The sequence below is a fragment of the Streptomyces sp. NPDC006458 genome (genome assembly GCF_040612135.1).
Lineage (GTDB): Bacteria > Actinomycetota > Actinomycetes > Streptomycetales > Streptomycetaceae > Streptomyces.
In genome coordinates, this window is sequence record NZ_JBEXPR010000009.1 from 113,865 (window position 1) to 227,557 (window position 113,693).

At 71.4% G+C, this 113,693-nt stretch carries 94 protein-coding genes, 3 tRNA genes and 2 pseudogenes (1 of these 99 only partly in view); 60 read left to right on the forward strand and 39 right to left on the reverse strand.

Going from position 1 to position 113,693, the window contains the following annotated elements; translation table 11 throughout:
- The 12 genes from dnaA to ABZZ79_RS14560 all read left to right on the forward strand — a co-directional run.
- On the forward strand, positions 1-1,401 hold the 3' portion of the coding sequence (dnaA, locus tag ABZZ79_RS14505; protein WP_356689260.1) for a chromosomal replication initiator protein DnaA. Its footprint begins 609 nt before the window's first position; the window shows 1,401 of its 2,010 coding nt (coding positions 610-2,010); its start codon lies beyond the left edge, outside the window; the stop codon is at positions 1,399-1,401.
- Positions 1,402-2,419: 1,018 nt separating this feature from the next.
- Positions 2,420-3,550, forward strand: coding sequence for a DNA polymerase III subunit beta (gene dnaN, locus ABZZ79_RS14510; protein WP_356689261.1), 1,131 nt, complete (start codon positions 2,420-2,422; stop codon positions 3,548-3,550).
- Positions 3,551-3,746: 196 nt separating this feature from the next.
- Positions 3,747-4,622, forward strand: a complete 876-nt coding sequence (gene gnd, locus ABZZ79_RS14515) for a phosphogluconate dehydrogenase (NAD(+)-dependent, decarboxylating) (protein ID WP_356689262.1) — start codon at positions 3,747-3,749, stop codon at positions 4,620-4,622.
- 71 nt (positions 4,623-4,693) lie between these two features.
- Positions 4,694-5,851, forward strand: coding sequence for a DNA replication/repair protein RecF (recF, locus tag ABZZ79_RS14520; protein WP_356689263.1), 1,158 nt, complete (start codon positions 4,694-4,696; stop codon positions 5,849-5,851).
- A 34-nt stretch (positions 5,852-5,885) separates the two neighbouring features.
- Positions 5,886-6,413 (forward strand): DciA family protein, encoded by a 528-nt coding sequence (locus ABZZ79_RS14525; RefSeq protein ID WP_356689264.1) that lies wholly within the window; start codon positions 5,886-5,888, stop codon positions 6,411-6,413.
- 518 nt (positions 6,414-6,931) lie between these two features.
- Positions 6,932-9,004, forward strand: coding sequence for a DNA topoisomerase (ATP-hydrolyzing) subunit B (gyrB, locus tag ABZZ79_RS14530; RefSeq protein WP_356689265.1), 2,073 nt, complete (start codon positions 6,932-6,934; stop codon positions 9,002-9,004).
- 42 nt (positions 9,005-9,046) lie between these two features.
- Complete coding sequence (gene gyrA / locus ABZZ79_RS14535; RefSeq protein WP_356689266.1) at positions 9,047-11,638, forward strand: DNA gyrase subunit A; 2,592 nt, start codon at positions 9,047-9,049, stop codon at positions 11,636-11,638.
- An 18-nt stretch (positions 11,639-11,656) separates the two neighbouring features.
- Complete coding sequence (locus ABZZ79_RS14540) at positions 11,657-12,397, forward strand: DUF3566 domain-containing protein (protein WP_356689267.1); 741 nt, start codon at positions 11,657-11,659, stop codon at positions 12,395-12,397.
- An 87-nt stretch (positions 12,398-12,484) separates the two neighbouring features.
- Positions 12,485-12,558 (forward strand) — tRNA-Ile (locus ABZZ79_RS14545).
- Between the two features lie 415 nt (positions 12,559-12,973).
- Positions 12,974-16,900: a hypothetical protein gene (locus tag ABZZ79_RS14550; RefSeq protein WP_356689268.1), complete on the forward strand. Its 3,927-nt coding sequence runs from the start codon at positions 12,974-12,976 to the stop codon at positions 16,898-16,900.
- 232 nt (positions 16,901-17,132) lie between these two features.
- The gene (locus tag ABZZ79_RS14555; RefSeq protein WP_356689269.1) at positions 17,133-17,555 is read left to right on the forward strand and encodes a hypothetical protein; all 423 of its coding nucleotides are present in this window, start codon (positions 17,133-17,135) and stop codon (positions 17,553-17,555) included.
- Positions 17,556-17,622: 67 nt separating this feature from the next.
- Positions 17,623-17,811 carry a ferredoxin gene (locus ABZZ79_RS14560; RefSeq protein ID WP_356689270.1) on the forward strand — a complete coding sequence of 63 codons (189 nt, stop codon included), beginning with the start codon at positions 17,623-17,625 and terminating at the stop codon, positions 17,809-17,811.
- 61 nt (positions 17,812-17,872) lie between these two features.
- Here ABZZ79_RS14560 and ABZZ79_RS14565 read toward each other — a convergent pair whose 3' ends face one another.
- Both ABZZ79_RS14565 and ABZZ79_RS14570 read right to left on the reverse strand, forming a co-directional pair.
- Complete coding sequence (locus ABZZ79_RS14565; RefSeq protein ID WP_356689271.1) at positions 17,873-18,634, reverse strand: glycosyltransferase family 2 protein; 762 nt, start codon at positions 18,632-18,634, stop codon at positions 17,873-17,875.
- Positions 18,635-18,822: 188 nt separating this feature from the next.
- A complete protein-coding gene (locus ABZZ79_RS14570; protein WP_356689272.1) occupies positions 18,823-20,388 on the reverse strand; it encodes an MFS transporter in 1,566 nt (521 codons plus the stop codon).
- Positions 20,389-20,613: 225 nt separating this feature from the next.
- Between ABZZ79_RS14570 and ABZZ79_RS14575 the strand changes: the two genes are divergently transcribed.
- Positions 20,614-21,363 carry a TetR/AcrR family transcriptional regulator C-terminal domain-containing protein gene (locus ABZZ79_RS14575; RefSeq protein WP_356689273.1) on the forward strand — a complete coding sequence of 250 codons (750 nt, stop codon included), beginning with the start codon at positions 20,614-20,616 and terminating at the stop codon, positions 21,361-21,363.
- Between the two features lie 721 nt (positions 21,364-22,084).
- Here the strand turns inward: ABZZ79_RS14575 and ABZZ79_RS14580 are convergent.
- Positions 22,085-22,378, reverse strand: a pseudogene (locus tag ABZZ79_RS14580) (DUF6344 domain-containing protein); the annotation flags it as partial.
- A 360-nt stretch (positions 22,379-22,738) separates the two neighbouring features.
- Between ABZZ79_RS14580 and ABZZ79_RS14585 the strand changes: the two are divergent.
- Entirely contained in the window at positions 22,739-22,867 is a 129-nt protein-coding gene (locus ABZZ79_RS14585; protein ID WP_003999697.1) for a DLW-39 family protein, read from the forward strand.
- 112 nt (positions 22,868-22,979) lie between these two features.
- Complete coding sequence (locus tag ABZZ79_RS14590; RefSeq protein ID WP_356689274.1) at positions 22,980-24,368, forward strand: hypothetical protein; 1,389 nt, start codon at positions 22,980-22,982, stop codon at positions 24,366-24,368.
- Between the two features lie 63 nt (positions 24,369-24,431).
- On the opposite strand, the gene ABZZ79_RS14595 is transcribed toward ABZZ79_RS14590, so the two are convergent.
- Entirely contained in the window at positions 24,432-26,024 is a 1,593-nt protein-coding gene (locus ABZZ79_RS14595) for a protein kinase (protein WP_356689275.1), read from the reverse strand.
- Between the two features lie 328 nt (positions 26,025-26,352).
- Complete coding sequence (locus ABZZ79_RS14600; RefSeq protein WP_356689276.1) at positions 26,353-26,901, reverse strand: DNA-binding protein; 549 nt, start codon at positions 26,899-26,901, stop codon at positions 26,353-26,355.
- A gap of 179 nt (positions 26,902-27,080) precedes the next feature.
- Here ABZZ79_RS14600 and ABZZ79_RS14605 point away from each other — a divergent pair.
- Positions 27,081-27,153: transfer RNA gene (locus tag ABZZ79_RS14605), tRNA-Ala, on the forward strand.
- Positions 27,154-27,404: 251 nt separating this feature from the next.
- Here the strand turns inward: ABZZ79_RS14605 and ABZZ79_RS14610 are convergent.
- Positions 27,405-28,142, reverse strand: a complete 738-nt coding sequence (locus ABZZ79_RS14610; RefSeq protein ID WP_356689277.1) for a DUF5324 family protein — start codon at positions 28,140-28,142, stop codon at positions 27,405-27,407.
- Between the two features lie 273 nt (positions 28,143-28,415).
- Here ABZZ79_RS14610 and ABZZ79_RS14615 point away from each other — a divergent pair, with 273 nt between their 5' ends.
- Both ABZZ79_RS14615 and ABZZ79_RS14620 read left to right on the forward strand, forming a co-directional pair.
- The gene (locus tag ABZZ79_RS14615) at positions 28,416-28,949 is read left to right on the forward strand and encodes a peptidylprolyl isomerase (protein WP_356689278.1); all 534 of its coding nucleotides are present in this window, start codon (positions 28,416-28,418) and stop codon (positions 28,947-28,949) included.
- Between the two features lie 139 nt (positions 28,950-29,088).
- Positions 29,089-29,967, forward strand: a complete 879-nt coding sequence (locus ABZZ79_RS14620; RefSeq protein WP_356689279.1) for a rhomboid family intramembrane serine protease — start codon at positions 29,089-29,091, stop codon at positions 29,965-29,967.
- A gap of 269 nt (positions 29,968-30,236) precedes the next feature.
- Here ABZZ79_RS14620 and crgA read toward each other — a convergent pair whose 3' ends face one another.
- Positions 30,237-30,491: a cell division protein CrgA gene (gene crgA / locus ABZZ79_RS14625; protein WP_356689280.1), complete on the reverse strand. Its 255-nt coding sequence runs from the start codon at positions 30,489-30,491 to the stop codon at positions 30,237-30,239.
- 140 nt (positions 30,492-30,631) lie between these two features.
- Between crgA and ABZZ79_RS14630 the strand changes: the two genes are divergently transcribed.
- From ABZZ79_RS14630 to ABZZ79_RS14655, 6 genes are read left to right on the forward strand one after another with little or no spacing between them, the layout of a single operon-like run.
- On the forward strand, positions 30,632-31,411 hold the full coding sequence (locus ABZZ79_RS14630; protein ID WP_356689281.1) for a DUF881 domain-containing protein: 780 nt from the start codon (positions 30,632-30,634) through the stop codon (positions 31,409-31,411).
- Positions 31,412-31,430: 19 nt separating this feature from the next.
- Positions 31,431-32,102: a class E sortase gene (locus ABZZ79_RS14635; RefSeq protein WP_356689282.1), complete on the forward strand. Its 672-nt coding sequence runs from the start codon at positions 31,431-31,433 to the stop codon at positions 32,100-32,102.
- 52 nt (positions 32,103-32,154) lie between these two features.
- Positions 32,155-32,316 carry a hypothetical protein gene (locus ABZZ79_RS14640; protein WP_356689283.1) on the forward strand — a complete coding sequence of 54 codons (162 nt, stop codon included), beginning with the start codon at positions 32,155-32,157 and terminating at the stop codon, positions 32,314-32,316.
- Positions 32,313-32,951: an aminodeoxychorismate/anthranilate synthase component II gene (locus tag ABZZ79_RS14645; protein ID WP_356689284.1), complete on the forward strand. Its 639-nt coding sequence runs from the start codon at positions 32,313-32,315 to the stop codon at positions 32,949-32,951. The genes ABZZ79_RS14640 and ABZZ79_RS14645 overlap by 4 nt, the downstream gene beginning before the upstream one ends.
- The gene (locus ABZZ79_RS14650; protein ID WP_356689395.1) at positions 32,870-33,970 is read left to right on the forward strand and encodes a class E sortase; all 1,101 of its coding nucleotides are present in this window, start codon (positions 32,870-32,872) and stop codon (positions 33,968-33,970) included. Before ABZZ79_RS14645 ends, ABZZ79_RS14650 begins: the two co-directional genes overlap by 82 nt.
- 36 nt (positions 33,971-34,006) lie before the next feature.
- Positions 34,007-34,759: a class E sortase gene (locus tag ABZZ79_RS14655; RefSeq protein WP_356689285.1), complete on the forward strand. Its 753-nt coding sequence runs from the start codon at positions 34,007-34,009 to the stop codon at positions 34,757-34,759.
- Between the two features lie 66 nt (positions 34,760-34,825).
- Here the strand turns inward: ABZZ79_RS14655 and pknB are convergent, their stop codons facing one another.
- The 6 genes from pknB to ABZZ79_RS14685 form a co-directional block, all read right to left on the reverse strand.
- A complete protein-coding gene (gene pknB / locus ABZZ79_RS14660; protein ID WP_356689286.1) occupies positions 34,826-36,817 on the reverse strand; it encodes a Stk1 family PASTA domain-containing Ser/Thr kinase in 1,992 nt (663 codons plus the stop codon).
- A 171-nt stretch (positions 36,818-36,988) separates the two neighbouring features.
- A complete protein-coding gene (locus ABZZ79_RS14665) occupies positions 36,989-38,458 on the reverse strand; it encodes a penicillin-binding transpeptidase domain-containing protein (protein ID WP_356689287.1) in 1,470 nt (489 codons plus the stop codon).
- Entirely contained in the window at positions 38,455-39,891 is a 1,437-nt protein-coding gene (locus ABZZ79_RS14670; RefSeq protein WP_356689288.1) for an FtsW/RodA/SpoVE family cell cycle protein, read from the reverse strand. The genes ABZZ79_RS14665 and ABZZ79_RS14670 overlap by 4 nt, the downstream gene beginning before the upstream one ends.
- A gap of 27 nt (positions 39,892-39,918) precedes the next feature.
- The gene (locus ABZZ79_RS14675; RefSeq protein ID WP_356689289.1) at positions 39,919-41,466 is read right to left on the reverse strand and encodes a Stp1/IreP family PP2C-type Ser/Thr phosphatase; all 1,548 of its coding nucleotides are present in this window, start codon (positions 41,464-41,466) and stop codon (positions 39,919-39,921) included.
- Between the two features lie 140 nt (positions 41,467-41,606).
- Entirely contained in the window at positions 41,607-42,122 is a 516-nt protein-coding gene (locus tag ABZZ79_RS14680) for an FHA domain-containing protein (protein ID WP_356689290.1), read from the reverse strand.
- 10 nt (positions 42,123-42,132) lie between these two features.
- The gene (locus tag ABZZ79_RS14685; RefSeq protein WP_356689291.1) at positions 42,133-43,014 is read right to left on the reverse strand and encodes a DUF3662 and FHA domain-containing protein; all 882 of its coding nucleotides are present in this window, start codon (positions 43,012-43,014) and stop codon (positions 42,133-42,135) included.
- Between the two features lie 507 nt (positions 43,015-43,521).
- Here ABZZ79_RS14685 and ABZZ79_RS14690 point away from each other — a divergent pair.
- From ABZZ79_RS14690 to ABZZ79_RS14705, 4 genes are all read left to right on the forward strand, one after another.
- A tRNA-Leu gene (locus ABZZ79_RS14690) sits at positions 43,522-43,608 on the forward strand.
- A 449-nt stretch (positions 43,609-44,057) separates the two neighbouring features.
- A complete protein-coding gene (locus ABZZ79_RS14695) occupies positions 44,058-45,461 on the forward strand; it encodes a DUF2252 domain-containing protein (protein ID WP_356689292.1) in 1,404 nt (467 codons plus the stop codon).
- 288 nt (positions 45,462-45,749) lie between these two features.
- Positions 45,750-46,565, forward strand: a complete 816-nt coding sequence (locus tag ABZZ79_RS14700; RefSeq protein WP_356689396.1) for a hypothetical protein — start codon at positions 45,750-45,752, stop codon at positions 46,563-46,565.
- Positions 46,566-46,689: 124 nt separating this feature from the next.
- Positions 46,690-47,019: a rhodanese-like domain-containing protein gene (locus tag ABZZ79_RS14705; protein ID WP_356689397.1), complete on the forward strand. Its 330-nt coding sequence runs from the start codon at positions 46,690-46,692 to the stop codon at positions 47,017-47,019.
- Between the two features lie 98 nt (positions 47,020-47,117).
- On the opposite strand, the pseudogene ABZZ79_RS14710 reads toward ABZZ79_RS14705, so the two are convergent.
- From ABZZ79_RS14710 to paaA, 6 genes and pseudogenes are all read right to left on the reverse strand, one after another.
- Positions 47,118-47,426 (reverse strand): annotated as a pseudogene (locus tag ABZZ79_RS14710) (acyl-CoA dehydrogenase family protein); the annotation flags it as partial.
- A 99-nt stretch (positions 47,427-47,525) separates the two neighbouring features.
- Positions 47,526-48,590 (reverse strand): 2Fe-2S iron-sulfur cluster-binding protein, encoded by a 1,065-nt coding sequence (locus ABZZ79_RS14715; RefSeq protein WP_356689293.1) that lies wholly within the window; start codon positions 48,588-48,590, stop codon positions 47,526-47,528.
- Positions 48,590-49,138: a 1,2-phenylacetyl-CoA epoxidase subunit PaaD gene (gene paaD, locus ABZZ79_RS14720; protein ID WP_356689294.1), complete on the reverse strand. Its 549-nt coding sequence runs from the start codon at positions 49,136-49,138 to the stop codon at positions 48,590-48,592. The genes ABZZ79_RS14715 and paaD overlap by 1 nt, the downstream gene beginning before the upstream one ends.
- Positions 49,132-49,839: a 1,2-phenylacetyl-CoA epoxidase subunit PaaC gene (paaC, locus tag ABZZ79_RS14725; RefSeq protein WP_356689398.1), complete on the reverse strand. Its 708-nt coding sequence runs from the start codon at positions 49,837-49,839 to the stop codon at positions 49,132-49,134. Before paaC ends, paaD begins: the two co-directional genes overlap by 7 nt.
- 80 nt (positions 49,840-49,919) lie before the next feature.
- Entirely contained in the window at positions 49,920-50,207 is a 288-nt protein-coding gene (gene paaB, locus ABZZ79_RS14730; protein WP_356689295.1) for a 1,2-phenylacetyl-CoA epoxidase subunit PaaB, read from the reverse strand.
- Entirely contained in the window at positions 50,204-51,226 is a 1,023-nt protein-coding gene (paaA, locus tag ABZZ79_RS14735) for a 1,2-phenylacetyl-CoA epoxidase subunit PaaA (RefSeq protein ID WP_356689296.1), read from the reverse strand. The genes paaB and paaA overlap by 4 nt, the downstream gene beginning before the upstream one ends.
- Before the next feature lie 682 nt (positions 51,227-51,908).
- Here paaA and ABZZ79_RS14740 point away from each other — a divergent pair.
- From ABZZ79_RS14740 to ABZZ79_RS14750, 3 genes are read left to right on the forward strand one after another with little or no spacing between them, the layout of a single operon-like run.
- On the forward strand, positions 51,909-52,610 hold the full coding sequence (locus ABZZ79_RS14740) for a DUF5819 family protein (RefSeq protein ID WP_356689297.1): 702 nt from the start codon (positions 51,909-51,911) through the stop codon (positions 52,608-52,610).
- Positions 52,607-53,908: an HTTM domain-containing protein gene (locus ABZZ79_RS14745; RefSeq protein WP_356689298.1), complete on the forward strand. Its 1,302-nt coding sequence runs from the start codon at positions 52,607-52,609 to the stop codon at positions 53,906-53,908. Before ABZZ79_RS14740 ends, ABZZ79_RS14745 begins: the two co-directional genes overlap by 4 nt.
- 10 nt (positions 53,909-53,918) lie before the next feature.
- Complete coding sequence (locus ABZZ79_RS14750) at positions 53,919-54,677, forward strand: RNA methyltransferase (protein WP_356689299.1); 759 nt, start codon at positions 53,919-53,921, stop codon at positions 54,675-54,677.
- Between the two features lie 5 nt (positions 54,678-54,682).
- Here ABZZ79_RS14750 and paaN read toward each other — a convergent pair whose 3' ends face one another.
- Positions 54,683-56,374, reverse strand: a complete 1,692-nt coding sequence (gene paaN, locus ABZZ79_RS14755) for a phenylacetic acid degradation protein PaaN (RefSeq protein ID WP_356689300.1) — start codon at positions 56,372-56,374, stop codon at positions 54,683-54,685.
- A 160-nt stretch (positions 56,375-56,534) separates the two neighbouring features.
- Here paaN and ABZZ79_RS14760 point away from each other — a divergent pair, with 160 nt between their 5' ends.
- The 3 genes from ABZZ79_RS14760 (at position 56,535) to ABZZ79_RS14770 (ending at position 59,094) form a co-directional block, all read left to right on the forward strand.
- Complete coding sequence (locus ABZZ79_RS14760) at positions 56,535-58,061, forward strand: 3-hydroxyacyl-CoA dehydrogenase (protein ID WP_356689301.1); 1,527 nt, start codon at positions 56,535-56,537, stop codon at positions 58,059-58,061.
- Positions 58,058-58,648 (forward strand): TetR/AcrR family transcriptional regulator, encoded by a 591-nt coding sequence (locus ABZZ79_RS14765; protein ID WP_356689302.1) that lies wholly within the window; start codon positions 58,058-58,060, stop codon positions 58,646-58,648. The genes ABZZ79_RS14760 and ABZZ79_RS14765 overlap by 4 nt, the downstream gene beginning before the upstream one ends.
- A gap of 125 nt (positions 58,649-58,773) precedes the next feature.
- Positions 58,774-59,094 (forward strand): hypothetical protein, encoded by a 321-nt coding sequence (locus ABZZ79_RS14770; protein WP_356689303.1) that lies wholly within the window; start codon positions 58,774-58,776, stop codon positions 59,092-59,094.
- Between the two features lie 22 nt (positions 59,095-59,116).
- On the opposite strand, the gene ABZZ79_RS14775 is transcribed toward ABZZ79_RS14770, so the two are convergent.
- The gene (locus ABZZ79_RS14775; RefSeq protein ID WP_356689304.1) at positions 59,117-59,617 is read right to left on the reverse strand and encodes an Lrp/AsnC family transcriptional regulator; all 501 of its coding nucleotides are present in this window, start codon (positions 59,615-59,617) and stop codon (positions 59,117-59,119) included.
- Positions 59,618-59,790: 173 nt separating this feature from the next.
- Between ABZZ79_RS14775 and pdhA (ABZZ79_RS14780) the strand changes: the two genes are divergently transcribed.
- From pdhA (ABZZ79_RS14780) to ABZZ79_RS14800, 5 genes are all read left to right on the forward strand, one after another.
- Positions 59,791-60,936, forward strand: coding sequence for a pyruvate dehydrogenase (acetyl-transferring) E1 component subunit alpha (gene pdhA, locus ABZZ79_RS14780; RefSeq protein ID WP_356689305.1), 1,146 nt, complete (start codon positions 59,791-59,793; stop codon positions 60,934-60,936).
- Positions 60,933-61,937 carry an alpha-ketoacid dehydrogenase subunit beta gene (locus ABZZ79_RS14785; protein ID WP_356689306.1) on the forward strand — a complete coding sequence of 335 codons (1,005 nt, stop codon included), beginning with the start codon at positions 60,933-60,935 and terminating at the stop codon, positions 61,935-61,937. Before pdhA (ABZZ79_RS14780) ends, ABZZ79_RS14785 begins: the two co-directional genes overlap by 4 nt.
- Positions 61,937-63,430, forward strand: coding sequence for a dihydrolipoamide acetyltransferase family protein (locus ABZZ79_RS14790; protein ID WP_356689307.1), 1,494 nt, complete (start codon positions 61,937-61,939; stop codon positions 63,428-63,430). Before ABZZ79_RS14785 ends, ABZZ79_RS14790 begins: the two co-directional genes overlap by 1 nt.
- Positions 63,431-63,575: 145 nt before the next feature.
- Positions 63,576-64,475 carry an NTP transferase domain-containing protein gene (locus ABZZ79_RS14795; RefSeq protein ID WP_356689308.1) on the forward strand — a complete coding sequence of 300 codons (900 nt, stop codon included), beginning with the start codon at positions 63,576-63,578 and terminating at the stop codon, positions 64,473-64,475.
- The gene (locus ABZZ79_RS14800; RefSeq protein WP_356689309.1) at positions 64,472-65,815 is read left to right on the forward strand and encodes a molybdopterin molybdotransferase MoeA; all 1,344 of its coding nucleotides are present in this window, start codon (positions 64,472-64,474) and stop codon (positions 65,813-65,815) included. Before ABZZ79_RS14795 ends, ABZZ79_RS14800 begins: the two co-directional genes overlap by 4 nt.
- 180 nt (positions 65,816-65,995) lie before the next feature.
- Here the strand turns inward: ABZZ79_RS14800 and ABZZ79_RS14805 are convergent, their stop codons facing one another.
- Positions 65,996-67,069, reverse strand: a complete 1,074-nt coding sequence (locus tag ABZZ79_RS14805) for a potassium channel family protein (RefSeq protein WP_356689310.1) — start codon at positions 67,067-67,069, stop codon at positions 65,996-65,998.
- Between the two features lie 153 nt (positions 67,070-67,222).
- Between ABZZ79_RS14805 and ABZZ79_RS14810 the strand changes: the two genes are divergently transcribed.
- The gene (locus ABZZ79_RS14810) at positions 67,223-67,873 is read left to right on the forward strand and encodes an NAD-binding protein (protein ID WP_356689311.1); all 651 of its coding nucleotides are present in this window, start codon (positions 67,223-67,225) and stop codon (positions 67,871-67,873) included.
- A gap of 9 nt (positions 67,874-67,882) precedes the next feature.
- On the opposite strand, the gene ABZZ79_RS14815 is transcribed toward ABZZ79_RS14810, so the two are convergent.
- Entirely contained in the window at positions 67,883-68,731 is an 849-nt protein-coding gene (locus tag ABZZ79_RS14815; protein WP_356689312.1) for an ABC transporter permease, read from the reverse strand.
- Entirely contained in the window at positions 68,728-69,774 is a 1,047-nt protein-coding gene (locus ABZZ79_RS14820) for an ATP-binding cassette domain-containing protein (RefSeq protein WP_356689313.1), read from the reverse strand. Before ABZZ79_RS14820 ends, ABZZ79_RS14815 begins: the two co-directional genes overlap by 4 nt.
- A gap of 371 nt (positions 69,775-70,145) precedes the next feature.
- Here ABZZ79_RS14820 and ABZZ79_RS14825 point away from each other — a divergent pair, with 371 nt between their 5' ends.
- Positions 70,146-71,126: an NAD(P)H-quinone oxidoreductase gene (locus ABZZ79_RS14825; RefSeq protein WP_356689314.1), complete on the forward strand. Its 981-nt coding sequence runs from the start codon at positions 70,146-70,148 to the stop codon at positions 71,124-71,126.
- 478 nt (positions 71,127-71,604) lie between these two features.
- On the opposite strand, the gene ABZZ79_RS14830 is transcribed toward ABZZ79_RS14825, so the two are convergent.
- Positions 71,605-72,405, reverse strand: a complete 801-nt coding sequence (locus ABZZ79_RS14830; RefSeq protein WP_356689315.1) for a hypothetical protein — start codon at positions 72,403-72,405, stop codon at positions 71,605-71,607.
- 210 nt (positions 72,406-72,615) lie between these two features.
- Between ABZZ79_RS14830 and ABZZ79_RS14835 the strand changes: the two genes are divergently transcribed.
- Entirely contained in the window at positions 72,616-73,152 is a 537-nt protein-coding gene (locus ABZZ79_RS14835; protein ID WP_356689316.1) for a bacterial proteasome activator family protein, read from the forward strand.
- A 278-nt stretch (positions 73,153-73,430) separates the two neighbouring features.
- On the opposite strand, the gene ABZZ79_RS14840 is transcribed toward ABZZ79_RS14835, so the two are convergent.
- Positions 73,431-75,077: a protein kinase gene (locus ABZZ79_RS14840; protein ID WP_356689317.1), complete on the reverse strand. Its 1,647-nt coding sequence runs from the start codon at positions 75,075-75,077 to the stop codon at positions 73,431-73,433.
- A 342-nt stretch (positions 75,078-75,419) separates the two neighbouring features.
- Between ABZZ79_RS14840 and ABZZ79_RS14845 the strand changes: the two genes are divergently transcribed.
- The 4 genes from ABZZ79_RS14845 (at position 75,420) to ABZZ79_RS14860 (ending at position 81,177) form a co-directional block, all read left to right on the forward strand.
- Entirely contained in the window at positions 75,420-76,994 is a 1,575-nt protein-coding gene (locus ABZZ79_RS14845; protein ID WP_356689318.1) for a protein kinase, read from the forward strand.
- Positions 76,995-77,548: 554 nt separating this feature from the next.
- Positions 77,549-78,736 carry a pyruvate dehydrogenase (acetyl-transferring) E1 component subunit alpha gene (gene pdhA / locus ABZZ79_RS14850; protein WP_356689319.1) on the forward strand — a complete coding sequence of 396 codons (1,188 nt, stop codon included), beginning with the start codon at positions 77,549-77,551 and terminating at the stop codon, positions 78,734-78,736.
- Position 78,737: 1 nt separating this feature from the next.
- Positions 78,738-79,718, forward strand: coding sequence for an alpha-ketoacid dehydrogenase subunit beta (locus tag ABZZ79_RS14855; RefSeq protein ID WP_356689320.1), 981 nt, complete (start codon positions 78,738-78,740; stop codon positions 79,716-79,718).
- Between the two features lie 10 nt (positions 79,719-79,728).
- The gene (locus ABZZ79_RS14860) at positions 79,729-81,177 is read left to right on the forward strand and encodes a dihydrolipoamide acetyltransferase family protein (protein ID WP_356689321.1); all 1,449 of its coding nucleotides are present in this window, start codon (positions 79,729-79,731) and stop codon (positions 81,175-81,177) included.
- A 75-nt stretch (positions 81,178-81,252) separates the two neighbouring features.
- On the opposite strand, the gene ABZZ79_RS14865 is transcribed toward ABZZ79_RS14860, so the two are convergent.
- Positions 81,253-82,149 (reverse strand): serine hydrolase, encoded by an 897-nt coding sequence (locus ABZZ79_RS14865; RefSeq protein WP_356689322.1) that lies wholly within the window; start codon positions 82,147-82,149, stop codon positions 81,253-81,255.
- A gap of 186 nt (positions 82,150-82,335) precedes the next feature.
- Between ABZZ79_RS14865 and ABZZ79_RS14870 the strand changes: the two genes are divergently transcribed.
- Complete coding sequence (locus ABZZ79_RS14870) at positions 82,336-82,986, forward strand: GntR family transcriptional regulator (RefSeq protein WP_356689323.1); 651 nt, start codon at positions 82,336-82,338, stop codon at positions 82,984-82,986.
- Positions 82,983-84,302, forward strand: coding sequence for an MFS transporter (locus ABZZ79_RS14875; protein WP_356689324.1), 1,320 nt, complete (start codon positions 82,983-82,985; stop codon positions 84,300-84,302). Before ABZZ79_RS14870 ends, ABZZ79_RS14875 begins: the two co-directional genes overlap by 4 nt.
- A 150-nt stretch (positions 84,303-84,452) precedes the next feature.
- Here ABZZ79_RS14875 and ABZZ79_RS14880 read toward each other — a convergent pair whose 3' ends face one another.
- Complete coding sequence (locus ABZZ79_RS14880) at positions 84,453-85,277, reverse strand: maleylpyruvate isomerase family mycothiol-dependent enzyme (RefSeq protein WP_356689325.1); 825 nt, start codon at positions 85,275-85,277, stop codon at positions 84,453-84,455.
- Positions 85,278-85,459: 182 nt separating this feature from the next.
- Here ABZZ79_RS14880 and ABZZ79_RS14885 point away from each other — a divergent pair, with 182 nt between their 5' ends.
- Entirely contained in the window at positions 85,460-86,278 is an 819-nt protein-coding gene (locus ABZZ79_RS14885) for a carbon-nitrogen family hydrolase (RefSeq protein WP_356689326.1), read from the forward strand.
- A 24-nt stretch (positions 86,279-86,302) separates the two neighbouring features.
- Here ABZZ79_RS14885 and ABZZ79_RS14890 read toward each other — a convergent pair whose 3' ends face one another.
- Together ABZZ79_RS14890 and ABZZ79_RS14895 are read right to left on the reverse strand one after the other, a co-directional pair.
- Complete coding sequence (locus ABZZ79_RS14890) at positions 86,303-86,797, reverse strand: LURP-one-related family protein (RefSeq protein ID WP_356689327.1); 495 nt, start codon at positions 86,795-86,797, stop codon at positions 86,303-86,305.
- Positions 86,794-87,792, reverse strand: a complete 999-nt coding sequence (locus ABZZ79_RS14895; RefSeq protein WP_356689328.1) for a helix-turn-helix domain-containing protein — start codon at positions 87,790-87,792, stop codon at positions 86,794-86,796. The genes ABZZ79_RS14890 and ABZZ79_RS14895 overlap by 4 nt, the downstream gene beginning before the upstream one ends.
- 217 nt (positions 87,793-88,009) lie before the next feature.
- Here ABZZ79_RS14895 and ABZZ79_RS14900 point away from each other — a divergent pair, with 217 nt between their 5' ends.
- On the forward strand, positions 88,010-88,402 hold the full coding sequence (locus tag ABZZ79_RS14900; protein WP_356689329.1) for a cupin domain-containing protein: 393 nt from the start codon (positions 88,010-88,012) through the stop codon (positions 88,400-88,402).
- Positions 88,403-88,420: 18 nt separating this feature from the next.
- Here the strand turns inward: ABZZ79_RS14900 and ABZZ79_RS14905 are convergent, their stop codons facing one another.
- From ABZZ79_RS14905 to ABZZ79_RS14915, 3 genes are all read right to left on the reverse strand, one after another.
- Positions 88,421-88,675, reverse strand: coding sequence for a DUF6458 family protein (locus ABZZ79_RS14905; RefSeq protein WP_356689330.1), 255 nt, complete (start codon positions 88,673-88,675; stop codon positions 88,421-88,423).
- Between the two features lie 84 nt (positions 88,676-88,759).
- Positions 88,760-90,058: a M18 family aminopeptidase gene (locus ABZZ79_RS14910; RefSeq protein WP_356689331.1), complete on the reverse strand. Its 1,299-nt coding sequence runs from the start codon at positions 90,056-90,058 to the stop codon at positions 88,760-88,762.
- Positions 90,059-90,246: 188 nt separating this feature from the next.
- Positions 90,247-92,088: an acyl-CoA dehydrogenase gene (locus ABZZ79_RS14915; protein ID WP_356689332.1), complete on the reverse strand. Its 1,842-nt coding sequence runs from the start codon at positions 92,086-92,088 to the stop codon at positions 90,247-90,249.
- A gap of 153 nt (positions 92,089-92,241) precedes the next feature.
- On the opposite strand from ABZZ79_RS14915, the gene ABZZ79_RS14920 reads away from it, so the two are divergent.
- The 7 genes from ABZZ79_RS14920 (at position 92,242) to ABZZ79_RS14950 (ending at position 98,999) form a co-directional block, all read left to right on the forward strand.
- On the forward strand, positions 92,242-92,721 hold the full coding sequence (locus tag ABZZ79_RS14920) for an SseB family protein (RefSeq protein ID WP_356689333.1): 480 nt from the start codon (positions 92,242-92,244) through the stop codon (positions 92,719-92,721).
- 137 nt (positions 92,722-92,858) lie between these two features.
- On the forward strand, positions 92,859-93,761 hold the full coding sequence (locus tag ABZZ79_RS14925) for an SDR family oxidoreductase (RefSeq protein WP_356689334.1): 903 nt from the start codon (positions 92,859-92,861) through the stop codon (positions 93,759-93,761).
- The gene (locus tag ABZZ79_RS14930; RefSeq protein WP_356689335.1) at positions 93,758-95,017 is read left to right on the forward strand and encodes an aminotransferase class I/II-fold pyridoxal phosphate-dependent enzyme; all 1,260 of its coding nucleotides are present in this window, start codon (positions 93,758-93,760) and stop codon (positions 95,015-95,017) included. The genes ABZZ79_RS14925 and ABZZ79_RS14930 overlap by 4 nt, the downstream gene beginning before the upstream one ends.
- Positions 94,968-95,939 (forward strand): diiron oxygenase, encoded by a 972-nt coding sequence (locus tag ABZZ79_RS14935; RefSeq protein ID WP_356689336.1) that lies wholly within the window; start codon positions 94,968-94,970, stop codon positions 95,937-95,939. The genes ABZZ79_RS14930 and ABZZ79_RS14935 overlap by 50 nt, the downstream gene beginning before the upstream one ends.
- The gene (locus ABZZ79_RS14940; protein ID WP_356689337.1) at positions 95,936-96,697 is read left to right on the forward strand and encodes a tryptophan 2,3-dioxygenase family protein; all 762 of its coding nucleotides are present in this window, start codon (positions 95,936-95,938) and stop codon (positions 96,695-96,697) included. Before ABZZ79_RS14935 ends, ABZZ79_RS14940 begins: the two co-directional genes overlap by 4 nt.
- 116 nt (positions 96,698-96,813) lie before the next feature.
- Entirely contained in the window at positions 96,814-97,794 is a 981-nt protein-coding gene (locus ABZZ79_RS14945; protein ID WP_356689338.1) for a pirin family protein, read from the forward strand.
- A 110-nt stretch (positions 97,795-97,904) separates the two neighbouring features.
- The gene (locus tag ABZZ79_RS14950) at positions 97,905-98,999 is read left to right on the forward strand and encodes an AI-2E family transporter (RefSeq protein ID WP_356689339.1); all 1,095 of its coding nucleotides are present in this window, start codon (positions 97,905-97,907) and stop codon (positions 98,997-98,999) included.
- Here the strand turns inward: ABZZ79_RS14950 and ABZZ79_RS14955 are convergent.
- Positions 98,942-101,092: a SpoIIE family protein phosphatase gene (locus ABZZ79_RS14955; RefSeq protein ID WP_356689340.1), complete on the reverse strand. Its 2,151-nt coding sequence runs from the start codon at positions 101,090-101,092 to the stop codon at positions 98,942-98,944. The two genes, ABZZ79_RS14950 and ABZZ79_RS14955, sit on opposite strands and share 58 nt — an antisense overlap.
- 175 nt (positions 101,093-101,267) lie before the next feature.
- Between ABZZ79_RS14955 and aspS the strand changes: the two genes are divergently transcribed.
- Positions 101,268-103,031: an aspartate--tRNA ligase gene (gene aspS, locus ABZZ79_RS14960; protein WP_356689341.1), complete on the forward strand. Its 1,764-nt coding sequence runs from the start codon at positions 101,268-101,270 to the stop codon at positions 103,029-103,031.
- 78 nt (positions 103,032-103,109) lie between these two features.
- A complete protein-coding gene (locus ABZZ79_RS14965) occupies positions 103,110-103,232 on the forward strand; it encodes a hypothetical protein (RefSeq protein WP_356689342.1) in 123 nt (40 codons plus the stop codon).
- A 54-nt stretch (positions 103,233-103,286) separates the two neighbouring features.
- On the opposite strand, the gene ABZZ79_RS14970 is transcribed toward ABZZ79_RS14965, so the two are convergent.
- The 4 genes from ABZZ79_RS14970 to ABZZ79_RS14985 form a co-directional block, all read right to left on the reverse strand.
- Entirely contained in the window at positions 103,287-104,696 is a 1,410-nt protein-coding gene (locus ABZZ79_RS14970; RefSeq protein WP_356689343.1) for a VCBS repeat-containing protein, read from the reverse strand.
- 368 nt (positions 104,697-105,064) lie between these two features.
- Positions 105,065-105,430, reverse strand: coding sequence for a PH domain-containing protein (locus tag ABZZ79_RS14975; RefSeq protein ID WP_356689344.1), 366 nt, complete (start codon positions 105,428-105,430; stop codon positions 105,065-105,067).
- A 92-nt stretch (positions 105,431-105,522) separates the two neighbouring features.
- The gene (metG, locus tag ABZZ79_RS14980; protein ID WP_356689345.1) at positions 105,523-107,241 is read right to left on the reverse strand and encodes a methionine--tRNA ligase; all 1,719 of its coding nucleotides are present in this window, start codon (positions 107,239-107,241) and stop codon (positions 105,523-105,525) included.
- A gap of 133 nt (positions 107,242-107,374) precedes the next feature.
- On the reverse strand, positions 107,375-109,240 hold the full coding sequence (locus ABZZ79_RS14985) for a VWA domain-containing protein (RefSeq protein ID WP_356689346.1): 1,866 nt from the start codon (positions 109,238-109,240) through the stop codon (positions 107,375-107,377).
- A gap of 259 nt (positions 109,241-109,499) precedes the next feature.
- On the opposite strand from ABZZ79_RS14985, the gene ABZZ79_RS14990 reads away from it, so the two are divergent.
- Positions 109,500-111,575: a PhoX family protein gene (locus ABZZ79_RS14990; RefSeq protein WP_356689347.1), complete on the forward strand. Its 2,076-nt coding sequence runs from the start codon at positions 109,500-109,502 to the stop codon at positions 111,573-111,575.
- 41 nt (positions 111,576-111,616) lie between these two features.
- Here ABZZ79_RS14990 and ABZZ79_RS14995 read toward each other — a convergent pair whose 3' ends face one another.
- Entirely contained in the window at positions 111,617-113,554 is a 1,938-nt protein-coding gene (locus tag ABZZ79_RS14995) for an FUSC family protein (RefSeq protein WP_356689348.1), read from the reverse strand.
- Positions 113,555-113,693 lie beyond the last annotated feature (139 nt).

Here is a 113,693-nt window from a genome sequence, read left to right on the forward strand (position 1 = left end):
GACCGTGACGGCTATGCCGACCGCGACCCGTACGCGGACCGCGAACGCGACGCCTACACGGACCGCGACCGCGACCGTGACCGCGATCCGTACGCCTCGCCCTCCTCCCAGAGCCCCTACGGCTCCCCGCCCAAGGACCCCTACGGCTCGTCCGCCCAGGACTACCGCCCGCAGGCGCCGGAGCGGCCGTCGTACGACCAGACGCGCGTGGACTACGACCAGCGCGACGCCCGCCGCCAGCTGCCCGAGCCGCCGTCCGGCCCCGGCCCCGCGCACCGCGGCGGCGCCGGAGGCCCGGCTTCCGTGGGCGCGCCCGGCGGCGGACCGCTGGGCGCCTCGCCCACGCCGGCCGGTGGTCCGGGTGAGCCGACCGCGCGGCTGAACCCGAAGTACCTCTTCGACACGTTCGTCATCGGCGCGTCCAACCGCTTCGCGCACGCGGCCGCGGTGGCCGTCGCCGAGGCACCCGCCAAGGCGTACAACCCCCTCTTCATCTACGGGGAGTCGGGGCTCGGCAAGACGCACCTGCTGCACGCGATCGGGCACTACGCGCGCAGCCTCTACCCGGGTACGCGGGTGCGGTACGTGAGCTCGGAGGAGTTCACCAACGAGTTCATCAACTCCATCCGCGACGGCAAGGGCGACAGCTTCCGCAAGCGCTACCGCGAGATGGACATCCTGCTCGTCGACGACATCCAGTTCCTGGCGGACAAGGAGTCGACGCAGGAGGAGTTCTTCCACACCTTCAACACCCTCCACAACGCCAACAAGCAGATCGTGCTCTCCAGCGACCGGCCGCCCCGGCAGCTGGTGACGCTGGAGGACCGGCTGCGGAACCGTTTCGAGTGGGGTCTGACGACCGACGTCCAACCGCCGGAGCTGGAGACGCGTATCGCGATCCTGCGCAAGAAGGCGGTCCAGGAGCAGCTCAACGCCCCGCCGGAGGTACTGGAGTTCATCGCCTCCCGGATCTCGCGGAACATCCGTGAGCTGGAGGGCGCGCTGATCCGGGTGACGGCTTTCGCGTCCCTGAACCGGCAGCCGGTCGACCTGGGCCTGACGGAGATCGTCCTGAAGGACCTGATCCCCGGCGGGGAGGACTCCGCCCCGGAGATCACCTCCACGGCCATCATGAGCGCCACGGCGGACTACTTCGGGCTGACCGTCGAGGACCTGTGCGGCACCTCGCGCGGCCGCGCGCTGGTGACCGCCCGGCAGATCGCCATGTATCTGTGCCGTGAGCTCACGGATCTGTCGCTGCCGAAGATCGGCGCGCTGTTCGGCGGCCGCGACCACACCACGGTCATGCACGCGGACCGGAAGATCCGGAATCTGATGGCCGAGCGGCGCTCGATCTACAACCAGGTCACCGAGCTCACCAACCGCATCAAGGCCGGCTGAGCCCTTCACGGACCGGTTCAGGTCCGCCGAGACCTGTCACGTACCGCCGGACCCCACCACCGACCGCTTCCAGGCCCGCCGAGCCCTCACCAACCGGTCCAGGACCGCCTCACCCAGAGCCGTCCGGACGCTCGAAGGTGCCCCGGAAACGGCCCTCACGACGCACCAGGAGCGCACCAAGGGCGCCTCGGGAACGACTCCCGGGGCGCCCTTCATGTTTCCGGCGAGTCATCCACTGTTCGAATTCGAGCCGGGTTACGGCCACTCTCCACAGATTTGCCGACTTTCTTCCGTCCACATGCTGGGGACCGTGGAGTTGTCCCGAACCGTGTCCACAGCAGACCCTGTTGAAGGAACATCAGACCAGGTCACCTGCCTGTGGATTCGTGGATGAAAGTTCTCCACAGACTGTGGAGAACTCGGCGATCCACACCCTGTGCACAAGGTTTTCCACCGACAACCCACAGGCTGAGGCCTGTTGTCCCCAATGATTCCCGGCTTCTCCACATGTCTGTCCACTGTTCGGCAACCCGACGCCCCTGCCCACCGGGTCGAGTGAAAGCCGTCACACGAAGTTGCCGGGTTGGCCTGTGGGAAAGATGGGTAAAGCTGGGGACGACGCTGGGGAGAACTCGCCCCATCCTGTGCATGGCGTGTGCAGAACTTTCCGTTCTCCACAGATGACCCCAGTTGTCCACCGCCTCCGCCCACAGGGCCTGGGGACAAAATTTGGGCTCTGACCTGCGAAAACGGGGTTATCCACGGTATCCACAGCCCCTACTACTACTCCCGACTAGAGAGAGTCCGGGAATCGCTTTGAAGCGGGGCCTGTGCACAACTCGCTCTCCGGCGCCCGACCGCGCCTCGTCACGACTTGACCCCGAGAGGCACCGACTGTCAGTGCGGTGCGTCAGACTGGTCCCCGGTGTCCTGCCCGTCCCAGTGGCCGGCGACACCGAGACAGACGACGAAGCGAAGCAGGGCGAGAAGCGCCGGCAACAGCAGGAGGCGGCTTACGGTGAAGATCCGGGTGGAACGCGACGTACTCGCGGAGGCAGTGGCCTGGGCGGCGCGCAGCCTCCCGGCCCGTCCACCGGCGCCGGTCCTCGCCGGCCTGCTGCTGAAGGCCGAGGACGGCCAGCTGAGCCTGTCGAGCTTCGACTACGAGGTCTCGGCACGGGTCAGCGTCGAGGCGGAGGTCGACGAGGAGGGCACCGTCCTCGTCTCCGGCCGCCTGCTGGCCGACATCTCGCGCGCCCTCCCCAACCGGCCGGTGGAGATTTCCACAGACGGTGTACGGGCGACCGTGGTCTGCGGCTCCTCGCGGTTCACGCTCCACACCCTGCCTGTGGAGGAGTACCCGGCGCTGCCGCAGATGCCGAACGCGACCGGCACGGTCCCCGGCGAGGTCTTCGCCTCCGCCGTCTCCCAGGTCGCCATCGCGGCCGGCCGTGACGACACGCTGCCCGTCCTGACCGGTGTGCGCATCGAGATCGAGGGCGACACCGTGACGCTGGCCTCCACCGACCGCTACCGCTTCGCGGTCCGCGAGTTCCTGTGGAAGCCGGAGAACCCGGAGGCCTCCGCGGTCGCCCTGGTGCCCGCCAAGACGCTCCTGGACACCGCCAAGGCGCTCACGAGCGGCGACAGCGTGATCCTGGCGCTGTCCGGCTCGGGCTCGGGCGAGGGCCTGATCGGCTTCGAGGGCGCCGGCCGTCGTACGACGACCCGCCTGCTGGAAGGCGACCTGCCGAAGTACCGCACGCTGTTCCCGACGGAGTTCAACTCCATCGCCGTGATCGAGACCGCCCCGTTCGTGGAGGCCGTCAAGCGTGTGGCCCTGGTCGCCGAGCGGAACACCCCGGTGCGCCTCAGCTTCGAGCAGGGTGTGCTGATCCTGGAGGCCGGTTCCAGCGACGACGCACAGGCTGTGGAGAGGGTCGACGCCCAGCTGGAGGGCGACGACATCTCGATCGCCTTCAACCCGACCTTCCTGCTGGACGGCCTGAGCGCGATCGACTCCCCGGTGGCGCAGCTGTCCTTCACGACCTCCACCAAGCCCGCGCTGCTCAGCGGCAAGCCGGCGCTCGACGCGGAGGCGGACGAGGCGTACAAGTACCTGATCATGCCGGTGCGCCTCAGCGGCTGAGCCCCGTCGCCCGCGACTAGTTGTCCACAGGCCGTGGGAAAAGTCCCCCGGCCTGTGGGGAAAATCGCAGGTGAGGCGGCGCATGTGGGCGTACGTATGAGCGGGTATGCCCACAGGTGTGCGTGACCGTCCGGGTTTAGGCTCGGACACAGGTACGAAGGTGCCTGACACGCCACAGCAACCTAAGGAACCATTGATGGAGCTCGGTCTCGTCGGCCTCGGCAAGATGGGCGGCAACATGCGCGAGCGGATCCGCCGCGCGGGCCACACCGTCGTCGGATACGACCGCAACCCGGACCTCGCGGATGTCCACAGCCTGGAAGAGCTTGTGGGCAAGCTCAAGGGTCCGCGCGTCGTCTGGGTGATGGTCCCGGCCGGCGGGGCCACGCAGTCCACCGTCGACGAGCTCGCCGAGCTGCTGGAGCCGGGCGACGTGGTCGTCGACGGCGGCAACTCCCGCTGGACGGACGACGAGAAGCACGCCGAGGAACTGGCCGCCAAGGGCATCGGCTTCGTCGACTGCGGCGTCTCCGGCGGTGTGTGGGGCCTGGAGAACGGCTACGCGCTGATGTACGGCGGCGACGCGGAGAACGTCGCCAAGGTGCAGCCGGTCTTCGACGCGCTCAAGCCCGAGGGCGACTTCGGCGCGGTGCACGCCGGCAAGGTCGGCGCGGGCCACTTCGCGAAGATGGTCCACAACGGCATCGAGTACGCGATGATGCAGGCCTACGCCGAGGGCTGGGAGCTGCTGGAGAAGGTCGACTCCGTGGAGAACGTCCGCGAGGTCTTCCGCTCCTGGCAGGAGGGCACCGTCATCCGCTCCTGGCTGCTGGACCTGGCCGTCAACGCCCTCGACGAGGACGAGCACCTGGACGGGCTGCGCGGTTACGCGCAGGACTCCGGCGAGGGCCGCTGGACCGTGGAGGCGGCGATCGACAACGCCGTCCCGCTCCCGGCGATCACGGCGTCGCTGTTCGCGCGGTTCGCCTCCCGCCAGGACGACTCTCCGCAGATGAAGATGATCGCGGCGCTGCGCAACCAGTTCGGTGGCCACGCGGTCGAGAAGAAGTAGACGCTCCCGAAGCACCTATTCGAGAGCGCAACAGGCAACACCGGGAAGCCGGGGGAGGTCGGCGAACGACCATGCACGTCACGCACCTGTCGCTGGCCGACTTCCGCTCGTACGCCCGGGTCGAAGTCCCGCTCGACCCGGGCGTCACCGCTTTCGTCGGGCCGAACGGCCAGGGGAAGACGAACCTCGTCGAGGCCGTGGGCTATCTCGCCACGCTCGGCAGCCACCGTGTGGCCTCCGACGCGCCCCTGGTGCGCATGGGCGCCGACCGGGCGGTGATCAGGGCGCAGGTGCGGCAGGGAGAGCGGCAGCAGCTGGTCGAGCTGGAGCTGAACCCGGGCAAGGCCAACCGCGCCCGTATCAACCGGTCCTCGCAGGTCAGACCCCGTGACGTGCTGGGCATCGTACGGACGGTGCTGTTCGCGCCGGAGGATCTGGCGCTGGTCAAGGGGGACCCGGGCGAGCGGCGGCGGTTCCTGGACGAGCTGATCACCGCGCGTTCCCCGCGGATGGCGGGGGTGCGCTCGGACTACGAGCGGGTGCTCAAGCAGCGCAACACCCTGCTGAAGACGGCCGCGCTGGCGCGGCGGCACGGCGGACGGAGGGGCGCACGTCCCGAGGGAGCGGATTCGAGCGCGGGGTCGGATCTGTCCACGCTCGACGTCTGGGACCAGCATCTCGCGCGCGCGGGAGCCGAGTTGCTGGCGCAGCGCCTCGATCTGATCGCGGCGATCCAGCCGCTGGCCGACAAGGCGTACGAACAGCTGGCGCCCGGGGGCGGACCGCTCTCGCTGGAGTACAAGCCGTCGGCGCCCGGCGAGGCGCACTCGCGCGAGGACCTCTACGCCCAGCTGATGGCCGCACTCGCGGAGGCCCGTAAGCAGGAGGTCGAGCGGGGCGTCACCCTCGTCGGACCCCACCGGGACGATCTGCAGCTCAAGCTCGGTCAGCTGCCCGCCAAGGGATACGCCTCGCACGGCGAGTCCTGGTCCTACGCGCTGGCGCTGCGGCTGGCCTCCTACGACCTGCTGCGGGCCGAGGGCAACGAGCCGGTGCTGATCCTGGACGACGTGTTCGCCGAGCTGGACGCCCGGCGGCGGGAGCGGCTGGCGGAGCTGGTGGCGCCGGGCGAGCAGGTGCTGGTGACGGCGGCGGTGGACGACGATGTGCCGGATGTGCTGACCGGGGCGCGGTACGAGGTGTCGGGCGGGACGGTGGAGCGCGTATGAGCGCCGATGTCCTCACCTCGCGGGAGCAGCGCTGATGAGCGAGTCCGACAAGCCCAAGGCGCCCGAGCCGTCCGGCGTAGACCTCGCGCGCGTGGCGCTTCGCGCGGCGAAGGAGGCGGCACGCGCGCGTGGTGACGCGGCGCAGCAGAAGAAGCAGGCGCGGCGCGGGGGACTGCGCTCCGGCGCACGCGCCGACGGCCGGGACCCGCTGGCGCTGGGCTCGGCGATCAACCGGCTGATCAGCGAGCGCGGTTGGGAGACGCCGGCGGCGGTGGGCGGTGTCATGGGGCGCTGGCCGCAGATCGTCGGCGAGGACGTGGCCAAGCACTGTGTGCCCGAGCGCTACGACGAGGACGAGCGGGTGCTGATCGTGCGCTGCGACTCGACGGCGTGGGCGACGAACCTGCGGTTGCTCGCGCCGACGCTGGTCGCCCGTCTGAACCAGGACCTCGGCCAGGGCGCGGTCCGTCTTCTGAAGGTCATGGGCCCCGGCGGGACGCCTCGCCGCTACGGTCCGCTGCGGGCACCGGGGAGCACCGGTCCGGGCGACACCTACGGCTGACGGTCCTTCGGGGCCGCCGTTCCGGACGGGGTCGTGCCCTGGCGCGGTGGGGTCGCGTCGTGGCCGGTGGCGTGTTCGCGGGCGGCCTGTGCGGGGTGTACGGGTGGCGTGCGGGGCTCAGATCCCGCGATCCCCGAAAGAGTGATCGAACTCACATTCACCCCTCCTCACGTCCCCCTTTCCCGCACCCCTCGCCGGTCCGTCGTGCAACCGCACGCGGGTGCGAATCCCGACCTGACCCGGGAGTAGCGAAGGGTTGACGGGTCGAAGCGCTGAGTGGCTCCGTGAGCCTCTTGGAGCCCCCATCCGTATATCGGGAGTCGGCCGAGCCGGGTTCAGGGCGGCACATGAGGACTCAGGCACCGGCAAACCCCCATCAGTGTCAGTGCTACCGGTAGACTGGAGACAATCCCGCCCCGCACTGTGGGGGACGCCCGGGAGAAGCTGAGCAACGCTGATCAAGGCTTACCAACGCAACATGCCGCAGCCGCTCCGGCAACCGCCGACGAGCTCGGCTCGTGCTGTGCCAGAAAGGGCGCTTCGTGGCCGATTCCGGCAACCCCAACGAGAACATCCCGTCCACCGACGCCGCCGCGGCCAACGCCGCGAACGGCGAGGTCACAGCGTACGACGCCAGCGCGATCACCGTCCTCGAAGGTCTGGACGCGGTCCGCAAGCGGCCGGGCATGTACATCGGCTCGACCGGTGAGCGAGGCCTGCACCACCTGGTGCAGGAGGTCGTCGACAACTCCGTCGACGAAGCGCTGGCCGGGCACGCGGACACGATCGACGTCACGATCCTCGCCGACGGCGGCGTGCGCGTGGTCGACAACGGCCGTGGCATCCCGGTGGACATCCACCCCGTCGAGAAGAAGCCGGCCGTCGAGGTCGTGCTCACCGTGCTGCACGCGGGCGGCAAGTTCGGCGGCGGCGGCTACGCGGTCTCCGGTGGTCTGCACGGCGTCGGCGTCTCGGTCGTCAACGCGCTGTCCATCAAGGTGAGCGTCGACATCAAGCGCGACGGCTTCCGGTGGACGCAGGACTACAAGCAGGGCGTCCCGACGGCCCCGCTGGCCAAGCACGAGGCGGTCCAGGACTCCGGTACGACGGTGACCTTCTGGGCCGACCCGGAGATCTTCGAGACCACGGAGTACTCCTTCGAGACGCTTTCCAGGCGTTTCCAGGAGATGGCGTTCCTCAACAAGGGCCTGACCATCAAGCTCACCGACGAGCGTGAGTCCGCGAAGGCCACCTCGGGCGCCGACGAGGCCGGCGGTGACGAGAAGGCCGAGGTCAAGACCGTCTCGTATCACTACGAGGGCGGCATCGTCGACTTCGTGAAGTACCTCAACTCCCGCAAGGGCGACGTGGTGCACCCCTCCGTCATCGACCTGGAGGCCGAGGACCGGGAGAGGCACCTCTCCATCGAAGTCGCGATGCAGTGGAACAGCAGCTACACCGAGGGCGTCTACTCGTTCGCGAACATCATCCACACGCACGAGGGCGGCACCCACGAAGAGGGCTTCCGCGCCGCGCTGACCAACCTGATCAACAAGTACGCGCGCGACAAGAAGCTGCTGCGCGAGAAGGACGACAACCTCACGGGTGACGACATCCGCGAGGGTCTGACGGCGATCATCTCGGTCAAGCTGAGCGAGCCGCAGTTCGAGGGCCAGACCAAGACCAAGCTGGGCAACACCGAGGCGAAGACCTTCGTGCAGAAGGCCGTCTACGAGCACCTCAGCGACTGGCTGGACCGCAACCCGAACGAGGCGGCGGACATCGTCCGCAAGGGCATCCAGGCGGCCACCGCGCGCGTGGCGGCCCGCAAGGCGCGCGACCTCACCCGCCGCAAGGGCCTGCTGGAGACCGCGTCCCTGCCGGGCAAGCTCTCCGACTGCCAGTCGAACGACCCCATCAAGTGCGAGATCTTCATCGTCGAGGGTGACTCCGCCGGCGGTTCGGCCAAGTCCGGCCGCAACCCCGAGGTCCAGGCGATCCTCCCGATCCGCGGCAAGATCCTCAACGTCGAGAAGGCCAGGATCGACAAGATCCTGCAGAACCAGGAGATCCAGGCGCTGATCTCCGCCTTCGGCACGGGCGTGCACGAGGACTTCGACATCGAGAAGCTCCGCTATCACAAGATCATCCTGATGGCGGACGCCGACGTCGACGGCCAGCACATCAACACGCTGCTGCTGACCTTCCTGTTCCGCTTCATGCGGCCGCTGGTCGAGGCCGGCCACGTCTACCTGTCGCGTCCCCCGCTGTACAAGATCAAGTGGGGCCGTGAGGACGTGGAGTACGCCTACTCCGACCGCGAGCGCGACGCCCTGATCGAGATGGGCCGCCAGCGCGGCAAGCGCATCCGCGAGGACTCCATCCAGCGCTTCAAGGGCCTCGGCGAGATGAACGCCGAGGAGCTGCGCGTGACGACCATGGACCAGGAGCACCGCGTCCTCGGCCAGGTCACCCTCGACGACGCCGCCCAGGCCGACGACCTGTTCTCCGTCCTGATGGGCGAGGACGTCGAGGCGCGCCGCCAGTTCATCCAGCGCAACGCCAAGGACGTCCGCTTCCTCGACATCTGAGTCGGTCTCAGCTGACCGCACCAGGAAGGATCCTCACCAGCAATGACCGACGAGAACACTCCCGTGACGCCGGGCGAAGAGGCACTCGCGCTGCGCGTCGAGCCCGTCGGGCTCGAAACCGAGATGCAGCGCTCGTATCTCGACTACGCGATGTCCGTCATCGTCTCCCGCGCGCTGCCGGACGTCCGTGACGGCCTCAAGCCCGTCCACCGGCGTGTGCTGTACGCGATGTACGACGGCGGCTACCGCCCCGAGCGCGGCTTCTACAAGTGCGCCCGCGTGGTCGGCGACGTCATGGGCAACTACCACCCCCACGGCGACAGCTCCATCTACGACGCCCTGGTCCGTCTCGCCCAGCCCTGGTCGATGCGCATGCCGCTCGTCGACTCCAACGGCAACTTCGGCTCCCCGGGCAACGACCCGGCGGCCGCCATGCGCTACACCGAGTGCAAGATGGCGCCGCTGTCGATGGAGATGGTCCGTGACATCGACGAGGAGACCGTCGACTTCACGGACAACTACGACGGCCGCTCCCAGGAGCCGACCGTCCTGCCCGCCCGCTTCCCGAACCTGCTGATCAACGGCTCCGCCGGTATCGCGGTCGGCATGGCGACCAACATCCCGCCGCACAACCTGCGCGAGGTCGCGGCCGGCGCCCAGTGGTACCTGGAGAACCCCGAGGCCTCCCACGAGGAGCTGCTGGACGCCCTCGTCGAGCGCATCAAGGGCCCGGACTTCCCGACCGGCGCGCTCGTCGTGGGCCGCAAGGGCATCGAGGAGGCCTACCGCACCGGCCGCGGCTCGATCACCATGCGCGCGGTCGTCCAGGTCGAGGAGATCCAGAACCGCCAGTGCCTGGTGGTCACGGAGCTGCCGTACCAGGTGAACCCCGACAACCTGGCCCAGAAGATCGCCGACCTGGTGAAGGACGGCAAGATCGGCGGCATCGCCGACGTCCGTGACGAGACGTCGAGCCGCACCGGCCAGCGCCTGGTGATCGTCCTGAAGCGGGACGCGGTCGCCAAGGTCGTGCTGAACAACCTCTACAAGCACACCGACCTGCAGACGAACTTCGGCGCCAACATGCTGGCGCTGGTCGACGGCGTGCCGCGCACGCTGTCCCTGGACGCCTTCATCCGCCACTGGGTGCAGCACCAGATCGAGGTCATCGTCCGCAGGACGCGCTTCCGGCTGCGCAAGGCCGAGGAGCGCGCGCACATCCTGCGCGGTCTGCTGAAGGCCCTGGACGCCATCGACGAGGTCATCGCCCTGATCCGGCGCAGCGACACCGTCGAGATCGCCCGCCACGGCCTGATGGACCTGCTGGAGATCGACGAGATCCAGGCCAACGCGATCCTGGAGATGCAGCTCCGCCGTCTCGCGGCCCTGGAGCGGCGCAAGATCGTCCAGGAGCACGACGAGCTCCAGTTGAAGATCAACGAGTACAACCAGATCCTGGCCTCCCCGGTCCGCCAGCGCGGCATCGTCAGCGAGGAGCTCGCCGCGATCGTCGAGAAGTACGGCGACGACCGCAAGACCCAGCTGATCCCCTACGACGGTGACATGTCCATCGAGGACCTCATCGCCGAGGAGGACATCGTCGTCACCGTCACGCGCGGCGGCTACGTCAAGCGCACCAAGGCGGACGACTACCGCGCCCAGAAGCGCGGCGGCAAGGGCGTGCGAGGCGCGAAGCTGAAGGAAGACGACATCGTCGACCACTTCTTCGTCTCCACCACGCACCACTGGCTGCTGTTCTTCACCAACAAGGGCCGGGTGTACCGGGCGAAGGCCTACGAGCTGCCCGACGCCGGCCGGGACGCGCGCGGCCAGCACGTCGCCAACCTGCTGGCCTTCCAGCCGGACGAGGCGATCGCCGAGATCCTCGCGATCCGCGACTACGACGCGGTGCCCTACCTGATCCTGGCGACCAAGGCGGGCCTGGTGAAGAAGACCCCGCTGAAGGACTACGACTCCCCGCGCTCCGGCGGTGTCATCGCCATCAACCTGCGTGAGCGCGAGGACGGCAGCGACGACGAGCTGATCGGCGCCGAGCTGGTCTCGGCCGAGGACGATCTGCTGCTGATCAGCAGGAAGGCGCAGTCGATCAGGTTCACGGCCACCGACGACGCGCTGCGTCCGATGGGCCGTGCCACCTCGGGTGTGAAGGGCATGAGTTTCCGCGAGGGGGACGAGCTGCTCTCGATGAATGTTGTTCGACCCGGTACGTTCGTGTTCACTGCCACAGACGGCGGGTACGCGAAGCGGACCGCTGTCGACGAGTACCGCGTCCAGGGTCGCGGTGGCCTGGGTATCAAGGCCGCCAAGATCGTGGAGGACCGCGGTTCTCTCGTCGGCGCGCTGGTGGTCGAGGAGTCGGACGAGATCCTCGCCATCACGCTGTCCGGCGGTGTGATTCGTACGCGAGTCAGCGGGGTCAGGGAGACGGGCCGTGACACCATGGGCGTCCAACTGATCAATCTGGGCAAGCGCGATGCCGTGGTCGGCATCGCACGCAACGCCGAGGCGGGGCGCGAGGCGGAGGAGGTCGACGGCGACGAGGCCGTCGACGAGACCGCCGAAGGCGTCGCGACCACCGGCACGGACGAGGGTGAAGCGCCCTCGGCCGAGTAGCACGAGGAGTGAGTCATCGTGAGCGGAGCCACGGGCGCCGGGCCGTCCGGTACGTCGGCCGGCACCCCGACCGGCACGGACGGCGGGGGCCGTGGCTCCGCCACGTATGGCGGAAACAGCGCCCACCACGCGCACACATCCTCGTACGGCACTCATGGATCCCAGGGGGGAACTGTGACGGACACCCGAGGCCCGCACACCCAGCAGTACGCGGCTGGAGCGGGCCCGGCCGCACCCGGAGCCGATCCGCACGCGGGCTCCCCGCTGCCGGGCGAACGGCAGCCGCAGCAGCAGGCGGGGCCCTACCACCCGCCGCAGGCCTACCAGACCCAGGGCGCGGACACCGGCGGCGTGCGCCGGCCGCGCACCGGCGCGCGCACCACACCGCGCGTGCGCAAGGCACGGCTGCGGGTGGCCAAGGCCGACCCGTGGTCGGTGATGAAGGTCAGCTTCCTGCTCTCCATCGCGCTCGGCATCTGCACCATCGTCGCCTCGGCGGTGCTGTGGATGGTCATGGACGCCATGGGCGTCTTCTCCACGGTCGGCGGCACCATCTCCGAGGCGACCGGGTCGAACGAGTCCAACGGCTTCGACCTGCAGTCGTTCCTGTCGCTGCCGAACGTCCTGATGTTCACGACGATCATCGCGGTCATCGATGTCGTCCTGGCGACGGCGCTGGCCACGCTCGGCGCGTTCATCTACAACCTGTCCGCGGGTTTCGTGGGCGGTGTGGAGCTGACGCTCGCCGAGGACGAGTGAGTCGCCGCAGGTAACCGATTTTGGGACTGCGCCGGTCGTGCGCTAATCTTCAGGAGTCAGCGCGCGGGACATACCGCAAGGCGCGGCGGGGCTATAGCTCAGTTGGTTAGAGCGCATCCCTGATAAGGATGAGGCCACAGGTTCAAATCCTGTTAGCCCCACAGATGAAGATCGGGCGTCTCCCCTATGGGAGGCGCCCGATCTGCGTTTACGTCCTGGACACCGACGGTGCCTTTTGTCTACGAGCTTTCTCTGCGAGCTCCACGTCATCCTCGCGGGAATTCCGGTGCCCCGGCAATGGCCCGATCCCTCGACCCGGCCCCCTCGTCCGGCACCGGTCCCTCCCCTCGTGGGGACCGGTGCCGGACGTCGGGATTCGAGTTCGACCCTGTCGGCGCGGATCGAGCGGCGTCGCGCGCGCCGTGGCTCTCCGGCACGTTCGCGGACGCAGCATGATCCTGCCTGCTGAGGCCCGCAAGGAGGAGCGTCCGGTCTCCGGACCGGGGTTTTGTCGCAGGTCAGCCATATAGAGTGAGTTTTCCGGTCCGGACGTCCAGGCGCGGAGGGAAGCTGGGGGTGGACACCTTGAGTGGCGACTCAGGGGCGCGCACAGCCCTCGCCGAGCGTCTTGCCCTGCTCTACCGGGAGGCCGGCAATCCGCCGCTCAAACGGGTGTCCGAGGCCGTCGCGCGGCTGCAGCGGGTCGATGAACGCGGGCGCCCGGTACGGGTCTCCGCCCAGCGGATCAGCGACTGGCGGCGCGCCCGTAACGTGCCCGCCCAGTTCGCCGCCCTCGCTGCGGTGCTGCACGTACTGATACCCCAGGCGCGACGTCTCAGGCCCACCTCGGTCTCGCCCGGTCTGTACGAACTGGCGCACTGGCAGCGCCTGTGGGAGCGCGCGCTGACCGGTCCGGCCGCCGCGCCCGCCGAGGAGCCGGAGCAGGAGCAGCCCGTCGCCGGGGTGTGTCCCTACCGTGGGCTGGCCTCCTACCGGCGGCAGGACGCCCGCTGGTTCTTCGGCCGCGATCGCAGTACCGCCGCGCTGGTCGCCCAGTTGCGCGAGGTGGCGGACACCGGCGGCCTGGTGATGCTCGTCGGAGCCTCGGGGGCGGGCAAGTCCTCGCTGCTGAGCGCCGGTCTGGTGCCCCTGCTGCGGGAGGACGCCGAGACGGCGCGCGAGGTGCTCCAGCTGGTACCGGGCGCCGATCCCCTGGCCGAACTGACCCGCCGTGTACCGGGGCTGGCCGCCGTACCGGAGCCGGGTGCTCCGGGCTTCGTCGAGGCGGTGCACGAGGCGATGGCCGCGTGGGCCGGACCCGGCGAGCGGCCCGTGGTCATCGTGGACCAGTTCGAGGAGGCCTTCACCCTCTGCGCCGACGACGGCGTCCGGCGCACCTTCGTGCAGACCCTGCACGCGGCAGCGTCCCCCGGCCCGACCGGTGAGGCGGCGCCCGTGCTGGTCGTGCTGGGCATACGCGCCGACTTCTACGAGCAGTGCCTGCGCTATCCGGAGCTCGCCGACGCCCTCCAGCACCGCCACATGGTGCTCGGCCCGCTGACGACCGCGGAACTGCGGGAGGCGGTCACGGGGCCGGCCAAGGCGGTCGGACTGGAACTCGAACCGGGTCTCGCCGAGCTGATCGTCCGTGAGGTCAGCGCCGACGGCCCGCGCGGCGCGCACGACGCGGGCGTTCTGCCGCTGCTGTCGCACGCCCTGCTCGCCACCTGGCAGCGCCGCAAGGGCGGCCGGCTCACGCTCGCCGGATACCGGGCGGCCGGCGGTATCCAGGGCGCGGTCGCCGCGACCGCCGAACGGGCCTGGTCCGGGCTCGACCCGGCGGCGCGCACGGCGGCCCGGCTGCTGCTGCTCCGGCTCGTCAGACTCGGCGAGGACACCCAGGCCACCCGCCGCCGCGGCACCCGGCGCCAGCTCGCCCAGGAGTCGACCGACCCGGGCAAGACCGAGGAGTCCCTCGAAGCGCTGGTCCGCGCCCGGCTGGTGACGCTGGACGCCGAGACCGTGGAGATCACCCACGAGGCGCTGCTGCACGCCTGGCCCCGGCTGCGTGACTGGATCGACGAGGACCGCACCGGCAACCTGCTGCGCCAGCGCCTGGAGGAGGACGGCCGGGCCTGGGAGGACTCCCGGCGCGACACCGCCCTGCTCTACCGGGGCTCGCGGCTCGAACAGGCCCACGGCTGGGCGAAGTCGGCCGGGGACACGCTGCTGACCCGCAGCGCGGTGGAGTTCCTGGCCGCCTCGGTACGGCTGCGGCGGCGCACGGTGTGGATCAGCCGGACCGCGGTGGCGGCGCTGCTCGCCCTCGCCGTGGTGGCCGCGGGCTCGGCGGTCGTGGCCTGGCAGCAGCGCGACGACGCCGTGTTCGAGCACGTCCTGGCCGAGGCCGACCGGGTGCAGTACACCGACCCGTCGCTGTCCGCCCAACTCGACCTGGTGGCCCACCGGCTGCGCCCCGGCGACGAGGGCACAGTCAACCGGCTGGTGTCCATCGTCAACGCACCGCTGGCGACGCCGCTGGAGGGTCACAAGGGCGCCGTCTACCTGACCAGCTTCCGCTCCGACGGCCGCGTGCTGGCCACCGCCAGCTACGACCGGAGCGTCCGTCTGTGGGACACCGCCGACCCCACCCGCCCGAGGCCCCTGGGCAAGCCGCTGACCGGGCACACCAGCTGGGTGAGCACCGCCGTGTTCAGCCCCGACGGAAACGTCCTCGCCAGCGCCGCGGACGACGGCACGGTCCGGCTGTGGGACGTGCGTGACGCGGCCCGCCCCCGGCCGCTGGGCGCGCCCGTGACCGGCCACGACGGCACGATCTACCTGCTCGCCTTCAGCCCCGACGGACGCACCCTGGCCGCCGCCACCGAGGAGCACGTCGTCCGCCTGTGGGACCTCGCCGACCCGGCCCGGCCGAAGCCGCTCGGCACGGTCACCGGGCACGCCGAGGCGGTCCGGGCGGTCGCCTTCAGCCCGGACGGCCGTACGCTCGCCACCGGCGGCGACGACGACACCGTACGGCTGTGGGACATGACCGACCCGCGCCGGCCCGAGGCGCTCGGTGCGCCGCTGACCGGGCACCGGGGGACCGTGCACTCGGTGGCCTTCAGCCCGGACGGGCACACGCTCGCCTCCGGCAGCGCGGACGACACCGTCCAGTTGTGGGACGTGCGACGGGCCGCGGCGCTCGGTGCGCCGCTGACCGGGCACACCGGGCCCGTGTGGTCGGTGGCGTTCAGCCCCGACGGGACGATGCTCGCGGCGGGCAGCGCGGACTCCACGGCGAGCCTGTGGAACGTGCGCAACCCCGCCTTCCCCTCCCAGGTCGGTGAGCCGCTCGCGGGCAGCAGCGGCGAGATGTACGCGGTGGGCTTCCGCTCCGACGGACGGACCCTGGCGACGGGCAGCGGCGACAGCAAGGTGCGGCTGTGGTCGATTCCCACGTCGGACATGATCGGCCGGATCGGCGCGTTCCGGCCGGACGGGCGGGTCCTGGCCACGTCCTCGCGCGACGAACGGGTCCGGCTGTGGGACGTGCGCCGGGCCGGGCGGCCCGTACTGCTCGGGGAACCGTTTCTGCCCGCCCAGGGCGACGCACAGTCCCTCGTCTTCTCGCCCAACGGCCGTGTCCTCGCGGTGATCACCGGCAGCCGCGCCGTGCAGCTCTGGGACGTCTCCGACCCCGCCCACCCGGTCCCCCACGGCCGCCCGCTCGCACTGCGCACCCGGTTTGCCGGGCCCGGCACACTGGCCTTCAGCCCGGACGGCCGGACGCTCGCGACCGCCTACGAGGACCGCTCCCTGCGCCTGTGGGACGTCTCCGACCCGGCCCGGCCCCGCCCCTTCGGGGCTCCCCTGACCGGGCACACCGGCTACGTCAACGCGCTGGTGTTCAGCCCCGACGGACGGGTGCTCGCCAGCGGTGGCGCGGACGGCGCGATCCGGCTGTGGCGGGTGGCCGAGCCGCGCCGGGCCGCCCGGCTGGGGAAGCCGCTCACCGGACACTCCGGGCCGGTCAACGCTCTCGCCTACAGCCCGGACGGGCGCACGCTGGCCGCAGGCAGCGACGACAACACCGTGCGGCTGTGGGACATCGCCGACCCGCTGCGGGCCCGCCCGCTGTCCCCGCTCACGGGGCACAGCGAGGCCATCGTGTCGCTGACCTTCAGCCCGGACGGGTACACGCTCGCCTCCGGCGGCAACGACGACACGGTCCGGCTGTGGGACGTCGCCGACCCGTCCGACGCCTCGGCGATCGGGCAGTCGATGAGCCCCAACGCCCGGACCGGCACGTTCCTGGCGTTCAGTCCCGGCAGTCACCTGCTGGGGGTCTCCAGCGGCACCGACACCGTGCGCCTGTGGGACCTCGACGTCGATACGGCAGTCCAGCGGATCTGCGCGGTCACACGCGGGGTGCTGACGCCGGACAGGTGGCGGGAGTATCTGCCGCGGCTGTCCTACGAGGCGCCGTGCGGGGAGGAGTGAGGCGCCTCATTGACAGCCTTGTTAGGGTTGTTGTCAGCCCGGTCGCTGGTGCATCCCCCGTCGCCAGCGATCGGGCCTTTCGCGTCCCGCCACGAACGGGGCCGTCGACGAGGCTGTTCATCTGACGTGTCGTCAGTTACCTTCCGGGCAGTGCGGTCGGTGCCGTACTCCTCGCGAAGGGGTGTGTCATGCCGAAGCGTCCCCGCAGTCCGCAGCCCCCGGGTGCGCCCCGATGGGTCGTGATGTTCCCCGGCCCTCCGACGGCTCCTGGACCGTGGGTGCCGAGTCGCCGTACCGGGCGCCCGTGCTGTACGCCGCCGGCCAGATGACCCAGACACTGCGGGCCCGCGGCGACGAGGCCGCCGTGGAGCTGTGGGGCCCGGAGGGCGGCGAGTGGCGGCGGTTCACCGCGGCGGTGAGGACCGCGGCCGCGCCGGAGGCTCCCCAGGGTGACGCCGGACCGGTGTTTCACGTGAAACATGCCGAGCGACTGGGCGACCGCCGTCAGCAGGTCCTGATGGCGGGGCTGAGCGGCGCGGGCCTGTACGACCTCACGGCCGAGGACCAGTCGGCCGTAGAGGCGCTGGTGGACCGGCTGGACGAGTCCACGCTGCGCCGGGTCGCGCGGTGGCCGGCACTCGCCGGTGGCCGCTGAGGGCCGGTTCGGCGGCCCGGCCCCTGGGCAGTCACCCCTCGTGACCACCCCAGGGACAGGAGCGCGCATGAAGGTGTCCATCGACCCGGAACTCTGTTACGGCTCCAACGACTGCGCGTACCGCGTGCCTTCCGTCTTCACGGTCGCCGACGGGCTCGGTGCCGTGCTGCCGGGCCAGGAGGGCACCGGGGAGGACCCGGAGGTACGGGACGCCGCCGAGAAGTGCCCGTCGCAGGCGATACGCATTGAGGGGTGAGCTACCTCGTCGAGGGGCGAGCCACGTTGCCGGGGGGTGAGCCACCTCGTCGGGGGGTGAGCTACCTCGGTGCCGTCCAGCCCAGATCGGTCAGTGCCAGCGCCCTCGCCTCCGCGACCGCCGCCCGGGCCGCCCGCTCGGCCGGGTCGACATGGGCCTCCTGGCCGGTCACCTGACCGTCCCACTTGCGGTAGAGCAGCCCCACCTCGGCGGAGAACCACCCCCGGCTCACCGCGTCCAGAGCAAGCAGCAGGCCGGTGTCCTCCGAGGCGGGCAATGCCATCCAGCCGCCGAGCGCGAGGAGCAGATCCCGTCGTACGAAGAGCGTGGCCGGGTGGACCGGGGCGCGGAAGCCGTGCGACTTCCAGTGGGCGAGGACCGTGCCGGGCGTGATCGGGCCGTGCTCGGGGTCGCCGGGAAAGCCCACGGTCGAGCCGTCGGGCAGGACGTCCAGGGCGCGCGAGGTGGCCCAGCCGATCGTGGGGTCCGCCTCCAGAGCGGCGAGGTCACGGGCGAGCGCGCCCGGCGTGAGCCGGTCGTCGGCGTCGAGGACCTTCACGTAGGTGCCGTCCGCGTGCGCCAGCGCGAGCGTGCGGGCCACGCCGGGCCCACCGGGGCGCCCCGGGCGTCCCTGACGGAAGGTCACCCGAGGGTCGTCGGGCTCATGCAGGGCGACCGTGTCCGTACGGCCGTCCTCCTGGACCAGCCAGTGCCACTCCCAGTCCGAGGGCAGCTCCTGGGCGCACAGCGAGTCGTAGGCGTCCCGCAGGAAGCGGGCGGAGGGGGCGTGGACTGCGGTGAGGACGGTGACGCGCCGGTTCACGGCGGCCTTCACCACCTTTCCGGATAGGTGGTGAACACCGGCTCCGTGCGGTCGCCCGGCGGGGTGACGCGGGAGAGGTCCACCGGGCGGTCATGGGCGGCTCGTCATGATCAGCCTACGGTTTCGGGGCGGACGCGCGGAGGGCGCCTCCCGGGTGAGAGGCGCCCCTGCGTGCGGAGTTGAGCCGGTCAGGCGGTGAGGCCCTGCTCCTCGGCGGCCCGCTGCCGGGCATCCGGCTGAGCGGTCGAGTCGGTCTTGCTGTCCCTCATGACCAGGGCGGAGAGGATCGCGGCGGCCAGGACGCCGATAGCGCCGACCGTGAAGGTCGTGGACATCGAGGCGGCGAAGGCCTCTCGGGCGGCCTGGACGAGGCCCGTGTCGCCCTGGGCGACCGCCAGCGCGTCCGGCAGGGAGGCCTTGGCCTGTGCCGGGGCGTCGGCGGGCATCTGGTCGCGGTAGTTGCTGGTGAGCAGGGAGCCGAGGATCGCGATGCCGAGAGCCGTACCGGCCTGCTGGATGGTGTCGTTGAGGGCCGAGCCGACGCCCGCCTTGTCGGCCGGGATGGTGCTCATCAGGGCGTTGACCGCGGCCGGCATGGCGAGCCCGGCGCCGAGGCCGAGCAGACCGAGCGCGATCGCCGGGACGGTGAAGCCGGTGCCGGCGTCGACCGTGGTGAGCAGGGCGAAGCAGCCGACCATCACCAGCATGCCGGTGAGGATCACGAAGCGGTTGCCGATCGAGGCGGCGAGCTTGACGCCGACGCCGTTGCCGACGAGCGCGGCGACGGCCAGCGGCAGGAAGGCGAGACCCGCCTTGACCGGGGAGTAGCCCAGGACGAACTGGAGGTACTGGGTCAGCACCAGCAGCAGACCGCCGTTGCCGATCTGGACCAGGGCCAGCGAGAGCGAACCGCCGCTGAAGTTGCGGTGCTTGAACAGGACCAGCGGGACCATGGGGGAGGAGGTGACGTTCTCCCAGACGACGAACCCGACCAGGGCGAAGACGGCGACGGCGAGGGCGGGCAACGAGTCGGTGCTGAAGGCGCCGTACTGCGGGATCTCGATGATCCACCACACCAGGGCGGTCATACCGGCCGCCGACAGCACCGCGCCCAGCGGGTCCGGCTTCTGCCAGGGCGCCTTCGACTCGGGCATCAGCAGCACACCGGCGATCAGGGCCAGGACGACGACGGGCACGTTGATCAGGAAGATCGAGTGCCAGGAGAAGTGGTCGATCAGGACGCCGCCGAGCACCGGGCTGCCGACCAGGCCGAGCATGGACACCGAGCCCCAGGCCGCCATGGCCCTGGGCCGCTCGTCCTCGTCGAACACCGTGATCAGGATCGACAGGGTCGACGGCATGATCAGCGCCCCGCCGATGCCCATCGCCACGCGCACCGCGATGACCTCACCGGGATTCGCGGCGAAGATCGCCGCCAACGAGGCCGCGCCGAACAGGACCAGGCCGATCAGCATCACCTTCCGGCGGCCGAAGCGGTCACCCAGGCTGCCGGAGGTGAGCAGCAGACCGGCGAAGACCAGGATGTAGGAGTCCAGGATCCACTGCGTGTCCTGTGCGCCGGCGCCGATGTCCTCGGTCATCGAGGGCACCGCCACGGTCAGCGCCATGCTGTCCACGACCAGCACGAGCGTGCTCAGGCAGAGCACGATCAGGATCCACCAGCGCCGGGGATCACGCGCCTTCCCCGTCTCCTGAACCCGCTGCCCCTCGGTCTGTGACTCCGGCCGGCCCATAGCTTCCTCCCTGCGTTCCGTGAACACCGTTCCTTCGATGCGCACACTGTACGCACAGCGGAACAGTGTGCGCAACCCTCGAACTGTGTACGCTGAGGGAGAACGATGTACGCATGAAGTCGCCGCAGGCCACGAAGGCCGACACGGCCGCAAAGCCCGGCGTGGGCGAGGCCGATGCGGGGTCACTGAGGCCTGCACAGGCCGCGAAAGAGGCGAGGAGACGCGATGGCCGACAGGACGAAGCCGAAGCCGCACCCGATCCCGTCCGTATGGACCCGGCCCCGGCGTGAGCCCGACCAGCCCGCGCTGAGCAGGCAGGCGATCGTCCGTGAGGCCGTGATCATGCTGGACGCCGAGGGCGTCGAGGCACTGAGCATGCGCAAGCTGGGCGCCCGGCTGAACGCCGGCGCGACCTCCCTCTACCGCCATGTGGCCACCAAGGACGAGCTGATGGAGCTGGCCGTCGACGAGGTGGCCGCCGAGCTGCGCGTGCCCGACGCCGGCTCCCCCGACTGGCGAACGGCCGTCACCGAGGCCGCCGTGTCCTTCCGCGCCACGGCCCTGCGCCACCCGTGGCTGTCCTTGGTCCTGGGCCAGGCGGGCCTCGCCTACCTCGGCCCCAACCTGATGGCGTACTCCGAGCGGCTCGCGGCCCTGTTCACGGCAGCGGGCTTCCCGGAGCCGAGCCGGGCCATCGACGCGGTGCTCGGCTATGTCATCGGCATGAGCACGACCGAGGCCGCGTGGCTGATGACCGTCGCCCGCTCCGGTGAGACGGAGGCCGAGTTCATCGCCCGCCTGATGCCAGCCGCGCGTGCGGCCGCGGCCGAGCACGAACTGCTCTCCGACGCCTACGGCACCGGGGACGCGGTCGCCGCGACGGTGGACCCGGTCGCGGTGCGGGACGAGAAGTTCCGGTACGGGCTGGACGTGGTGCTCGACGGGTTGGCGCTGCGGCTGCCCTCCGCCTCCTGAGGGCGGGGGCCGTTCGTCGAGCGGGCGCGGGTGCGCGTGAAGGCCCGGACGCCGAATGGTGCGGCCGGGCCTGCCCATGGGGGTGTGGTGCGCGGAGTCGTACGCGACTGTCGTACGTGCGTGACGTACGCGGATGTCGTACGCGATTCCGGTGGCCGTGACGGCATGGGCGCGTCACGGAGAGCCTGTCGTACTGGTGGGTCGGGAGGCGCGCTGCCAGGAGGTGCTTGTCCTGGGCGGGGCCTGCCCCGGGTGGTGCGTTGTTCGGAGGGGCGCTGCGGCGTCGTGCCGCGAGTCGTGCGTCTGCCGAAGCGTTGAGGTGTCGTTCTGCGGCGAGGCCGGGCTTCTTGGGAAGCGGCGTGGCTTCGCCCTGCGAGGCGGTGCATCCGCGAGGCCGGGGCGGTCAACGCTGGAGCGGAATCGAGACGGTGGTCGTGCCCTCGTGACTGCCGGTGTGGCTGCCGGTGGTGCTGACGGTGGGGCCGGAGGGGCTGACTGCGGGGCTGTCGATGTGGTGGCCGGTGGCGCTGGTGCTGGGGCTGTCGGCCTGACTGTCGACGTGACCGCTGGACTCGATGCCGTTGGACCCGATGCCGTCGGACCCGATGCCGTTGGACTCGGTGCCGTCGAATTCGATGCCATCGGACCCGATGTCGTCGGCCTCGATGCCATCGGACCCGGTGCCGGTGGCGCAGGAGTCGGTCTCCGGTGCGCTCGCCTCTTCCGTGTCCGCGAGCGGGAGTGTCCGGCAGCCGGGGGTCTTGCCGTGGGCCTCGGCGCGGATGCGCTGCTTCATCGTGGGAGGCAGTGACCTGGCCTGGGACCAGGCCGCCCAGAGCGACATCGCCGCCGACGTCGTGAGCGGGGCGTCGGTGTTGCGGGCGGTCTCGTTCTGCGGTACCGACGCCGCGGCGGCCGTACCGGCGGTGGTGGTGACGAGACCGAGCGCCGTGCACAGCGCGAGGAAGGCGGTGACGAAGGCGGTCCACAGCTGCATGACCTTGTTCCGGGCCATGATCCCTCACTTTCGGGTTGGGCGATTTGCGTACTTTCCTCATGATGTGTATGTGGGCTGAGAAGTGGTGGACCGACGCCCGTGGCGCGTCGATCGTCAGATGAACACCACCCGTATGGGTGCGGCGGCCCGAGAAAGCGCCTGGGAATGCCCGAGCTCGGCTCGTAAGGTCAGCAGACGGGATGAAATGTCACGTTCCGTGGAGGTGTGATCACCCTCAGATCGCAGTGGTGTGCGGTCGTCTACTGCGCTGTCCCGGAACGGAGTTGAGGCCCGGACGCAGGTCACCGATCGATATCGGTCGGTGTGTATAGTCGGGCGCCAGAGGTCCCCTACGTCAACGAAAGACGAGGTCGCGCGGTGAAGAAGCTTCTCCTGGTCGCACTGGCCGCCATCGGCGGGCTCCTCGTGTACCGCCAGATCCAGGCGGATCGCGCCGAGCAGGATCTGTGGACGGAGGCGACCGACTCCGTGCCCACGGGTTCCTGAGTCCCAGAATTCAAGATTCCGAACAGACCCCGGCCGCATGAGCGGTCGGGGTTTTGTGTGTCCGGGGCGCGCGGCAGGATGGGCCCTGGCCGACGAGGAGGGGTGGCACGCGATGGGGCGGCGTACGGGCTGGTGGCCGACTGGGGCGCAACACGGCCGGCTCACGGCACGCGCACTTCCCGGCGCGCTCTCGGCCGCACGCGCGCGCGTGGCCGCCTCGATGGTGTGCGCCGCCGCGCTCGGCGCGCTGACCGGGACGTACGCGCAGCCCGCCGCCGCGGCCGGGACGCCGGGCGGCTACGCCTTCGCCGACGACGCCCGCCCGGTCACGGCGGCGGAGAACACCACAGGTGCCGAGCGCCTGCAACTCGGCGGCACCTACCGCAGCAGCGTGGGAGCGGGTACGCAGGTGTACTACCGCCTCGACCTCGACGCCGCCTCCGACGCCTATGTCGCCGCCACGGCCGTCCCCCCTGCGGGCACCTCCGTCAGCACGCTCGACGGGATCAAGGTGTCCGTCCAAGACGTCGACGGCGGCGTCTGCGACCAGCAGACCAAGACCTTCGGCAGCGTCCACAGCGCCCGCCCGATCACCGCGGGGGCCGTGCGGGAACTGACCTCCCGGCGCTCACGCTGCCAGGAGGCGGGGACGTACTACGTGGTCGTCGAGGCGGTGAGGTCCGACGACGAGGTCTTCGCGCCGGACGACTGGGAGCTGGAACTGGTCACCGTGTCGGAGCCGAAGCTCGCCCGGTCCGGGGCCACCGAGGCGCCCGACTCCTGGAACTCCGCCCCGCCGTCCGACCTGACCGGCGACCCGAGGCCCCGTACCGGCGGCGCGGGCTTCGGACAGGCCACCCGCCTCGGCCAAGGGGTCTGGGAGGACGAGGTCCGGCCGGGGCAGACCCTGTTCTACGAGGTACCGCTGGGCTGGGGCCGGCAGCTGTACGCCACCGCGGAGCTGGGCAGCTCGCCCGGCGGGTCCGGTGCGACGGCGGGCGCTCTCGACCTGACCCTCTACAACCCGGTGCGCGGTCCCGTCGAGGACGAGCGTGTCGGCTACTTCGGGCGGCAGCAGTCGGCCGAGCTGGACCCGCTGCCGCCGGTCGCCCACGAGAACCGGTTCGCCGTGTCCGACCGGGTCAGCGGAATGCGGTTCGCGGGGTCGTACTACCTCGTCGTTCACCTCGCCGATCAGGTGGCCGAACGGTTCGGCGACGAGCCCCTGGGGCTGACCCTGCGCGTGCGCGTCGAGGGCGTGGCGCGTTCCGGGCCGGACTACGCGGGGGAGTCGGAGCCGGAGGGGTTGTTCGAGGTCGAGGGTGTGAGCGGGCTGCCCTCGTTGCCCGGGAGTGAAGGGCAGGGGACGGCCGCGGCCGAGGGGACCGCGGACGACGACATGGCGATGACGGCACTCGCGGCGGGCGGCATCGGCGGCGGGACCGCTCTGCTGGCGGGGCTCGTGGTCTGGACGGTTGCGGCGCGGCGGCGGGCGGGGTAAGGCGTCGGCCGGGGCGGGCGGGTCGGTTGCCGGGGCTTCCCGGAGGGGGCGCGCGCCCGTCGGTCAGATACGGGTCAGCGCCCAGAAGCCCACGGCGTAGCAGACCAGCGCGAGCAGCAGGACCGGGACCGTCACCTTGGGGGGCGGCCCTGGGCGCCTGCGGCGACGGCGGCGGTGCTGGCCGTCGGTGCGGGCAGCGGGAGCGGCCGCGGGCTGCGGATCTTCTTGTGCGGGAGTGGGAACCCGCGAGTCCCGAGCGGTGTACGAAGCAGTGGAGCCACCGATACGCGGCTGGGGCGCGAACGGGACCTGAGCAGGTCGGTAGGGCGTCGGCACGGAGGGCGCCGGGACCGGGCGGGGCGGGGGCGGGGGAGCCTGTGGGTGCTGATGCCCGCCGTGTACCGGTTGGTGACGGGGGCGGACGTCGGCCGGCGTGGGAGCCGGGTTCCCGGTCGGCGTCGGCGGCTGGTGCTGAGCCGGGTCCGAGGGCTGCCGGAAGGGTTGCGGCCGGGAACCCGTCAGCGGAGGCGGCAGATGGAAGCTCCCGGTGTCCGACATGGAGATCTGCGCGGCGGACCCGCTGTCGTGAGGGCCGGCGGCCCGGCCGGGGCCCGGCACGGACCCCGTGCTCTGCCGGGGATCATCCGGCACCGAGCCCGTGCCGGTCCCGCGCGAGGGAGAGAGGGACGGGGAAGAAGAGGGTGAACCGGCGAGACCGGCACGGACCGTCGTCCCGGACACCTCTCCCGAAGCCTCCTCCACACCCGGCGCCCGCCTGAGCGGCCCGGTGGGGCCGAACCCCGAGGGCAGAGGCCCCAGTTGGTCGAAGATCTCGATCAGCTCGTCGTCGGCCCCCGGCTCCGGCAGCAGCTCGGTCGCGGAGGCGAGCGCCTTGCGGGCTCCCGTGGCGGTGCGGAATCGGGCCTGTGGGTCCGGTTGCAGCAGGGTCGCCACGATCTGCCACAGCGGCTCGGGAATGCCCGTGGGGGCACCGGGCGTGCCATGGACCGTGAAGTAGTCGACGAGCGCCTTGGCGTCCGGCTTGGCGCCCTCCAGCAGATACAGCGCGACCAGCCCGACGGCGAACAGATCGGCCGGGAAGTCCGGCTCCGCGCCCTGGAGTTGTTCGGGAGCGAGATAACCGGGCGTGCCGACCACGAGGTTGGTCTCGGTCAGGCGTGGCTCGCCCAGCCGCATGGCGATGCCGAAGTCGGACAGGCGCAGCCGGGGGCGCCCGGTTCCGGTGGCCTCCAGCAGAAGGTTGGCGGGCTTGATGTCGCGGTGCACCACGCCCTCGGCGTGCACGGCGGCCAGGCCGGAGAGGAGCTGGTCGACAAGGGTGGCGACGAAGACGGGCGGCAGGGGGCCGTAGTCCCCGACGAGGCGGACCAGCGACCCTCCGGCGACCAGGTCCATCGTGAACAGGACCTTGTCGTCGTCGGCGGCCCAGCTGGCCGGGGCGAGGACATGGGGGTGGTCGATCCGCAGAGCCTGTTCGCGGACGAAGCGCAGCAGCGAGTGGGCGTCGCGCTGCTGGAGCACCTTGGCCGCCACATAACGGCGCCGACGGTGGTCCCAGGCACGCCAGACCGCGCCGACGCCTCCGCGTCCGATCGGGTCGGCCAGTTCGTACCGGCCGGCGAACACCTCACCCATCGCTGTGCGCTGCTCCTCCCCCTGCGCCAAGACGCCTGACCGGGTCCCCGGGGTCCCTCGCTCCCCTTACTCCCCCGGCAACGCGCCGGTACTCCCCCGCGACGCGACCTTTGCCGCAGCCCGGGGCGCCGGCCGAGCGCGGTTGTCGGACGGGTGCCGGGACCGCGTGAGTCGGTCGGCGGCTGGTGCCAACCGGTGCACAGCACCCGGGATCGGGAGTGTCGCGGAACGCCGTCCGCGGTGTGGCCCTGGAGCGGCACGACCCCCTCGTCCCGTTCCGGCCGTCGGCCCGGCCGCCGCCCCCTCGGCGTGCCGGGCCGACGGACGGTCAGTTCTGGTGGGCCTGGTAGTGGGCGACGGCGTCGGAGGTGCGGCCCGCGCCGTAGACGCGGAGGAACTCGGCGAGTTCGGGGTGGGAGGGCGCGAGGGATTCGGCGGCGTCGATGATGTCACCGGCGGCGGCGACGGAACGCAGCAGCGACTGGATCTCCCGGACGACGCGCTTGACGGTCGGGGCACCCGAAGTGCTGGTCGTCTGCGTCACGTTGCTCAGCACGGAGCCCCCCTGCGACTTCTTGATCTCGTCCATGCGCTCGGTGGCCTCGGCCGCGCTCACGCTGCCGTCGGCGACCTGCGCGGCCAGCTCCTGGAGCAGCTGCACGCGCTGGACGACGGCAGGGTTGCCGATCTTCGCCCGCTGACCGCTCATCAGCTGCGACAGCATCGGTGCCGACAGTCCCAGTACCCCCGCGAGACGAGCCTGGTTGAGCCCAAGATCGTCGATGAGCTTACGGAAGAGCGCCCCCAGCGGCTCCCCGTACCAGTTCCGCTGCAGTTCCCGCGCTCTCGCGGTCGCTTCCTGCTGTGCGGCGTCCATTGCGTCTCCCCATCGCTTCCCCAAGAACCGCGGTTCGCTGTCGCGAACCACGCCGAGCATCTTACGGAGAGTGGTCGGCCACAGGGAGCCCCATCTTTTTGCGAGATCCCGGGGGTGACCCGGTACTCTGGTCTGCGGCGCCTGCCGGTACGAACGACTTCCGGCGGGAGGCTTGTCGCGGGGCCTTAGCTCAGTTGGTAGAGCGCTGTCTTTGCATGGCAGATGTCAGGGGTTCGACTCCCCTAGGCTCCACCCCGTACAACCCCTCCGACCTGCGGAAACGCGGTGGGAGGGGTTGTTTTTCACGCCCGCGCGCGCGAAGTGCGCGTCGGCGTGCGGCAGTTCCGGGTGCGAGCCCCGGCTGCGAGAGCCCGGTCGCGAGGCCAGGGGCGAGGCCGGGCAGAGCCCGTCACAGGCCCGGTCGAGAGGTCCCGCACCCCACACACGGCGGAGCCGCCCGCTTGTCGCGCGGGCGGCTCACCGGCCTGGTGCCGCTGGGTGGCTCAGCGCCCGTCCTCCCGCTTCGCCGCCTCTTCCTCGGCCTCCTTGGCCTGGACCTCCGGGTCGAGGACCTCGCTGCCGTCCACGGACGTCAGGGGGCCCGACTCGGGGACCTCGGTCGCGGCGGGGGGCTCGACCAGCCAGTCGGGGTTGGACTGCTTGTCCCACCACTTCCAGGCGGCGACGGCGGTGCCCGCGAGGAGGCCCGTCACGGCGAGGAACTTCAGCACGCGGCGGCCGCGCGCCCGGCGCTCGTGGCGGCGGATCACCTTGCGGATGTCCTCGGGCGTGACCTGGCCGCGCAGGGCGGCCAGCGCGGCGGCACCCCGGGCGGCCGCCTCGTCCTTCACGGGCACGGCCGCGGCCACGGCCTGTTCGATCATCGGCCGGGAGTACTCGGCGGCCTGCCGGGAGTATTCGGCGGCCTGCTTGGAGTACTCGGCGGCCTGCCTCGCGGCGACGCGGGTACGTGCCGCGGCCTCCTGCGCGGCCAGGTCGACCTTGGGGGGCACATGTGTAAGGGCGTCCGCGATGCGGGGCGCGAGACGGGACTCGTACTGCGCACGTGCCTGCTCGGCGGCCAGGGCGACCTTCGGCGCGATGCGTACGCGCGCCTCCTGCGCGTAGTGCGCGGCCCTTTCCTTGGCGGTGTCGGCGTAGGGCGCCACCACTTCCGCGGCGTGCAGCACGCTGTCCTTCGCCGAGCCGGTCGCGGCGCGCACGCTGTCGATGCGGGTCACGGGATCCTCCTCCTCGGTGGCGATACGTTATTTCGACTTTCCACCCTTTTACGGATCATGCCTGCTGGAGCGTCCGGCGGCATGTGAGGGCGGGCATATGGGTGCCGATGGACATGATCGATCCCAACAGGGGGCGAACGTGAGGCAACAGGGGCTTGTCGTCGACAATGCCACGGATTGCCCTGTTGTGCTGCGGAACACCCGGGGCGGGCGACGCACGGCGCCCGGCGTGCGAGGATCGGGGAGTCACAGAAAGACAACGGAAGGCAGATCGTGGCCGAGCATCTCCACGCCACCCTGAAGACCAACCACGGCGACATCGAGATCCGGCTGTTCCCGGACCACGCGCCGGAGACGGTCAAGAACTTCGTCGAGCTCGCCCAGGGCGAGCGTGAGTGGGTCAACCCGGCCACCGGTGCGAAGTCCACGGACAAGCTCTACGACGGCACGGTCTTCCACCGCGTCATCAGCGGCTTCATGATCCAGGGCGGTGACCCGCTGGGCAACGGCACGGGCGGCCCGGGCTACCAGTTCAAGGACGAGTTCCACCCGGACCTGCGCTTCGACAAGCCGTACCTGCTGGCCATGGCCAACGCCGGCCCGGGCACCAACGGCTCGCAGTTCTTCATCACCGTCTCCCCGACGGCCTGGCTGACCCGCAAGCACACCATCTTCGGCGAGGTCGCCGACGCCGCCGGCCGGAAGGTCGTCGACGCCATCGCGGGCGCCCAGACCAACCCGCGCACCGACCGCCCGCTGAACGACGTGGTCATCGAGTCGGTCGTCGTCGAGAAGCGCTCGAGCTGACCCCTGCCGGGCCTTCGGGCCCGACCGCTCCCACAGGGAGCCGCTGGGAACCAATGGTCCCGCTCGTCCGTAGGGATGGGCGGGGCCTTCTTTTACGGGGCCTTCTTCCCCTACGTCTTCGACGACCGAGGTGACATCGATGGAGCAGCAGGTGCCGGACGCGCAGCCCGTCCCGGTGTGCTACCGCCACCCGGACCGCGAGACCGGTGTGCGCTGCACCCGCTGCGAGCGCCCCATCTGCCCCGACTGCATGATCAGCGCCTCGGTGGGCTTCCAGTGCCCCGAGTGCGTGCGGGGCACCACCGGGGGCGGACCAGCCCCGCGCGCGGCGGCTCCGCGCACGATCACCGGCGCCACCGTGGTGGGCGACACCCGGCTGATCACGAAGATCCTGATCGGGATCAACCTCGCGGTGTTCATCGCCGTCCAGATGTCGGACGCGCTGCTGGAGAAGCTGGTCCTGATCGGCTCCTGGCCGCCCGCGCCCTGGACGCCGACGGAGGGCATCGCGGAGGGCGAGTGGTACCGGCTGCTGACCTCGGCGTTCACGCATGAGGAGTTCTGGCACATCGGCTTCAACCTGCTGAACCTGTGGCTGCTGGGCAGCCAGGTGGAGGCCACGCTGGGCCGGGCGCGCTATCTCACGCTCTATCTGGTCTCCGGCCTCGCGGGCAGCACCGTCGCCTATCTGCTGGAGGCGCCGACCACGGCCACACTGGGGGCCTCCGGTGCCGTCTTCGGTCTCTTCGGCGCCTTCGGCGTCCTGATGCGCCGGCAGAACTACGATCTGCGTCCGATGGTGCTGCTGCTGGCGATCAGCATGGGCTTCGCCTTCAGTCCGGGCTCGAACGTCTCCTGGCAGGCCCATCTCGGCGGCCTGGTGGCCGGCGTCGTGATCACCTACGCGATGGTCCACGCCCCGCGGGAGCGGCGTGCGCTCGTGCAGTTCGGGACCTGCGGACTCGTGCTGGCCGTGATCGTCCTCGCCACCCTTTTGAGGACGGCTCAGCTCACCTGAGCACCCCTGTTGTCCACAACCTGTCGCGGATCTTGTGCACAGTGTGCGGGAACAGCTGTACCCCCTGTCACTGACCCGTGTTTCCGCAGGTCAGGCAGGGGGCGAACAGGTTTTCGACCTAGAGTGGACGCCGGTAGTTCCTTCACACCGGCGTCAACCTCGGAGAGGTTATCCACAGATCGTCTTTCTTTTCCCCAGCATGTGGAAAGTTGCTGTGGATAACTCAGTGGATAGCCCTGGGCAGAGCTGTGTTCAGCCCGGGGTCGCCGTTACTTCCACTGCGTGGAGACGCCGAATCCGGCCGCGATGAACCCGAAGCCGACCACGATGTTCCAGTTGTCCAGACTGTCGATCGGCAGCGACCCGTCGGTCACGTAGAAGACGACGATCCAGGCCAGACCGATGAGGAACATGGCCAGCATGACGGGCGCGACCCAGGCGCGGTTGGTGAGCTTGATGGCCTGGGCCTGCCTGGAGGGCGGCGGCGTGTAATCGGCCTTCTTGCGGATACGTGACTTCGGCACGAGGGTCTCTCCTGTCGATGCGCTGCGTGGCCGCGCAGGGTCTGGTTCGGGCTCGGGGCAGCGTACAAGGGGACACTGATTGCTCCCCCGGGCGTCAGTTAGCGTAGTGCTTCCGTGGCGCCTAAGGAGATAAGGGTACGTTGAGCAATTCTGCCGACTCCCCCCAGCCGGGATCCAGCCCCGACCGCCGAGGACGTTTCCGTCCCGCGCGGGTGCTCACGGTCGCCGTCTTCGCGCTCGCGGGCCTCATCTTCTTCACCAGTTTCAATACGGCCAAGGGCACCAATATCCGCACGGACACGTCCCTGCTCAAGCTTTCCGACCTCATCCAGGAACGCAGCCACAAGAACGGCGAACTGGACGAGGCGAACGCCACCCTGCGCGAACAGGTCGACTCCCTCGCCGACGCCGACGACGGCAGCACCGAGGCCGAGGACGCCCGGCTCACCGCCCTGGAGAAGGACGCGGGCACCCAGAAGCTCAAGGGCAAGGCGATCACCGTCACCCTGAACGACGCCCCGCCGGACGCCACCGCCAAGCTGCCCGGGTACCCCGAGCCGCAGCCCGACTACCTGGTCATCCACCAGCAGGACCTCCAGGCCGTGGTGAACGCCCTGTGGCAGGGCGGGGCCAAGGGCATCAAGGTCATGGACCAGCGGCTGATCTCCACCAGCGCCGTACGCTGCGTCGGCAACACCCTGATCCTCCAGGGCCGCGTCTACTCACCGCCGTACAAGATCACGGCCGTGGGCGACCCGGGGAAGCTCCGGAAGGCGCTCGGCGCCAGCCCCGCGATCCAGAACTACATGGTGTACGTCAACGTCTACGGCCTCGGCTGGAAAGTGGAGGAGAACGGGACGGTGACTCTGCCGGGTTACTCGGGCACAGTGGATCTGCACTACGCCAAGCCCGTGGAGTAGCTCCCCTCTGGAGGCGCCGGTGCGCGTGGCCGTGAGGACCGTCAGCGAGCTGTGCATCACCGCCGGCACCGTGATCGTGCTCTTCGTCGCCTACCTGCTGTTCTGGACCGGCGTACGGGCCGACGACGCGATGGACGAGCAGATCGACCGGCTCCAGGAGCAGTGGGCCGCCGACCGGCCCGAGCACTCCGCCGGGAGCACCCCGGCCCCGCAGCCGTACGAGAACGGCCGCCCCTTCGCGATCATGTACATCCCGCGGCTCGGTTTCACGTGGAACAAGCCGGTCCTGGAGGGCACCTCCGCCTCGACCCTGAAGAAGGGCCTCGGCCACTACGCGGCGACCGCCCGGCTCGGCGGGAAGGGCAACTTCGCTGTAGCCGGACACCGCCGCACCTACGGCGACCCGTTCAAGGACTTCCCCCGGCTGCGGCCCGGCGACGCGGTGGTCCTGACCGACGGGACGACCTGGTTCACGTACCGCGTCGACCGGGGCCCGTACCGCACACTTCCCACAGACGTGGCCGTCGTCGACCCCGTCCCGCGCAAGTCCGGCTGCACCCGCCCCGGCCGCTACCTCACCCTCACCACCTGCGACCCCGAGTGGGGCCACAGTCACCGCCTGATCGTCTGGGCCCACCTCGACCGAACCGAGCCTGTGGACAACGGCGAACCGGAAGCCCTCCGCCGTTAATCTGGTGCGGGCGGCGTGAGTCTGGTGCCGTGGTACGGACGGAAGGGACGGCATGTACGGCTGGATCTGGCGGCATCTGCCGGGCAACGCGTTGATCAGGGCGCTGATCTCGCTCGTGCTGGTCCTCGCGGTCCTCTACGTCCTGTTCCAGTACGTCTTCCCGTGGGCGGAACCGCTGCTTCCCTTCAACGATGTGACGGTGGACAACCAGTGAGCGCGCGCATTCTCGTCGTCGACAACTACGACAGCTTCGTCTTCAACCTCGTGCAGTACCTCTACCAGCTCGGCGCCGAGTGCGAAGTGCTGCGCAACGACGAGGTGTCCACCGCGCACGCCCAGGACGGCTTCGACGGTGTGCTCCTCTCGCCCGGCCCCGGCGCCCCCGAGCAGGCCGGCGTCTGCATCGAGATGGTCCGCCACTGCGCGGCCACCGGCGTCCCCGTCTTCGGCGTCTGCCTGGGCATGCAGTCGATGCAGGTGGCCTACGGCGGTGTCGTGGACCGCGCGCCCGAGCTGCTGCACGGCAAGACCTCGCCGGTCGAGCACGAGGGCAAGGGCGTCTTCGCCGGACTGCCCTCGCCGTTCACGGCGACGCGTTACCACTCGCTCGCCGCCGAACCCGCCACGGTCCCGGCCGAGCTGGAGGTCACCGCCCGCACCCACGACGGCATCATCATGGGCCTGCGCCACCGGGAGCTCCCGGTCGAGGGCGTGCAGTTCCATCCCGAGTCGGTGCTCACCGAGCACGGCCACCGGATGCTGGCCAACTGGCTGGTGGAATGCGGCGACCAGGGTGCGGTGGCGCGGTCCGCGGGGCTCGCCCCGGTGGTGGGCAGGGCCACGGCGTGACCCCGGACTGGTACGGCTCGGAGGGGTACGCGACGGCGAAGGAGCCGTATACGCCGTACCCGTCCGACGAGCCGTACCGGACGTCCTGCGAACCGCCGGCCGACGACGAGACGGTCGCCCTGCGGATGCCGGCCGCTCCCGGCGAGTCCATAGCGGGTTCTCTGCGGGCCTCGGAGAGGACCGGAGGCCCCGAACCGCCGACCGGGGGCCGAGCGGCCCGCAGAAAGGCCGCCAAGCGCCGTCACGGGCGCCACGGAGGCAACGCCCGCCCCTCCGGCACCAAGGAGGCGGCTGACGGCCGGCCGCTGTCCCGGGTGGAGGCCCGTCGGCTCGCGCGCTCCCGCAAGCCCAGCCCGGCCGTGGTCGTCAGCCGGATGGTCGGTGAGCTGTTCATCACCACCGGAGTGCTGATGCTGCTCTTCGTCACCTACCAGCTGTGGTGGACGAATGTCCGCGCGCACGCCCAGGCCGGTGACGAGGCCAGCGACCTCCAGAAGGACTGGGAGACCGGCAAGCGCAACCCCGGCACCTTCGAGCCCGGCCAGGGCTTCGCGATCCTGCGCATCCCCAGGCTGGACGTGGTGGTGCCGATCGCCGAGGGCGTCAGCAACAAGAAGGTCCTCGACAAGGGCATGGTCGGCCACTACGGCGAGGGCGATCTGAAGACGGCGATGCCGGACGCGAAGACCGGCAACTTCGGCCTGGCCGGCCACCGCAACACCCATGGGGAACCGTTCCGGTACATCAACCGGCTCCAGCCCGGCGACCCGATCGTCGTCGAGACCCAGGACACCTACTACGTCTACAAGATGGCCTCGATCCTTCCGGTCACCCCGCCCAGCGACGTCAGCGTCCTCGCCCCGGTCCCGCCGAACTCCGGTTTCACCGCTCCGGGCCGCTACATCACCCTCACGACATGCACGCCGGAGTTCACCAGCAAGTACCGGCTGATCGTCTGGGGCAAGATGGTCGAGGAACGGCCACGCAGCAAGGGCAAACCCGATGCGCTCGTCGGATAGGGCGTCGGCCGGGCGTCAGTCGAGGGCGGGAGAACAGTGGCAGCGACCACCGAAGGCACCGAAGAGCACACCGGGGCTGACCATCCGGACCACGTGCCGGCCCCTCGCCGCAGGCCCGGTCCGATCGCCACGGCGGTCAGCGTCTTCGGTGAACTGCTCATCACCGCGGGCCTGATCCTCGGCATGTTCGTCGTCTACTCGCTGTGGTGGACCAACGTCCTGGCCGACCGCGAGGCGGGCCGCGAGAGCGACAGGATCCGCGACCACTGGGCCCAGGACACCGGCCCCGGCGCCCTGGACACCAAGGACGGCATCGGCTTCCTGCACGTCCCCGCGATGGGCAGGGGCGAGATCCTGGTCAAGAAGGGCACCTCCGCGGAGCTCCTCAACGACGGCGTGGCCGGCTACTACACCGACCCCGTCAAGGCGACCCTCCCCGCCTCCGGCAGGAACGGCAACTTCGCCCTCGCCGCCCACCGCGACGGCCACGGCGCCAAGTTCCACAAGATCGACCGGCTGCACGAGGGCGACCCGATCGTCTTCGAGACCAAGGACAGGTGGTACGTCTACCAGGTCTACGCCACCCTCCCCGAGACCTCGAAGTACAACGTCGCGGTCCTCGGCGCCGTCCCCCAGGAGTCCGGCAGGAAGAAGGCCGGCAAGTACATCACCCTGACCACCTGCACCCCCGTCTACACCAGCCGCTACCGCTACGTCGTGTGGGGCGAACTGGTGCGTGTGCAGAAGGTCGACAGCGAGCGCACCCCGCCGAAGGAACTGCTCGGCTGACCGGACGACACGGAGCCCCGGCCCCCCGTGAGGGGCCGGGGCTCCGGCATGCGCGGACCGGGTTGGTCAGCTGACGCCTCCGATGACGCCTCCGTCGTTGCCGTTGCCGCCGCCGTTGTTCTGGCCGAAGCTGACGGTCGTCAGGGTGATCTGCGTCCCCGCCGGGTCGTCGGTCTTCTTGTCGGGCTTCGGGTCCTGGTCGATGACGAACGCGTTGTCGTTGCCGTCGCCGTTGATCACGATGTTGGTGAAGCCCACCTGGGCCAAGGCCTGCTTGGCCTCGCCCAGTGTCCGCCTGCGGACCTCCGGGACCTGGATCTCCTGCTTCTTCTTCTCACCGATGTTGATCGTGACCACCGAACCCGGGTCGGCCTGCTGGCCGATCGCCGGCACGGTGTCGATCACCACGTTGACCTTGGTGTCGTCGTCCGTCGGGACGTTGACGCAGTTGCCCTGGAGGTCGTTGGCCTCCAGCTGGGCCTTGGCGGCGTCGCAGGACTGGCCGGCGATGTTCGGGACGGTCGCCTGCTCCTTCTCCTTGGCGACGGTGAGCTCGATGGTCGAGCCCTTCTCCACCTCGTCGCCGAGCTCCGGGCTCTGCTCCAGGACCGTGTCCGGTTCCTCGGTGGTCGACTCCTCGTACGTCACCTTGACGGTGAAGTTGTACTTGTCGTCCTCCAGGATCGACTTCGCCTCGTCCAGGCTCTTGCCGGTCACCGTCGGCACGGCCACCTTGGGCGCGCCCGTCGACACCACGAGGTTGACCGTCGTGCCCTTGTCGACCTCGGTGTTCGGCTTGATGTCCTGCTCGCAGATCTTGTCCTTGGCCGTGTTCTCGCACGGTTTGGGATTGAAGGCGAGTTCGAGACTGACGTTCTCGGCCTGTTGTCTGGCCTGGTCCTGAGTCAGGTCGACGAAGTTCGGCACCGTCGCGGTGTCGTTGCTGGCGCCCTCCCCGTCGAAGATCCACTTGCCGATCAGGATCGCGCCGACCAGGACCAGGACGGCCGCCACGACCAGCAGGATCGTGGAGTTGTTCGACTTCTTCTGGCGCCGCCGGTCGGGGCGGTCGTCGTAGCCGAAGCCGCCGTCGTCCGGGTTCATCGGGGGCAGCATCGAGGTGGCGCCCGCGTCGGCCTGGCGCAGGGCCGTGGTCGGCTGGTCGTCCGGGTAGCCGCCGTAGCCGACCGAGCCCATCGCGGCCGTCGCGGCGACCGGCTGGCCGTCGAGGCAGGCCTCGATGTCGGCGCGCATCTCGTCGGCCGACTGGTAGCGGTAGCCCGGGTCCTTGACCAGCGCCTTGAGGACGATCGCGTCCATCTCCGGCGTGATCTCGGGGTCGAAGACCGACGGAGGCTGCGCCTCCTCCCGCACGTGCTGGTAGGCCACCGCGACCGGGGAGTCGCCCACGAAGGGCGGGCGGACCGTCAGCAGCTCGTACAGCAGACAGCCGGTGGAGTACAGGTCGGAGCGGGCGTCGACCTGCTCGCCCTTTGCCTGTTCCGGCGAGAGGTACTGGGCGGTGCCGATCACGGCGGAGGTCTGGGTCATCGTCATGCCGGAGTCGCCCATGGCGCGGGCGATGCCGAAGTCCATCACCTTGACCTGGCCGTTGCGCGTCAGCATGACGTTCGCCGGCTTGATGTCACGGTGGACGATGTTGTTGCGGTGCGAGTACTCCAGCGCCTGGAGGATGCCGATCGTCATCTCCATGGAGCGCTCGGGCAGCAGCTTGCGGCCGCTGTGCAGCAGCTCACGGAGCGTGGAGCCGTCGACGTACTCCATGACGATGTACGGGATCGAGACCCCGTCGATGTAGTCCTCGCCCGTGTCGTAGACCGCGACGATCGCGGGATGGTTGAGCGAGGCGGCCGACTGGGCCTCCCGGCGGAACCGTGCCTGGAAAGACGGATCGCGCGCGAGGTCCGCGCGCAGCGTCTTCACCGCCACGGTGCGGCCGAGGCGCGTGTCATGCGCGAGGTAGACCTCGGCCATGCCACCACGGCCGAGCACCTGGCCCAGCTCGTACCGGCCGCCGAGGCGACGCGGCTCTTCCATAGCTACCTACCAGCCCTCTCCGTCGGGTCCCGGTCCGCACGCGTGTGCGGCCGGAGGCTGCCGTCCGGGCCTACCGTACCCGGCTCTCTTTGTGCGACCTGGCCAAGCCCGTCAACCCGATACAGGACCGGTATCGCAGCGTGCAACGATGTGAAGGGGATGTGCTCGGCGTCACTTCTTGCTGTCGATGACCGCCTTCATCACATCCCGGGCGATCGGACCGGCCAGACCGCCACCCGTGATGTCGTCACGGTTGGCGGCGCCGTCCTCCACGACCACGGCCACGGCCACCGGCGCGCTGTCCCCGACCTTGGCGTAGGACACGAACCAGGCGTACGGCTTCTCGCTGTTGTTCAGACCGTGCTGGGCGGTACCGGTCTTGCCGCCGACCCTGGCGCCCTCGATCTTGGCCTTGCCACCGGTGCCCTGCGGGTCGTAGACGACCGTCTCCATCATCTCCTGGAGCTTCTGGGCGGTCTCGGGGGAGACGGCCTGGGACAGCTCCTGGGGGTCGGTCGTCTCGATGGTGTCCAGGCTCGCGGTCTTGAGCTGGTCGACCATGTACGGCTTCATCAGCTTGCCGTTGTTGGCGATGGCCGAGACGACCATGGCCATCTGCAGCGGGGTGGCCCGGTTGGAGGCCTGGCCGATGCCGTCCATGGCGTTCTGCGGCGCGTTGTCCTCGGGGTAGATGCTCTCCGCGGCGCGGACCGGGGTGTCCAGCTCCTGGTTGTTGTAGCCGAACTTCTCCGCCTGCTCGATCATCTTCTCGTTGCCGACCGAGTCCGCGAGCTTCGCGAAGACGGTGTTGCAGGACACCATGAGCGCGTACCGCAGGGTGGCGTTCTTGCACTCACCGTGCTGGTTGGTCAGGTCGGTCCTGGTGTCCGGCAGCTGGTACGGGTCCGGCGTCTTGGTCTTGTCGTCGATGCCCGAGACGACGCCGTTCTCCAGGGCCGCGGCCGCGGTGACGACCTTGAAGGTCGAGCCGGGCGGGTAGACCTCGCGCAGCGCCCGGTTCAGCATCGGGTCGTCGGCGTTGTTCTTCTTCTGGGCGGCGTTCCAGGCCTTCTCGTCGTCGCCGGAGGTCCCGGCGAACTTCGAGGGGTCGTACGACGGAGTGGAGACCAGCGCGAGGATCTTGCCGGTGGACGGCTCGATCGCGGCGACGGCGCCCTTCTTGCCGCCCAGGCCCTCGTACGCCGCCTTCTGCGCGGCCGCGTTGAGGGTGGTGACGACGCTGCCGCCCTCGCGCTCCTTGCCCGTCAGCATGTCGAGGGTGTTGCGGAAGAACAGCCGGTCGTCGTTGCCGGTGAGGATGCCGTCCTCCAGCTTCTCCAGCTGGTTGGCGCCGAAGGCCTGCGAGGAGTAGCCCGTGACCGGCGCCCACATGGGGCCGTTCACCCAGGTCCGCTTGTACTTGAAGTCGCCGGACTCGTTCTCGACGGAGCCGGTGATGGGCTTGCCGCCGACGATGATGTTGCCGCGCGGGATGGAGTAGCGCGCGATGTTGACGCGGCGGTTGTTGTCGTCGGTGGCCAGCTCGTTCGCCTTGACGTACTGGAGCCAGTTGTCGCGGAGCAGCAGCGTCAGGATGAGCAGTCCGCAGAAGATGGCGATCCGGCGCAGGGGCTTGTTCACGGGCGGACCACCTGGGTCATCTCGGCGTCGGGGTTGGGGGCGGGAGACGGCGCCGGGCGGCGCGCGGTGTCGCTGATCCTGAGCAGGATGCCGATCAGCGCCCAGTTGGCGATGACGGAGGAACCGCCGTACGCCAGGAAGGGCATCGTCATACCGGTCAGCGGGATCAGCCCCATGACGCCGCCCGCGACGACGAAGACCTGGAGGGCGAAGGCGCCGGACAGGCCGATGGCGAGCAGCTTGCCGAAGGGGTCGCGGGCGGCGAGGGCGGTGCGCACGCCGCGCTCCACGATCAGGCCGTAGACGAGCAGGATCGCCATCAGGCCGGCCAGGCCCAGCTCCTCGCCGAAGGTGGCGAGGATGTAGTCGGAGTTGGCGGCGAAGCGGATCAGCTCGGAGTGGCCCTGGCCCCAGCCGGTGCCGAGGGTGCCGCCGGAGCCGAACGCCCAGAGGGCCTGCATGGCCTGCTCGGAGTGGCCGGTCACACCCTGGCGGGAGAGCGTGTACTCGCGCATCGGGTCGAGCCAGGCGTCCACACGCTGCTGGATGTGCGGCTCGAAGGAGGCCACACCCACCGCGCCGACCGCGGACATCAGCAGACCGAAGACGATCCAGCTGGTCCGCTCGGTGGCGACGTACAGCATGATGACGAACATTCCGAAGAACAGCAGCGACGTACCGAGGTCGGTCTCGAAGACCAGGATGAGGATCGAGATCATCCAGACGACGATGATCGGGCCGAGGTCGCGGCCGCGCGGCAGGTACAGCCCGATGAAGCGGCGGCTGGCCAGCGCGAGCGCGTCGCGCTTCACCATCAGATAGCCGGCGAAGAAGATCGCGAGGACGATCTTCGCGAACTCACCGGGCTGGATGGAGAAGCCGGCGACCGAGATCCAGATCTTGGCGCCGTAGATGTTCTGGCCGAGGCCCGGCACCAGCGGCAGCAGCAGCAGGAACAGCGCGCCGACCATGGAGATGTACGTGTAGCGCTGCAGGACGCGGTGGTCCTTCAGGAAGATCAGCACGACGATGAACAGCGCGATGCCCATGGCCGTGTACAGCAGCTGGCGGGGCGCGGCCGTACCGGCCTGTCCGATCGACTGCAGCAGCTTCGACTGGTCCAGGCGCCAGATCGCGACGAGCCCGAGTCCGTTGAGCAGCGTGGCCAGCGGCAGCAGCAGGGGGTCCGCGTACGGGGCGAACTTGCGTACGACCAGATGGCCGACACCGGCCAGCAGGCCGAGGCCGAGGCCGTAGGCCAGCAGACCGGAGGGCACCTCGTCGTTGATGGCCAGGCCCACGTTGGCGTAGGCGAAGACCGGGATGACGACGGCGAACACGAGGAGCGCGAGCTCGGTGTTGCGCCGGCTGGGCGCGCCGATGGCGCCGATCGTGGACGTGTGGTGCGTCGACGTGTTGGTAGTACTGCTCATCGTGTGACGGGGCCTCTCACGGCTCGCCTACTGCTTACCGCAGAGCGAGACGACCTTCTGCTCTTCCTCCGACAGGCTCGGGCCGGGGCTGGGAGTGGTCGCGGTGGGGGACGTGGACGGGTTGGGGGTCGTTGCCGACGGGGTCGGTGTTGACGTGGCCGACGGGGTCGGTGACGCCTTGGACGCGAACGAGGTGCGGGTGGTTCCCGTGGTGCCGCCGGCCTCGCCCTCGCCCGTCTTCGCGTTGTTCTCGCTCTCGGCGGCGCGCCGCTCGGCGCTCTTGCGGCAGGCGGAGGCCTGCACGGCCAGCTCGTCGATTTTCGTCTGGGCGTTCTTCAGGCCGCCCTCGGCGATCGTCGCATTGACCGCCTTCTGCTGGTACGGCGGCAGGTACTTGAGTTCGATCTCGGGGTGGTCCTTCTCCACCTTCGACAGCGACACCCAGGCCAGGTCCTGGCTGATGCCGCGGTAGAGGGCGACGTGCTCGCCGTTGGTGCCGACGTAGTACTGAGTCTGCGTCCAGCGGTAGCCGCCGTACAGACCCGCGCCGACGACGGCCAGCGCGAGCCCGATGTAGACCGAGCGCTTCAGCCATCCGCGGCGGGGGCGCTCCTTGACGAAGTCGTCGTCGCCGAAGCCGTCGAAGCCGTCGGTGGGGATGAACCCGGTGACGTCGCCGGAGCCGGGCGGGCCGAACTCGCCGCCGCCGGGCTGCTGCCTGCGGCCGAGGCCGGAGGCGCGGCCGGCGGGGGTCTGCATGATGCCGTTGTCGTGCAGCTGGTGCTGGTTCTCGGCGACCGCGCCGACCACCACGGGGGCGTCGGAGAGCTGACCGGCGAGGGTGTCACCGGTGTCCAGGTCGAGGACGTCGGCGATGATCACGGTGATGTTGTCGGGGCCGCCGCCGCGCAGCGCGAGCTGGATCAGCTCGTGCACGGTCTCCTGCGGGCCCTGGTAGCTGGCGAGGGTGTCCTCCAGGGTCTGGTGGGACACCACGCCGGACAGGCCGTCGGAACAGATCAGATAGCGGTCGCCGGCCCTGACCTCGCGGATCGACAGATCGGGCTCGACATGGTCGCCGCTGCCCAGCGCGCGCATCAGCAGGGAGCGCTGCGGGTGGGTGGTGGCCTCTTCCTCGGTGATCCGGCCCTCGTCGACCAGGCGCTGCACCCAGGTGTGGTCCTGTGTGATCTGCGTCAGTACGCCGTCGCGCAGCAGATAGGCGCGGGAGTCGCCGACGTGGACGAGGCCGAGTCGCTGGCCCGTCCACAGCAGGGCGGTGAGCGTGGTGCCCATGCCCTCCAGCTGGGGGTCCTCCTCGACCATGGAGCGCAGCTGGTCGTTGGCGCGCTGCACGGCGGCGCCGAGGGAGGTGAGCACGTCGGAGCCGGGGATGTCGTCGTCGAGGGCGACGATGGTGGAGATGGCCTCGGAGGAGGCGACCTCACCGGCGGCGGCGCCGCCCATGCCGTCGGCGATGGCGAGCAGGCGGGGACCGGCGTAACCGGAGTCCTCGTTGCCCTCGCGGATCATGCCCTTGTGCGATCCGGCGGCGAAGCGCAGTGACAGACTCATGCCCACCTCGCCCGTCGGCTCCGCATGCAGCCGGTCGTGTCGAGCCACACTGCCCACCCTCCGGTCGGGAGCGCGCCGGGGCCCGGGGTGCCGGCCGCCGCTGCGTGCTCGCTCCGCTCGCGCTCATTCATGATGTAGCACTACTTCCGCAGCTCGATGACGGTCTTGCCGATGCGGATCGGCGCGCCCAGCGGAATCGGTGTGGGGGTCGTCAGCCGGCCGCGGTCGAGGTAGGTGCCGTTCGTGGAGCCCAGGTCCTCGACGATCCACTGGCCGTCACGGTCCGGGTAGATCCTGGCATGCCGGCTGGAGGCGTAGTCGTCGTCCAGCACGATCGTGCTGTCGTGCGCACGGCCCAGCGAGATGGTCTGCCCCTGGAGTGCGACGGTGGTGCCGGTGAGTGTGCCTTCCGTCACCACCAGCTTGGTGGGAGCGTTACGGCGGCCCCGGCCGCCCGCGGCGGCGGGCTGCTGGCGCTGCTGGGGCGGCGCCTGGCGTGCGGCCTGCTGCTGCCGCCCGGCGTCGCGGCGCGATCCGCGCTGGGTGACACGCGTACCGAACAGGTCGCTACGGATGACCTGCACGGCCACGATCACGAACAGCCACAGTACGGCCAGGAAACCCAGCCGCATGACCGTGAGGGTCAGCTCTGACATTGCCCCCGGATCACCCTTCGGCTTGCCTATAGATAACGGTGGTGCTGCCCACGACGATCCGCGAGCCGTCGCGGAGCGTAGCGCGGGTGGTGTGCTGCCCGTCCACCACGATGCCGTTGGTGGAGCCGAGATCCTGGATCGTCGAGGGCGTTCCGGTCCGGATCTCGCAGTGCCTGCGGCTCACGCCGGGGTCGTCGATCCGTACGTCGGCCTCGGTGCTGCGGCCCATCACGAGAGTCGCACGGGAGATCTGATGGCGGGTGCCGTTGATCTCGATCCAGTAGCGGGTGCGTGCGCCGGCCGCGGGGCCGCCGGGTGCGCCGCCGTGCCGCAGTCCGGCGGGCGGCTGCGGGGCGGGAGCGGGTTGCGGGTAGCCGTAGCCGCCGGGCCGCGCACCTGGTGGCGGCGCGGCCGGCATCGGCGGGGCGCCCGCGGGGGCGGCTCCCGGCTGCGGGTAGCCGTAGCCGCCGGGCCGCTGGTTCGCGGCGGGGCCGCCGGGGGCCTGGGGCTGGCTGGTGGAGGAGGCGAGGGTGCGGCTGCGCACGCGGTACAGGCCGGTGTCGAGGTCCTCGGCCTTCTCCAGGTTGACCTTGATCGGGCCCATGAAGGTGTAGCGCTGCTGCTTGGCGTAGTCGCGGACCATGCCGGCCAGCTCGTCGCCGAGCTGCCCGGAGTAGGGGCTGAGCCGCTCGAAGTCCGGTGTGCTCAACTCCACGATGAAGTCGTTCGGCACGACGGTCCGGTCGCGGTTCCAGATGGTCGCGTTGTTGTCGCACTCACGCTGGAGCGCGCCGGCGATCTCCACAGGCTGGACCTCGGACTTGAACACCTTGGCGAAGGTGCCGTTGACCAGACCTTCGAGACGCTGCTCGAAACGCTTCAGGACTCCCATGAGGCACCTCCTCCGTCGCTGTCGTCCTGCGTACTGCTGCTTCTTGCCTGGCTGCTTCCAACCGGTACTGCTTACTGATCGTATCCACGCACCGGTGGATCGGCTGGTTCCCCCTGGTGAACCGGCCGACGGGTGTCGACAGGTGCCGTCCGGCGCCGGCCCGGAGCCGACCCGGGTGGTGCCCGGGGCCGCGCCGGGTGCCGACTGGTTGCCGACGCATCCGACAGTTCCCCCCGCGGGGCCCGTTCGAACTCCGCCGGGCTCCGCTTCTGCCATGGATCGTAGAGGCGGCCCCGGACCAGTGTCCCGCACGCGGCTGTGCTCGCGGTCCGGCTCCGGTGCGGACGGGGGGTACCGGTACAGGGTTGATACGTGCCACCGCCTGCCCCGGAAGGCCCAGGGCCCCCCGGATTAAGGGATGTGAATCCACCCGGTCCAGCGTGCTAATGTTCTGCATGTCGGAAGGCGCCGCGCCGAGAAGCAACGCAGCCGGAGGACACACCTAATGCGCGGGTGGCGGAATAGGCAGACGCGCTGGATTCAGGTTCCAGTGCCCGCAAGGGCGTGGGGGTTCAACTCCCCCCTCGCGCACCAGACGAGACGGTCGTCATCGTGAAAACGATGGCGGCCGTTTCGCGTTGTGGTCTCTTCTGCGAGACGGGCTGGACGGGGCTGGGTCGACCGCTCCCCGTGGCCGTCGGGTGGCCGGGCCGGGTGCCTGGCGGCGGGCTCCGGGGTGGTGGGGTCGTGGCGGCGGTGGTCGCGAAAGCGGCGTTCGTGGCGGCGGCTTCGCGAGGGGCGCGCGGGCGGCTTCGTGAAGGTTGCGCGGTGAGGGCGGATTCGCGAGGGTCGTGTTCATGTGATGAAGGCCACGGGTGGCCGGGAGTTGTCCACAGGGCGGCGGGCCGCTGTGCGGATGGGTGCAGTTGTCCACAGGGTCTGACGTGTTTCGGCCACCGGCTGTACGGTTCGGGCCTGATTGATGTTCATGTCGATGCGGGCGCGGCACGTACGCACCCGCGAGTGCGGGGGAGGCGGTCCGAGTGGCCGAGGCCGGTGCGGAGCGGCGGCTGCCGCGGGTGCGGGGGTTCGCCGAGTGGCCTGGCGCGGGATCGCCCCGTGAGGAGGGCAAGGAGCTGCGCCACCGGGTGCCGCGCGACACACACGCCCTCCTCGACGTCGACGACTCCCGGCCCGACGCCCTCGGTGCCGTGGAGGAGTCCAGCCGCGGCCGTATCCCCGAGCTGACGCCGATAAGGGTGGGCAGGATGGCCGCCGCCCCCTTCGCCTTCCTGCGCGGTTCGGCGGGCCTGATGGCCCATGACCTGGCCCGCACTCCCATGACCGGGATCCGCGCGCAGATCTGTGGCGATGCCCACGCGGCCAACTTCGGTCTGTACGCCGACGCCCGCGGCGGCCTGGTCATCGACCTGAACGACTTCGACGAGACCGTCGTCGGCCCCTGGGAGTGGGACCTCAAGCGGCTCGCCGCCTCGCTCGTGCTCGCGGGCCGGGAGGCCGGCGCCGACGAGGACACCTGCCGGTCGGCCGCCCATGACGTCGCCGGCGCCTACCGGCGCACCATGCGGCTGCTCGCCAAGCTGCCCGTGCTGGACGCGTGGAACGCCATCGCGGACGAGGAGCTCGTCTCCCACACCGACGCCCATGACCTGCTCGGCACGCTGGAGCGGGTGATGGAGAAGGCGCGCGCCAACACCAGCGGGCGCTTCGCGGCGAAGTCGACCGAACCCGCGCCGGACGGCGGGCGCCGCTTCCTGGACGCCCCGCCCGTGCTGCGGCGGATCCCGGACGCGGAGGCCGCCGCGGTGGCCGCGTCGCTCCAGGACTATCTCGGCACGCTCTCCGAGGACCGCCTGCCGCTGCTCGCCCGTTACGCGGTGCAGGACGTGGCCTTCCGCATCGTCGGCACCGGCAGCGTGGGCACGCGCTCCTACGTCGTGCTGCTCCTCGACCACCGTGGGGAGTCCCTGGTCCTTCAGGTGAAGGAGGCCCGCCCGTCCGCGCTGCTGCCGCATCTGGCCGCCGCCGGTGTGGAGGTGCCGGCCGCCGGGCACGAGGGCCGGCGGGTGGTGCTGGGGCAGAAGCGCATGCAGGTGGTCAGCGACATCCTGCTGGGCTGGACCACCGTCGACGGGCGGGACTTCCAGGTGCGCCAGTTCCGCAACCGCAAGGGCAGCGTCGACCCGGCAGCGCTCGCCGCCGACCAGGTCGACGACTACGCCCGGATGACCGGCGCCCTGCTCGCCCGCGCCCACTCGCACAGCGCCGACCCGCGCCTGATCGCCGGGTACTGCGGAAAGAACGAGGAGCTGGACGAGGCGATCGCCACGTTCGCCGTCGCCTACGCGGACCGGACCGAGGCGGATCACGCGGAGCTGGTGGCCGGGGTCCGCGCGGGGCGGATCGCCGCGGAGATGGGGGTGTGAGGTCGTGGCGGGTCCTGGGGTTCTCGCGTTTCGGGAGGTCGTGCAGGCGTGTCCTACGCTGGTCGGGTGACGAGCTCGGAAGCTGAGCAGGGTGAGGGCAACGTGGCCGGGGTGACCGGGGCGGTGCCCGAGGGTGCTGTGCCGGGGTCCGAGGGTGGTGTGCCGGGGTCCGGCGACGGGCCCTCGGCGGCGGGTGGTCCGGGGGCCGGGGAGGGCTCGCAGGGCGGCTCTCCGGCCGGCCAGGCCGGCCAGGCCTCGGAAGGGGCGCAGGGTGCCCCGGGCGGGCAGGTGGCGCAGGGCTCCCGGGCCGCGCAGGATTCGGCGGGCTCCGAGTCGCCCGAGGAGCGGCTGGACCGGGCGGTGCGGGCGGCCGAGCAGGCGCTGATCGAGTTCGAGATCGCGGTGGAGACCTTCCGCATCGAGGTCGAGAACTTCTCCCGGCTCCACCACCAGCGGCTCGGCCCGATGTACGCCCGGCTGGAGGAGCTGGACGCGCTGATAGCCGAGGCGCGCGCGGCCCGCACCCAGGACCCCGAGGATGTGCGGGTGGCCCAGGAGCTGCGCGCCCGCGTGCTGCCCATGCCCAGCGTCGAGGAGCTGTTCCACGGCTGGATGGACGGGGACGGGCTGTTCCCGGAGGCCACGGCGATGCTGACCGGTCAGGCCGTGCAGCCGCCCGCGCGGGTGCGCCCCAGTGAGGAGGCCCGCAAGCTCTACCGCGAGCTGGCCCGCAAGGCGCATCCGGACCTGGCGCAGGAGGAGGGCGAGCGCAAGCGGCGTGAGGAGTTCCTCATCCGCGTGAACACCGCCTACGCCCGCGGCGACGTGGCACAGCTGCGGGAACTGGCCGAGGAGTGGGCGAAGGGTCCCGCCCCCGCGGACCGTGGTCCGACCCGCAGCGAGGAGCTGTACGCCCGCCTCGACTGGCTGGCCCGGCGCAAGGAGATGCTCTCCGTGATCGCCAAGGAGCTGGAGGAGGGCGCGATCGGCGCGATGCTCCGGCTCGCCCCGGACGACCCGGACCGGCTGCTGGACGAGATCGCCGAGCAGTTGCTGACGGAGGTCGCCAAGCGGGAGTCGGAGCTGGCCGGGCTTCAGGGGTAGGCGTCTTCCCAAGCAGCGCTTCGGGAGCGGCCCGCAGGGGCCGCGCCGGTCGGCAAGCGGCTGGCCCGGGCCCGCCGCGCCCTACCCGAGGTCGGGTAGCGTCGGGGGCATGAATTTCGGAGGAGTGCCCACGGTCGAGGTCACGGACCTCAAGGACGACGACTTCCTGCTTGACGTCCGTGAGGACGACGAATGGCGGGCCGGTCATGCCGAGGGGGCGCTGCACATCCCCATCAGCGAGTTCGTGGCCCGGTACGGCGAGCTGACCGAGGCCGCGCCGCAGGACGGCCGTGTCCATGTGATCTGCCGCTCCGGCGGTCGCTCGGCGCAGGTCGCCATGTATCTGGTCCAGCAGGGCATCGACGCGGTGAACGTCGACGGCGGCATGCAGGTGTGGGCGGCCGTGGGCCGACCCGTCGTGACGGACGAGGGGCAGTCCGGGTTCGTCCTGTGATCTCGGGCGAGGGGCGGCCCGGGTGGGTTTGCTGATCCCTTCGGCCTGCTCGCGGGTCAGCCGCTGAGCGGGTGTGCCGCGAGCAGGTCGGGTTCGGCGTAGGCCTGGAGGGCGGCGGCGGCCGCGCAGCTCTCCAGCAGGGGAACGCGGGCCAGCACCTTCGCGAACTCGCGCAGCAACCCGCACAGGGCGACCGCGTCCAGACCCGCACCGCCGTGCGCCTCGTCCAGCAGCAGGCTCAGCAGGTCGGCCTCGGCCAGCCGGGCCCACAGCTCCCGGTCGAAGCCCTCGGCGACGGCGCCCCTGGTGAGCGCGGGGCTGGGGACGGAGTCGGGCGTCACGTCGGCGAACACCCCGCGGGCCGCCTCGGCGGCCGCCTCCTGCTCCTCGGTGAAGGTGAAGTCCATGGTCCTGGCCTCCCGACGACTCCGCCGGCCCGGCACGGCTGCCGGACCTGACGGGGCGTCAAGATAGAACAGGTTCCAGGAGAAGGGAATGCCGCGTCCTCAGCGGTCGAAGTCCAGCTCCACCTTCTCCGTCGCCGGGTGCGACTGGCAGGCGAGGACGTAGCCGGCCTCAGTCTCCTCCGGCTCCAGCGCGAAGTTGCGGTCCATGCGGACCTCGCCGGAGACGAGGAAGGCCCGGCAGGTCCCGCAGACCCCGCCCTTGCAGGCGTAGGGCGCGTCGGAGCGGTTGCGCAGCACCGTGTCGAGCAGCGACTCGCCGTCCCGCACCGGCCAGGTGCCGCCGCGGCCGTCGAGCCGCGCGGTCACCGTGCTGTGCGCGGGCGCGGCGATCCGGGGCTTCGGGGCGTCGCCGTTGTCCACGTGGAAGATCTCCTCGTGGATCCGGGTGCGGCGCACGCCGAGGCCGCGCAGCGCCTGCTCGGCGCCCTGCACCAGGCCGTACGGCCCGCACAGGAACCAGCCCGCGACCTCCTCCACCGGCAGCAGCGCGGGCAGCAGCCCGGTCAGCCGCTCCTGGTCGAGCCGGCCCGTGGGCAGTCCGGCCTGCTGCTCCTCCCGGGAGAGGACCGTGACCAGCTGGAACCGCTCGGGGTAGCGGTCCTTCAGGTCGGCGACCTCCTCCAGGAACATCGTCGAGGCGGCCGTGCGGTCGCCGCGTATCAGGCAGAACCGGGCTCGGGGCTCGCGCGCCAGCAGCGTGGAGACGATCGACAGCACGGGGGTGATCCCGCTGCCGCCGACGACGGCCGCGTACAGTCCGGGCGCCGGGTCGAGGGTGAAGCGGCCAGCCGGGGTCATCACCTCCAGCTCGTCGCCGATGTTCACCTCCTTGAGGGCGTACGCCGAGAACGCGCCGCCGTCCACCAGGCGCACGCCGACCCGCAGGGTGCGGGGGCCGTCGTCGCCGGGGGCGGGTGCGGGGGCGCAGATCGAGTACGTCCGCCGGATCTCGGCCCCGTCGGTCAGCCGCCGCAGCGCCAGATGCTGGCCGGGGGCGAACCGGTAGACCTCGCTCAGCTCCGGGGGCACGGCGAAGGTGAGGGCCACGGAGTCGTCGGTGAGCCGGTCGACCGCGGACACCGGGAGTGTGTGGAAGCGGGCCATCACAACTCCTTGAAGTGGTCGAAGGGTTCACGGCAGTCGAGGCAGCGGCGCAGCGCCTTGCAGGCCGTGGCGGAGAATCGGCTGAGCAGTTCGGTGTCGGCGGAGCCGCAGTGTGGGCAGGTCACGGGCTCCAGCTCGGCGTCCGGCCCGCTCGTCGTGGGGGCCGCGGTGCGGGTCGCGCCGAGCGTCAGGGTCACCGGTCCACAGTCGTGGCGCGCCCGCGGGGGCGCGATGCCGAACTCCCGCAGCTTGCGGCGCCCTTCGGCCGATATGTCGTCCGTGGACCAGGCCGGCGCGAGCACCGTGCGGACCGTGACCTCGCGCATCCCGTGCGCGTGCAGCACCCGCTCGATGTCCGCGGACATGGTCTCCAGTGCCGGGCATCCGGTGTACGTCGGGGTCAGCTCGACCTCGACCGCGTCCGCTCCGCGCAGGTGCACGGCGCGCAGTACGCCCAGCTCCTCCAGGGTGATCACCGGGAGCTCGGGGTCGGGCACCGAACCGGCGAGCGCGAGGAGTTCGGCCTCCAGCGGGGTGACGGTCACCATGACGCCCCCGGATGGCTGCGGTGCAGGTGCTGCATCTCGGCGAGCATCCGGCCGAACGACTCGGTGTGCAGGCCCTCGCGGCCCGCGCCGGCCGCCCACGCTCCGGTGCGCGGGCCCTCGGGGACGGTCAGGGTGGCCTCGCGCAGCACGTCCTCGACCGCGGCGAGCCAGGCCGCCTCCAGGGCCTCGCGGTCGACGTCCAGGCCCTCCACCGGGCGGAACATCTCGCCGGTGAACCGCCACAGCGCCTGGCAGGCCCGCTGCATGCGCTCATGGCTGAGGTCCGTGCCGTCGCCCAGGCGCAGGGTCCACTGCCGGGCGTGGTCGCGGTGGTAGGCGACCTCCTTGACGGCCTTCGCGGCGAGCGGGGCGAAGGGGCCGTCGCCCGCGGCCAGTTCCGCGTACAGCAGGTGCTGGTAGGTGGAGAAGTACAGCTGGCGGGCGATGATGTGGGCGAAGTCGTCGCCCGGCTGCTCCACCAGCTGGAGGTTGGTGAAGGCGCGCTCCTCGCGGAGGTAGGCCAGTTCGTCCTCGTCGCCCGCCATCGACAGCAGCACGCGCGCCTGGCCGAGCAGGTCGAGCGCGATGTTGGCGAGGGCGACCTCCTCCTCCAGGACGGGGGCGTGGCCGATGGACTCGCCCAGGCGGTGGGAGATCACCAGGGCGTCGTCACCGAGGGCGAGAGCGGCCGTGACGGGCACGGTCGTCGCGCCGACGGTGGCGGTCGGGGCCGTCTCGCTGGTGACAGCCGCCTCGGTGGTGGCAGTCGTCTCGGAAGCGGTCACAGGTGCTTCACCCCCTCCGGGATCTCGTAGAACGTCGGGTGCCGGTACGGCTTGTCGGCGGACGGCTCGAAGAACGGGTCCTTCTCGTCCGGCGAGGACGCGGTGATCGCGGACGAGGGCACGACCCAGATGGACACGCCCTCGCCGCGCCGGGTGTACAGATCGCGGGCGTTGCGCAGGGCGAACTCCGCGTCCGGCGCGTGCAGGCTGCCGGCGTGGGTGTGGGACAGGCCTCGGCGCGAGCGCACGAAGACCTCCCACAGGGGCCAGTCGGTGGTGCTCATGCGTGCGTCTCCTCGCGCTCACCGATGTGCTGGGTGCTGTGCTTGGCCGCGTAGGCCGCGGCCGCCTCCCGTACCCACGCGCCTTCGTCGTGGGCCTGCCTGCGCTGGGTCAGGCGCTGCTCGTTGCACGGGCCGTTGCCCTTGAGGACGTCCCAGAACTCCGTCCAGTCGATCGCGCCGAAGTCGTGGTGCCCCCGCTCCTCGTTCCACTTCAGGTCCGGGTCGGGCAGCGTCAGGCCCAGGGACTCCGCCTGGGGGACGCAGATGTCGACGAAACGCTGACGCAGCTCGTCGTTCGAATGGCGCTTGATCTTCCACTCCATCGACTGCGCGGAGTGCTGCGACTCGTCGTCGGGCGGGCCGAACATCATCAGCGAGGGCCACCACCAGCGGTCGACCGCGTCCTGTGCCATCGCGTGCTGCTCCGGGGTGCCGTTGCTCAGCGCCAGCAGCAGTTCGTAGCCCTGGCGCTGGTGGAACGACTCCTCCTTGCAGATCCGGACCATCGCGCGTGCGTAGGGCCCGTAGGAGCAGCGGCACAGCGGCACCTGGTTGGTGATCGCCGCGCCGTCCACCAGCCAGCCGATCGCGCCGACGTCGGCCCAGGTCAGGGTCGGGTAGTTGAAGATCGAGGAGTACTTCTGGCGGCCGCTGTGCAGCTTGTCGAGCAGCTCGTCGCGGCTGGTGCCGAGCGTCTCGGCCGCGCTGTACAGGTACAGACCGTGGCCCGCCTCGTCCTGCACCTTGGCCATCAGGATCGCCTTGCGGCGCAGCGAGGGCGCGCGGGTGATCCAGTTGGCCTCCGGCTGCATGCCGATGACTTCGGAGTGCGCGTGCTGCGCGATCTGGCGCACCAGGGTCGCGCGGTAGGCGTCCGGCATCCAGTCGCGCGGCTCGATGCGCTCCTCCGCGGCCACGGCCGCGTCGAAGACGCGCTGGTACGCCTCGGCGGCCTGGTCGCCGCCGGAGCCTTGGTGCTCCGGTGTGCGGGCCGTCTGGTGCGCGGCTGCTGTCGCCATGAGGTCCCCCTCGACCACGGGCTCTGCCCTGAGCTTCTCCCGACCGATCGTTCGGTCCGTGCGATTCCATGGTGGAACGGGCGCCGTAAGGTGTCAACCGTTGTGGATAACCGGCCCTTGGCCGCAGGTCCGTCGCGGGTCCCCGCCGGGGGCTGCGCGGGGCGGGTGGGCTGGGTACCGTTCCGCATGCGAGTGCCGGGGGGCGGCCTGCGCGGGTCTGTCGAGCCCGTCGGCCGCGGGACTCGCCGCATCGACCGGGCCGACGGGCTGGCCGTGTCGCAGGTCGTCGCAGGTCATCACACGCGGTCGCAGGTATCGGAACAGCGGGGAATCGGGGAATCGGGGCGTGATGGACGCGCACGGCGCAGGGGACGCGGACGACGGGCGCGCGCACGCCCGTGACGAACCGCCGGGGGATCGGCCCGCGCCGGAGGTCCGGCCCGCGACGGAATCCGGGGTCGAGCCCCAGTCCGGGTCGCGGCCCGGGTCTGTACCCGGGCCCCGTCCCGAGTCCGTACCCGGGCCCCGTCCCGAGTCCGTACCCGGGCCCCGTCCCGAGCCCGTGTCGCACCTTGAGCCCGAGCTACATCCCGGTCCCGAGCCCGTGTCCCACCCTGAGCCCGAGCTTCATCCCGGTCCCGAGCCCGGTTCCGGTCTCGGTTCCGGTCCCGGTCTCGGTTCCGTGCCCGAGCCCGCGGCGGTGTCGCCTGTCTGTCCCGCGTCTCGCGAAGGGGGCCGTACCGGGATCGCCGCGCTCTCCCCGCGCTACCAGGTCGGTGTCGCGCTGGCGCTCGCCGGAGTCGCGGTGGGGGTCTGTGTGCACCTGGGCATGGTGTTCCTGCACATCGCGCCGTCGAACACAGTCTCGAAAAAGCATGCCGAGACGATCGGCGCATGGGTGTACCCGGAGTTCGAGCAGAACTGGAAGCTCTTCGCGCCCAACCCGCTCCAGCAGAACATCTCCGTACAGGTACGGGCCCAGATCAGCACGGCGGACGGCGGCAGACGGGTCACCGACTGGCGGGACCTGTCCGCGCAGGACGGCCGCGCGATAGACGGCAACCTCTTGCCCAGCCACACGCAGCAGAACGAGCTGCGCCGGGCCTGGGACTTCTTCCAGGCCACGCATGACGCCGACAACCGCCCGGCGGGGGTGCGCGGGATGCTCGCCGAGTCGTATCTGCGGCGGATCGCGGTACTGCGCCTGGAGCGGGCCGGCGCGACCGGCCGGGGCGAGGCCGTCGAGCTCGTCCAGGTGCGCTCCAGCACGACGAACGTGCCGCCGCCGAAGTGGAGCGAGGAAGAGGTGTCGCAGAAGCCGACCCACCGGGTGCTGCCCTGGTGGACGGTGTCGCGGGACGAGGCCGAGGGGATAGAGGGATGAACCGGTTCTCCCTGGCCGTCTCCGGCGCCATCGCCCGGGTCACCGAGACGGCTCTCGGCCCGTACCAGGCGGCCGTGATCCGCACCGGCTTCGCCCTGACCTGGCTGCTGTTCCTGCTGCGTGAGTTCCCGCACCGCCATGAGCTGTACGGTCCCGACGGCCCGTGGAGCTGGGAGCTCGGGCAGCAGCTGGTCGACCTCAACCACGCGTTCACCGTGCTGATGTGGACGGACAGCCGGCTCTGGTTCGAGTCCGTCTACCTGCTCGCCCTGCTGTCCGCCGGGCTGCTGCTGGTGGGCTGGCGGACCCGGGCGATGTCGGTGCTGTTCATGGTCGGCGTGCTGTCGCTGCAGAACCGCAGCGTCCTCATGGGCGACGGCGGCGACAACGTGCTGCACCTGATGAGCATCTATCTGGTGTTCACCCGCTGCGGTCAGGTCTGGTCACTGGACGCGCGACGGGCGCGGCGCGGCGCGGCGGCACGCGCGCGTGGCGCGGACGTCGTGGACCGGGCGGGGCCGGTGCTGTGGGGCCTGGCCGGTCTGGTGCTGGTCGCCGCGACCCTGGCCGGGAAGCTCGGCGACGACTGGATGCTGGAGGCGACCGAGTCCGGCCGCGGCGGTGCGGCCACGCACGTGTGGACCTTCCTGGTCTCCGCGGTCAACGGCCCCGGTATGGTCCCGGCCCTGCTGTGGTCGGCGTGGGCGGCCCAGGGGCTGTGGTGGTCCGCCGTCCGCAGGGCCCGCACCGAGCAGCCGCGCATCCTGCTGGACGTCGTGGCGAACGTCCTGCACAACGCCGCCCTGCTGGTGATCATGGCCGAGGCGTGTCTGGTCTACGCCACCGCCGGCTGGTACAAGATCCAGGGTTCGCGCTGGCAGGACGGCACGGCGGTCTACTACCCGCTGCACCTCGACTACTTCTCCCCCTGGCCCGCGTTGGGCGACGCGCTGTCCGCGAGCGGCACCCTGCTGATGCTGGTGACGTACGGGACGGTGCTGGTCCAGGTCGCCTTCCCGTTCACCCTGCTCAACCGGCGCGTGAAGAACGTCCTGCTCGCGGCCATGATCACCGAGCACGCGGTGATCGCCGTGGTTCTCGGGCTGCCGTTCTTCTCGCTGGCCATGATCGCCGCGGACGCGGTGTTCCTGCCCACGTCGTTCCTGCGCCGGCTGGGCGCGCTCGCGGCACGCGCGCGTGGCCGGGTGTTCCGCGAGGAGGCGGGCCCGGTGCTGCCCGAGCAGCTCGTGCGGGAGGTGCCCGAGCAGCCGCGGCCCGCGCGCGTCACCCGCACGTAGGCTTCAGCGCATGAACGACCCCGTCGGCGCCTGGCGCCGCCTCGCCGAGGGAGACGCCCGCGTCCTGCTCGATGGCTTCCACGCCCTCAAGCACGCCCTGCGCGTCGGCGCCGAGGTCCCGGTCGCGGTGACCGTCGACCGGGCCGCCACGCTGGCCCTGGCCGACGAGCTGGCGCCCGATGTGCGCCCGGCGCTGGAGGGGCTGCTGGCCGAGGTGCCGCAGACGGTGTACGCCTCGCTGGTGCCGCGCCCACACCCCACGGCGGTGGCCGCCCTGGCGGTACGGCCGTCCCGCGCGGGCCATCTGGAACGGCTCACGCGCTCCCCGCGCACAGCTCCGGTGGTGCTGCTCGACCATCCGCGCAACCTCGGCAACGCGGGGGCGGTGATCCGCCTGGCGGCCGGGTTCGGCGCGACCGGGGTGGTCACCACCGGCACCCTGGATCCCTGGCACCCCACGGTCGTGCGCGGCGGGGCGGGCCTGCACTTCGCGACCGCCGTGGAGCGCCTGGACGTGGCCGAACTGCCGCCCGGTCCGCTGTTCGCGCTCGACCCGGAGGGCGAGGACATCCGGGGCGCGAAGCTCCCGGACGACGCCGTCCTCGCCTTCGGGTCGGAGCGCAGCGGTCTGTCGGCGCAGGTACGCGCGCGTGCGGACCACCTGGTGGCCCTGCCGATGCGCCCCCAGGTATCCAGCTACAACCTCGCCACCAGCGTGGCCATGACCCTGTACCACTGGAGCCTGGGCGGCGCCCCGGACACGCGCTAGGAGGCTCAGGCCTCCCGGCGGACCTCGACCACCCGGAAGCGGTTGGCGACGAACGCCCCGTCGCACAGGGCCGCGTTGGCCGCCGGGTTGCCGCCCGAGCCGTGGAAGTCGGAGAAGGCGGCGGTCTGGTTGACGTACACCCCGCCGGTGAGGTTGAGGGAGAGCTGCGCGGCCTCCTCCAGGCAGACCTCCTGCACGGCCTGCTCGACCTCGCTGTCGACGGTGTAGGCGCCGACGGTCATGGCGCCCTTGTCGCGGATCGTGCGCCGCAGCAGCTCCATCGCGTCGGCGGCGGAGTCGACGGCGACGGCGAAGGACACCGGACCGAAGCACTCGTTCATGTAGGCCGCCTCGTCGTCCGGCTTGGCGCCGTCCAGCTTCACGATCACCGGGGTGCGCACGACCGCGTCCGGGAACTCCGGGTTGGCGACCTCGCGCGAGGCCAGCGCGACCTCGCCGAGGCCGGCGGCCGCCTCCAGGCGGGCCTTGACGTCCGGGTTGACGATGGCGCCCAGCAGCGCGTTCGCGCGAGCGTCGTCGCCGAGCAGACGGTCGACCGCGCGGGCGAGGTCGGCGGCGACCTCGTCGTAGGTCTTGGGGCCCTCGTCGGTGCGGATGCCGTCGCGCGGGATCAGCAGGTTCTGCGGGGTGGTGCACATCTGGCCGCTGTAGAGCGAGAGCGAGAAGGCCAGGTTGGAGAGCATCCCCTTGTAGTCGTCGGTGGAGTCCACGACGACCGTGTTGACGCCGGCCTTCTCGGTGTAGACCTGCGCCTGGCGGGCGTTGGCCTCCAGCCAGTCGCCGAAGGCGGTGGAGCCGGTGTAGTCGATGATCCGGATCTCGGGGCGGGTGGCGAGCGTCTTGGCGATGCCCTCGCCGGGGCGCTCGGCGGCCAGCGCCACCAGGTTGGCGTCGAAGCCCGCCTCGGCGAGCACCTCGCGCGCGACCTGCACGGTCAGCGCGAGCGGCAGCACCGCGCGCGGGTGGGGCTTGACCAGGACCGCGTTGCCCGTGGCGAGGGAGGCGAACAGGCCCGGGTAGCCGTTCCAGGTCGGGAAGGTGTTGCAGCCGATGACCAGGCCGATGCCGCGCGCGACGGGCGTGAACTGCTTGGTGAGGGCGAGCGGGTCGCGCTTGCCCTGCGGCTTGGTCCACTCCGCGGTGTCGGGGGTGCGCACCTGCTCCACGTACGCGTACGCCACCGCCTCCAGGCCGCGGTCCTGGGCGTGCGGGCCGCCGGCCTGGAACGACATCATGAAGGCCTGGCCGGAGGTGTGCATCACCGCGTGCGCGAACTCGTGCGTGCGGTCGCTGATCCGCTTGAGGATCTCCAGACAGACCGCCGCCCGCAGCTCCGCGCCCGCCTCGCGCCAGGCGCGCTGACCGGCCCGCATGGCCGGCAGCAGCACGTCGAGGTCCGCGTGCGGGTAGCCGACGCCGAGCTCGATGCCGTACGGGGAGGTCTCGCCGCCCACCCAGTCGTCGGTGCCGGGCTGGCCGAGGTCGAGGCGCGTGCCCAGGAGGGCGTCGAAGGCGGCCTTGCCCGCGGTCGCGTCCAGGCTGCCGTTCTCCCCGTAGGCCTTGGGGTGCTCGGGATGCGGGGACCAGTACGCGCGCGTGCGGATCGCTTCCAGCGCCTGGTCGAGGGTGGGCCGGTGCTGGGCGATCAGCTGGTGCGCGGTGAGTTCGGTGGCCATGCGGGACCAACTCCTCGTGTGGAGAACTCTTCCTTGAGCTCGTGACCTGTCCCGAAACATGGGCGGGGACAGGCGGTCAGAGTTAGAGTAACCGAACGATCGGTCGGTTCAAGGGGGTCCGCCGCATCTGTGGAAAACCCCGTGCGGGAGGATCGCGCACATGACAGCACTCGACCTCAGCAGCCCCGTGGCAGTCGTCGGCACCGGCACCATGGGCCAGGGCATCGCCCAGGTCGCCTTGGTCGCGGGCCACCCCGTACGCCTGTACGACGCTGCTCCCGGGCGCGCCCGGGAGGCGGCCGACGCGATCGGCGCCCGCCTGGACCGGCTCGTCGAGAAGGACCGGCTCACCGCCGCCGACCGCGACGCCGCGCGCGCCCGCCTGGAGCCCGTGGAGGACATCGCCGGGCTCGCCGACTGCGCGCTGGTCGTCGAGGCGATCCTGGAGCGGCTCGACGTCAAGCAGGAGTTGTTCCGCGCGCTGGAGGACGTCGTTGCGGACGACTGTCTGCTGGCCACGAACACCTCGTCCCTGTCGGTCACCGCCATCGGCGGCGCCCTCGCCAACCCCGGCCGGTTCGTGGGCCTGCACTTCTTCAACCCGGCCCCGCTGCTGCCGCTGGTCGAGGTCGTCTCCGGGTTCGCCACCGACGTCACCTCGGCCACGTGCGCGTACGAGACCGCCCGCGCCTGGGGCAAGACCCCGGTCGCCTGCGCCGACACCCCCGGCTTCATCGTCAACCGCATCGCGCGGCCCTTCTACGCCGAGGCCTTCGCGGTCCACGAGGCCCAGGGCGCCGAACCGGCCACCATCGACGCCGTGCTGCGCGAGTCGGGCGGCTTCCGGATGGGCGCGTTCGAGCTGACCGACCTGATCGGGCAGGACGTCAACGAGTCGGTGACGCACTCGGTGTGGCAGGCCTTCTTCCAGGACGTGCGCTTCACTCCGTCCCTCGCCCAGCGGCGCCTGGTCGAGTCCGGCCGGCTGGGCCGCAAGAGCGGACGCGGCTGGTACGACTACTCCGGCGAGAACGGGGCAGCCGAGCGCGACGAGCCGCACACGGCGGAGCCGGCCACGCCGCCCGCCTACGTCGTCGCCGAGGGCGACCTGGGCCCGGCCTCCGAGGTGCTCACGCTGATCCGGGAGGCGGGCATCCAGGTCCGCGAGGAGGAAGAGGACCACGGCACCCGCCTGGTGCTGCCCGGCGGCGGCCAGCTGGCCCTCGCCGACGGCCAGACCTCGGTGGAGTTCCGGGACGTCGTCTACTTCGACCTCGCCCTGGACTACCGCCGGGCCACCCGCGTCGCCCTGTCCGCCTCCCAGGACACCTCCCCGCAGACCCTCGCCGAGGCCGTCGGCCTGTTCCAGGCGCTCGGCAAGAAGGTCAGCGTCATCGGGGACGTCCCCGGCATGATCGTCGCCCGTACGGTCGCGCGGATCATCGACCTCGCGCACGACGCCGTCGCCAAGGGCGTGGCCACCGAGGAGGACATCGACACCGCGATGCCCCTCGGCGTCAACTACCCGATCGGCCCCTTCGAATGGAGCCGCAGGCTCGGCCGGAACTGGGCGTACGCCCTGCTGGACGACCTGCACCTGCGCGACCCCAGCGGCCGCTACGCGCCGTCCCTCGCGCTGTACCGCCACGCGTACGCCTCCGACAAGCGCGAGGGGAGCACCTCATGACCACCGCCAGACGTGACACCTACACCCCCGAGACGCTGCTGTCGGTGGCCGTCCAGGTGTTCAACGAGCGCGGCTACGACGGCACGTCCATGGAGCACCTGTCCAAGGCGGCCGGCATCTCCAAGTCGTCGATCTACCACCATGTCGCCGGCAAGGAGGAGCTGCTGCGCCGTGCGGTGAGCCGGGCGCTCGACGGCCTCTTCGGCATCCTCGAGGAGGAGCACGCGCGCGTGGGGGCCGCCGCCGAGCGGCTGGAGTACGTCGTACGGCGCATGGTCGAGGTGCTGATGGCCGAACTGCCGTACGTGACGCTGCTGCTGCGGGTGCGGGGCAACACCGGCACCGAGCGGTGGGCGCTGGAGCGGCGCCGCGACTTCGACCACCGGGTCGCCGACCTGCTGAAGGCGGCCGCCGCGGACGGGGAGGTGCGCGGCGACGTGGAGGTGCGGCTCGCCACCCGGCTGGTCTTCGGCATGATCAACTCGATCGTCGAGTGGTACCGCCCGGACGGGCGCGGCGCGAGCGAGCGCGAAGTGGCCGACGCGGTGGTGCGGTTGGCCTTCGGCGGACTGCGGCACGCGAGCTGAGCCCGCGCGCGGGGGCGGGCCGTGCGGCCCGGGTCCGGCCCGTTCCCTGCCCCTGAGTACGCGCGCGTGCCCGGATGAGTACGCCGCCCCATGACCGGGCCCGCGTGCGGTGATGGGGTGGGCGCATGCCGCAGAACGACGTGCGAACCGGCTCCCTCACCCGGGGCGCCGCCCACCCGACCTGGTGGAGGGCGCCTCTCGTGGCCTCCCTGATCTCCCTGCCGTTCCTGGTGCTGGAGTACCACTGGTTCCGGTCGCAGGACGGCCTCGGCGCCCTCGGGGGGCTGTTCTACTGGTCGTCGGGCCTGCTCGCCCTCGGCTGGGTGCTGCCGCACCGCCGCTCCCTGCGCACGGTGCGGATGCTGGTCTCCGGCGCCGGGCTCGGCTGCGTGATGACGCCGGTGCTGTTCGCGCTGGCGCTGGGCGCGGCCCTGGCCTCGGGCTGAGGCCGCGGCCGCCCCGCGCGGCTCAGTTCTGCGGCTCCAGGTCCTCCTCCTCGAAGACCAGCAGCGTGCGGCTGCTGAGCACCTCGGGGATCGCCTGGAGCCGGGTGAGTACCAGCTCGCGCAGGGCCCGGTTGTCGGGGGTGTGCACGAGCAGCAGTACGTCGAAGTCGCCGCCCACCAGGGCGATGTGGGCCGCGCCGGGCAACTGCCTGAGCTGTTCGCGCACCGTGCGCCAGGAGTTCTGGACGATCTTCAGGGTGATGTACGCCGAGGTGCCGTGGCCCGCGCGCTCGTGGTTGACGCGGGCGCCGAACCCGCGGATGACCCCGTCCTCGACGAGCCGGTTGATGCGGGCGTAGGCGTTGGCCCGGGAGACGTGGACCCGTTCGGCCACGGAGCGGACGGAGGCGCGCCCGTCGGCCTGGAGCATCCGCAGGATGTCCTGATCGACGGCGTCCAGCGGACGCGCCGACGGCAGCACCGTCCCGGCGTCCGGTCCGTCGGCCATTTGTTCAGGTGCCATGTCCCCCCGCCTCCCTACCATGGACGTACTGCATCCATCACAGGCTGTGGAGAACCGTTTGTCCACAGCCTGATGCCGCCTGTAGCCAAAATGTGCCGACGACCGAACAATCGGTAGGTGAGGCGCATCACAGGAGCTGCGCCTCCTAGTCGCTCCCACGAGGAGGTGCCGTCATGACGGTCATGGAGCAGCGGGGCGGGTATCGGCCGTCGCCGCCGCCCGCCTGGCAGCCCAGCACGGACCCCGCGCCGCTGCTGCCGGACCCGGAGCCCTACCGCGTCCTCGGCACCGGGGCGGCCGCCAAGGCCGACCCGCAGCTGCTGCGCCGGCTCTACGCGGAACTGGTGCGCGGCCGCCGCTACAACGCGCAGGCCACAGCCCTCACCAAGCAGGGCCGCCTCGCGGTGTACCCGTCCAGCACCGGCCAGGAGGCCTGCGAGGTCGCCGCCGCGCTGGCCCTGGAGGAGCGCGACTGGCTCTTTCCCAGCTACCGCGACACCCTCGCCGCCGTCGCGCGCGGTGTCGACCCGGTCGAGGCGCTCACCCTGCTGCGCGGCGACTGGCACACCGGCTACGACCCGCACGAGCACCGCGTGGCCCCCCTGTGCACCCCGCTGGCCACCCAGCTCCCGCACGCCGTCGGCCTCGCGCACGCCGCCCGCATCAAGGGCGACGACGTCGTGGCGCTCGCCATGGTCGGCGACGGCGGCACCAGCGAGGGCGACTTCCACGAGGCGCTGAACTTCGCCGCCGTCTGGCAGGCCCCGGTCGTCTTCCTCGTGCAGAACAACGGCTTCGCCATCTCCGTCCCGCTCGCCAAGCAGACCGCGGCGCCCACTCTGGCCCACAAGGCCGTCGGGTACGGCATGCCGGGCCGCCTGGTCGACGGCAACGACGCGCCCGCGGTGCACGAGGTGCTGACCGACGCCGTGCGGCGCGCGCGCGAGGGCGGCGGGCCGACCCTGGTGGAGGCGGTGACCTACCGGATCGACGCCCACACCAACGCCGACGACGCCACCCGCTACCGCGGCGACGCCGAGGTCGAGGCCTGGCGCGACCACGACCCGATCCTGCTGCTGGAGCGCGAGCTGACCGACCGCGGACTGCTCGACGAGCAGGCGATCCGGGCGGCCCGCGAGGACGCCGAGACCATGGCCGCCGCACTGCGCGAGCACATGAACCAGGACCCCGTGCTCGATCCCATGGACCTCTTCTCCCACGTCTACGCCGAACCCACGCCCCAGCTGCGCGAACAGCAGGCCCACCTGCGCGCCGAGTTCGACGCCGAGGCCGACACCCAGGAAGGGACCGCGCGATGACCACCGTCGCCGTGAAGCCCGCCACCATGGCGCAGGCCCTCACGCGCGCGATGCGCGACGCCATGGCCGCCGACGAGTCCGTGCACGTCATGGGCGAGGACGTCGGCACCCTCGGCGGTGTCTTCCGCGTCACCGACGGCCTGGCCAAGGAGTTCGGCGAGGATCGCTGCACCGACACCCCGCTGGCCGAGGCCGGCATCCTCGGCACCGCCGTGGGCATGGCCATGTACGGCCTGCGGCCGGTCGTGGAGATGCAGTTCGACGCCTTCGCCTACCCGGCCTTCGAGCAGCTCATCAGCCATGTCGCCCGCATGCGCAACCGCACCCGCGGCCGGATGCCGCTCCCGATCACCATCCGCGTCCCCTACGGCGGCGGCATCGGCGGCGTCGAGCACCACAGCGACTCCTCCGAGGCGTACTACATGGCGACTCCGGGGCTCCATGTCGTCACGCCCGCCACCGTGCCCGACGCCTACGGGCTGCTGCGCGCCGCCATCGCCTCCGACGACCCGGTCGTCTTCCTGGAGCCCAAGCGGCTGTACTGGTCGAAGGACTCCTGGAACCCGGAGGACCCGCGGACCGTTGAACCGATAGGCCGCGCGGTGGTGCGGCGCACCGGTCGGAGCGCCACACTCATCACGTACGGTCCGTCCGTTCCGGTCTGCCTCGAAGCCGCCGAGGCCGCCCGGGCCGAGGGGTGGGACCTCGAAGTCGTCGACCTGCGCTCACTGGTGCCGTTCGACGACGAGACGGTCTGCGCCTCGGTGCGTCGGACCGGGCGAGCGGTCGTCGTCCACGAGTCGGGCGGGTTCGGCGGACCGGGCGGGGAGATCGCGGCCCGGGTCACGGAGCGCTGCTTCCACCATCTGGAGGCACCGGTGCTGCGCGTGGCCGGGTTCGACATCCCCTATCCGCCGCCGATGCTGGAGAAGCACCACCTGCCCGGCGTCGACCGGATCCTGGACGCCGTGGCGCGTCTGCAATGGGAGGCCGAGAGCTGATGGCACAGGTGCTGGAGTTCAAGCTCCCCGACCTCGGGGAGGGGCTCACCGAGGCGGAGATCGTCCGCTGGCTGGTGGAGGTCGGCGACGTCGTCGCCATCGACCAGCCGGTCGTCGAGGTCGAGACGGCCAAGGCGATGGTCGAGGTGCCCTGTCCCTACGGCGGTGTGGTCACCGCCAGATTCGGCGAGGAGGGCACCGAACTGCCCGTCGGGGCACCGCTGCTGACGGTCGCCGTGGGCGCGGCGGCCGCGGCGGCCACGGCGGCCGCGGCGGCCTCCGAGGGGTCGGCCGGGGCGCCGGGCGGACAGCTGGGCGGGGCCCCCTCCACCGGTTCCGGGACGGACTCCGGCTCCACCGGCGGGCCGTCGGCGGGATCGGGCAACGGCTCGGGTGAAGGCTCGGGCAACGTCCTCGTGGGCTACGGCACGAGCGCGCCCCCGGAGCGCCGCCGCCGAGTGCGCCGCCCGGCGATTCCCCCGGCCTCCGCCGCGAACACGGCCGGCACGCCCTCCGCCACGCTCGCGGCCGCCGCTCCCGTCGCCGAGACCACGAGCGGTGAGGGCCCCATTCCGGTGATCTCGCCGCTGGTGCGCCGCCTCGCCCGTGAGAACGGCCTGGATCTGCGGGACCTGACGGGCTCCGGCCCGGAGGGCCTGATCCTTCGGGCGGATGTGGAGTACGCGCTGCGGGCGGCGGCCGTCCAGGGCCGCACCGCCCAGCCGGCGGCCGAGCCGCACCCGCGCGTGGCCGCGGCCGCGGCGGCACCCGCCACCGCACCGGTCCGCTCCTCCGCCGCGCACGGCGGGGTCCGCGTCCCGCTCAAGGGCGTGCGCGGTGCCGTCGCCGACAAGCTGTCGCGCAGCCGGCGCGAGATCCCGGACGCCACCTGCTGGGTGGACGCCGACGCGACCGAGCTGATGCGGGCGCGCGCCGCGATGAACGCGGTCGGCGGGACGAAGATCTCGCTGCTCGCCCTGCTGGCCCGGATCTGCACGGCCGCGCTCGCCCGGTTCCCCGAGCTGAACTCCACGGTCGACCTGGAGGCCCGCGAGATCGTCCGGCTGGAGCAGGTCCACCTCGGCTTCGCCGCGCAGACCGAGCGTGGCCTGGTCGTGCCCGTCGTCCGCGACGCGCACGCGCGCGACGCCGAGGGCCTGACCACGGAGTTCGCGCGGCTCACCGAGGCGGCCCGTACCGGGGCGCTCACGCCCACGGAACTGACCGGCGGCACCTTCACGCTGAACAACTACGGGGTGTTCGGGGTCGACGGCTCGACACCGATCATCAACCACCCCGAGGCCGCGATGCTCGGTGTCGGCCGCATCGTGCCCAAGCCATGGGTGCACGAAGGCGACCTGGCGGTCCGCCAGGTCGTACAGCTGTCGCTGACGTTCGACCACCGCGTGTGCGACGGCGGCACGGCGGGCGGCTTCCTGCGCTATGTGGCGGACTGCGTGGAACAGCCGGCGGTGCTGCTGCGCACCCTCTGAGGGTCACCGCGGGGGCCGCGAACCGGGGGCCGCGAACCGGGGGCCCCGAACCGGGCCGGGCGGCACGTTGCCCGGCCCGGCTGAAGGGCTGTGGGAGGCATCACCAGAATTCCCGCAGGCCCCGACAGGCACGCATACTCATGGGGTGACCCAGAGCGCCCCTTCCGACACCGGGTACGACGCCGTCGTGCTCGCGGGAGGTGCCGCGCGGCGGCTCGGCGGGGCCGACAAGCCCGGAGTGCGGGTGGGCGGACGCGCGCTGCTCGACCGCGTGCTCACCGCCTGTGCGGACGCCGGGACGACGGTGGTCGTCGCCGATCCGCGGCCCACGGCCCGTCCCGTGCGCTGGGCCCGCGAGGAACCGCCCGGCGGCGGACCGCTCGCCGCGCTGGACGCCGGGCTGCGGCACACCGCCGCGCCCTACGCCGCCGTGCTCTCCGCCGATCTGCCCTTCCTGCGCGAGGGAACCGTCCACCGCCTGCTGGCCGCGGCACGGGCGGGCGGCACCGACGGTGTGCTGCTCGCCGACGCCGACGGCCGTGACCAGCCGCTGGTCGCCGTCTACCGGACAGCCGCCCTGCGTCAGGGCCTGGCCGTCCTCACCGCCGAGCACGGCTCGCTCACCGGGCTGCCGCTGCGCCGGCTGACCGCCGGGCTCGGTCTCACCCGCCTCACCGACCCCGTCGCGGCCTTCGACTGCGACACCTGGGACGACATCGCCACCGCCAGGGCCCGCATCAGGGAGCATGAGCACGTGTTGGACGAATGGATCTCCGCAGTCAAGGACGAGCTCGGCATCGACCTGGACGTCGACACCGGCCTCCTGCTCGACTTGGCCCGCGACGCCGCGCACGGCGTGGCCCGGCCCGCCGCGCCTCTGACCACCTTCCTCGTCGGCTACGCCGCAGCCCGCGCGGGCGGCGGACCCGAAGCGGTCGCCGAGGCCTCCCGCAAGGCCGCGGCCCTCGCCCTGCGCTGGGCCCAGGAGGACGCCGCCGACAGCAAGCCCGACGCCGCCCCCGGAACCTCCGCGGACGCCGGATGACCGCCCGAGGCCTGGGCCGGGACGCCGACGACTTCGACGTCGAGGAGGCCCTCGCCCTGGTGAAGCGGCCCAGCGGTACCGAAGCCGCCGTGCCCCCGCCGGCTTCGGGAGGCGGCCCGCACGCGCCGGAGCACCGGCACCGGGCCACCCCCTGGCCCGAGGCCCGCGCCATCGCCGCGCGTGCCGGGCGCGGGGTCGTGCGCCGCGCGCCCGTGCCGGTTCCCCTCGACGCCGCGCTCGGTCTCGTCCTGGCCGAGCCGCTCACCGCCCTGACCGACCTGCCCTCCTTCGACACCTCCGCCATGGACGGCTGGGCCGTCGCCGGACCCGGGCCCTGGGCCGTGCGGGACGAGGGCGTGCTGGCCGGGCACGCCGTGCCCGTCCGCCTGGACGACGGCGAGGCGGTGCGTATCGCCACCGGCGCCCGCATCCCCCCGGACACCACCGCCGTCCTGCGCAGCGAGCACGGCCACAAGGACGACAAGGGCCGTCTGCACCCCATCCGCGAGGTCGCCCACGGCCAGGACATCCGCCCGCGCGGCCAGGAGTGCCGCAGCGGTGACCAGCTCCTGGCCGTCGGCACACCGGTGACCCCCGCCGTGCTGGGCCTCGCCGCGGCCGCCGGATACGACACCCTCACCACCGTGGCCCGCCCCCGCGCCGAGGTGCTCGTCCTGGGTGACGAACTGCTCACCGACGGCCTGCCGCACGACGGACTGATCCGCGACGCGCTCGGCCCGATGCTGCCGCCCTGGCTGCGCGCGCTGGGCGCCGAGGTCGTCGCCGTGCGCCGCCTGGGTGACGACGCCGAAGCCCTGAAGGCGGCCGTCACCGCCAGCGACGCCGACCTCGTCGTCACCACCGGTGGCACCGCCGCCGGCCCCGTCGACCACGTCCACCCCACCCTGCGCGGTATCGGCGCCGAGCTGCTGGTGAACGGCGTGAAGGTGCGCCCCGGCCACCCCATGCTGCTGGCCCGCACCAAGGAGAACCAGCACCTGGTCGGCCTGCCCGGCAACCCCCTGGCGGCCGTCTCCGGGCTGCTGACCATCGCCGAGCCGCTGCTGCGCACCCTGGCCGCCCGACCGGCTCCGGAGCCGTACACGCTGCCGCTGCGGGACGCCGTGCACGGGCACCCGCACGACACCCGGCTCGTCCCGGTCTCCCTGCGCGCCGACCATGCAGTCCCGCTGCACTACAACGGCCCGGCGATGCTGCGCGGGATCGCGGCCGCCGACGCCCTGGCCGTCGTACCGCCCGGTGGTGCTCACCGGGGGCAGGAGGCGGAGCTGCTGGATCTGCCGTGGGCGACCGCGGGGATCGGCGTGTGTTTCACGTGAAACAGGGGGGAGTGCGGCGTTTCACGTGAAACGTCGCTGACCGGGTGGGTTTCGCCGCCCCGGTTCTGCACCGATTGCGCGCCAGTCTCCTCCGGTTACACGCCGGTCTGCACGCGTCCACTCCCGGTTCCCCCGGTCTGCGCCCGTTCCTTCCCCGGTCTGCACCCGTTCCCCTCACGCCTACTCAGGCTCCCCGACCGCGATGGCGCGCCGCACGGTGACCACCCGGTCACCGGCCCGCAGGGGCGCGGCGCGCTCGTCGGCGTAGTCCAGCACCTGGCGGCCGCGTACGACGGCCATGACCAGGTCGGCGCAGGCGCTGGGCGGCTGCCCGGTCTCGGTGCCGGTGACGGGCCGTTCGACGAGATCGAGTCCGTTGCCGAGGGTCATCAGGTCTTCCAGGGTCCGGGCCACGACCGGACTGACCATCGAGACACCGAGCAGCCGCCCGGCGGAGCTGGAGCTGGTGACCACGGTGTCGGCGCCGCTCTGCCGCAGCAGCGGCACGTTCTCGTCCTCCCGGGCGGCCACGACGATGGTGGCGTGCCGGTTCAGCTGGCGGACGGTGAGCGTGATCAGCGCGGCCGTGTCGTCGCGCTGCGGGGCCACGATCACCCGGGCCGCGGTCTGCACCTCGGCCTTCAGCAGCGTTTCGGACCGGGTCGCGTCACCGGTCACCGACACCAGCCCGTCGTCCCCGGCCGTGGTCGCCGCCTGGCGCTGCACGTCCACCACCACGATCCGGTCCTTGGTCACGCCCTGGCCGGTCAGGGTCTGCACCGCGTGCCGCCCCTTGGTGCCGTAGCCGACGACCACGATGTGGTCGCGGGTGCGCGAGCGCCAGCGGTGGATGCGGACCTGCTGACGGGTGCGTTCGGTGAGCACCTCCAGGGTGGTGCCGACCAGGATGATCAGGAACAGCACGCGCAGGGGCGTGATGATCAGGATGTTGATGAGCCGAGCGGAATCGCTGACGGGCGTGATGTCGCCGTATCCGGTGGTGGAGAGGGTGACGGTGGCGTAGTAGGCCGCGTCCAGCAGGCTGACGCTGCCGTCGGAGTTGTCGCTGTACCCGTCGCGGTCGGCGAAGACGATCAGTGTGGTGAGGGCCAGCACCCCCAGGGCGAGGGCCAGGCGCCGCAGGACCTGCTGGAGCGGGGGCAGGGTCGTGCCCGTCGGCATGACGATGGAGCGCCCGGCCTCGGCGTCGTCACGGGCCTCGGTGCGCGAGCGGTACCACAGTGACCGGAACATGAAGAACCTGGTCACTTTCGTCGGTCGTCTCTCGTCGTGCCTCATCGTGTGCCCCCACGGTCGTGATCGGTAAAACAATGCACCATGGTCGCGGGGCGGGCGCGTGCAGAGGCAGGCAACTCGTCCACCCGTGGATACAGCCGAGGAGGCCCTGTGCGTGACCACACCGTCGTCGTCGGATTCGGTACGAAGGGACGCACCGCGATCCGGACCGTCTGCGCGGCGGGGTTGGGGAAGGACCGGGTCGTCGTGATCGACCCGAGCGCCAAGGCGGTCGCCGCGGCGGTGGCGGAGGGCTTCGAGGCCGTGGCCGGGGACGCGACGCGCAGCGATGTGCTGCGCCAGGCCGAGGTGCAGCGGGCCAAGAAGATCATCGTCGCGACCCAGCGCGACGACACGGCCGTCCTGGTCGTGCTCACCGCCCGCCAGCTCAACCCCGGGGCGACGATCCTGGCCTCGGTCGCCGAGGAGGAGAACGCCCCGCTGCTGCGGCAGTCGGGCGCCGACGAGGTCGTCACCGGCGCGAGCGCGGCCGGCCGGCTGCTGGGCATGTCCGCCCTCAGCCCGTCCGCGGGTCTGGTCATGGAGGACCTGATGCGCCAGGGCAGCGGCCTCGACATGGTCGAACGGCCGGTCACCAAGGCGGAGTCGGGGCGGGGCCCGCGTGAACTGGCCCAGCCGGTGGTCAGCGTCGTACGCGGGCACCGGGTGCTGGCGTACGACGACCCGGCCATCGGCGTGCTGGAGCCGACGGACCGGGTCGTGGTGATCGTGCGCGCCGAGGGCGGTGTGCAGGGCGCGTGAGCGGCCGGGTCACTTGCGGTTGTAGAGCCGCATCGTGATCGGGCCGAAGACCAGCACGAACAGGGCGGCCCAGCCGAGGGTCCAGGCGATCTCGGCACCGGGCCAGTGGCCCGCCATCAGCTCGCGCACCGAGGTGGCGAGATGGGTGATGGGGCTGTTGTTGACGAACGCCTGGAGCCAGCCGGGCATCGTGTGCGGGTCGACGAAGACGTTGGACAGGAAGGTGAGCGGGAAGATCACCATCATGCTGACGCCCATCACCGACTTCTCGGAGCGCAGCATCAGCCCGAACATCGTCCAGATCCACGAGAACGAGAACGAGAAGACGATCAGCAGCGCCACCCCGGCGACGACACCGGCGAACCCGCCGTCCGGGCGGTAGCCGAGGATCAGGCCGACCGCGAGCATCACCGCGGACGCGATCGTGTAGCGCAGGGCGTCGCCGAGCAGATAGCCGACCATGGTCGACGGCCGCCAGATGGGCAGGGACCGGAAGCGGTCGAAGACGCCCTTCTCGATGTCGGTGTTCACCGAGACACCCGTGTACATCGTGATCATCACGACCGACATCACCAGGATGCCCGGCAGCAGGAACTGGATGTACTCCTTCGGCGACCCGGCCAGCGCCCCGCCGAACAGGTACGTGTACATCAGCACCATCATGATCGGGAACGCCGTGACGTCGAACAGCTGCTCCGGTACGTGCTTGATCTTCAGGACCGCGCGCCAGCCGAAGGTCAGCGACGCCGACAGGGCGCTGGGCCGGGGCGGGCGATCCTTGGCCACGAGCAGGGCGGCGAGCGACTCGGCCCTGACGGGGGCGAGATCGCCGGTCTCGGTGGTGGTCGTGGTGCTCATGCCGCCGCCTCGCCTTCCGTGTTGTCGTCGTTCTTGCCGTTTTCGTCGTTCTCGTCGGCGGGCCGAACCTGGGTGTCGTGTCCGGTCAGGGCGAGGAACACCTCGTCCAGGCTGGGCTGGCCCAGGGAGAAGTTGTCGACGGTGATGCCCCCGCGGGCCAGCTCGGCGAGCGCGCGGGCGGCCCGCTCGGCGGCGCCCCGACCGTTGTCCGCGCCCGCCCCGACGCGGGCCGTCAGCGCCACGGGATCGGGTTCGAGCTGGACGTCCGCGTCCAGGGCCAGCCGCAGGACCTGCTCGGCCGCGGGCCGCTGGGCCGCGTCGCGCAGCCGCAGATGGACCGAGCCGGCGCCGACCGAGGCCTTCAGCTCACCCTTGGTGCCCTCGGCGATCACCTTGCCGTGGTCGATGACGGCGATCCGGGACGCCAGCTGGTCGGCCTCGTCCAGGTACTGCGTGGTCAGCAGGACGGTGGTGCCCTGGGCGACCACGGCCCGCACGATGTCCCACACCTGGTTGCGGCTGCGCGGGTCCAGACCGGTGGTCGGCTCGTCGAGGAACAGCAGGTCGGGGGTGTTGAGGATGGACGCGGCGATGTCGATACGGCGCCGCATGCCGCCCGAGTAGTGCTTGACCTGCCTTCCGGCGGCCTCGGTCAGTCCGAACGCCTCCAGCAGCTGGGCGGACCGCTCGCGCGCGGCCTTCTTGTGGTGGCCGAGGAGCCGGCCGAGCAGGACGAGGTTCTCCGTGCCGGTGAGGTCCTCGTCGACCGAGGCGTACTGCCCGGTCAGGCTGACCCGGCCGCGCACCTCGTCGGCCTCGCGCACGACGTCGTGGCCGAAGACATGGGCTTCGCCACCGTCGGGCCTGAGCAGGGTGGCGAGCATCTTGACCGTGGTGGTCTTTCCGGCGCCGTTCGGGCCGAGGACGCCGTAGACCGTGCCGGTCGGCACGGCGAGGTCGACGCCGTCGACGGCCCTGGTCTCACCGAACGTCTTCACCAGGCCCGCGGTCTCGATGGCCAGGCCTGAGGTCTGCTGGCTCATGGTGGGATGTCCTTCCGCGTACGTGGGCTACGCATGGGGAGACCTTTACCGTCGCGCAAACTCATCGGTCGCGCACGGGGTTTTCGCCGCGGTCCGGTCGAAGGGCGGAGGGGACCGGGACCTCGGACGCAGGACCGGCGGGTCGTCGCGGCGGGGAGCGGCGGGGCCGCGCGCCGGGAGACGGCGGGTCCGTACGGCGGGGAGCAGCGGGTTCGCGCGGCGACGAAATGGCGGGTCCGTACGGCGGGGAGCGGCGGGTTCGCGCGGCGACGAAATGGCGGGTCCGTACGGCGGGGAGCGGCGGGTTCGCGCGGTAGGGAGCGGTGGGGGGAGGACGGCGCGCCGGGGGTGGACGCAGTAGCGTCCGTTTCATGTATGCGATCACGATTCCCGAACCTGGTGGGCCCGAGGCTCTGGTCTGGGCCGAGGTGGCCGACCCGGTACCCGGGCTGGGCGAGGTGCTCGTCGACGTGACGGCCAGTGCCGTCAACCGGGCCGACATCCTGCAGCGGCGCGGCTTCTACGACCCGCCGCCCGGCGCGTCCCCCTACCCCGGCCTGGAGTGCTCCGGGCGGATCGCCGCGCTCGGCACGGGTGTGTCCGGCTGGTCCGTCGGCGACGAGGTGTGCGCGCTGCTCTCCGGCGGCGGCTACGCCGAGAAGGTCGCCGTCCCGGCGGGCCAGCTGCTGCCCGTGCCCAAGGGCGTCTCCCTCACGCGGGCGGCCGCGCTGCCCGAGGTCGTCTGCACGGTGTGGTCGAACGTGTTCATGATCTCCCACCTGCGCCCCGGCGAGACCCTGCTCGTGCACGGCGGCTCCAGCGGCATCGGCACCATGGCCATCCAGCTGGCCAAGGCCGTCGGCGCGAAGGTCGCCGTCACGGCCGGTACGCGGGAGAAGCTGGATCGGTGCGCCGAGCTGGGCGCGGACATCCTGATCGACTACAAGCAGCAGGACTTCGTCGAGGAGGTCGCGAAGGCCACCGACGGGGCCGGGGCCGACGTCATCCTCGACAACATGGGCGCCAAGTACCTGGACCGCAATGTGCGGACCCTGGCCGTCAACGGCCGTCTGGCCGTCATCGGCATGCAGGGCGGCGTCCAGGGCGAGCTGAACATCGCGGCCCTGCTGCAGAAGCGCGCCGTCATCAGCGCGGCCTCGCTGCGCGCCCGTCCGCTGGAGGAGAAGGCGGCCATCGTCGCCGCGGTGCGCGAGCATGTCTGGCCTCTTCTCGACGCCGGGCGCGTCCGCCCTGTCGTGGACCGCGAGCTGCCGATGGACGACGCGGCCTCGGGGCACCGGCTGCTGGAGGAGAGCGGCCATGTGGGCAAGGTCCTGCTGGTGACGCCTTAGCGCGGCCGCGCACGGAAGGGCTTCGTACGGAGCTGTCCGTATGGGCCGGGTGGTGCCGGGTGCTGCCGGGTGCTGCCGGTGTGCGCGTGCGGTGGCGTCGTGGTTGGTTGCGCAGTTCCCCGCGCCCCTGAGAGGCGGCGGTGTCGTGGCTGGTTGCGCAGTTCCTCGCGCCCCTGAGACGCGATGGCGCCGTGGCTGGTCGCGCAGTTCCCCGCGCCCCTGAGACGCGGTGGCGTTGTGGCTGGTCGCGCAGTTCCTCGCGCCGCCAGGGTGCGGTGGCGTTGTGGCTGGTCGCGCCGTTCCCCGCGCCCCTAAGAGGTGGCGGTGTCGTGGCTGGTTGCGTGGTTTCCCGCGCTTCCACGATGGGGCGGTGTCAGTCGGCAAGGGGCGCGGGGAACTGCGCGATCAGCCCCCACCGGCCCGCGGTCGCGAACACCGCCGCGGCTTTCCGCACCACCCCCACCGGGGCAGCAGGGCGTTAACCCCGCCGCAGCCGCAGGCCGACGAACGCCAGCCCCAGCCCGAGGCCGATGAGCACCAGGCCGCTGCCGAGCGGCAGTACCTCCAGTACGGGCTCGGCGCGGACACCGGCCTGCGGCGCGATGGGCTGCGTGGAGGCCGGGGGCACGGCTGCCGAGGGCGGCCGGGCCGAGGCCTGCGGGGCGCTGGGGCCCACGGAGCCGGTGTCGGAGCCCTGCTCCTCGTCCGCCTCCTCGTCCGCGCCCGAGTCCTCCGCCGGATCCTCAGCCGCCTCGTCGGCGCGGCCCGTGTTCGCCGCGCCCTCCTCTTCCTGGGCCGACTCGGCGTTCTCGGGTTCCTCGGGCTTCAGCGCGTCCTCGCGCCGTCCCGGACGATCCTGGCCCTCTCCGGCCCTGCTCCCGGCCCGGGAGGACTCGGCGGCGGGGTGACGGCCCTCGTCGGCCGCCCTGGCCGACTCCTCGGCGCGGGGCCCATGGGCAGCGGGCCGATGGGCGGGGCCGGAGCCGTGGAAGGAGGGGGAGGGCAGGGCGGAGCCGTCCCGTCCCTCCCAGCCGGGCGAGGCCAGGCCACGAACGGGCGGCGAGGCGCCGCCCGGCCGATCGGGCCGTCCGCCCTCGGCCAACGGCCTCACCGGCTCCGCGCCCACGCCGGCCCGCGGCATCCCGGCCGACGCCCCGACGACCGGTACCCCGGCCCACGTCGCCCCGACCACCCGCACCCCGGCCGTCACCGACCCGCGCGGTCCCGCCGCGGCCACACCCGGTGCGGCACACACACCGATCACTCCGGTCACCAGCACGACCGGTACCAGCCCCCGTACCCTCGTCCCCCAAGGCCAACGGTTCACCCCCCTACCCTCACACCACCGCCCCGCCCCGGCATGTCGGGCTGCGCCATGCTGCCGAACCCCGGCACCCCGTGCCGCGAACGAATTCCCGCGGAAACGGTGGATCACCTGCCGCAGGGGGCACCACGATGATGAGCTGTACGGGTGCGAGAGAATGGCGGCATGGAGATGCCGAGGAACGAAAGGTCGCCGGAGAACCCGCAGATCCTGGTCGTGGGCCAGGACGGCATGGCGCTCAGCGGTGGCAACGGGGACGAGGACTCCCGCGAGATCCCGGTGACGGAGCAGGTCGAGCAGCCTGCCAAGGTCATGCGGATCGGCAGCATGATCAAGCAGCTGCTGGAGGAGGTGCGCGCGGCTCCCCTCGACGAGGCCAGCCGGGCCCGGCTGAAGGAGATCCACCGCAGCTCCGTGAAGGAGCTGGAGGACGGTCTGGCGCCGGAGCTGGTGGAGGAGCTGGAGCGGTTGTCGCTGCCCTTCTCGGACGGCTCGACCCCCTCCGACTCGGAACTGCGGATCGCGCAGGCGCAGCTGGTCGGCTGGCTGGAGGGCCTCTTCCACGGCATCCAGACCACGCTGTTCGCCCAGCAGATGGCCGCGCGGGCCCAGTTGGAGCAGATGCGCCGTGCTCTCCCGCCGGGCGTGGGCCACGAGGGCGAGGAGCACATGGGCGGCCGCTCGGGCGGCCCTTACCTCTGAGAAGCGGCCCGCCGCCAGGAACCCCCGTGCGTCGGGCCCCCGTGCGTCGGAACCCCCATGCGCCGGAACCCCCATGCGCCGGAACCCCCATGCGCCGGAACCCCGTGCGTCGGAACCCCGTGCGTCGGAACCCCCAGGCATCGGGAACCCGGTGCTCCGGGCCCCAGCCCGGAAAGCCCCCACCACACCCCACCGAGCCGCAGGACGTCAGAAAGGCCCGGCCGCAACTGAGCGGCTGGGCCTTCCGTCTCACATGCCGGGATTCCCGGCGACGACTTTCAGGACTCCGTCGGATTGCCCGTCGAGACGCTCAGCTGGATGTCGCCCGGGTCCTTGGGGTCGACGTCCGTGCCCGGCGACGGGAACTGCTCCAGGACCGTGCCGTCGCCCCAGGTGTTGTTGTCGACGTCCTTCTTCGTCAGGCTCCAGCCCGCCGCCTGGAGGCACTGCCGCACCGAGGTGATGTCCTTGAACCGGAAGTCGGGGATCTTCACCTTGTCCGGGTCGTTGTAGGACTCCACCGGCTCGCTGCACTGGGTCGAGTCGATGGTGCGGGAGGTGTCCGGCGGCCGGTAGCCCTCCTTCTGGGTGGCGGACGCGGAGGCGCTGGCCCCGCCGCCCTTGCCCTCGTCCTTGCCGTCCCCGCCGCCCAGCGTCAGCGCGGCGATCAGCCCGCCGACGGCGGCCATGGAGACCATGATCGAGCCGCTGATCACCGACCGGTTGCTCTTGCGGCCCCCGCCCGGTGAGGACGGGTGCGGATGCGGGGTGATGTTGTACGGCGGCGGCGTCGACGCCCCCGGCGCGTACCCGCCGGCGGTGTGCGGCTGCTGGTAACCGCCCTGCTGAGGATAGCCGTAGGCCGGAGCGGGAGCCGGGGTGGGCGCCGGGGTGCTGTACGGGTTCGCCGGCGTCGGCTGGTACGGCGTCTGCACCGGGCCGGTGGGCGCCGGGGTCGCCTGGTCGACCGGCGGGAAGACCGCCGAGCCCACGCCCGCGCCGCTGGCCGTCGGGGCGCCGGGGACGATGCTCGGCGGGGCCGCGTGGAAGGAGGCCGCTACCCGCAGACACTCGTCGCGCATGGAGACGGCGGTCGGGAAGCGCTCGTTCGGGTTCTTCTTCAGCGCGCGGGTGATCAGCGCGTCCACGGCCGGCGGCAGCGCGCGGTTGATGGAGGAGGCCGCCACCGGCTCCTCCTGCACATGCGCGTACGCGATGGCCAACGGCGAGTCCGCCTCGAACGGCAGCCGCCCGGTGACCAGTTGGAACAGCATGATGCCGACCGAGTAGAGGTCGGAGCGGGCGTCCACGCCACGGCCGAGGGCCTGTTCGGGCGAGAGGTACTGCGGGGTGCCGACGACCATGCCGGTCTGGGTCATCGAGGTGACCCCGGACTGCATGGCGCGCGCGATGCCGAAGTCCATGACCTTGACCACACCGCGCTTGGTCATCATGACGTTGCCGGGCTTGATGTCGCGGTGGACCAGCCCCATCTCGTGGCTGATCTCCAGCGCCGCGAGCACGTCCGCGGTGATCTTCAGGGCCTTGTCGGCGGGCATCGCGCCGAACTGCCGTACGTCCTCGTCGAGCACGGAGCCGAGCGGGCGGCCCTCGACGTACTCCATGACGATGTACGGCGTCGTCATGCCGCCGACCTCGTCCTCGCCGGTGTCGAAGACGGAGACGATGTTGGTGTGCGTGAGCTTGGCCACGGCCTGCGCCTCGCGGCGGAACCGCTCGCGGAAGGCTGCCTCGCGGCCCAGCTCGGTGTGCAGCGTCTTGATCGCCACCTGGCGGTCCAGGACACTGTCGTACGCGAGGTGCACCGCGGCCATACCGCCCTGGCCGAGCAGGTCGCGCAGTTGGTAGCGGCCGCCGGCGAGCGCCCGCGCCGGGTAACGGTCCTGTGCGCCGTCCTGGCTCATCTTTCAGCGTCCCCCATTGGCGCCGGCAACAGCGGCTGCTGTGCTCCCGCGTGATCGAAAACAGTTATTCCCGGCCAAGTCTGCCCCAGGGCAGTGACACGTCAAGCTCGATGCCCGTTCCGTGACCGTACGCGAAAGAAGCGTCGCGGAAGCGTTACAGCGCTCGTACGGGCGGTACAGGGGATTTGCGCCACGGCTGGAAATCACGGTTTGATGACCGGTCGGTCTTCTGTCCGTGACGGCGCCATCCCGGACCGGCGGCTCGCGCGGAGGCTGTAGCGTGGCCGACGGAGACCGTAACAACACCGCGCGCACCGCGGGCAGAAATGACGGCGAGGACTGATGGCACAGCAGCAGCGCGCTCAGGGCCCGTCCGAACCCGAGGCGACTGGCGGCGGCATGTCGGACGCGCCGGAAGTCTGGGGCAACGGAGGGCTTGTGGGGGACGGCCGGTACCGGCTGACCCACAGGCTCGGCCGGGGCGGCATGGCGGAGGTGTTCGCCGCAGAGGACGTACGCCTCGGCCGCACCGTCGCCGTCAAGCTGCTGCGCGCCGACCTGGCCGAAGACCCCGTCTCCAAGGCCCGGTTCACCCGTGAGGCACAGTCGGTCGCCGGGCTCAACCACCATGCCATCGTCGCCGTGTACGACTCCGGCGAGGACCGGGTCGGCGGCCAGGCGGTGCCGTACATCGTGATGGAGCTGGTCGAGGGCCGCACCATCCGCGACCTGCTGCTCAACGCCGAGGCGCCGGGCCCGGAGCAGGCCCTGATCATCGTGTCGGGTGTGCTGGAGGCGCTGGCGTACTCGCACCAGCACGGCATCGTGCACCGCGACATCAAGCCCGCGAACGTCATCATCACGCACAGCGGCGCCGTGAAGGTCATGGACTTCGGCATCGCGCGCGCCCTGCACGGCGCCTCGACGACGATGACGCAGACCGGCATGGTCATGGGCACCCCGCAGTACCTGTCCCCTGAGCAGGCCCTCGGCAAGGCCGTCGACCACCGCTCCGACCTGTACGCGACCGGCTGCCTGCTCTACGAACTCCTCGCGCTGCGCCCGCCGTTCGTCGGTGAGACCCCGCTGTCGGTGGTCTACCAGCACGTCCAGGACATCCCGGTGCCGCCGTCGGAGGTCTCCGACGCCTCGCCGCCGGAGCTGGACGGCATGGCGATGCGTGCGCTGGCCAAGGAACCCGACGACCGCTTCCAGACCGCCGAGGAGATGCGCGGTCTGATGCAGTACGCGCTCCAGATGCTCTACGACCAGGGCGGTCACACCGGCACCTGGAACACCGGCCCGGTGGACATGCACGAGGGCCGCCACACCCCGGCCGGGGGTCTGGCCGGTACGTCGGTGCTGCCGCACCCGATGGACGGCGCGGGCACCACGCAGATCCCGCAGCCGATCCTGCAGCCGTACGGGCGCGGGCACGGGGACGACGGGGGCTTCGAGGGGCACGGCAACCGGGGCAGCGGCCGCGGCAAGCTGTGGATTCTGGCGGTCCTGGCGGTGATCGCCATCGCGGGCGGTGTCGCGCTCGCGCTGCAGAACGCCGGTGACGGCAAGGGCGGCGCGGGCAACTCCCCCTCTCCGACGGTCTCGCAGACCACCGAGGACGACAAGGCCAGCGACGAGCCGACCGAGGAGCCGACCGAGGAGCCGACCGAGGAGCCGACGGACGACGACAACGGCAGCGGAGGCAGCTGGGGCTCCACCCCGACCCCGACGCCGTCGTGGACGCCGTCCACCTCCCCCTCGGCCTCGCCGAGCGGTGAGCCGACGGACACGGAGCCGACGGACACGGAGCCGACCGCCCCGCAGTCGACCGCCCCGCAGCCGACGGACACGGCCCCGACCGGCACTCCGCCGACGGAGACGGGCGGCGCGGACATCGGCGGCCTCGGCGGCTGAACCGCGGGCGCCCGCACCAGGCGGAGAACGGGGCTCCACCCGCACGCGTGGGGCCCCGTTCCGCTGTCCGGGTGCACTCCGCGGCGCCCGTCGAGCGTCGCTCACCCGAACGGGTGCGGACCCTCTTCGCCCTGGTGGGAACGCGTGTGCGTCCCTGATGAAAGGGGGAGCGCACTGCCGTCGGAACTGCACAAAGGCGCCACTCCTATTTATTACTGACCAGTTGGTTCACCTGGGCTTCACTCCAAGAAGACTCTTCCCGTGGCCTGGTTCACCGGGATAACGTGCCGTAGTTCCGGCCCCCTGCAAGGCTGTGACCAGGCGTTGTTCCAGGCATTCGCGATTTACTTGGAAATCCAAGCAAAATCGCAGGTCAGGAGGCATTTCACAGAAATGTGGCGTACTGGGTAACGTGCTTTTTGCAGGGTGCTCGCCGGGGCACCTGTCACTCCTGTCTCCTACGAGCCGCACCCACCCCGTGCGCCCGTAGGGCCCACAGGTGAGCCGCACTGGCGCCCGGCGAACCCGGGAGCCGGACCGACGGAGGAGCACACGTGAGCGTGGAGAGCACTGCCGCGCGCAAGCCGCGAGGCGGCGCCGGAAGCAAGGCCGGCACCACCGGTACCAAGCGCACCACCCGCGCGAGCAGCAGGAAGAGCGACGAGCCCGAGCTCGTGCAGCTGCTGACGCCCGAGGGCGAGCGCGTCAAGAACGCCGAGTACGACAAGTACGTCGCCGGCATCACCCCCGAGGAGCTCCGCGGCCTGTACCGCGACATGGTGCTCACCCGACGCTTCGACGCCGAGGCCACCTCCCTGCAGCGGCAGGGCGAGCTGGGCCTGTGGGCGTCGCTGCTCGGCCAGGAGGCCGCCCAGATCGGCTCCGGCCGCGCCACCCGCGAGGACGACTACGTCTTCCCGACCTACCGTGAGCACGGCGTCGCCTGGTGCCGCGGGGTCGACCCGGCCAACCTGCTCGGCATGTTCCGCGGCGTGAACAACGGCGGCTGGGACCCCAACAGCAACAACTTCCAGCTGTACACGATCGTCATCGGCTCCCAGACGCTGCACGCCACCGGCTACGCCATGGGCATCACCAAGGACGGCGCCGACAGCGCGGTCATCGCCTACTTCGGCGACGGCGCCTCCAGCCAGGGCGATGTGAGCGAGGCGTTCAACTTCGCCGCGGTCTACAACGCGCCGGTCGTGTTCTTCTGCCAGAACAACCAGTGGGCGATCTCCGAGTCCAACGAGAAGCAGACCCGTGTGCCGCTCTACCAGCGCGCGCAGGGCTTCGGCTTCCCCGGCGTCCGGGTGGACGGCAACGACGTGCTGGCCTCCCTCGCCGTCACCCGCTGGGCGCTGGAGCGTGCCCGGCGCGGCGAGGGCCCGGCGCTGATCGAGGCGTGGACCTACCGCATGGGCGCCCACACCACCTCCGACGACCCCACCCGCTACCGCCACGACGACGAGCGCCAGGCCTGGGAGGCCAAGGACCCGATCCTGCGCCTTCGCCGGTTCCTGGAGGCCTCGGGCCACGCGGACGAGGGCTTCTTCGCGGAGCTGGAGGCCGAGTCGGAGGCGTTGGGCAAGCGAGTGCGTGAGGCGGTCCGCGCCATGCCGGACCCGGACCACTTCGCCATCTTCGAGAACGTGTACGCGGACGGGCACGCGCTCGTCGACGAGGAGCGCGCCCAGTTCGCCGCCTACCAGGCGTCGTTCGCGGACGTAGAGGGGGCCTGACATGGCTGCGGAGAAGATGGCCCTGGCCAAGGCGATCAACGAGTCGCTGCGCCGCGCCCTGGAGACCGACCCCAAGGTCCTCATCATGGGCGAGGACGTCGGCAAGCTCGGCGGTGTGTTCCGGGTGACGGACGGCCTGCAGAAGGACTTCGGCGAGGACCGTGTCATCGACACCCCGCTCGCGGAGTCCGGCATCCTCGGCACCGCGATCGGTCTCGCCCTGCGCGGCTACCGCCCGGTGGTGGAGATCCAGTTCGACGGCTTCGTCTTCCCGGCGTACGACCAGATCGTCACGCAGCTCGCGAAGATGCACGCCCGCTCGCTCGGCACGGTCAAGCTGCCCGTCGTCGTGCGCATCCCCTACGGCGGTGGCATCGGCGCGGTCGAGCACCACTCGGAGTCCCCCGAGGCGCTGTTCGCGCACGTGGCGGGCCTGAAGGTGGTCACCCCGTCCAATGCGTCCGACGCGTACTGGATGATGCAGCAGGCCATCCAGAGCGACGACCCGGTGATCTTCTTCGAGCCCAAGCGGCGCTACTGGGACAAGGGCGAGGTCAACGCCGAGGCCATCCCCGGCCCGCTGCACAAGGCGCAGATCGCGCGCGAGGGCACCGACCTGACCCTCGCCGCGTACGGCCCGATGGTGAAGACCTGCCTGGAGGTCGCCGCCGCTGCCGCCGAGGAGGGCAGGTCCCTGGAGGTCCTGGACCTGCGCTCGGTCTCCCCGCTCGACTTCGACGCCATCCAGACCTCGGTGGAGAAGACCCGCCGCCTGGTCGTGGTCCACGAGGCGCCGGTGTTCTTCGGCTCCGGCGCGGAGATCGCCGCCCGGATCACCGAGCGCTGCTTCTACCACCTGGAGGCCCCGGTGCTCCGGGTCGGCGGCTACCACGCCCCGTACCCGCCGGCCCGCCTGGAGGAGGAGTACCTGCCGGGCCTGGACCGGGTGCTCGACGCCGTCGACCGTGCCCTGGCGTACTGAGGAGAGGGTCGTGACGACGATGACTGAAGCGTCCGTGCGCGAGTTCAAGATGCCCGACGTGGGCGAGGGACTCACCGAGGCCGAGATCCTCAAGTGGTACGTCCAGGTCGGTGACACCGTCACCGACGGCCAGGTGGTGTGCGAGGTCGAGACCGCCAAGGCGGCCGTCGAACTGCCCATCCCCTACGACGGTGTGGTGCGCTCCCTGCACTTCCCCGAGGGCACCACGGTCGACGTGGGCACGTCCATCATCGCGGTGGACGTCTCCGGCGGCGCCGCCCCCGCCGAGCCGGCCGCGCCCGCCCCCGTCCAGGAGCCGGTCCCGGCCGTCGAGGAGGAGGCCGAGCCGCAGCGCCGCCAGCCGGTCCTCGTGGGCTACGGCGTGGCCGCCACCTCCACCAAGCGCCGCCCGCGCAAGGGCACGGAGGCCAAGGCGGTCCAGGCCGCAGTGCAGGCCGAGCTGAACGGCCGCGCCCCCGCGGCCCCGGCCCCCGCCGCCCCGGCTCCCGCGGCCCCGGCTCCCGCGCCCGCCGCCCCGGCCGGGGAGCGCCCGCTGGCCAAGCCGCCGGTGCGCAAGCTCGCCAAGGACCTGGGAGTCGACCTGGCCACGGTCGTCCCGACCGGCCCGGACGGCATCATCACCCGTGAGGACGTGCACAAGGCGGCGGCTCCCGAGCCGCAGGCCCCGGCTCCGGCCGCCGTGCCGGCCCCGGCGGCCGTCGCCCCCGCGGCCGCGCCCCAGGCGTCGTCCGACACCGGGCGCGAGACCCGTATCCCGGTCAAGGGCGTCCGCAAGGCGACGGCCGCGGCGATGGTCGGCTCGGCGTTCACCGCGCCGCACGTCACCGAGTTCGTCACGGTCGACGTCACGCGCACGATGAGGCTCGTCGAGGAGCTCAAGCAGGACAAGGAGATGCAGGGGCTGCGGGTCAACCCGCTGCTGCTGGTCGCCAAGGCCCTGCTGGTCGCCATCAGGCGCAACCCGGACATCAACGCGTCCTGGGACGAGGCGAACCAGGAGATCGTGCTCAAGCGCTACGTCAACCTGGGCATCGCCGCGGCCACCCCGCGCGGTCTGATCGTGCCGAACATCAAGGACGCGCACGACAAGACGCTGCCGCAGCTCGCTGAGGCGCTGGGTGAACTGGTGTCCACCGCGCGCGAGGGCAGGACCTCGCCCGCGGCGATGCAGGGCGGCACCGTGACGATCACCAACGTCGGCGTCTTCGGCGTCGACACCGGCACCCCGATCCTCAACCCGGGCGAGTCGGCGATCCTCGCGGTCGGCGCGATCAAGCTCCAGCCGTGGGTCCACAAGGGCAAGGTGAAGCCGCGTCAGGTGACCACTCTGGCGCTGTCCTTCGACCACCGCCTGGTCGACGGCGAGCTCGGCTCCAAGGTGCTCGCGGACCTCGCGGCGATCCTGGAGCAGCCCAAGCGGCTGATCACCTGGGCGTGAGCCCGTAGCTGACACACGGAAGGGGCCCGTCGCCACTCAGGCGACGGGCCCCTTCCGTCATTGCGTGCCGGTGCGTCAGCTGATGCGGGCGTAGCCGTAGGTGATCAGCTTCTTCACGTCCGCCGTGCGGTTGGCCTCCGAGGAGGAGGACAGGACGGCGCCCATGACCTGCTCGCCGTTGAGCGTGGCGGCGAAGACCAGGCAGTACTTGGCGTCGGGGCCGGAGCCGGTCTTGACGCCGAGCGTGCCGTTCCAGCCGAGCAGGGTGTTGGTGTTGTTCCAGGGCGCCATCGTGCGGATGGAGCCGGTCTTGGTGACCGTCTTGGCCGTGTACGACTTCGTCTTCACGACGGCCCGGAACGTGGTGCTCTTCATCGTGCTGCGCGCGAGCTTCGTCAGGTCGCGCGGCGTCGAGTAGTTGGAGCCGTTGCTGATGCCGTCGAACGAGTCGAAGTGCGTGTTGGTCATGCCCAGGCTCTTGGCCATGGTGTTCATCTTGCCGATGAAGTTGGCGGTGCGGGCCTTGACCGTCGTGCCGGTGCCGAACTTGTCGGCGAGGGCCATCGCGGCGTCACAGCCGGACGGCAGCATCATCCCGTAGAGGAGCTGGCGGACGCTCACCTTGTCGCCGACGATCAGCCGGGCCGACGAGGCGCCCTTGGAGACGATGTAGTCGCTGACCTCCTTCCGGATCGTGACCTTGGTGTCCAGGTTCAGGTTCGCCTGCGAGAGCACGACCTTGGCCGTCATGATCTTGGTGGTGGAGGCCGTCAGCCTCTTGGTGTCGCCGTACTTCGTGTACAGCGTCGCACCGGTCGCGGCGTTCATCACGAACCCGCCCTTGGCGGTGATGGTGGGCACCGTGAGGGCCTGCGCGGGAGCGGCGACGGCCGCGCCCGCGGCGATCATCGCGCCGGTGGTGAGCCCGACCGTGATGGCTCTGCGGATCCGGGCGCCCGAAATGCTACTCATCAAGAGAATTACCCCGAATTTTATCGTCAAGTCTCTTTTGTCGCGTCCGAGTTGAGAGGGTGCAACAGGGCCGCAAAGGTGAGACACACGGGGGCGCTGAATGGTTGTGCTCCGATTCCAGGGATTCTCGGTCCCGGATCCTGGACGGTGGGTCGCATGCGTACGTGTTGTATCTATCCTGTCGGCATGACCATGGCCGTGAAGCAACCACCCGCCGCCGAACGCGTCTACAGTCACGTCAAACAGGGCGTCCTCGACCGCCGTTACGAAGGCGGCACGCTGCTCACCGAGGGCGAGCTCGCCGAGGCCGTGGGGGTGTCCCGCACCCCGGTGCGCGAGGCGCTGCTGCGCCTGGAGGCCGAAGGGCTGATCAAGCTCTACCCGAAGAAGGGCGCCCTGGTGCTGCCCGTCTCCGCGCAGGAGATCGCGGACGTGGTCGAGACCCGGCTGCTCGTCGAGGAGCACGCCGCGCGCAAGGCCGTCCCCGCGCCCGCCGGGCTCGTCGAGCGCCTGGAGGAACTGCTGGAACGGCAGAAGCGGCAGGCCGCCGAGGGCGACCTGGCCGCCGTCGCGGTCACCGACCGCTGCTTCCACGCCGAGATCGTCCGCAGTGGCGGCAACGAGATCCTCTCCCGCCTCTACGACCAGCTGCGTGACCGGCAGCTGCGCATGGGCGTGGCCGTGATGCACTCCCACCCCGACCGCATCGCCAAGAACATCACCGAGCACCAGGAGATCCTCGACGCGCTGCGCGCCGGGGACGCGGAGGCCGCTGTCGAGCGGGTCCACCGGCACGTCGGCTGGTTCTCCCTCCTGGCCCGGGGAGAGGTGCGATGAGCGCCGTCGCACCCGCACTGCCGGGCGACCCTCCCCCGAAGGGGGCACCCCCAGGCGGGCGGCGCGCGGTCGCCGTCTGGGGCGTCGGCGTCTGCGTCTACTTCGTCGCCGTCATCTTCCGTACGTCGCTGGGGGTCGCGGGCCTCGACGCGGCCGACCGCTTCGACGTGAACGCCTCGGCCCTGTCGACCTTCTCCATCCTCCAGCTGCTGGTCTACGCCGGGATGCAGATACCCGTCGGGCTGCTCGTGGACCGGCTCGGCACCAAGAAGGTGCTCGGCCTCGGCGTGATCCTGTTCACGGCGGGGCAGCTGGGCTTCGCCTTCTCCCCCTCGTACGGGACGGCGCTGGCCTCGCGGGCGCTGCTCGGGTGCGGGGACGCGATGACGTTCATCAGCGTGCTGCGGCTCGGCACGCGGTGGTTCCCCGCGCGGCGCGGGCCGCTGATCGCGCAGCTCGCGGGGCTGGTGGGGATGGCGGGCAACCTCGTCTCCACGCTGGTGCTGGCCCGGCTGCTGCACGGGGTCGGCTGGACGGCCGCGTTCGCCGGCAGCGCGGTGGCGGGGCTGGTGGTCTTCGTGCTGTTGCTGCTGTTCCTGCGGGACTACCCCGAGGGGCACGAGCCGGAGCCGCTGTCGCATCAGGGGACCGCGTATGTGCGCCGGCAGATCGCGGCGTCCTGGCGGGAGCCGGGGACCCGGCTGGGGCTGTGGGTGCACTTCACGACCCAGTTCCCGGCGATGGTGTTCCTGCTGCTGTGGGGGCTGCCGTTCCTGGTCGAGGCGCAGGGGCTCAGCCGGGGGACGGCGGGGGCGCTGCTGACGCTCGTCGTGCTGTCCAACATGGCGGTGGGGCTCGTCTACGGCCAGATCGTCGCGCGGCATCACGGGGCGCGGCTGCCGTTGGCGCTCGGGACCGTGGCGGCGACGGCGCTGCTGTGGGCGGTCACGCTGTACTGGCCCGGGGAGACGGCGCCGATGTGGCTGCTCGTCGTGCTGTGCGCGGTGCTGGGGGCGTGTGGGCCGGCGTCGATGCTCGGGTTCGACTTCGCGCGGCCGGCGAATCCGCCCGAGCGGCAGGGGACGGCCTCCGGCATCACCAATATGGGGGGCTTCGTCGCCTCCATGACGACGCTGTTCGCGGTGGGGGTGTTGCTGGACGCGACGGGGGACGACTATCGGGTCGCCTTCTCCGTGGTGTTCCTTCTCCAGGGGTTCGGTGTCGCGCAGATACTGCGGTTGCGCAGGCGCGCGGCTCGGCGGGAGCGGGAGCGGCTGGTCGCGAGCAGGGTGTCCTCGGTGCACGTCCCTGTGTGAAGCGAGGGCACGTTCTCGCCCGGCCACCGGGGGCTCCGCCCCCGGACCCCCGGGCCCTTGCCCGCCCACCAGCCGGAACGGGACGTCAGGTGGTGCTCCGAAAAACACCGCGGCCGAGGCGCCGTCGTCCTCGACCGGGCCCGGCCGGTGTTACTTCGTCACCGTGAAGTTCGCCAGGATCGCCTTGGTCAGCTCCGGGTCGCCCTCCGCCTTGACGCGGTCGGCGGCGGACTCGGGGGTCACGCGGCCGCAGGCGAGGCGGACATAGGTCTCCCAGTCGAGGGTGAAGGCGGCGGCGGGGCCGAGGGCGGGGGCGGTTTCGAGCGTGCCGCGGCCCTGGATGTCGACGCGGATGGTGCGCAGGAACTCGACGGGGCCATGCACGTCGAAGACGACGGCCGAGCTGCGCGGGGCGTTCGCGCGGGTGGCGACGACGGCGGGGAGGAGATCCAGCAGCAGGTCACGGGCGATATGGGCGCCGGGGGAGTCGAGGTTGCCGGGGCGGCCGAGGGCGGTGCGCAGATCCTGCTCGTGCACCCACATCTCGAAGGCGTGGCCGCGCATGGCCTCCTCCAGCGTCAAATCGGCGGCGAGCGGGCCGCGGACCTTGGTGCCGGGGTCACGGGACTCGTTGCGCAGCTGGCGGTTGCGGCGGATGACCGTGTACTCCAGCTCGGCGGTCATCTCCGGCGAGGTGTGGTGACGGCGGACGTCGACCTGCATCTCCATGTACCGCTGGTGCTCGTTGGTGACGTGGAACAGGTCGCGCGGGAGGGTGTGGATCGGGCGCGGGTCGCCGAGCATCTCGGAGTCCAGGCCGATGACATGGGAGACGATGTCGCGCACGGACCAGGCCGGGCACGGGGTGCGGCGGTTCCAGTCGGCCTCCACCAGCCCCTGCACGAGCTCGGATATCGCGTCGATGGAATGGGTCCAGGCGTCGGCGTAGGGCTGGAGGGTGGGATGCAGACTCACGGAACGGGACCCCTCGGCGGTCGGAGCACGGGCAGGTTCTGGCGGCGTTGCCAGTGGGAGGTGGCGGCTGTCGGCGGGTGTCTTGAGACGTTAAGTTACGCTGCTGCGAGGCACCCCGGCAGTGCTTTCGTGTGACGATCGTAGGCCCGAGTGGACAACTCGAATGCCAGGACGGTGGTACTGTGCGCGCTTCCCTTCTCCAGATCGCCGTAGACGAGGGCGAATCGGTCGCCTCCCGCCGGGAGCGGGTCGCCGCGCTCGTGCGGGAACAGGCCGGGGCGGACCTCGTCGTGCTGCCGGAGCTGTGGACCACCGGGGCCTTCGCCTACGAGGAGTTCGGGCGCGAGGCCGAGCCGCTGCACGGCCCGACGTACGAGGCCATGGCCAAGGCGGCGAGCGACGCGGGCGTGTGGCTGCACGCCGGGTCCTTTCCCGAACGCGGCATCCGCGCCGACGGCTCGGCCGAGGGTGAGGGGCCGCTCTACAACACCTCGCTCGTGTTCGCCCCGACCGGCGACCTGGCCGCCGTGTACCGCAAGATCCACCGCTTCGGCTTCGACAAGGGCGAGGCCGTGCTGATGAGCGCGGGCAGCGAACTGGTGACGGTCCGTCTGCCCGAGACGACCCTCGGGGTGGCGACCTGCTACGACCTCCGCTTCCCCGAACTCTTCCGCGGGCTCGTCGACGCCGGCGCCGAGACGCTGGTCGTCCCGGCGGGCTGGCCGGAGCGGCGGCGGGCCCACTGGACGCTGCTGGCCCAGGCGCGGGCGGTGGAGAACCAGGCGTTCGTCCTCGCCTGCGGAACGGCCGGGACGCATGCCGGAGTTCCGCAGGCCGGTCACTCGATCGTGGTCGACCCCTGGGGTGAGGTGCTCGCGCAGGCGGGGCCGGACGAGGAGATCCTCACCGTCGACCTCGACCCGTCGAAGGTGGCGGCGACCCGTGCGCAGTTCCCGGCCCTGAAGGACCGCGTCCTCGGCCTGGAGCCGCCCCGCCGCTGAACCCGGCCCGCGCGGACGCGGAGGTCAGTCCCCCCGTTCCTTCTCCGCCAGGTGGATCACGCACACGGCCACCGCGATCAGCAGGGCGGGGTCGGCGTCCTCGCGCACGACGTCCACGCCGTAGGTGTCGCGGACGTGCAGCCACCTGCGGGAGATGACGGCCAGCAGTTCGCCGTCGTACTCGACCGCGAACTCGCGGTCGGCGATCCGGCCGCTGACGTCCAGTTCCGTGGAGCCGTCCGCCAGGGACACGCGGTAGTGGTTGCGCAGCAGGGAGAGCCGTTTGCGGCGGATCGTGGCGAGCGGCTCGCCATCCCGTTCGATCACCATGGTGTCGCGCAGGGCGAACATCTTCTGCCGGATGTCGATCAGCACCCGTCCCTGGGCGTCCTTCACCTCGAAGGTGTCGCGCAGGCGCATCGCCTTGCCGTCGACGAGGAACACCTTGTTGCCGCGGTCGTCCTCGATCCAGTAGTCCTCACCCAAGCCGAGCAGCCGGTCGCGCACGAGAAATCTCATGTCACCACGGGTTCCCCGGCGGCCGGTCCGAAACGCCGTCTGTAGGCCGATGGGCTGAGCCCCGTCCCCCGCCGCACGTGCACCCGCAGGTTCGCGGCCGTTCCGAGACCACTCTCGCGGGCGACGACGTCCAGCCGGTCCTCGCCGCGTTCGATGAGGCGGCAGGCCAGGGTCACTCTCTCCGCCGTCAGCCACGCCAGCGGCGTCGTGCCGAGCTGGGACCGGAAGCGGCGGTGCAGGGTCGCGGGGGAGACCGCGGCGCGGGCGGCCAGGTCCGCCACCGCCAGGGAGTCGGCAAGGCGTTCCTGCGCCCAGGCCAGGAGCGGGGCCAGGGACTCGTCGCGGATCTGCGGGACCGGCCGTTCCACGAACTGGCGCTGGCCGCCGTCCCGGTGGGCGGCGAAGGCCAGCCGCCGGGAGACGGCGTTGGCGATCTCGGCGCCGTGGTCGCGCCGGACGACATACAGCCCGAGGTCGAGCGCGGCGGCGCTGCCCGCGGCGGTGAGGATCTCCCCCTCGTCCACGAAGAGCACGTCGGGCTCCAGCCGCACCCGGGGATGCAGCACGCGGAAGGCGTCGGCCCACATCCAGTGCGTGGTGGCCCGGCGCCCGTCGAGCAGCCCGGCCTCGGCGAGCGCGAAGCTGCCCGTGCAGAAGCTCAGCACGCGCGCCCCGCGCGCGTGGGTGCGGCGGATGGCGTCCAGGACGGCGGGCCCGCGCGGTACGACGTTGTCGGGACGGCCCGGTACGACGAGGGTGTCGGCGGCGTCCACGGCGTCCAGATCCGCGGTGCCGGTCATCGCGAAGAAGCCGTGGTTCATGCGCACACTGCGGGTCGGCGTGCACAGCGTCACCTCGTACAGCGGTCCGGGCAGCCCCAGCTCGGGCCTCGGCAGTCCGAACAGCTCGGTGGCGACGCCCACTTCGAAGGGGTTCGCCCCCTCGTCGACGATCACCGCGACCCGGTGCGGCTGCTGAGAGGATCCTTGCGGCATATGCGATTACTAGTGCCCCGACAGGCAACGTTCGCCCCGTCGCGACGCCCGGCACGCCCTCTCGCCGCACCGGGCACAGACCCAAGTACATCCAGTACGAGGGCCTGCACCCGGCACACCGAGAGCACGCGCCGGACGCCGCTCCTTGACGGGCAAACGCTGCCTGCCGGGGCACTAGCACTCGCGGCGGTCGCGTGCCAGCGGCCAGGATCGAGGCATGACCAACGAACCCGTCGCCCTGGCCGCCGCCCTCGCCTCCTTCAGCCGGCAGTGGAGCCCGCGCATCGTCACCACCGTCAACGACTACGACGTCCGGGTCGCCAAGGTCGAGGGCGAGCACCTGTGGCACGTCCACGACGACACCGACGAGTTCTTCCTCGTCCTGACCGGCGAACTGCACATCGCCCTGCGCGAGGAGACGGGCGAGCGCACGGTGAAGCTCCCGCGAGGGTCCGTCTTCACCGTGCCGCGCGGCACCGAGCACAAGCCCTACGCGCCCGTCCCCACCGAGATCCTCCTGCTGGAGCCCACCGGCACCTCGACGGTCGGCGACCGCCACGAGGAGGTCCCGGACCATGTGGACGAGACGACCGGGCACCGGCTCGGCTGACTCACGCGGCCGGCCGGCTCACACGCCGTAGCCGTCGTGGTAGCCGTCGCGGTGGTGGTGGCGGTGTACGTCGTCGTCGACCACCGGCGTCGCCGGCGGCACCACCACCCGCCTGCGCCGGGCGATGCTGCTGAACGTCGAGACGCCGATCAGGCCCACGGCCATGAGGATGACCCCGACCACGTCGAGGTTCACCCCCTTCATGTCCCAGTCCGTCGCGAACGTGAGAATCGCTCCCACGGCGATCAGGATGATGCAGCCTCCCAGGCCCATCCCAGCCTCCCTCCCAGATATGCCCTGTCTGTTCGAAGGGTCCGGGTACCCGGACCCTTCGTCCGAACACCTGGGAGGGGCGGATCAGCCTTCCAGGAACGCCGTCAGAGCCCGCGTCAGGAGGGAGGGATCCTGTACGCCGCACAGTTCGCGGGCGCTGTGCATGGAGAGGATCGCCACGCCGATGTCGACGGTGTGGATGCCGTGCCGGGCGGCGGTGATCGGGCCGATCGTGGTGCCGCAGGGCATGGAGTTGTGCGAGACGAAGGTCTGGAAGGGCACGCCCGCTCTCTCGCAGGCCGCGGCGAACACCGCGCGGCCCGAACCGTCGGTGGCGTAGCGGTTGTTGACGTTCACCTTGAGGATGGGGCCGCCGTCGACCCGGGGGTGGTGCGTCGGGTCGTGGCGCTCGGCGTAGTTGGGGTGCACGGCGTGGCCCGTGTCGGAGGACAGACAGACGGTGCCGGCGAAGGCACGGGCCCGGTCCTCGTAGGCTCCGCCGCGGGCGAACACCGAGCGCTCCAGGACACCCCCGAGCAGCGGGCCGTCGGCGCCGGTGTCGGACTGGGAGCCGTTCTCCTCGTGGTCGAAGGCGGCCAGCACCGGGACGGAGGTGAGGTCCGCCCCGCTCGCCGCGGCGGCCGTCAGGGACGTGACCCCGGCGTGCACCGACAGCAGGTTGTCCATCCGCGGCCCGGCCAGCAGCTCGCGGTCGCGGCCGAGGTAGGCGGGTGCCTCCACGGAGTGCGTCATCAGGTCCCAGCCCAGGACCTCGCCGGCCGGGATGCCGGACTCCTGCTCCAGGAAGGCGATCAGGTCGCCGTCGCGCACGGAGTCGCCGAGCCCCCACACGGGCTGGAGGTGGCGCTGCTTGTCGAGCTTGAGACCCTCCGAGGACACCGACCGGTCCAGATGGATGGCCAGCTGGGGCACGCGCAGCAGCGGCCGGTCGACGTTGACCAGGCGCGTGGAGCCGTCCCGCAGGGTCAGCCGGCCGGCCAGGCCCAGATCGCGGTCGAGCCAGGAGTTCAGCAGCGGTCCGCCGTAGATCTCCACGGCCACCTGCCGCCAGCCGTGCGCGCCGGCGTCGGGCTGCGGCTTGACCCGCAGGTTGGGCGAGTCGGTGTGCGCGCCGACGATCCGGAACGGCGTGTGGGGCGCAGCTCCTTCGGGGACGTACCAGGCGACTACGGCGCCGCCGCGCGTCACGTACTTGCCGCCGCTCGTGCCGTCCCAGGCGTCCGTCTCCGCGACCTGGCGGAATCCTGCCTTCTCCAGCCGCTCGGCCACGCTCGCCACGGCGTGGTACGGCGTCGGGCTGGCTGTCAGGAAGGACATGAGGTCGTCGGTGTGGCTGCGGTCGCTGCGTGGGGGTTGGGTCATGGGGTTCACCTTAACGACGGACGAGGGCCCGCTCCCGTGCTTGGGGAGCGGGCCCTCGTCGGGGCGTGGACCGGCTGCCGGACGTGTCCGGACAGGTCGGAAAGGCCAGGTGGATCCGGGGGGCGGCCGGTCGGATCAGGCCGGGGTCGCGGCCCGGTCCGACCGATTGCCCCTCGGCCCGGGAACTGCTAGAACGCGGCCTCGTCGAGCTCCATGAGGTCCAGCTCGACGTTCTCGGAGACCTTGCGGGCGAGGGTCACGCCGGGCAGGACGTTGGCCGCGAAGAACTTCGCCGCCGCGATCTTGCCGGTGTAGAACGCCACATCCTTGGCGGACACAGGCTTCGCGGAGGCCGTCTCCAGCTTCTCGGCGGCCACGGCCGCGCCCTTGAGCAGCAGGTAGCCGACGACGACGTCGCCGGAGGCCAGCAGCAGGCGGGTGGTGTTCAGGCCCACCTTGTAGATGTTCTTGACGTCCTGCTCGGTGGCCGCGAGGTCGGTGAGCATCAGGCCGACGATGGCCTCCAGCTCGACGGCAGCCTTGGCCAGGTGCTCGCGGGCGCCGGCCAGCTCGTCGCCGCCGGTGCCGAGCGCCAGGAACTTCTTGATGTCCTCGGCCAGGCTGTTCAGGGCCGCGCCCTGGTTGCGGACGATCTTCCGGAAGAAGAAGTCCTGGCCCTGGATCGCCGTGGTGCCCTCGTAGAGGGTGTCGATCTTGGCGTCCCGGATGTACTGCTCGATCGGGTACTCCTGGAGGAACCCGGAGCCGCCGAAGGTCTGCAGCGACTGGGCGAGCTGCTCGTAGCCCTTCTCGGAGCCGTAGCCCTTGACAATGGGCAGGAGCAGGTCGTTGAGCGCGTGCTCGGTCTTGGCGTCCTCGCCGCTCGCCTCCTTGACCGCGATCGCGTCCTGGACGGAGGCGGTGTAGAGGACGAGGGCGCGCATGCCCTCCGCGTACGCCTTCTGCGTCATCAGCGAGCGGCGCACGTCGGGGTGGTGGGTGATGGTGACCTTGGGCGCGGCCTTGTCCATGAACTGCGCCAGGTCGGGACCCTGGACGCGCTCCTTGGCGTACTCCAGGGCGTTGAGGTAGCCCGTGGAGAGGGTGGAGATCGCCTTCGTGCCGACCATCATGCGGGCGAACTCGATGATGCGGAACATCTGGCGGATGCCGTCGTGCTTGTCGCCGATCAGCCAGCCCTTGGCGGGGTGCCGGTCGCCGAAGGTCATCTCGCAGGTGTTGGAGGCCTTCAGGCCCATCTTGTGCTCGACGTTGGTGGCGTAGGCGCCGTTGCGCTCGCCCAGCTCGCCGGTCTCGAAGTCGAACAGGTACTTCGGGACGAGGAAGAGGGACAGGCCCTTGGTGCCGGGGCCGGCGCCCTCGGGGCGGGCGAGGACGTAGTGGAGGATGTTCTCCTCCATGTCGTGCTCACCGGAGGTGATGAAGCGCTTCACGCCCTCGATGTGCCAGGAGCCGTCCTCCTGCTGCACGGCCTTGGTGCGGCCGGCGCCGACGTCCGAGCCGGCGTCCGGCTCGGTGAGGACCATGGTGGATCCCCAGGTCTTCTCGACGGCGATCCGGGCGATCTTCTTCTGGACCTCGTTGCCCTCCTCGAAGAGGATGTTGGCGAACGCCGGACCGGAGGAGTACATCCACACGGCCGGGTTGGCGCCGAGGATCAGCTCCGCGTACGCCCAGATCAGGGACGGCGGGGCGGTGGTGCCGCCGATCTCCTCGGACAGGCCCAGACGCCAGTACTCCGAGTCCATGAAGGCCTTGTAGCTCTTCTTGAAGGACGGCGGGACCGGCGCGGTGCTGGTCTCCGGGTCGAAGACCGGCGGGTTGCGGTCGGCGTCGGTGAAGGACTCGGCCAGCTCGTTCTCGGCGAGCCGCGTCAGCTCCTCCAGGACGCTCTTGGCGGTGTCGGTGTCCATCTCCTCGAACGGGCCGGTGCCGTACAGCTTGTCGCGCCCGAGCACTTCGAAGAGGTTGAACTCGATGTCGCGGAGATTGGACTTGTAGTGCCCCATGGCGACGGCTCCGTAGAGAGATCGGCGAGGCACTGACTCCTCGCACCTGATTCACGTACCAGCAAGTGTCTACGATGATGCTACCCGCCAGTAATAAGAAGCAACCCCCAGCGGGCCGAGTGTGAGAAGGGTCTACTCGGTACCCTTGCGCCCATGTACGGATACGGCCAGCCGATGGACGGGGGCGCTGCGCAGCAGCAGTACGCCACGCCGCAGCAGCAGATGCCCGGTGGGGCCGGGTACGGCCAGCAGCCGCCGCTGTACCCGGAGCCGTCGCCGCCCTCGCTCGCCGACGCGGTGCGGGCCTTCACCACGGGCCAGCTGGCCGCCGAGGACTTCCAGCAGGTCTTCGCCACCTCGAAGGTCTACTGCCCGCGCGGCGACAACCCCGGCTTCCTCGCCCTGCACAACACCCAGCAGCCGGTGATCCCCATGTTCACCTCGCTGAAGGAACTGCGCCGGTACGCGGGCAAGGAGTCCAAGTACTTCGTCATCACCGGCTCCGAGGTGATCGACCTGCTCCCCACCGGCTACGGCTTCGTCCTCGACATGGAGGGCGAGCACCGGATGGTGTTCGACGCCAAGGCCGTGGAGCAGATGGTCGAGTTCGCCATGCGCAGGATGTACGGCTGACGGCAGGCGTCCGCCGCCCTGCCGGCCGACCTCATGTAGTACCGCCCCTGTCGGGCGTCCCACGGCCCGTGCCCCCGCGTTCTCCCTACATTCCCAGTGAATGAGCATGTGGGACAGCGCACTTCCTGGGGACCTCGATGGCGGCTGCACGGAACGTACTGATCACCGGAGGCTCGGCCGGCATAGGCCGGGCGTGTGTGGAACGGTTCGCCAGAGCCGGTGACCACGTCTGGTTCACCTACCACTCGGGGCACGCCCGCGCGGCGGAACTCGTCGCCCGGCTCGCCCGGACGGGTGCCCGCCCGGTGCGGGCCTTCGCCTTCCGGCAGGGCGAGTGGGACGACCACCAGCGGCTGCTGGCCGAGCTGCCCGGCCCGGTCGACGTGCTGGTCAACAACGCGGCGGTCGGCTCCCGGACCGTCGAGACCTACGTCCCCGGGCCCGACCACGTCAGGGACGCGGCGTTCCTCCAGATCAACGCCGTCGGCCCGCTCTGGCTCGTCCAGCAGGTGCTGCCGGGCATGCTGGAGCGCGGCGGCGGCAAGGTCGTCAACGTCTCCAGCGTCGGCGGCGGGGTGGCGCCCTTCCCCGGCTTCCGGCTCGCCGACGGCATGAGCAAGGCCGCGCTGGCCTATCTCACCCGGCATCTGGCCGCCGAGCTGGCCCACGCGAGCGTGGACGTCGTCGCCGTCTGCCCCGGGGCCGTGGAGACGGCGATGTTCGAGGCCAGCACCCTCGCGGGCCTCAGCGTCGAGCGCCGCGCCGCCGTCGAGGCCGCGCTGCCCCGCGGGCGGCTGATCAGCCCCGAGGAGATCGCCGAGCTGGTCTGGTGGGTGGCGGGCGCCGGGTCCGGGGTGCTGCACGGGGCGGTGATCGACGCGTCGATGGGCCTGGGCGCCCATCCCGGGCTGCTCACGGGCCCGGGGGTGCTGGACCACGGCCCCGCGTGGCCGACACCCGCCGCCGGGTCCGCCGGGCAGGCCGTGGGCGCCCCGCCCGTGGCGCCGGTCTCCCCCGACCCCGCCGGAGCGCCACGATGACCCCGCCCTCCCGGCAGGCCGCCCGCCTGCTCTCCAGCAGCCCGGCCATCGCCGAGGCGCACTTCCGGGCCGAGGCGTACCCCTACGACGCCCGGCTGCGCCCCGACGGCTGGCTCAACCTCGGCACCGCGGAGAACCGGCTGCTCACCGATCTGCACACCGGGTACCGGCCGCCGCCGCTCGACGACGCGAGCACCCGCTACGCGCCCCTGTACGGCACCCGGGAGCTGCGCGAACGGATCGCGGCCCACCTCGGCGACGGCATCGACCCGGAGGACCTGGTCGTCGTCGCCGGGGCGACGGCCGCGCTGGACGTCGTCGCCACCGCGCTGTGCGACCCCGGCGACGGGATCGTCGTACCGACGCCGTACTACGGGGCGTTCGACACCGACCTCGCGGGCCGTTCCGGCGCCGTGCTGCTGCCCGCGCTGCCGGACCCGGCCGACGGGCACGGGCTGTCCCCGGAGTCGGTGTGCCGGGTGCTGTACGCGGCCCGGCGCGCGGGCACGGCCGTCCGGGCGATCGCGCTGGCCTCGCCCGCCAACCCCACCGGACGCGTTCACCCGCCCGCCCTGCTGGCGGAGCTGGCCGGCCTCGCGGCCGAGTACGACGTGGACCTGATCGCCGACGAGATCTACGCGGGGTCGGTGTTCGACGGCCCCTTCGTCAGCCTGCGTACCTTCCCCGAGGCGCGGGTGCACACCGTCTGGGGCTTCGCCAAGGACTTCGCGCTGCCCGGCCTGAAGGCGGGCGTGCTGCACACCCGGGACCCGGAGCTGCGGGAGGCCGCGCGGGCCCTCGCCTACTTCGCCCCGCTGTCCACCCACACCCAGGCCGTCCTCGCCGACCTGCTCGCCGACCCCGGCCGGGTCGCCGCGTTCCTCGCCGAGAACCGCCGCCGCCTCGCCGTCTCGCACGACGCGGCGGCCGGGCTGCTCACCGCGTACGGCATCCCGCACGCCCCCGCGCAGGCGGGCTGCTCCCTCTGGGCCGACCTGGGCGCCTGGCTGCCCGGCCCCGGCTTCGAGGGGGAGCGGGAGCTGTGGCGGGAGATCCTCGACCGCACCCGCGTCAGCGTCCTGCCCGGCGAGGCCTTCCACGCCCCGCGGCCGGGCTGGTTCCGCGTCTGCCACACCCTCGACGGCGCCGTCGTCGCCGAGGCCCTGACCCGGCTCGGCCGGTTCCTCGAATCGAAGGGAGGTGCCCGTGGCGAGGGACGTGACCGCGTCGCCGGGTCCGCTCGACCGCTGGTATGAGCAGGCGGGCGTACGTACCGGAGTACGCCGGATGTTCCACGAGGAGGCCGAGCACGGCAAGGTCTTCTTCCCTGTCGAACTGGTGCCCTACACCGGCCACGAGGCCGTACGGCTGCTGCCGCCGGAGCGGGTGCGGGAGCTGACGGTGCGGCACCTGTACCAGTTCCTGCTGTCGACCACCCATCTGGAGACGAGGGTCGTCAACGTGGCCGCCGAGCCGGTCGCCAACGGCCGGGCCGGCCTCGACCTGCCCGCCGCGGTGCGCCTGGACGCCTTCAAGGTCTACTGCGACGAGGGTTACCACGCCCTGTACAGCCTCGACCTCGCCGACCAGATCGCGGGCGTCACCGGCATCGCGGTGCCCGACTGGGACTACGGCGGGTTCGTGCAGCGGCTGCGGGAGACCGGGCACGAGCTGCTGCCCGGGGCGCCGCAGCTGGCCGAACTGCTCCAGGCGGTGGTGTTCGAGACGCTGATCACCGCCGTGCTGAACGAGGTGCCGGGGGACCGGACCGTCGCCGCGCCGGTGCGCGATCTGCTGCGCGACCACGCCCGGGACGAGGGCCGCCACCACCGGTTCTTCTCCCTGTTCTTCAAGGAGCTGTGGGTCCGCCTCTCCCCGAGCGACCGGGCGCGGGCCGCCCGCGCCCTGCCCGCCCTGATCCGGGCCGCCCTGACCTGGGACCTCGCCCCGGTGCACGCCTCGCTGCGGCTGGCCGGGCTGGACGCGGACACCGCGCGGCAGGTGGTGGCCGACACCTACGGCGGCGGGCCCGGGGACCGGCGGCTGAACGAGATGGCCCGCGCCCTGCTGCGGCTGTGCGCCGCGGTGGGCGTCTTCGAACTGCCCGGCGTCCGCGAGCACTTCGCGGCCCACGGCCTGGGCGACGGAAGCGACGCCGGACACGAGGAGCACGCATGAACCAGTCGACCGCGACCCTGACCTACGCCGAGTACCTGCGCCTGCCCGGTCTGCTCACCCAGCAGAGCCCGCGCGGGGGCGGCGCGGCCCATGACGAGGAGCTGTTCATCGTCGTGCACCAGGTGCACGAGCTGTGGTTCAAGCTGCTGCTGGCCGAGCTGACCGACGCCCGCGACCGGATGCTCGCGGGCGAGACGGCCGTACCGGCGCGCAGGCTGCACCGCTGCCGGGAGATCGAGGGCGCGCTGGTGGCGGCGCTGGGGCTGCTGGATACGATGGAGCCCGCGGACTTCCGGGCCTTCCGGGGCGCGCTCGGCACGGCCAGCGGGGCCCAGTCGGCGCAGTTCCACGAGATCGAGGCGCTGTCGGGCCGTACGGACGGGGTCCTGGAGGACGGCGGGGCCTGGCTGACCACCGCCGAGCGGGCGCGCGTGGACCGGCGGATGCTGGAACCGACGCTGTGGGAGGCGTTTCTCGCCGTTCTGCGCGCCCGCGGGTTCGCCTGCGCCAGCCGTACGGAACGCAGAGCCGCCTACGACGAGATCGTGCGCGGCGACACGGCCGCGGGGGAGCTGATGGTGGCGCTGCTGGCGTACGACCGGGGCTGGGCGCGGTGGCGGGAGCGGCATGTGGCGGTGGTGCAGCGGCAGATCGGCGGCGCGCGGGGGAGCGGCGGCAGCACGGGCGCGGCCTATCTGCGGGCCCGCGCGTCCTACCGGTTCTTCCCCGAACTGTGGGAGGCGCGCGGGCGGAGCTGAGCGTCGTCGAGTGGCCTGATCCGGTGCCCGGAGGGAATTCCCTCCGGGCATTCTTCGTTGCGAGGTGGCGGGAAGTTCAACAGTCAACTAAAATCGGAGCACAAGGAGGTACCAACATGCCTGCAGTGACCGTCGAGAACCCGCTGCTTCTGCCCCGCGTGGCCGCGCCGGGCCAAGCCGTGGCACGTCCCGTGCTCGCCGTCACCACCGCGCCGAGCGGCTTCGAGGGCGAGGGCTTCCCGGTGCGCCGAGCGTTCGCCGGGATCAACTACCGGCATCTGGACCCGTTCATCATGATGGACCAGATGGGTGAGGTGGACTACGCGCCGGGCGAGCCCAAGGGCACCCCCTGGCACCCGCACCGCGGCTTCGAGACCGTCACCTACATCATCGACGGCATCTTCGACCACCAGGACAGCCAGGGCGGCGGCGGCACGATCACCAACGGCGACACCCAGTGGATGACGGCCGGCTCGGGTCTGCTCCACATCGAGGCGCCGCCGGAGCACCTGGTGATGTCGGGCGGCCTCTTCCACGGACTCCAGCTGTGGGTGAACCTGCCGGCCGGCGACAAGATGATGGCTCCGCGCTACCAGGACATCCGCGGCGGCAGCGTCCAGCTGCTCACCTCCCCCGACGGCGGCGCACTGCTGCGCGTCATCGCCGGCGAGCTGGACGGCCACGCCGGTCCGGGCGTCACCCACACGCCGATCACCATGCTCCACGCCACGCTGGCGCCGGGCGCGGAGATCACCCTGCCCTGGCGCGAGGACTTCAACGCGCTGGCCTATGTGCTCGCCGGCCGCGGCACCGTCGGCACCGACCGCCGCCCGGTCCACCTGGGCCAGACCGCCGTGTTCGGCTCCGGCTCCTCGCTGACCGTCCGCGCCGACGACAAGCAGGACTCCCACACCCCGGACCTGGAGGTCGTCCTGCTGGGCGGCAGGCCGATCCGTGAGCCCATGGCCCACTACGGCCCGTTCGTGATGAACACCCAGGAAGAACTCGTCCAGGCCTTCGAGGACTTCCAGAAGGGCCGCCTCGGCACCATCCCGGTCGTCCACGGCATGGACGAGAAGGGCCCCGAGGGCGCCTGACCGGCCGACGGGAACCACCAGGCACCGGTGCCTGACGTCTCGTCAAGCCCCTTCACCCGGGCGGGCCGTCCGCACAGGACAGCCCGCCCGTGGCGTGATCCGCTGGGAGGATGCAGGACTCCGCAGCCCTTCTGCCCCGCCCCGCCCGCCGGGTCGCCGCCTGGTGCGCGCTCGCCCTGCTCGTCGCGGGGGTCGGCTGGGTCGCCGTCCAGCTGTGCGTGGAGTTCCGCACGGCGGTGGTGCCGGTGCTGCTCGCGCTGCTCGGCACCGCCCTGCTCCGGCCCTTCCACCGGCGGCTCGTCAAGGCGCATCTGCACCGGACGCCGGCCGCCGCGCTGACCTGTGTCGCCGTGGTCGCCGTCGTCGGCGGCGCCGTCTACATCGTCGTCGCCGCGCTCATCGACTCCGGCGACCAGATCACCGCCTCCCTCAGGGACGCGGCCCGGTCGATCGCCGAGCACTTCGGGGCGGCCGGCACCTCCCTCGCCGACATCGCCTCCAACTCCCGCAGCCTGCTGTCGCGCTTCGGCAGCACCGCGGCCTCCGGGGTGATCAGCGGGGTCAGCGTGGTCGGCGAGGCCATCGCCATGGCCGTGCTCGCCCTGCTGCTGGTCTTCTTCTTCCTGCGCGACTCCTACAAGGCCGCCGACACCCTGCGCTCCCTCGCCCCCAAGGGCAGTGGGGACTTCCTGGAGGCCATCGCCCGGCGCGCCTTCCACGCCGTCGAGGGGTTCATGCGCGGCACCACCCTGATCGCCCTCATCGACTCCGTCTGCATCACCGTCGGCCTGCTCGTCCTGGACGTGCCGGGGGCGTTCGGGCTGGGCGCGCTGGTGCTCGTCGGCGCCTACATCCCCTACCTCGGCGCGTTCATCTCCGGGGCCGTGGCCGTGCTGGTCGCGCTCGCCGACCGGGGGGTCGTGATCGCGCTGTGGGCGCTCGGCGTGGTGCTCGCCGTGCAGGTGCTGGAGGGGCATGTCCTCCAGCCGATGATCCAGAGCCGGACCGTGCAGATGCACCCGGCGGTCGTCATGGTCACCATCACCGCGGGTGCCTCCGTCGCTGGCATCCTCGGCATGCTGCTGGCCGTGCCGGTGACGGCCGCGGCGTTCGGCGTGCTGCACGAGCTGCGGGCGCGGTACGCGCCTCAGGGGCCGGCACCGTCCTCGGGGCCGACGGAGTCCTCGGAGCCGTCGCCCTCGTAGAGGTCGAACCAGATGCTCTTGCCCTCTCCGCGCGGCGCGACCCCCCACGCGTCGGCGAGCAGCTCGATCAGCACCAGACCGCGCCCGGAGGAGGCCAGCTCCCCGGGGTGGCGCTTGTGCGGCAGGTCGTCGCTGGTGTCGGTGACCTCCACCCTCAGCCGCCGCCGGCCCTGCCCGGTGACCTCGGCGACCAGCAGTGCGTCGGCGTCGGTGTGCACCAGGACGTTGGTCAGCATCTCCGACACCAGCAGCACCGCCGAGTCGAGCTGGTCCTGGGACGCCCAGTCGTGCAGCAGCTCCCGCAGATGCTGGCGGGCCACCGCGATCCGCTCCGGCTCGGCCTGCGCCACGGTCAGCATGGTGCGCCGCACCGGCGCCCGTACGGCCACGGCGTCCCCGCACCCGCAGCCCTCGCCCTGCCGGCACAGCAGCAGGAAGGCGATGTCGTCCTCGCGCCGGTCGGCCAGCGGGCCCGTCGTGTGGTGCGAGGACGGCCCGTGCACGGCCTGCACCAGATGGTCGGCCAGCTCGTCCAGGTCGCCGTCGTGCCCCTCCAGGATGCGGCGGATGCGGGACCAGCCGGTGTCCAGGTCGTGCCCGCCGGTCTCCATCAGGCCGTCGGTGCAGATCATCATGATCTCGCCCGGCTCCAGGGCCAGCCGGGTGGTGGGGTAGTCGGTGTCCGGGTCGATGCCCAGCGGCAGCCCGCCCGCGGTGGCCCGGACCAGCACCGTGCCGTCCGGCATCCGGATCACCGGGTCCAGATGCCCCGCGCGGGCCGCCTCCGCCACTCCGGTGACCGGGTCGACCTCGACGTACAGACAGGTCGCGAAGCGCACATCGGCGGGGTCGTCGCCGGTGTGGCCGATGCCGTGCAGGAAGCGGGAGGCACGCGAGAGCACGGCGTCGGGGCGGTGCCCCTCCGAGGCGTACGCCCGCAGGGCTGTCCGCAGCTGCCCCATCAGCCCGGCCGCCCGCACGTCGTGCCCCTGCACATCCCCGATGACCAGCGCGATCCGCCCGTTGGGCAGCGGGATCAGGTCGTACCAGTCGCCGCCCACCTGGAGGCCGCCGCCGGTCGGGATGTAGCGGGCGGTCACGGTCATGCCCGGGATCTCGGGGCCCAGGGTGGGCAGCATCGAGCGCTGGAGCCCGTCGGTCAGCTCCCGCTCCGACTCCGCGGCCCCGGCGCGCGACAGCGCCTGGGCCAGCATCCGGGCCACCGTCGTCAGCACCGAGCGCTCGTCCGGGGTGAAGGCCACCGGGTAGGTGAAGGCGGCCATCCAGGCGCCGATGGTGCGCCCGGCGACGGTCAGCGGCAGGAACGCCCACGACTGGCGGCCGAACTGCTGGGCCAGCGGCCAGGTGAGCGGATAGCGGCGGCCGTAGTCGTCCGGGGAGGCCAGATACACGGCCCGGCCGGTGCGCACCACGTCGGCGGCCGGATAGGCGGTGTCCACGGACATGTGCGCGAAGGGACCCTCGTCGCCGGGCCGGTGCCCGTGATGGCCGATGACCGTAAGCCGGTCGCCCGAGACGCCGAACACCGCCAGCCCGTCCGGGGAGAACCCCGGCATCGACAGCGCGGCCGCCACCCGCAGCACCTCGGCGGTGGAGCGCGCCTCGGCCAGGGCCCGGCCCGCGTCCAGCAGGAACGCCTCGCGCGAGCGCCGCCAGTCCCCGGTGACCGTGGTCCCGTTCACGGAGACGCCCGGCACCGGCTCGGTGACCTCCTGGAGGGTGCCGATCAGTTCGTAGGCCCGTTTCCGGCGGTCGTAGGAGGGCTTGGAGCGGCTGCGGACGACCCGGACGATCCGGCCGTGCTCGTCCATGATCCGGATGCGGACCTCGGCGAGGGTGCTCTCGGCGACCGCGAGCTGCACGACGCCGGTGATCTCGTTCCAGTCCACCGGATGCAGCCGGGCCCGCACCTGGGGCTCGGTGAGCGTCGCCGCCTCGGCGGGCAACCCGAGCAGCCGAGAGGCCTCCGCGTCCACTCTGACCAGGCCTGTCGACGTGTCCCAGTGCCACAGGCCGGTCGCGAGAGAGGCAAGAACCTGCTCCACGGCGGGCAGGGGCTCACCAGTGCGCATTGCCCCACTTTAGGAAAGGGTGTTCGCATCCTGCCACCGAAGGGGGTCCCGGCCGCCCGCCCGCGCGGCTCCCGGGCCCGCCCCCAATGGGGGAAGCCGATCTTCGCGTGCCCGGTACCCTGGGTGTGTTTCACGTGAAACATGCCCCCGATCCACGAAGGCTGGACGAACGACGATGCATCGGTACAGGTCCCACACCTGCGGCGAGCTCCGCGCCTCTGACGTCGGCACCGACGTCCGGCTGAGCGGCTGGCTGCACAATCGGCGCGACCTGGGCGGCATCCTCTTCATCGATCTGCGCGACCACTACGGCATCACGCAGCTCGTCGCCCGGCCCGGCACCCCGGCGTACGAGGCCCTGGACAAGATCTCCAAGGAGTCCACCCTCCGCATCGACGGCAAGGCCGTCTCCCGCGGCGCGGAGAACATCAACCCCGAGCTGCCCACGGGCGAGATCGAGGTCGAGGTCGGCGAGGTCGAGCTGCTCGGCGCCGCCGCCCCGCTTCCCTTCACGATCAACGCCGAGGACGGGGTCAACGAGGAGCGGCGGCTGGAGTACCGCTTCCTCGACCTGCGCCGCGAGCGCATGCACCGCAACATCCTGCTGCGCACCGCGGTCATCTCCGCGATCCGCCACAAGATGACGGCGCTGGGCTTCAACGAGATGGCGACGCCGATCCTGTCCGCCACCTCCCCCGAGGGCGCCCGCGACTTCGTCGTGCCCTCCCGCCTGAACCCGGGCAAGTTCTACGCCCTCCCCCAGGCCCCGCAGCAGTTCAAGCAGCTGCTGATGATCTCCGGCTTCGACCGCTACTTCCAGATCGCGCCCTGCTTCCGTGACGAGGACGCCCGCGCCGACCGCTCGCCGGGCGAGTTCTACCAGCTCGACGTGGAGATGAGCTTCGTCGAGCAGGAGGACGTCTTCCGCCCGATCGAGCAGCTCATGACCGAGCTGTTCGAGGAGTTCGGCGGCGGCCGCCACGTCACCTCGCCGTTCCCGCGCATCCCGTTCCGCGAGGCGATGCTGAAGTACGGCTCCGACAAGCCGGACCTGCGCGCCCAGCTGGAGCTCGTCGACATCACCGACGTCTTCGAGGCCAGCGAGTTCAAGGCCTTCGCCGGCAAGCACGTGCGCGCCCTGCCGGTGCCGGACGTCTCCGCCCAGCCCCGCAAGTTCTTCGACCAGCTCGGTGACTTCGCGGTCTCGCAGGGCGCCAAGGGCCTGGCCTGGGTCCGCGTCGGCGAGGACGGCACGCTGTCCGGCCCGATCGCCAAGTTCCTCACCGAGGAGAACGTCAAGGTCCTCACCGAGCGCCTCGGCCTGGAGGCCGGTCACGCCGTGTTCTTCGGCGCGGGCGACTTCGACGAGGTCTCGAAGATCATGGGCGCGGTGCGGGTCGAGGCCGCCAAGCGTGCCGGGCACTTCGAGGAGGGCGTCTTCCGGTTCTGCTGGATCGTCGACTTCCCGATGTACGAGAAGGACGAGGAGACCGGCGCGATCGACTTCTCGCACAACCCCTTCTCCATGCCGCAGGGCGGTCTGGAGGCCCTCCAGACCCAGGACCCGCTGGACATCCTCGGCTGGCAGTACGACATCGTCTGCAACGGCGTCGAGCTGTCCTCCGGCGCGATCCGGAACCACGAGCCGGAGATCATGCTCAAGGCCTTCGAGATCGCCGGCTACGACCGCGAGACCGTCGAGGAGAAGTTCGCGGGCATGCTGCGCGCGTTCCGCTTCGGCGCCCCGCCGCACGGCGGCATCGCCCCCGGCGTCGACCGCATCGTGATGCTCCTGGCCGACGAGCCGAACATCCGCGAGACCATCTCCTTCCCGCTCAACGGCAACGCCCAGGACCTGATGATGGGCGCGCCGACGGAGCTGGAGGAGGCACGGCTGAAGGAGCTGCACCTGTCGGTGCGCAAGCCGCAGCCGAAGTAAGGCGAACGCGCGAAGGCGCCCCGGACCTCGGGTCCGGGGCGCCTTCGCGTTTCCTGGGCTCGTCCCCAGCTCCCGCTCATGTTCCTGACAGCGGGCGTCCCTAGCTTCGCTTCGCATGACGGGAACCGCTGCACCGCCAAGGGCGTCGTCGGCTCGATCACGATGGGCGTCGACCGGGACGCGACGCACAACGGCACCTGAGCCGCGCGGTCGGGCGGCACACCGCGAAGGCGTGCCGCCGGACCACGACGGTCGTCAGTAGACCCAGAGCAGCCCGTTGCCGCCCAGCCAGCCCTCGTACCACTGCGGCATGCCGAGCGAGTCCAGGGTGAAGGCGCGGCTGCCGGTGCCCGTCGGGCGGGACGAGCCGCCGGGGAGCATGAAGACCGCGCCGTTGTAGTGGTTCTCGCAGGCCGCGCCGATGAACAGCTCCGGCTTGCCGTCCTTGTTCACGTCTCCGGCCGAGACCGTCGCCCCGAAGCAGTCACGGGTCTCGTTGACGCTGGGCACGCCCGGGGTGTCCTGGTGGAAGGAGTACCCGCCCGAGCCGAGCGGGCCCGAGCGGCGGCCGGGGATCACGGTGACCATGCCGGTCCGCCTGACGGCTCCCACGGCCTCGTACGGCGCGCCGACGATGATCTCCGCGAGGCCGTCCCGGTTGAGGTCGGCCACCGCGAGGCCGGCGCCGAAGGTGTCCTGCTTCTCGCTCGTGCCGGGCACACCCGCGGTGTCCTGGGTGATCACCTCGGGCGTCGCGTCCGGACGGATGCCGCTCGCCGAACCGCGCCAGACCAGCACCCGCCCGCCCAGCTCCCCGTCGACGCCCGGCGTCACCGGCGTCAGCGGGTCCCCGACCACGAGGTCGGTGTACCCGTCGCCGTTGACGTCACCGGTCGCGGCGATGAAGCCGTTGCCCTTCTCCAGCACCGGCCAGTCCGTGCCGCCGGTCTGGTTCACCCGGATGTCGCTGCCGGTGATGTCGAGCCGGCGGCCGCCGAAGACCACCTGGTCCGGCGACCCGTTCCGGTCGAAGTCGCCGAGGGCCACGGACCCGATCAGCCCCTCCTCCCTCGGCGTCTGCACGGCCGAGGCGTAGGTGCCGCTGCTGCTGAACGGCCCCTTGAAGGTGACGGTCCCCTGGGAACCGCCCACCACGACCTGGGTCCTGGCGCCCGCTCCCGCGCTGATCGCCGCGACGTCCGTGCCGTACCACTCGTTCAGGCCCTGCTTCGGCAGGAAGGTCCCCTTGGCCAGGCCGTTCCTGCTGCCCCACAGCACGGTGACAGTGCCCTTGTCCGCCCCGTAGGGCGCGCCGACGACCAGATCGGCGTACCCGTCGCGGTTCAGGTCGGCCGTGGCGGTGGAGGTGCCGAAGCGGTTGTAGCCGCCGACCACGCCCGGGACACCGGGCGAGTTCTGTGTGATGACCTGGCGCTTGCCCGCCGTCGAGACCCCCCTCGACGAGCCGTACAGCACGACCACGGCACCCGCTCGCAGCTCGCTGCCAATGTCCGCGCCGGGTATTGGCAGCACCGCGTCGCGGTACCCGTCACCGTTGAAGTCCCCCGGCACCGCCCCGTGCACGGCCGCTGCCGGGGCGGCCGGCAGCAGCGTCCCCGCGACCAGCGAGGCGGCCACGATCGCGGCCGCGGTCCATCTGCCCATGTGCGTGTCCCCTTTCCCACGGCGCGCCCCGCGGCCCGCCGACTTCCGGGCCGTGGCGCGACCCGCCGTCACAGATGGGACATGTCAGCGCATCAGGAGGTTGTACCGCGGGCGCCCGTTTCCTCGACGGATCCCGGACGCACGCGGTCAACCCGCTGTTCAGGAAAGGGACTTGTAGACGCCCCAGCCGGTGCCGGTGCGCACGCCCGCCGCGAAGGAGCCCCTGCCGGTGCCGGTGCCAGGCGGTCAGACCGCCCCGTCTCAGGGCGTGTCTGCCGACGTGAGAACCCTCCCCGCGAGAGCCCTCGCTCTCGCACAAGTGGGCGAATCCTGTGGTGGGCCGACACCACCGGGACCGACGGCTGTGACTACCGCGCCACGTACTGCGTGAGGATCGCCTGGACCTCGTAGATGTCGACGCCCTTGGTGAAGGTCTTGGTGATCGGCAGCTGGGTGCCGGAGACCCAGATCTTCAGCTCGGCGTCGAGGTCGAAGGTGCCGGCCGTCTCCACCGCGAAGTGCGTGATGCTGCGGTACGGGATGGAGTGGTACTCCACCTTCTTGCCGGTGATGCCCTGCTTGTCGATCAGGATCAGGCGGCGGTCGGTGAACAGGATGGTGTCGCGGATCAGCAGGTACGCGGCGTGCACGGTCTCGCCCTGCCCCAGCAGCCGGGCGTAGTCCTGCGCGGCCTGGGCCGGGTCGATCGGGTGCGCGTTGCCGAAAAGAGCCATGAGAGAACCCCCCACTCGAAGGTCATGTGGCGTCCGATGCCACATGATCTTGGTCAGATATACCTGGTGAGTGAGGGGTCCGAGAAGGGCTGTTACGCGGCTGTTTCCCCGCCGAAGCGCTCCTTGTACGCGGCGAGGTCGTCGTCCGTCAGCTTGGCGAACATCACCGGCGGCACCGTGAAGGGCGTACCGGCCGGGACGAAGGCCAGGGACTTCGCCTCGTCCGCCGAGACCCAGGCCGCAGTGTCGTCGGCGAGGGAGAAGGCCTGGCGCATGGCCGCCGCGGTCGTCGGGACGAAGGGCTCGGAGACCACCGCGTAGAGGTGGATCAGGTTCATCGCCGTACGCAGGGTCAGGGCCGCGCCGTCCTGGTCGGTCTTGATCTGCAGCCAGGGGGCCTTCTCCTCCAGGTAGGAGTTGCCGGCCGACCACAGGGCGCGCAGTGCCGCCGCCGCCTTGCGGAACTGCAGGGACTCCATCTGGGACTCGTACTCGGCGAGCAGCCGGGCGATCTCCTCGCCCAGGCGCGCCTCCGCCTCGCCCGGCTCGCCGCCCGCGGGTACGTCGTCGCCGAAGCGCTTGCGGGAGAAGGACAGCACGCGGTTGACGAAGTTGCCGAGGGTGTCGGCGAGATCCTTGTTCACCGTGGCGGTGAAGTGCTCCCAGGTGAAGGACGAGTCGTCCGACTCCGGGGCGTTGGCGATGAGGAAGTAGCGCCAGTAGTCGGCGGGCAGGATCTCCAGGGCCTGGTCGGTGAAGACGCCGCGCTTCTGCGAGGTGGAGAACTTGCCGCCGTAGTACGTCAGCCAGTTGAAGGCCTTGACGTAGTCGACTTTCTTCCACGGCTCGCGCACGCCGAGTTCGGTCGCCGGGAACATCACCGTGTGGAACGGGACGTTGTCCTTCGCCATGAACTGGGTGTAGCGGACGACCGTGTCGACGTCGTACCACCAGGACTTCCAGTCGCGGTTCTCCGGGTCCTGGTCCGACCACTCCTTCGTCGCGCCCAGGTACTCGATCGGGGCGTCGAACCAGACGTAGAAGACCTTGCCCTCGGCGGCCAGCTCCGGCCAGGTGTCGGCGGGGACCGGGACGCCCCAGTCCAGGTCGCGGGTGATCGCGCGGTCGTGCAGGCCCTCGGTCAGCCACTTGCGGGCGATGGAGGAGGCCAGCTGCGGCCAGTCCTCCTCGTGGCGGGAGACCCAGGCCTCGACCTCGTTCTGCAGCTTGGACTGGAGGAGGAAGAGGTGCTTGGTCTCCCTGACTTCGAGATCCGTGCTGCCCGAGATCGCCGAGCGGGGGTTGATCAGGTCGGTCGGGTCCAGCACGCGGGTGCAGTTCTCGCACTGGTCGCCGCGGGCCTTGTCGTAGCCGCAGTGGGGGCAGGTGCCCTCGACGTAGCGGTCCGGCAGGAAGCGGCCGTCGGCGGGCGAGTAGACCTGGCGGATCGCCCGCTCCTCGATGAAGCCGTTCTCCTGGAGCTTGCGGGCGAAGTGCTGGGTGATCTCGTGGTTCTCGCGGCTGGAGCTGCGGCCGAAGTAGTCGAAGGAGAGCGCGAAGCCGTCGTAGACCGCCTTCTGTGCGTCGTGCGCCTGCGCGCAGAACTCCGCGACCGGGAGGTTCTGCTCCTTGGCTGCCAGTTCGGCGGGGGTGCCGTGCTCGTCCGTGGCGCAGATGTAGAGGACGTCGTGGCCGCGCTGGCGCAGGTACCGGGAGTACACGTCCGCCGGGAGCATGGACCCCACCATGTTGCCCAGGTGCTTGATCCCGTTGATGTACGGAAGGGCGCTGGTGATGAGGTGTCGAGCCATGCCGGCTGCTCCCAGGTCGGTTGTTTTGCGAACCTTGAAATCGTAGCCGACACGGGTGGGCCGCCCGCTTCCCGTTTTAAGGGGTGGGAAGGGGCGGCCGCGGGGTGTTTCCGGTGGTGTTCCGGGGTGTTCCTTACGGCTTCCAGGTGGCCAGCACGCCCGTGTAGAGCTCGGCGTCGGTGAGCTCTCGGGGGGTCGGGCCGGCGTGGAAGAACGCGGTGTTGGCGGTCTTCAGCTTGCGGAGGTAGTCGAAGGCCTTGTTGTCGTGCTCTCCGAAGGCGACGAAGGAGAAGAAGACGTTGGGGTGGTTCTTCTCGGCGTCCGTGAGGGACTGGGTGGCGGGGGTCTTCGCGTCGGGGGCGCCGTCGGTCTGGAAGACGACGAGGGCGGGGGTGGTGGGGGCGGCCTTCGTGTGGTGGGCGAGGACGGCTTCCACCGCGGCGTGGTAGCTGGTGCGGCCCATGCGGCCGAGGGCCGCGTGGGTGTCGTCGATCTTGGTGTCGTGCTCGGCGAGGGTGAGGTCGGTGGTGCCGTCGAGTTCGGTGGAGAAGAAGACGACGTGGACCGTGGCCTCGGGGTCGAGGTGGGCCGCGAGGGCGAGGGTCTGGTCACCGAGGGCCTGGGCGGAGCCGTCCTTGTAGTAACCGCGCATGGACGCGGAGCGGTCGAGGACGAGGTAGATCTTCGCGGTGGTGTCGGTGAGGTGGTGCGCCGCGAGGGTGGCGTGGGCGGCGTCGTAGGCGGTGAGGAGGGTTTTGGGGATGTCGGGGGTGGTGCGTGTGGGGGGCTGGGGGGTGCTTGCCTCGGCTTCGCCTTCGGCCGGGTCTTCGTTCCCACCCGCACCACCCGTGCGGGTCTCGTCGTCGGCTTCCTGTGGCTCCTGTGCCTCGTCCGCGCCATCGGCGGCCGTCGGCTCCGGGGCCGTCTCCTCCACCTCGGCTTCGCCCTCGGCGGCCGGCTCCTCGACCACCGGTTCCTCGACCACCGGTTCCTCGACCACCGCGACGATGTCGGACAGCGCCTCCAGGTCCGGCTCGAACTCCGGCTCGGACTCGGCGGCGGGCTCCGTGGCTGCCGCAGGCTCCTCGGCGGCGACGGGCTCGGGCTCGGTCGCGGGTTCCTCGGCGGCGACGGGCTCCTCGGCCGTGATGGGCTCGGGCTCGGTGGCGGGGTCCTCAGCCGCTGCGGGCTCCTCGGCGACGACCGGCTCGGGCTCCTCGGCGGCGACGGGCTCGGGCTCGGTCGCGGGTTCCTCGGCGGCGACGGGCTCCTCGGCCGTGATGGGCTCGGGCTCGGCGGCGGGTTCCTCAGCGGCGACCGGCTCCGGCTCCTCGGCGGCGGCGGGCTCGGGCTCGGCGGCGGGCTCCTCAGCGGCGACCGGCTCCGGCTCCTCGGCGGCGGCGGGCTCGGGCTCGGCGGCGGGTTCCTCGGCCGCGGCGGGCTCCGGCTCCTCGGCGGCGGGCTCGGGCTCGGCGGCGGGTTCCTCGGCCGCGGCGGGCTCCTCGGCGACGACCGGCTCCGACTCCTCGGCCGCGACGGGCTCGGACTCCTCGGCGGCGACCGGCTCCGGCTCCTCGGCGGCGGGCTCGGGCTCGGTGGCGGGCTCCTCGGCTGCCGCAGGCTCCTCCGCGACGGCCGCCGCAGGCTCCTCGGCGGCGACGGGCTCGGGCTCGACGACGGGGTCCTCGGCCGCGACCGGCTCCTCCGCCACGGCTGCCGCAGGCTCCTCGGCGGCCGGCCTCGGCTCCTCGGCCGTGACCGTCGGCTCCGGGGACTCCGTCGGCTTCGGGACCGTGACGTTGTCGAAGGCCGCTGCCACCAATTCGTGTTCCGAGGAATCCGAGGAATCCGAGCACTCCGACGGGGAAGCCGTGCGGGGTTCGGGGACCGTGGGGGTCTGGGAGGTGGCCGACTGCGTAGAGGTCGCATTCTCAGGGTCGGCGGGTCCGGGTTTGCGTGACCGGCCGAATGCGTTCCGCAGGAGAGTGAGAATGCCCATGAGTGCAACCCTTCGCGCGAGTTGATGCCCGTCGATCCCTGGCCAGGACGGACACGTAAGGTTAGCGGGACCGTGTGGGGATCTTGGGGAGGGGCGTACCCGACCTCGGCGGTGACGCGGGCCCGCGCCGGCCCGTTGCTCCAACTGCCGTTCGGATGTGTCGCGTTCACCGGTGGTTAACTCCGAGTCCCCGCACGCGCACGACCGTGCTCCTAGCGTCCAGGCTGCTGAAGCCAAGGGGAAGCCAGGGGAGAACGAAGTGCGCATCCAACTGCCGATCATCAGGACCAACGACTCGCATGCGGGTGGGCGCTCTGCCCTGACCTGCCGTTTCCGCTGCGGCGACGCGTGTTTCCACGAGGCGCCGAACACCAGTTCGAATGAATACCTCGGTGATGTCATCGCCGGCGCCCTCAGCCGCCGCTCGGTGATGCGCGCCGCCGCCGTGGTCACCGCGGCGGCCGCCGCCGGTACCGCCGTCACCACCGCCGCCGCGCCGCAGGCCGCCGCCGCCGAGGGCGCCGGCGATGCCCACGAGGTGTACCCGCCGGCCCGCGCCGCGCGCGGTCTGCGCTTCGACCCGGTCGCGCCGAACACCGACGACCAGGTCACGATCCCCGAGGGTTACGAGCAGAACATCGTGATCCGCTGGGGCGAGCCCATCCTGCGCGGTGCCCCGGCCTTCGACCCGGCCCAGCAGACCGCCGAGGCCCAGGCCGGTCAGTTCGGCTACAACTGCGACTACCTGTCCCTGCTGCCGCTCCCCGGTGAGCCCGGCCGCCAGATCCTCGTCGCCAACCACGAGTACACCGACGAGATCCTGATGTTCGCCGGCTACGACGCCGCGAACCCGACCAAGGAGCAGGTCGAGATCGCCTGGGCCGCGCACGGTCTCGCGGCCGTCGTGGTCGAGGGCAACCGCCGCAACGGCAAGCTCGTCCCGGTCACCCGGCACCCGCTGAACCGCCGTGTCACCGCCACCACCGAGTTCCGCCTGACCGGCCCGGCCGCCGGTTCGGACCTGCTGAAGACCTCCGTGGACCCGACGGGCACCAAGGTCCTCGGCACCCTGAACAACTGCTCGGGCGGTACGACGCCGTGGGGCAGCACCCTGCACGGCGAGGAGAACTTCAACCAGTACTTCGCCAACGGCACCCGCCCCACCGACAAGCGCTACGGCCTGAACGCCGCCGCCTCCGAGCGCAAGTGGGAGCGTTTCGACAAGCGCTTCGACGTCGCCCAGGAGCCCAACGAGTCGCACCGCTTCGGCTATGTCGTCGAGTTCGACCCGTACGACCCGGAGTCCACCCCGCGCAAGCACACCGCGCTGGGCCGCTTCAAGCACGAGGGCGCCACCGTCCGCCTCACCGACGACGGCCGCCCGGTCGTCTACACCGGTGACGACGAGCGCTTCGACTACTTCTACAAGTTCGTCGGCTCCAAGCGGATGAAGCACGGTTCGTCCCGCTCCGTGCGCGAGCACAACCTCTCGCTGCTCGACGAGGGCACCCTGTACGTCGCCAAGGTGACCGGTGACTCCCCGGCCATCGAGATCGACGGCACCGGCAAGCTCCCGAACGACGGCGAGTTCGACGGCTCCGGCGAGTGGATCCCGCTGGCCACCGCCACCCGCGACGGCGCGGTCTCGCACGTCGAGGGCATGACCGCCGAGGAGGTGTACGTCTTCACCCGCCTCGCCGGTGACAAGGTCGGCGCCACCAAGATGGACCGCCCCGAGGACATCGAGCCCAACCCGCACACCGGCAAGGTGTACGTGGCGCTCACCAACAACACCCGCCGCGGCACCGCCGGTTCCGCTCCCGTGGACGAGGCCAACCCGCGCATCGGCAACAAGCACGGCCACATCCTGGAGCTCACCGAGCGCTGGAACGAGGCCGACAGCAGGACCTTCGCCTGGAAGCTGTTCCTGGTCGCCGGTGACCCCACCGACCCGGGCACCTACTTCGCCGGTTTCCCGAAGGACCAGGTCAGCCCGATCTCCTGCCCGGACAACGTGGCGTTCGACCCGCACGGCAACCTGTGGATCTCCACCGACGGCAACCAGCTCGGCTCGCACGACGGCCTCTTCGGCGTGGCGACCCGCGGCTCGCGCCGGGGTGAGCTCAAGCAGTTCCTGACCGTGCCGAAGGGCGCCGAGACCTGTGGCCCGCTCGTGCAGAGCCGCCGGGTGCTCGTCGCCGTGCAGCACCCGGGCGAGCTCGACGGTGCCACCGCCGAGAAGCCGCTGAGCGCCTGGCCCGACGGTCCCGGCAAGATCAACCGTCCGGCCGTGGTCGCGGTCTACCGCGAGGACGGCGACGACATCGGCCTGTGACGGCCGGTGGCCGGGAGGCCGGGCGGCAGGGCGGCAGGGGGTCAGCGCGGTGACGCGATGGCCCTCGCCGCCGCCACCTCCTGGCGCAGCGGTTCCAGGACGCTGTCCGCCGGGCCCGTGAGATCCGTGCGGACGGCGACCAGGACCTCCGCCTCGCGCACCCCCTCGGACAGCTCCCGCAGCTGAAGGGTGACCTGCGCGATCTCCGCCTTCGACGGCGGCGCGGCTCCGTGCCGGACACGGACCCGCGCCGCCGTCGTCGCGTCCACGATCCGTTCCACCGCGACCACCAGCGGCCACCAGGCCGCCGCCCGGCGCCCGGTGGGCGGGGGCTCGGTCAGCGCGCGCTGGAACTCGGTACGGATCACCGACAGGTCGCGGTAGAGGCGGCGGCGCATCCGGGCCCGGCCCGCCGGGTCCCTCGTCTCCCCGAACGCCGACTCCACATAGCGGGCCGTGTCCGCGACGGCGTCCGCGAGCCGGTCGCCGACCCGGGTGTGCCAGCTCTCCGGCCACAGCAGATAGCCGGCGACCAGCGCGATGGCGCAGCCCATCAGGGAGTCGACCAGCCGGGGGAGCAGCAGGTCGGTGCCCTGGTGGTTGAGGATGTCCGACAGCAGCAGGATCACCGGGGTGATGGCCGCGGTCTGGTAGCCGTAGCCGCGCGGGGTCAGGGCGGGGATCAGCGGGGCCAGCACCAGCATCACGGGTACGTCCCACCAGCCGCGCGGCACCTCGGCGAGCACGGCCGCCGCGACCACCAGGCCACCGACCGTGCCGAGCGCCCGCAGCAGGGCGCGGGAGAACACCGAGCCGAAGTCCGGCTTGAGGACGAAGGTGATGGTCAGGGCCACCCAGTACGAGCGTGGCACCGCGATGATCGACACCAGCACCTGGGCGATCCCGACGCACAGCGCGAGCCGCAGGCCGTAGCGCCAGGAGGCGGCCGAGAGCATCACGTCCCGCGCGACGCGGGCGGCCCTCACGCGCAGGCCCGCGGGACGGCCGAGCCGGTCGTCGATGCCGCGCGGATCCACGTCCGGGGAGGTGACGACCTCGGCGGTGTGCCGCAGCGCGTGGTCGATGGCCCGGCTCGTCTCGTCGTCGGGGGCGGGCAGCCCCAGACCTATCGGCCCGTGGTAGCCGGTTTGTACGGCCTCGGCGAGGTGGCGTACGGCCTGCGGGACCTCCAGCGGCAGCGGCTTTCCGCGCAGATGGGCGGCCGGGGCGGCCTCCATGACCGGGGTGACCGCGTTGAGCTGGGCGAGCAGACGGGTCAGTTCGGGGCTGCGGCCGTGGTGGCGGGTGCGGCGGGCGAGGACGAGGTCGTAGGCCTGGTTCATGGACTGGGTGACGGCGTGCCGGGCCTCGTCGTAGCCGTCGGTGGCGCAGGCGGCGAGCAGGTCGGCGACGGTGCGGTAGGTGTCGGCGACGGCGGCGCGTTCGGGCACGCCGGAGCGCAGTGGCCAGGCCAGCAGGGCGAGTGCCAGGACCAGCAGGCCGCCGCCGGTCATCAGCACCGGGGCCAGCCACCAGGAGCCCGGCATCGGCAGGCCCGCGCCGACGACGGCGTTCAGCAGCAGCAACAGTCCGGACACGGAGGCGACCGCGCCGATCGTGGAGATCATCCCGGAGACCAGGGCGATGCCGGTGACGGCGGCGACGGCGACCCAGCCGTGGCCGTAGGCGAGCGCGCCGAGGGTGATGCCGATCGCGCCGAAGGCCTGGGGGATCGCGATGTTCAGCAGGCGCATCCGGTACGCGTCGGCGGTGTCGCCGATGACGCCGGACAGGGCGCCCATGGAGGCGAGCGCGCCGTACTCCGGCCGGCCGGCGGCCAGGCCGATCACCAGGGGCAGGGTCATGGCGATCGCGGCGCGGGCCACGGCGGGTTTGTTGACGGGGGTGGTCGGCTGCGCCCGCAGGTTCCTCACCAGCCAGTCAGGTGGGGTGAGGCCGATGGGGAACTCGCGCGACATGCGGCCATTATGGGCCGGGGTGGGGCTCTGACCTGGAGGGGTGTCCATATCCGCGAGGGGTTTGCGAGGTCCGCGGCGGGGTGCGATCTCTGTCTGCCGGGTGCGGGTCGTTCGTGGCCGCTCGCGCAGTTCCCCGCGC

Excerpts from the sequence above, each read along its gene's own strand:
- gnd (WP_356689262.1), top strand. The coding sequence starts at position 3,747 with ATGGAGCTCGGTCTCGTCGGCCTCGGCAAGATGGGCGGCAACATGCGC.
- recF (WP_356689263.1), top strand. The coding sequence starts at position 4,694 with ATGCACGTCACGCACCTGTCGCTGGCCGACTTCCGCTCGTACGCCCGG.
- ABZZ79_RS14525 (WP_356689264.1), top strand. The coding sequence starts at position 5,886 with ATGAGCGAGTCCGACAAGCCCAAGGCGCCCGAGCCGTCCGGCGTAGAC.
- gyrA (WP_356689266.1), top strand. The coding sequence starts at position 9,047 with ATGACCGACGAGAACACTCCCGTGACGCCGGGCGAAGAGGCACTCGCG.
- ABZZ79_RS14555 (WP_356689269.1), top strand. The coding sequence starts at position 17,133 with ATGGGTCGTGATGTTCCCCGGCCCTCCGACGGCTCCTGGACCGTGGGT.
- ABZZ79_RS14560 (WP_356689270.1), top strand. The coding sequence starts at position 17,623 with ATGAAGGTGTCCATCGACCCGGAACTCTGTTACGGCTCCAACGACTGC.
- ABZZ79_RS14570 (WP_356689272.1), bottom strand. The coding sequence starts at position 20,388 with ATGGGCCGGCCGGAGTCACAGACCGAGGGGCAGCGGGTTCAGGAGACG.
- ABZZ79_RS14575 (WP_356689273.1), top strand. The coding sequence starts at position 20,614 with ATGGCCGACAGGACGAAGCCGAAGCCGCACCCGATCCCGTCCGTATGG.
- ABZZ79_RS14590 (WP_356689274.1), top strand. The coding sequence starts at position 22,980 with ATGGGGCGGCGTACGGGCTGGTGGCCGACTGGGGCGCAACACGGCCGG.
- ABZZ79_RS14595 (WP_356689275.1), bottom strand. The coding sequence starts at position 26,024 with ATGGGTGAGGTGTTCGCCGGCCGGTACGAACTGGCCGACCCGATCGGA.
- ABZZ79_RS14600 (WP_356689276.1), bottom strand. The coding sequence starts at position 26,901 with ATGGACGCCGCACAGCAGGAAGCGACCGCGAGAGCGCGGGAACTGCAG.
- ABZZ79_RS14620 (WP_356689279.1), top strand. The coding sequence starts at position 29,089 with ATGGAGCAGCAGGTGCCGGACGCGCAGCCCGTCCCGGTGTGCTACCGC.
- ABZZ79_RS14640 (WP_356689283.1), top strand. The coding sequence starts at position 32,155 with ATGTACGGCTGGATCTGGCGGCATCTGCCGGGCAACGCGTTGATCAGG.
- pknB (WP_356689286.1), bottom strand. The coding sequence starts at position 36,817 with ATGGAAGAGCCGCGTCGCCTCGGCGGCCGGTACGAGCTGGGCCAGGTG.
- ABZZ79_RS14670 (WP_356689288.1), bottom strand. The coding sequence starts at position 39,891 with ATGAGCAGTACTACCAACACGTCGACGCACCACACGTCCACGATCGGC.
- ABZZ79_RS14675 (WP_356689289.1), bottom strand. The coding sequence starts at position 41,466 with ATGAGTCTGTCACTGCGCTTCGCCGCCGGATCGCACAAGGGCATGATC.
- ABZZ79_RS14680 (WP_356689290.1), bottom strand. The coding sequence starts at position 42,122 with ATGTCAGAGCTGACCCTCACGGTCATGCGGCTGGGTTTCCTGGCCGTA.
- ABZZ79_RS14685 (WP_356689291.1), bottom strand. The coding sequence starts at position 43,014 with ATGGGAGTCCTGAAGCGTTTCGAGCAGCGTCTCGAAGGTCTGGTCAAC.
- ABZZ79_RS14715 (WP_356689293.1), bottom strand. The coding sequence starts at position 48,590 with ATGGCCCGCTTCCACACACTCCCGGTGTCCGCGGTCGACCGGCTCACC.
- paaD (WP_356689294.1), bottom strand. The coding sequence starts at position 49,138 with ATGGTGACCGTCACCCCGCTGGAGGCCGAACTCCTCGCGCTCGCCGGT.
- paaB (WP_356689295.1), bottom strand. The coding sequence starts at position 50,207 with ATGAGCACCACCGACTGGCCCCTGTGGGAGGTCTTCGTGCGCTCGCGC.
- paaA (WP_356689296.1), bottom strand. The coding sequence starts at position 51,226 with ATGGCGACAGCAGCCGCGCACCAGACGGCCCGCACACCGGAGCACCAA.
- ABZZ79_RS14745 (WP_356689298.1), top strand. The coding sequence starts at position 52,607 with ATGAACCGGTTCTCCCTGGCCGTCTCCGGCGCCATCGCCCGGGTCACC.
- ABZZ79_RS14750 (WP_356689299.1), top strand. The coding sequence starts at position 53,919 with ATGAACGACCCCGTCGGCGCCTGGCGCCGCCTCGCCGAGGGAGACGCC.
- paaN (WP_356689300.1), bottom strand. The coding sequence starts at position 56,374 with ATGGCCACCGAACTCACCGCGCACCAGCTGATCGCCCAGCACCGGCCC.
- ABZZ79_RS14760 (WP_356689301.1), top strand. The coding sequence starts at position 56,535 with ATGACAGCACTCGACCTCAGCAGCCCCGTGGCAGTCGTCGGCACCGGC.
- ABZZ79_RS14765 (WP_356689302.1), top strand. The coding sequence starts at position 58,058 with ATGACCACCGCCAGACGTGACACCTACACCCCCGAGACGCTGCTGTCG.
- ABZZ79_RS14770 (WP_356689303.1), top strand. The coding sequence starts at position 58,774 with ATGCCGCAGAACGACGTGCGAACCGGCTCCCTCACCCGGGGCGCCGCC.
- ABZZ79_RS14775 (WP_356689304.1), bottom strand. The coding sequence starts at position 59,617 with ATGGCACCTGAACAAATGGCCGACGGACCGGACGCCGGGACGGTGCTG.
- pdhA (WP_356689305.1), top strand. The coding sequence starts at position 59,791 with ATGACGGTCATGGAGCAGCGGGGCGGGTATCGGCCGTCGCCGCCGCCC.
- ABZZ79_RS14785 (WP_356689306.1), top strand. The coding sequence starts at position 60,933 with ATGACCACCGTCGCCGTGAAGCCCGCCACCATGGCGCAGGCCCTCACG.
- ABZZ79_RS14790 (WP_356689307.1), top strand. The coding sequence starts at position 61,937 with ATGGCACAGGTGCTGGAGTTCAAGCTCCCCGACCTCGGGGAGGGGCTC.
- ABZZ79_RS14800 (WP_356689309.1), top strand. The coding sequence starts at position 64,472 with ATGACCGCCCGAGGCCTGGGCCGGGACGCCGACGACTTCGACGTCGAG.
- ABZZ79_RS14805 (WP_356689310.1), bottom strand. The coding sequence starts at position 67,069 with ATGTTCCGGTCACTGTGGTACCGCTCGCGCACCGAGGCCCGTGACGAC.
- ABZZ79_RS14815 (WP_356689312.1), bottom strand. The coding sequence starts at position 68,731 with ATGAGCACCACGACCACCACCGAGACCGGCGATCTCGCCCCCGTCAGG.
- ABZZ79_RS14820 (WP_356689313.1), bottom strand. The coding sequence starts at position 69,774 with ATGAGCCAGCAGACCTCAGGCCTGGCCATCGAGACCGCGGGCCTGGTG.
- ABZZ79_RS14825 (WP_356689314.1), top strand. The coding sequence starts at position 70,146 with ATGTATGCGATCACGATTCCCGAACCTGGTGGGCCCGAGGCTCTGGTC.
- ABZZ79_RS14835 (WP_356689316.1), top strand. The coding sequence starts at position 72,616 with ATGGAGATGCCGAGGAACGAAAGGTCGCCGGAGAACCCGCAGATCCTG.
- ABZZ79_RS14840 (WP_356689317.1), bottom strand. The coding sequence starts at position 75,077 with ATGAGCCAGGACGGCGCACAGGACCGTTACCCGGCGCGGGCGCTCGCC.
- ABZZ79_RS14845 (WP_356689318.1), top strand. The coding sequence starts at position 75,420 with ATGGCACAGCAGCAGCGCGCTCAGGGCCCGTCCGAACCCGAGGCGACT.
- ABZZ79_RS14855 (WP_356689320.1), top strand. The coding sequence starts at position 78,738 with ATGGCTGCGGAGAAGATGGCCCTGGCCAAGGCGATCAACGAGTCGCTG.
- ABZZ79_RS14865 (WP_356689322.1), bottom strand. The coding sequence starts at position 82,149 with ATGAGTAGCATTTCGGGCGCCCGGATCCGCAGAGCCATCACGGTCGGG.
- ABZZ79_RS14870 (WP_356689323.1), top strand. The coding sequence starts at position 82,336 with ATGACCATGGCCGTGAAGCAACCACCCGCCGCCGAACGCGTCTACAGT.
- ABZZ79_RS14875 (WP_356689324.1), top strand. The coding sequence starts at position 82,983 with ATGAGCGCCGTCGCACCCGCACTGCCGGGCGACCCTCCCCCGAAGGGG.
- ABZZ79_RS14890 (WP_356689327.1), bottom strand. The coding sequence starts at position 86,797 with ATGAGATTTCTCGTGCGCGACCGGCTGCTCGGCTTGGGTGAGGACTAC.
- ABZZ79_RS14895 (WP_356689328.1), bottom strand. The coding sequence starts at position 87,792 with ATGCCGCAAGGATCCTCTCAGCAGCCGCACCGGGTCGCGGTGATCGTC.
- ABZZ79_RS14900 (WP_356689329.1), top strand. The coding sequence starts at position 88,010 with ATGACCAACGAACCCGTCGCCCTGGCCGCCGCCCTCGCCTCCTTCAGC.
- ABZZ79_RS14905 (WP_356689330.1), bottom strand. The coding sequence starts at position 88,675 with ATGGGCCTGGGAGGCTGCATCATCCTGATCGCCGTGGGAGCGATTCTC.
- ABZZ79_RS14910 (WP_356689331.1), bottom strand. The coding sequence starts at position 90,058 with ATGACCCAACCCCCACGCAGCGACCGCAGCCACACCGACGACCTCATG.
- ABZZ79_RS14915 (WP_356689332.1), bottom strand. The coding sequence starts at position 92,088 with ATGGGGCACTACAAGTCCAATCTCCGCGACATCGAGTTCAACCTCTTC.
- ABZZ79_RS14920 (WP_356689333.1), top strand. The coding sequence starts at position 92,242 with ATGTACGGATACGGCCAGCCGATGGACGGGGGCGCTGCGCAGCAGCAG.
- ABZZ79_RS14925 (WP_356689334.1), top strand. The coding sequence starts at position 92,859 with ATGGCGGCTGCACGGAACGTACTGATCACCGGAGGCTCGGCCGGCATA.
- ABZZ79_RS14930 (WP_356689335.1), top strand. The coding sequence starts at position 93,758 with ATGACCCCGCCCTCCCGGCAGGCCGCCCGCCTGCTCTCCAGCAGCCCG.
- ABZZ79_RS14940 (WP_356689337.1), top strand. The coding sequence starts at position 95,936 with ATGAACCAGTCGACCGCGACCCTGACCTACGCCGAGTACCTGCGCCTG.
- ABZZ79_RS14945 (WP_356689338.1), top strand. The coding sequence starts at position 96,814 with ATGCCTGCAGTGACCGTCGAGAACCCGCTGCTTCTGCCCCGCGTGGCC.
- ABZZ79_RS14950 (WP_356689339.1), top strand. The coding sequence starts at position 97,905 with ATGCAGGACTCCGCAGCCCTTCTGCCCCGCCCCGCCCGCCGGGTCGCC.
- ABZZ79_RS14955 (WP_356689340.1), bottom strand. The coding sequence starts at position 101,092 with ATGCGCACTGGTGAGCCCCTGCCCGCCGTGGAGCAGGTTCTTGCCTCT.
- aspS (WP_356689341.1), top strand. The coding sequence starts at position 101,268 with ATGCATCGGTACAGGTCCCACACCTGCGGCGAGCTCCGCGCCTCTGAC.
- ABZZ79_RS14965 (WP_356689342.1), top strand. The coding sequence starts at position 103,110 with ATGTTCCTGACAGCGGGCGTCCCTAGCTTCGCTTCGCATGACGGGAAC.
- ABZZ79_RS14970 (WP_356689343.1), bottom strand. The coding sequence starts at position 104,696 with ATGGGCAGATGGACCGCGGCCGCGATCGTGGCCGCCTCGCTGGTCGCG.
- ABZZ79_RS14975 (WP_356689344.1), bottom strand. The coding sequence starts at position 105,430 with ATGGCTCTTTTCGGCAACGCGCACCCGATCGACCCGGCCCAGGCCGCG.
- metG (WP_356689345.1), bottom strand. The coding sequence starts at position 107,241 with ATGGCTCGACACCTCATCACCAGCGCCCTTCCGTACATCAACGGGATC.
- ABZZ79_RS14985 (WP_356689346.1), bottom strand. The coding sequence starts at position 109,240 with ATGGGCATTCTCACTCTCCTGCGGAACGCATTCGGCCGGTCACGCAAA.
- ABZZ79_RS14995 (WP_356689348.1), bottom strand. The coding sequence starts at position 113,554 with ATGTCGCGCGAGTTCCCCATCGGCCTCACCCCACCTGACTGGCTGGTG.